This window comes from Acinetobacter sp. CY81 (assembly GCF_059515925.1).
Window position 1 is genome coordinate 1 of sequence record NZ_JCAKNC010000004.1, and the last position, 115,343, is coordinate 115,343.

The 115,343-nt window shown below is 39.5% G+C and carries 109 protein-coding genes and 2 rRNA genes (1 of these 111 running past the window's edge); 48 read left to right on the top strand and 63 right to left on the bottom strand.

What is annotated here, in order from left to right; genetic code table 11:
• The first annotated feature begins 22 nt into the window (after positions 1-22).
• Positions 23-2,919, top strand: a 23S ribosomal RNA gene (locus AC5YDM_RS06205).
• A 176-nt stretch (positions 2,920-3,095) separates the two neighbouring features.
• Positions 3,096-3,210: ribosomal RNA gene (rrf, locus tag AC5YDM_RS06210) — 5S ribosomal RNA — on the top strand.
• A 156-nt stretch (positions 3,211-3,366) separates the two neighbouring features.
• Here the strand turns inward: rrf and AC5YDM_RS06215 are convergent.
• Genes AC5YDM_RS06215 through tssH form a run of 7 tightly spaced genes read right to left on the bottom strand, consistent with a single transcriptional unit; the run spans position 3,367 to position 12,081 of the window.
• A complete protein-coding gene (locus AC5YDM_RS06215; RefSeq protein ID WP_496151254.1) occupies positions 3,367-4,407 on the bottom strand; it encodes a TauD/TfdA family dioxygenase in 1,041 nt (346 codons plus the stop codon).
• 15 nt (positions 4,408-4,422) lie between these two features.
• Positions 4,423-5,385 (bottom strand): M15 family metallopeptidase, encoded by a 963-nt coding sequence (locus AC5YDM_RS06220; protein WP_496151255.1) that lies wholly within the window; start codon positions 5,383-5,385, stop codon positions 4,423-4,425.
• A 5-nt stretch (positions 5,386-5,390) separates the two neighbouring features.
• Positions 5,391-6,053 carry a hypothetical protein gene (locus tag AC5YDM_RS06225; protein WP_496151256.1) on the bottom strand — a complete coding sequence of 221 codons (663 nt, stop codon included), beginning with the start codon at positions 6,051-6,053 and terminating at the stop codon, positions 5,391-5,393.
• 12 nt (positions 6,054-6,065) lie between these two features.
• On the bottom strand, positions 6,066-6,869 hold the full coding sequence (gene icmH / locus AC5YDM_RS06230; RefSeq protein ID WP_496151257.1) for a type IVB secretion system protein IcmH/DotU: 804 nt from the start codon (positions 6,867-6,869) through the stop codon (positions 6,066-6,068).
• A gap of 14 nt (positions 6,870-6,883) precedes the next feature.
• On the bottom strand, positions 6,884-8,248 hold the full coding sequence (tssK, locus tag AC5YDM_RS06235) for a type VI secretion system baseplate subunit TssK (RefSeq protein WP_496151258.1): 1,365 nt from the start codon (positions 8,246-8,248) through the stop codon (positions 6,884-6,886).
• A gap of 6 nt (positions 8,249-8,254) precedes the next feature.
• The gene (gene tssA / locus AC5YDM_RS06240) at positions 8,255-9,367 is read right to left on the bottom strand and encodes a type VI secretion system protein TssA (RefSeq protein ID WP_496151259.1); all 1,113 of its coding nucleotides are present in this window, start codon (positions 9,365-9,367) and stop codon (positions 8,255-8,257) included.
• A 26-nt stretch (positions 9,368-9,393) separates the two neighbouring features.
• Positions 9,394-12,081, bottom strand: coding sequence for a type VI secretion system ATPase TssH (tssH, locus tag AC5YDM_RS06245; protein ID WP_496151260.1), 2,688 nt, complete (start codon positions 12,079-12,081; stop codon positions 9,394-9,396).
• Between the two features lie 430 nt (positions 12,082-12,511).
• Here tssH and AC5YDM_RS06250 point away from each other — a divergent pair, with 430 nt between their 5' ends.
• From AC5YDM_RS06250 to AC5YDM_RS06310, 13 genes are all read left to right on the top strand, one after another.
• Positions 12,512-13,147, top strand: a complete 636-nt coding sequence (locus tag AC5YDM_RS06250; protein ID WP_496151261.1) for a hypothetical protein — start codon at positions 12,512-12,514, stop codon at positions 13,145-13,147.
• Positions 13,148-13,172: 25 nt separating this feature from the next.
• The gene (gene tssB / locus AC5YDM_RS06255) at positions 13,173-13,685 is read left to right on the top strand and encodes a type VI secretion system contractile sheath small subunit (RefSeq protein ID WP_496151262.1); all 513 of its coding nucleotides are present in this window, start codon (positions 13,173-13,175) and stop codon (positions 13,683-13,685) included.
• Entirely contained in the window at positions 13,678-15,159 is a 1,482-nt protein-coding gene (gene tssC / locus AC5YDM_RS06260; RefSeq protein WP_496151263.1) for a type VI secretion system contractile sheath large subunit, read from the top strand. Before tssB ends, tssC begins: the two co-directional genes overlap by 8 nt.
• 45 nt (positions 15,160-15,204) lie before the next feature.
• Positions 15,205-15,714, top strand: coding sequence for an Hcp family type VI secretion system effector (locus AC5YDM_RS06265; protein ID WP_496151264.1), 510 nt, complete (start codon positions 15,205-15,207; stop codon positions 15,712-15,714).
• A gap of 73 nt (positions 15,715-15,787) precedes the next feature.
• Entirely contained in the window at positions 15,788-16,261 is a 474-nt protein-coding gene (tssE, locus tag AC5YDM_RS06270) for a type VI secretion system baseplate subunit TssE (protein ID WP_496151265.1), read from the top strand.
• A gap of 13 nt (positions 16,262-16,274) precedes the next feature.
• On the top strand, positions 16,275-18,083 hold the full coding sequence (gene tssF, locus AC5YDM_RS06275; protein WP_496151266.1) for a type VI secretion system baseplate subunit TssF: 1,809 nt from the start codon (positions 16,275-16,277) through the stop codon (positions 18,081-18,083).
• Positions 18,047-19,039: a type VI secretion system baseplate subunit TssG gene (tssG, locus tag AC5YDM_RS06280; protein ID WP_496151267.1), complete on the top strand. Its 993-nt coding sequence runs from the start codon at positions 18,047-18,049 to the stop codon at positions 19,037-19,039. The genes tssF and tssG overlap by 37 nt, the downstream gene beginning before the upstream one ends.
• A complete protein-coding gene (locus tag AC5YDM_RS06285; protein ID WP_496151268.1) occupies positions 19,040-20,461 on the top strand; it encodes a hypothetical protein in 1,422 nt (473 codons plus the stop codon).
• Positions 20,462-20,524: 63 nt separating this feature from the next.
• Positions 20,525-24,397, top strand: a complete 3,873-nt coding sequence (tssM, locus tag AC5YDM_RS06290; RefSeq protein WP_496151269.1) for a type VI secretion system membrane subunit TssM — start codon at positions 20,525-20,527, stop codon at positions 24,395-24,397.
• Positions 24,398-24,431: 34 nt separating this feature from the next.
• A complete protein-coding gene (gene tagF, locus AC5YDM_RS06295) occupies positions 24,432-25,391 on the top strand; it encodes a type VI secretion system-associated protein TagF (protein ID WP_496151270.1) in 960 nt (319 codons plus the stop codon).
• A gap of 2 nt (positions 25,392-25,393) precedes the next feature.
• Positions 25,394-26,164 (top strand): OmpA family protein, encoded by a 771-nt coding sequence (locus AC5YDM_RS06300; protein WP_496151271.1) that lies wholly within the window; start codon positions 25,394-25,396, stop codon positions 26,162-26,164.
• Between the two features lie 38 nt (positions 26,165-26,202).
• On the top strand, positions 26,203-26,469 hold the full coding sequence (locus tag AC5YDM_RS06305; RefSeq protein WP_496151272.1) for a PAAR domain-containing protein: 267 nt from the start codon (positions 26,203-26,205) through the stop codon (positions 26,467-26,469).
• A 151-nt stretch (positions 26,470-26,620) separates the two neighbouring features.
• Positions 26,621-27,913, top strand: a complete 1,293-nt coding sequence (locus tag AC5YDM_RS06310; protein ID WP_496151273.1) for a glutamate carboxypeptidase — start codon at positions 26,621-26,623, stop codon at positions 27,911-27,913.
• Positions 27,914-28,304: 391 nt separating this feature from the next.
• Here AC5YDM_RS06310 and AC5YDM_RS06315 read toward each other — a convergent pair whose 3' ends face one another.
• The 5 genes from AC5YDM_RS06315 to ribF form a co-directional block, all read right to left on the bottom strand.
• Entirely contained in the window at positions 28,305-28,847 is a 543-nt protein-coding gene (locus tag AC5YDM_RS06315; RefSeq protein ID WP_496151274.1) for an NADPH-dependent FMN reductase, read from the bottom strand.
• A gap of 155 nt (positions 28,848-29,002) precedes the next feature.
• Positions 29,003-29,485, bottom strand: coding sequence for an FKBP-type peptidyl-prolyl cis-trans isomerase (locus AC5YDM_RS06320; RefSeq protein WP_496151275.1), 483 nt, complete (start codon positions 29,483-29,485; stop codon positions 29,003-29,005).
• Positions 29,478-30,020, bottom strand: a complete 543-nt coding sequence (gene lspA / locus AC5YDM_RS06325) for a signal peptidase II (protein WP_496151276.1) — start codon at positions 30,018-30,020, stop codon at positions 29,478-29,480. The genes AC5YDM_RS06320 and lspA overlap by 8 nt, the downstream gene beginning before the upstream one ends.
• The gene (gene ileS / locus AC5YDM_RS06330) at positions 30,013-32,859 is read right to left on the bottom strand and encodes an isoleucine--tRNA ligase (RefSeq protein ID WP_496151277.1); all 2,847 of its coding nucleotides are present in this window, start codon (positions 32,857-32,859) and stop codon (positions 30,013-30,015) included. Before ileS ends, lspA begins: the two co-directional genes overlap by 8 nt.
• A 63-nt stretch (positions 32,860-32,922) precedes the next feature.
• The gene (gene ribF / locus AC5YDM_RS06335; RefSeq protein ID WP_496151278.1) at positions 32,923-33,924 is read right to left on the bottom strand and encodes a riboflavin biosynthesis protein RibF; all 1,002 of its coding nucleotides are present in this window, start codon (positions 33,922-33,924) and stop codon (positions 32,923-32,925) included.
• Between the two features lie 218 nt (positions 33,925-34,142).
• Here ribF and AC5YDM_RS06340 point away from each other — a divergent pair, with 218 nt between their 5' ends.
• Positions 34,143-34,703 (top strand): 5'-methylthioadenosine/S-adenosylhomocysteine nucleosidase family protein, encoded by a 561-nt coding sequence (locus tag AC5YDM_RS06340; protein WP_496151279.1) that lies wholly within the window; start codon positions 34,143-34,145, stop codon positions 34,701-34,703.
• Between the two features lie 147 nt (positions 34,704-34,850).
• On the opposite strand, the gene AC5YDM_RS06345 is transcribed toward AC5YDM_RS06340, so the two are convergent.
• The 10 genes from AC5YDM_RS06345 to AC5YDM_RS06390 form a co-directional block, all read right to left on the bottom strand.
• Positions 34,851-35,471 carry a TetR/AcrR family transcriptional regulator gene (locus AC5YDM_RS06345; protein WP_496125407.1) on the bottom strand — a complete coding sequence of 207 codons (621 nt, stop codon included), beginning with the start codon at positions 35,469-35,471 and terminating at the stop codon, positions 34,851-34,853.
• A gap of 336 nt (positions 35,472-35,807) precedes the next feature.
• A complete protein-coding gene (locus tag AC5YDM_RS06350) occupies positions 35,808-36,632 on the bottom strand; it encodes an ABC transporter ATP-binding protein (protein ID WP_496151280.1) in 825 nt (274 codons plus the stop codon).
• A 9-nt stretch (positions 36,633-36,641) separates the two neighbouring features.
• Positions 36,642-37,496, bottom strand: a complete 855-nt coding sequence (gene ssuC / locus AC5YDM_RS06355) for an aliphatic sulfonate ABC transporter permease SsuC (protein WP_496151281.1) — start codon at positions 37,494-37,496, stop codon at positions 36,642-36,644.
• Positions 37,493-38,668 (bottom strand): FMNH2-dependent alkanesulfonate monooxygenase, encoded by a 1,176-nt coding sequence (ssuD, locus tag AC5YDM_RS06360; protein ID WP_496151282.1) that lies wholly within the window; start codon positions 38,666-38,668, stop codon positions 37,493-37,495. Before ssuD ends, ssuC begins: the two co-directional genes overlap by 4 nt.
• A gap of 40 nt (positions 38,669-38,708) precedes the next feature.
• On the bottom strand, positions 38,709-39,704 hold the full coding sequence (locus tag AC5YDM_RS06365) for an aliphatic sulfonate ABC transporter substrate-binding protein (protein ID WP_496151283.1): 996 nt from the start codon (positions 39,702-39,704) through the stop codon (positions 38,709-38,711).
• 12 nt (positions 39,705-39,716) lie between these two features.
• The gene (locus AC5YDM_RS06370; RefSeq protein ID WP_496151284.1) at positions 39,717-40,691 is read right to left on the bottom strand and encodes a sulfonate ABC transporter substrate-binding protein; all 975 of its coding nucleotides are present in this window, start codon (positions 40,689-40,691) and stop codon (positions 39,717-39,719) included.
• A gap of 374 nt (positions 40,692-41,065) precedes the next feature.
• Complete coding sequence (gene argA, locus AC5YDM_RS06375) at positions 41,066-42,418, bottom strand: amino-acid N-acetyltransferase (RefSeq protein ID WP_496151285.1); 1,353 nt, start codon at positions 42,416-42,418, stop codon at positions 41,066-41,068.
• Between the two features lie 128 nt (positions 42,419-42,546).
• A complete protein-coding gene (locus AC5YDM_RS06380; protein WP_496151286.1) occupies positions 42,547-42,939 on the bottom strand; it encodes an RcnB family protein in 393 nt (130 codons plus the stop codon).
• 258 nt (positions 42,940-43,197) lie between these two features.
• Positions 43,198-43,593 (bottom strand): RcnB family protein, encoded by a 396-nt coding sequence (locus tag AC5YDM_RS06385; RefSeq protein WP_496151287.1) that lies wholly within the window; start codon positions 43,591-43,593, stop codon positions 43,198-43,200.
• Between the two features lie 385 nt (positions 43,594-43,978).
• Entirely contained in the window at positions 43,979-44,134 is a 156-nt protein-coding gene (locus AC5YDM_RS06390; RefSeq protein WP_496151288.1) for a hypothetical protein, read from the bottom strand.
• Positions 44,135-44,370: 236 nt separating this feature from the next.
• Here AC5YDM_RS06390 and dapB point away from each other — a divergent pair, with 236 nt between their 5' ends.
• Together dapB and AC5YDM_RS06400 are read left to right on the top strand one after the other, a co-directional pair.
• Positions 44,371-45,192: a 4-hydroxy-tetrahydrodipicolinate reductase gene (dapB, locus tag AC5YDM_RS06395; protein ID WP_496151289.1), complete on the top strand. Its 822-nt coding sequence runs from the start codon at positions 44,371-44,373 to the stop codon at positions 45,190-45,192.
• Between the two features lie 104 nt (positions 45,193-45,296).
• Positions 45,297-45,977 (top strand): START domain-containing protein, encoded by a 681-nt coding sequence (locus AC5YDM_RS06400; RefSeq protein WP_496151290.1) that lies wholly within the window; start codon positions 45,297-45,299, stop codon positions 45,975-45,977.
• Positions 45,978-46,041: 64 nt separating this feature from the next.
• Here the strand turns inward: AC5YDM_RS06400 and AC5YDM_RS06405 are convergent, their stop codons facing one another.
• Positions 46,042-46,473 carry a hypothetical protein gene (locus AC5YDM_RS06405; protein ID WP_496151291.1) on the bottom strand — a complete coding sequence of 144 codons (432 nt, stop codon included), beginning with the start codon at positions 46,471-46,473 and terminating at the stop codon, positions 46,042-46,044.
• A 96-nt stretch (positions 46,474-46,569) separates the two neighbouring features.
• On the opposite strand from AC5YDM_RS06405, the gene AC5YDM_RS06410 reads away from it, so the two are divergent.
• On the top strand, positions 46,570-48,018 hold the full coding sequence (locus tag AC5YDM_RS06410; RefSeq protein ID WP_496151292.1) for an aminotransferase-like domain-containing protein: 1,449 nt from the start codon (positions 46,570-46,572) through the stop codon (positions 48,016-48,018).
• A 36-nt stretch (positions 48,019-48,054) separates the two neighbouring features.
• Here the strand turns inward: AC5YDM_RS06410 and AC5YDM_RS06415 are convergent, their stop codons facing one another.
• The 7 genes from AC5YDM_RS06415 to AC5YDM_RS06445 form a co-directional block, all read right to left on the bottom strand.
• Positions 48,055-48,618 carry a DNA-3-methyladenine glycosylase I gene (locus AC5YDM_RS06415; RefSeq protein ID WP_496151293.1) on the bottom strand — a complete coding sequence of 188 codons (564 nt, stop codon included), beginning with the start codon at positions 48,616-48,618 and terminating at the stop codon, positions 48,055-48,057.
• 62 nt (positions 48,619-48,680) lie between these two features.
• Positions 48,681-48,926: a hypothetical protein gene (locus AC5YDM_RS06420; RefSeq protein ID WP_496151294.1), complete on the bottom strand. Its 246-nt coding sequence runs from the start codon at positions 48,924-48,926 to the stop codon at positions 48,681-48,683.
• 37 nt (positions 48,927-48,963) lie between these two features.
• Positions 48,964-49,494: a M23 family metallopeptidase gene (locus tag AC5YDM_RS06425; protein ID WP_496151295.1), complete on the bottom strand. Its 531-nt coding sequence runs from the start codon at positions 49,492-49,494 to the stop codon at positions 48,964-48,966.
• A 57-nt stretch (positions 49,495-49,551) separates the two neighbouring features.
• Positions 49,552-50,589, bottom strand: a complete 1,038-nt coding sequence (gene mutY / locus AC5YDM_RS06430; protein WP_496151296.1) for an A/G-specific adenine glycosylase — start codon at positions 50,587-50,589, stop codon at positions 49,552-49,554.
• A 118-nt stretch (positions 50,590-50,707) separates the two neighbouring features.
• Positions 50,708-51,073 carry an HIT family protein gene (locus tag AC5YDM_RS06435; RefSeq protein WP_496151297.1) on the bottom strand — a complete coding sequence of 122 codons (366 nt, stop codon included), beginning with the start codon at positions 51,071-51,073 and terminating at the stop codon, positions 50,708-50,710.
• Between the two features lie 54 nt (positions 51,074-51,127).
• Positions 51,128-51,865: a dienelactone hydrolase family protein gene (locus AC5YDM_RS06440; RefSeq protein ID WP_496151298.1), complete on the bottom strand. Its 738-nt coding sequence runs from the start codon at positions 51,863-51,865 to the stop codon at positions 51,128-51,130.
• Positions 51,866-52,050: 185 nt separating this feature from the next.
• Positions 52,051-52,209, bottom strand: a complete 159-nt coding sequence (locus AC5YDM_RS06445) for a DUF1328 domain-containing protein (protein ID WP_496125361.1) — start codon at positions 52,207-52,209, stop codon at positions 52,051-52,053.
• A gap of 192 nt (positions 52,210-52,401) precedes the next feature.
• Here AC5YDM_RS06445 and AC5YDM_RS06450 point away from each other — a divergent pair, with 192 nt between their 5' ends.
• From AC5YDM_RS06450 to AC5YDM_RS06460, 3 genes are all read left to right on the top strand, one after another.
• Complete coding sequence (locus AC5YDM_RS06450; RefSeq protein ID WP_496151299.1) at positions 52,402-52,854, top strand: YcgN family cysteine cluster protein; 453 nt, start codon at positions 52,402-52,404, stop codon at positions 52,852-52,854.
• Between the two features lie 170 nt (positions 52,855-53,024).
• On the top strand, positions 53,025-54,227 hold the full coding sequence (locus AC5YDM_RS06455) for a PQQ-dependent sugar dehydrogenase (RefSeq protein ID WP_496151514.1): 1,203 nt from the start codon (positions 53,025-53,027) through the stop codon (positions 54,225-54,227).
• 140 nt (positions 54,228-54,367) lie between these two features.
• Entirely contained in the window at positions 54,368-55,642 is a 1,275-nt protein-coding gene (locus tag AC5YDM_RS06460; RefSeq protein WP_496151300.1) for a replication-associated recombination protein A, read from the top strand.
• Positions 55,643-56,195: 553 nt separating this feature from the next.
• On the opposite strand, the gene purC is transcribed toward AC5YDM_RS06460, so the two are convergent.
• From purC to dapA, 3 genes are read right to left on the bottom strand one after another with little or no spacing between them, the layout of a single operon-like run.
• Positions 56,196-56,915, bottom strand: a complete 720-nt coding sequence (gene purC / locus AC5YDM_RS06465) for a phosphoribosylaminoimidazolesuccinocarboxamide synthase (protein ID WP_496151301.1) — start codon at positions 56,913-56,915, stop codon at positions 56,196-56,198.
• 37 nt (positions 56,916-56,952) lie between these two features.
• Positions 56,953-57,555 (bottom strand): lipoprotein-34 precursor (NlpB), encoded by a 603-nt coding sequence (locus AC5YDM_RS06470; RefSeq protein ID WP_496151302.1) that lies wholly within the window; start codon positions 57,553-57,555, stop codon positions 56,953-56,955.
• Positions 57,556-57,571: 16 nt separating this feature from the next.
• Positions 57,572-58,471 carry a 4-hydroxy-tetrahydrodipicolinate synthase gene (dapA, locus tag AC5YDM_RS06475; RefSeq protein ID WP_496151303.1) on the bottom strand — a complete coding sequence of 300 codons (900 nt, stop codon included), beginning with the start codon at positions 58,469-58,471 and terminating at the stop codon, positions 57,572-57,574.
• A gap of 642 nt (positions 58,472-59,113) precedes the next feature.
• Between dapA and mhpT the strand changes: the two genes are divergently transcribed.
• The 3 genes from mhpT to AC5YDM_RS06490 all read left to right on the top strand — a co-directional run bounded on the left by mhpT (position 59,114) and on the right by AC5YDM_RS06490 (position 62,336).
• Positions 59,114-60,361: a 3-(3-hydroxy-phenyl)propionate transporter MhpT gene (gene mhpT / locus AC5YDM_RS06480; protein ID WP_496151515.1), complete on the top strand. Its 1,248-nt coding sequence runs from the start codon at positions 59,114-59,116 to the stop codon at positions 60,359-60,361.
• A gap of 268 nt (positions 60,362-60,629) precedes the next feature.
• Positions 60,630-61,271 (top strand): bifunctional nicotinamidase/pyrazinamidase, encoded by a 642-nt coding sequence (pncA, locus tag AC5YDM_RS06485; RefSeq protein WP_496151516.1) that lies wholly within the window; start codon positions 60,630-60,632, stop codon positions 61,269-61,271.
• A 96-nt stretch (positions 61,272-61,367) separates the two neighbouring features.
• Positions 61,368-62,336: a bile acid:sodium symporter family protein gene (locus AC5YDM_RS06490; RefSeq protein WP_496151304.1), complete on the top strand. Its 969-nt coding sequence runs from the start codon at positions 61,368-61,370 to the stop codon at positions 62,334-62,336.
• A gap of 24 nt (positions 62,337-62,360) precedes the next feature.
• Here AC5YDM_RS06490 and glmS read toward each other — a convergent pair whose 3' ends face one another.
• From glmS to AC5YDM_RS06530, 8 genes are all read right to left on the bottom strand, one after another.
• A complete protein-coding gene (gene glmS, locus AC5YDM_RS06495) occupies positions 62,361-64,199 on the bottom strand; it encodes a glutamine--fructose-6-phosphate transaminase (isomerizing) (RefSeq protein WP_496151305.1) in 1,839 nt (612 codons plus the stop codon).
• Positions 64,200-64,211: 12 nt separating this feature from the next.
• The gene (gene glmU, locus AC5YDM_RS06500; protein ID WP_496151306.1) at positions 64,212-65,576 is read right to left on the bottom strand and encodes a bifunctional UDP-N-acetylglucosamine diphosphorylase/glucosamine-1-phosphate N-acetyltransferase GlmU; all 1,365 of its coding nucleotides are present in this window, start codon (positions 65,574-65,576) and stop codon (positions 64,212-64,214) included.
• Positions 65,577-65,597: 21 nt separating this feature from the next.
• Positions 65,598-66,119 carry a phosphatidylglycerophosphatase A family protein gene (locus AC5YDM_RS06505; protein WP_496151307.1) on the bottom strand — a complete coding sequence of 174 codons (522 nt, stop codon included), beginning with the start codon at positions 66,117-66,119 and terminating at the stop codon, positions 65,598-65,600.
• On the bottom strand, positions 66,097-67,014 hold the full coding sequence (gene thiL / locus AC5YDM_RS06510) for a thiamine-phosphate kinase (RefSeq protein ID WP_496151308.1): 918 nt from the start codon (positions 67,012-67,014) through the stop codon (positions 66,097-66,099). Before thiL ends, AC5YDM_RS06505 begins: the two co-directional genes overlap by 23 nt.
• A gap of 12 nt (positions 67,015-67,026) precedes the next feature.
• Positions 67,027-67,476, bottom strand: a complete 450-nt coding sequence (gene nusB / locus AC5YDM_RS06515) for a transcription antitermination factor NusB (protein ID WP_496125331.1) — start codon at positions 67,474-67,476, stop codon at positions 67,027-67,029.
• Between the two features lie 3 nt (positions 67,477-67,479).
• Positions 67,480-67,950: a 6,7-dimethyl-8-ribityllumazine synthase gene (ribH, locus tag AC5YDM_RS06520; protein ID WP_004718750.1), complete on the bottom strand. Its 471-nt coding sequence runs from the start codon at positions 67,948-67,950 to the stop codon at positions 67,480-67,482.
• Between the two features lie 27 nt (positions 67,951-67,977).
• Positions 67,978-69,096 (bottom strand): bifunctional 3,4-dihydroxy-2-butanone-4-phosphate synthase/GTP cyclohydrolase II, encoded by a 1,119-nt coding sequence (ribBA, locus tag AC5YDM_RS06525; protein WP_496151309.1) that lies wholly within the window; start codon positions 69,094-69,096, stop codon positions 67,978-67,980.
• Positions 69,097-69,390: 294 nt separating this feature from the next.
• Positions 69,391-70,671 carry a hypothetical protein gene (locus tag AC5YDM_RS06530; protein ID WP_496151517.1) on the bottom strand — a complete coding sequence of 427 codons (1,281 nt, stop codon included), beginning with the start codon at positions 70,669-70,671 and terminating at the stop codon, positions 69,391-69,393.
• Between the two features lie 77 nt (positions 70,672-70,748).
• Here AC5YDM_RS06530 and serB point away from each other — a divergent pair, with 77 nt between their 5' ends.
• From serB to AC5YDM_RS06545, 3 genes are all read left to right on the top strand, one after another.
• Positions 70,749-71,969 (top strand): phosphoserine phosphatase SerB, encoded by a 1,221-nt coding sequence (gene serB, locus AC5YDM_RS06535; protein WP_496151310.1) that lies wholly within the window; start codon positions 70,749-70,751, stop codon positions 71,967-71,969.
• Between the two features lie 414 nt (positions 71,970-72,383).
• Positions 72,384-72,698, top strand: coding sequence for a ciprofloxacin tolerance protein AciT (gene aciT, locus AC5YDM_RS06540; RefSeq protein ID WP_496151311.1), 315 nt, complete (start codon positions 72,384-72,386; stop codon positions 72,696-72,698).
• Between the two features lie 188 nt (positions 72,699-72,886).
• The gene (locus AC5YDM_RS06545; protein WP_496151312.1) at positions 72,887-73,366 is read left to right on the top strand and encodes an SCP-2 sterol transfer family protein; all 480 of its coding nucleotides are present in this window, start codon (positions 72,887-72,889) and stop codon (positions 73,364-73,366) included.
• Positions 73,367-73,461: 95 nt separating this feature from the next.
• On the opposite strand, the gene dtd is transcribed toward AC5YDM_RS06545, so the two are convergent.
• The gene (gene dtd / locus AC5YDM_RS06550; RefSeq protein WP_496151313.1) at positions 73,462-73,902 is read right to left on the bottom strand and encodes a D-aminoacyl-tRNA deacylase; all 441 of its coding nucleotides are present in this window, start codon (positions 73,900-73,902) and stop codon (positions 73,462-73,464) included.
• Positions 73,903-74,136: 234 nt separating this feature from the next.
• On the opposite strand from dtd, the gene AC5YDM_RS06555 reads away from it, so the two are divergent.
• From AC5YDM_RS06555 to asd, 5 genes are all read left to right on the top strand, one after another.
• Positions 74,137-75,654 carry a catalase gene (locus AC5YDM_RS06555; protein WP_496151314.1) on the top strand — a complete coding sequence of 506 codons (1,518 nt, stop codon included), beginning with the start codon at positions 74,137-74,139 and terminating at the stop codon, positions 75,652-75,654.
• 180 nt (positions 75,655-75,834) lie between these two features.
• Positions 75,835-76,359, top strand: a complete 525-nt coding sequence (locus tag AC5YDM_RS06560; protein ID WP_496151315.1) for an ankyrin repeat domain-containing protein — start codon at positions 75,835-75,837, stop codon at positions 76,357-76,359.
• Between the two features lie 115 nt (positions 76,360-76,474).
• Positions 76,475-77,683: a nicotinate phosphoribosyltransferase gene (gene pncB, locus AC5YDM_RS06565; protein ID WP_496151316.1), complete on the top strand. Its 1,209-nt coding sequence runs from the start codon at positions 76,475-76,477 to the stop codon at positions 77,681-77,683.
• A 121-nt stretch (positions 77,684-77,804) separates the two neighbouring features.
• On the top strand, positions 77,805-78,662 hold the full coding sequence (locus AC5YDM_RS06570; RefSeq protein ID WP_496151317.1) for a sulfurtransferase: 858 nt from the start codon (positions 77,805-77,807) through the stop codon (positions 78,660-78,662).
• Positions 78,662-79,510 (top strand): archaetidylserine decarboxylase, encoded by an 849-nt coding sequence (gene asd / locus AC5YDM_RS06575; RefSeq protein ID WP_496151318.1) that lies wholly within the window; start codon positions 78,662-78,664, stop codon positions 79,508-79,510. Before AC5YDM_RS06570 ends, asd begins: the two co-directional genes overlap by 1 nt.
• 139 nt (positions 79,511-79,649) lie before the next feature.
• Here the strand turns inward: asd and phoR are convergent, their stop codons facing one another.
• The 3 genes from phoR to AC5YDM_RS06590 form a co-directional block, all read right to left on the bottom strand.
• Positions 79,650-81,008 carry a phosphate regulon sensor histidine kinase PhoR gene (phoR, locus tag AC5YDM_RS06580; protein WP_496151319.1) on the bottom strand — a complete coding sequence of 453 codons (1,359 nt, stop codon included), beginning with the start codon at positions 81,006-81,008 and terminating at the stop codon, positions 79,650-79,652.
• 24 nt (positions 81,009-81,032) lie between these two features.
• Positions 81,033-81,743 (bottom strand): phosphate regulon transcriptional regulator PhoB, encoded by a 711-nt coding sequence (gene phoB, locus AC5YDM_RS06585; protein ID WP_496125317.1) that lies wholly within the window; start codon positions 81,741-81,743, stop codon positions 81,033-81,035.
• Between the two features lie 235 nt (positions 81,744-81,978).
• Positions 81,979-82,671, bottom strand: a complete 693-nt coding sequence (locus AC5YDM_RS06590) for a TetR/AcrR family transcriptional regulator (protein WP_496151320.1) — start codon at positions 82,669-82,671, stop codon at positions 81,979-81,981.
• A gap of 200 nt (positions 82,672-82,871) precedes the next feature.
• Here AC5YDM_RS06590 and AC5YDM_RS06595 point away from each other — a divergent pair, with 200 nt between their 5' ends.
• Positions 82,872-83,717: an SDR family NAD(P)-dependent oxidoreductase gene (locus tag AC5YDM_RS06595; RefSeq protein WP_496151321.1), complete on the top strand. Its 846-nt coding sequence runs from the start codon at positions 82,872-82,874 to the stop codon at positions 83,715-83,717.
• A 95-nt stretch (positions 83,718-83,812) separates the two neighbouring features.
• Here AC5YDM_RS06595 and AC5YDM_RS06600 read toward each other — a convergent pair whose 3' ends face one another.
• From AC5YDM_RS06600 to AC5YDM_RS06635, 8 genes are all read right to left on the bottom strand, one after another.
• Positions 83,813-85,186 carry an LLM class flavin-dependent oxidoreductase gene (locus AC5YDM_RS06600; RefSeq protein ID WP_496151322.1) on the bottom strand — a complete coding sequence of 458 codons (1,374 nt, stop codon included), beginning with the start codon at positions 85,184-85,186 and terminating at the stop codon, positions 83,813-83,815.
• 212 nt (positions 85,187-85,398) lie between these two features.
• Positions 85,399-86,766 carry an MATE family efflux transporter gene (locus tag AC5YDM_RS06605; RefSeq protein ID WP_496151323.1) on the bottom strand — a complete coding sequence of 456 codons (1,368 nt, stop codon included), beginning with the start codon at positions 86,764-86,766 and terminating at the stop codon, positions 85,399-85,401.
• A 116-nt stretch (positions 86,767-86,882) separates the two neighbouring features.
• A complete protein-coding gene (locus AC5YDM_RS06610; RefSeq protein WP_496151324.1) occupies positions 86,883-88,037 on the bottom strand; it encodes a pyridoxal phosphate-dependent aminotransferase in 1,155 nt (384 codons plus the stop codon).
• A 216-nt stretch (positions 88,038-88,253) separates the two neighbouring features.
• A complete protein-coding gene (locus AC5YDM_RS06615; RefSeq protein ID WP_496151325.1) occupies positions 88,254-88,730 on the bottom strand; it encodes a DUF1643 domain-containing protein in 477 nt (158 codons plus the stop codon).
• Positions 88,731-88,742: 12 nt separating this feature from the next.
• The gene (locus AC5YDM_RS06620; protein ID WP_496151326.1) at positions 88,743-89,174 is read right to left on the bottom strand and encodes a hypothetical protein; all 432 of its coding nucleotides are present in this window, start codon (positions 89,172-89,174) and stop codon (positions 88,743-88,745) included.
• Between the two features lie 210 nt (positions 89,175-89,384).
• Positions 89,385-90,692, bottom strand: coding sequence for a DUF445 domain-containing protein (locus AC5YDM_RS06625; protein ID WP_496151327.1), 1,308 nt, complete (start codon positions 90,690-90,692; stop codon positions 89,385-89,387).
• A 56-nt stretch (positions 90,693-90,748) separates the two neighbouring features.
• Positions 90,749-91,324, bottom strand: a complete 576-nt coding sequence (locus AC5YDM_RS06630; RefSeq protein ID WP_496151518.1) for a CC0125/CC1285 family lipoprotein — start codon at positions 91,322-91,324, stop codon at positions 90,749-90,751.
• A gap of 158 nt (positions 91,325-91,482) precedes the next feature.
• Positions 91,483-92,022: a DUF924 family protein gene (locus tag AC5YDM_RS06635; RefSeq protein WP_496151328.1), complete on the bottom strand. Its 540-nt coding sequence runs from the start codon at positions 92,020-92,022 to the stop codon at positions 91,483-91,485.
• A gap of 211 nt (positions 92,023-92,233) precedes the next feature.
• Between AC5YDM_RS06635 and gshA the strand changes: the two genes are divergently transcribed.
• The 3 genes from gshA to AC5YDM_RS06650 all read left to right on the top strand — a co-directional run bounded on the left by gshA (position 92,234) and on the right by AC5YDM_RS06650 (position 95,123).
• A complete protein-coding gene (gshA, locus tag AC5YDM_RS06640) occupies positions 92,234-93,811 on the top strand; it encodes a glutamate--cysteine ligase (protein WP_496151329.1) in 1,578 nt (525 codons plus the stop codon).
• Between the two features lie 19 nt (positions 93,812-93,830).
• The gene (locus AC5YDM_RS06645; RefSeq protein WP_496151330.1) at positions 93,831-94,328 is read left to right on the top strand and encodes a disulfide bond formation protein B; all 498 of its coding nucleotides are present in this window, start codon (positions 93,831-93,833) and stop codon (positions 94,326-94,328) included.
• Positions 94,329-94,391: 63 nt separating this feature from the next.
• Positions 94,392-95,123, top strand: a complete 732-nt coding sequence (locus AC5YDM_RS06650; protein WP_496151331.1) for an SH3 domain-containing protein — start codon at positions 94,392-94,394, stop codon at positions 95,121-95,123.
• A 52-nt stretch (positions 95,124-95,175) separates the two neighbouring features.
• On the opposite strand, the gene AC5YDM_RS06655 is transcribed toward AC5YDM_RS06650, so the two are convergent.
• Positions 95,176-96,507 carry a PGAP1-like alpha/beta domain-containing protein gene (locus AC5YDM_RS06655; RefSeq protein ID WP_496151332.1) on the bottom strand — a complete coding sequence of 444 codons (1,332 nt, stop codon included), beginning with the start codon at positions 96,505-96,507 and terminating at the stop codon, positions 95,176-95,178.
• A 245-nt stretch (positions 96,508-96,752) separates the two neighbouring features.
• Between AC5YDM_RS06655 and AC5YDM_RS06660 the strand changes: the two genes are divergently transcribed.
• From AC5YDM_RS06660 to urtE, 7 genes are all read left to right on the top strand, one after another.
• Entirely contained in the window at positions 96,753-97,337 is a 585-nt protein-coding gene (locus AC5YDM_RS06660; protein WP_496151333.1) for a YqiA/YcfP family alpha/beta fold hydrolase, read from the top strand.
• 14 nt (positions 97,338-97,351) lie between these two features.
• The gene (gene parE, locus AC5YDM_RS06665) at positions 97,352-99,232 is read left to right on the top strand and encodes a DNA topoisomerase IV subunit B (RefSeq protein WP_496151334.1); all 1,881 of its coding nucleotides are present in this window, start codon (positions 97,352-97,354) and stop codon (positions 99,230-99,232) included.
• Between the two features lie 361 nt (positions 99,233-99,593).
• Positions 99,594-100,877, top strand: coding sequence for an urea ABC transporter substrate-binding protein (urtA, locus tag AC5YDM_RS06670; RefSeq protein WP_496151335.1), 1,284 nt, complete (start codon positions 99,594-99,596; stop codon positions 100,875-100,877).
• A 120-nt stretch (positions 100,878-100,997) separates the two neighbouring features.
• Positions 100,998-102,623, top strand: coding sequence for an urea ABC transporter permease subunit UrtB (gene urtB, locus AC5YDM_RS06675; RefSeq protein WP_496151519.1), 1,626 nt, complete (start codon positions 100,998-101,000; stop codon positions 102,621-102,623).
• 4 nt (positions 102,624-102,627) lie between these two features.
• Positions 102,628-103,698, top strand: a complete 1,071-nt coding sequence (gene urtC, locus AC5YDM_RS06680; protein WP_496151336.1) for an urea ABC transporter permease subunit UrtC — start codon at positions 102,628-102,630, stop codon at positions 103,696-103,698.
• Positions 103,699-104,526 (top strand): urea ABC transporter ATP-binding protein UrtD, encoded by an 828-nt coding sequence (gene urtD, locus AC5YDM_RS06685; protein WP_496151337.1) that lies wholly within the window; start codon positions 103,699-103,701, stop codon positions 104,524-104,526. It abuts the gene before it with no gap.
• A gap of 9 nt (positions 104,527-104,535) precedes the next feature.
• Positions 104,536-105,234 carry an urea ABC transporter ATP-binding subunit UrtE gene (gene urtE, locus AC5YDM_RS06690; protein ID WP_496151338.1) on the top strand — a complete coding sequence of 233 codons (699 nt, stop codon included), beginning with the start codon at positions 104,536-104,538 and terminating at the stop codon, positions 105,232-105,234.
• Positions 105,235-105,313: 79 nt separating this feature from the next.
• Here urtE and AC5YDM_RS06695 read toward each other — a convergent pair whose 3' ends face one another.
• The 3 genes from AC5YDM_RS06695 to alc all read right to left on the bottom strand — a co-directional run bounded on the left by AC5YDM_RS06695 (position 105,314) and on the right by alc (position 107,717).
• The gene (locus AC5YDM_RS06695; RefSeq protein WP_496151339.1) at positions 105,314-106,018 is read right to left on the bottom strand and encodes a phospholipase D family protein; all 705 of its coding nucleotides are present in this window, start codon (positions 106,016-106,018) and stop codon (positions 105,314-105,316) included.
• A 97-nt stretch (positions 106,019-106,115) separates the two neighbouring features.
• Entirely contained in the window at positions 106,116-106,616 is a 501-nt protein-coding gene (locus tag AC5YDM_RS06700; RefSeq protein ID WP_496151340.1) for an ureidoglycolate lyase, read from the bottom strand.
• A 96-nt stretch (positions 106,617-106,712) separates the two neighbouring features.
• On the bottom strand, positions 106,713-107,717 hold the full coding sequence (alc, locus tag AC5YDM_RS06705; RefSeq protein ID WP_496151341.1) for an allantoicase: 1,005 nt from the start codon (positions 107,715-107,717) through the stop codon (positions 106,713-106,715).
• 210 nt (positions 107,718-107,927) lie between these two features.
• On the opposite strand from alc, the gene hpxO reads away from it, so the two are divergent.
• Positions 107,928-109,085 carry an FAD-dependent urate hydroxylase HpxO gene (hpxO, locus tag AC5YDM_RS06710; protein ID WP_496151342.1) on the top strand — a complete coding sequence of 386 codons (1,158 nt, stop codon included), beginning with the start codon at positions 107,928-107,930 and terminating at the stop codon, positions 109,083-109,085.
• Between the two features lie 106 nt (positions 109,086-109,191).
• Here the strand turns inward: hpxO and AC5YDM_RS06715 are convergent, their stop codons facing one another.
• The 6 genes from AC5YDM_RS06715 to puuE form a co-directional block, all read right to left on the bottom strand.
• Positions 109,192-109,701 (bottom strand): GNAT family N-acetyltransferase, encoded by a 510-nt coding sequence (locus tag AC5YDM_RS06715; protein WP_496151343.1) that lies wholly within the window; start codon positions 109,699-109,701, stop codon positions 109,192-109,194.
• Positions 109,702-109,799: 98 nt separating this feature from the next.
• Complete coding sequence (locus AC5YDM_RS06720) at positions 109,800-110,534, bottom strand: outer membrane protein OmpK (protein WP_496151344.1); 735 nt, start codon at positions 110,532-110,534, stop codon at positions 109,800-109,802.
• A 119-nt stretch (positions 110,535-110,653) separates the two neighbouring features.
• On the bottom strand, positions 110,654-112,024 hold the full coding sequence (locus tag AC5YDM_RS06725) for a nucleobase:cation symporter-2 family protein (RefSeq protein ID WP_496151345.1): 1,371 nt from the start codon (positions 112,022-112,024) through the stop codon (positions 110,654-110,656).
• A 45-nt stretch (positions 112,025-112,069) separates the two neighbouring features.
• Positions 112,070-112,390, bottom strand: coding sequence for a hydroxyisourate hydrolase (gene uraH, locus AC5YDM_RS06730; protein WP_496151346.1), 321 nt, complete (start codon positions 112,388-112,390; stop codon positions 112,070-112,072).
• On the bottom strand, positions 112,387-112,890 hold the full coding sequence (uraD, locus tag AC5YDM_RS06735) for a 2-oxo-4-hydroxy-4-carboxy-5-ureidoimidazoline decarboxylase (RefSeq protein WP_496151347.1): 504 nt from the start codon (positions 112,888-112,890) through the stop codon (positions 112,387-112,389). The genes uraH and uraD overlap by 4 nt, the downstream gene beginning before the upstream one ends.
• 135 nt (positions 112,891-113,025) lie before the next feature.
• On the bottom strand, positions 113,026-113,988 hold the full coding sequence (gene puuE, locus AC5YDM_RS06740; RefSeq protein WP_496151348.1) for an allantoinase PuuE: 963 nt from the start codon (positions 113,986-113,988) through the stop codon (positions 113,026-113,028).
• A 241-nt stretch (positions 113,989-114,229) separates the two neighbouring features.
• On the opposite strand from puuE, the gene AC5YDM_RS06745 reads away from it, so the two are divergent.
• The 3 genes from AC5YDM_RS06745 to AC5YDM_RS06755 all read left to right on the top strand — a co-directional run.
• Positions 114,230-114,595, top strand: coding sequence for an HPF/RaiA family ribosome-associated protein (locus tag AC5YDM_RS06745; protein WP_496151349.1), 366 nt, complete (start codon positions 114,230-114,232; stop codon positions 114,593-114,595).
• 165 nt (positions 114,596-114,760) lie between these two features.
• Positions 114,761-115,303, top strand: coding sequence for an ankyrin repeat domain-containing protein (locus AC5YDM_RS06750; protein WP_496151350.1), 543 nt, complete (start codon positions 114,761-114,763; stop codon positions 115,301-115,303).
• A 12-nt stretch (positions 115,304-115,315) separates the two neighbouring features.
• A protein-coding gene (locus AC5YDM_RS06755) for a transporter (protein ID WP_496151351.1) crosses the window boundary here: on the top strand, positions 115,316-115,343 show its 5' end (the start). 740 nt of this gene lie beyond the right edge of the window; 28 of the gene's 768 nt are visible here — the first part of the coding sequence; the start codon lies at positions 115,316-115,318; its stop codon lies off the right edge, out of view.

The following is a 115,343-nucleotide window of genomic DNA, read 5'->3' on the forward strand; positions in this document are numbered from 1 at the left end:
AAACGACTGTTTGGGGTTGTATAGTCAAGTAATTAAGTGCATGTGGTGGATGCCTTGGCAGTCAGAGGCGATGAAAGACGTAATAGCCTGCGATAAGCTCCGGGGAGGCGGCAAATATCCTGTGATCCGGAGATTTCTGAATGGGGAAACCCACCTGTCATAAGGCAGGTATCGTATGATGAATACATAGTCATACGAGGCGAACGAGGGGAAGTGAAACATCTCAGTACCCTTAGGAAAAGAAATCAATTGAGATTCCCTTAGTAGCGGCGAGCGAACGGGGAAAAGCCCATTAAGTCATATAAGTTCTAGTGGAATGCTCTGGGAAGTGCAACCGTAGTGGGTGATAGTCCTGTACACGAAAGGGCTTATATGATGATGTCGAGTAGGGCGGGGCACGTGAAACCTTGTCTGAATATGGGGGGACCATCCTCCAAGGCTAAATACTCCTGACTGACCGATAGTGAACCAGTACCGTGAGGGAAAGGCGAAAAGAACCCCTGTGAGGGGAGTGAAATAGATCCTGAAACCGCATGCATACAAGCAGTGGGAGCCGGCATTGAGTCCGGTGACTGCGTACCTTTTGTATAATGGGTCAGCGACTTACATTCAGTAGCAAGGTTAACCGAATAGGGGAGCCGTAGAGAAATCGAGTCTTAATAGGGCGTTTAGTTGCTGGGTGTAGACCCGAAACCAGGCGATCTATCCATGAGCAGGTTGAAGGTTGGGTAACACTAACTGGAGGACCGAACCCACTGTCGTTGAAAAGCCAGGGGATGACTTGTGGATAGGGGTGAAAGGCTAATCAAGCCTGGTGATAGCTGGTTCTCCCCGAAAGCTATTTAGGTAGCGCCTCGGACGAATACCATTGGGGGTAGAGCACTGTTTCGGCTAGGGGGTCATCCCGACTTACCAAACCGATGCAAACTCCGAATACCAATGAGTACTATCCGGGAGACAGACTGCGGGTGCTAACGTCCGTAGTCAAGAGGAAAACAATCCAGACCGCCAGCTAAGGCCCCAAAATCATAGTTAAGTGGGAAACGATGTGGGAAGGCATAGACAGCTAGGAGGTTGGCTTAGAAGCAGCCACCCTTTAAAGAAAGCGTAATAGCTCACTAGTCGAGTCGGCCTGCGCGGAAGATGTAACGGGGCTAAAACTATGTGCCGAAGCTGCGGATTTGCAATTTATTGCAAGTGGTAGGGGAGCGTTCTGTAAGCCGATGAAGGTGTATTGAGAAGTATGCTGGAGGTATCAGAAGTGCGAATGCTGACGTGAGTAACGACAAAGCGAGTGAAAAACTCGCTCGCTGAAAGACCAAGGGTTCCAGTCCAACGTTAATCGGGGCTGGGTGAGTCGACCCCTAAGGCGAGGCCGAAAGGCGTAGTCGATGGGAAATTGGTTAATATTCCAATACTTCTGTGTAATGCGATGAGAGGACGGAGAAGGTTAAGTCAGCCTGGCGTTGGTTGTCCAGGTGGAAGGTTGTAGGCATGTATCTTAGGCAAATCCGGGGTACTCTATGCTGAGAACTGATAGCAAGCTGCACTTGTGCAGTGAAGTGGCTGATACCATACTTCCAGGAAAAGTCTCTAAGCTCCAGTTACACAGGAATCGTACCCGAAACCGACACAGGTGGTCAGGTCGAGTAGACCAAAGCGCTTGAGAGAACTCTGCTGAAGGAACTAGGCAAAATGGTACCGTAACTTCGGGAGAAGGTACGCTGTCGACGGTGATGGAATTTACTTCCTGAGCGGTTGACAGCCACAGAAACCAGGCCCCTGCAACTGTTTATTAAAAACATAGCACTCTGCAAACACGAAAGTGGACGTATAGGGTGTGATGCCTGCCCGGTGCTGGAAGGTTAATTGATGGGGTTAGCGTAAGCGAAGCTCTTGATCGAAGCCCCAGTAAACGGCGGCCGTAACTATAACGGTCCTAAGGTAGCGAAATTCCTTGTCGGGTAAGTTCCGACCTGCACGAATGGCATAATGATGGGGGCGCTGTCTCCAGCAGAGACTCAGTGAAATCGAATTCGCCGTGAAGATGCGGTGTACCCGCGGCTAGACGGAAAGACCCCGTGAACCTTTACTGCAGCTTGACATTGAACTTTGATCTTACTTGTGTAGGATAGGTGGGAGGCTTTGAAACTCGGACGCTAGTTCGAGTGGAGCCAATCTTGAAATACCACCCTGGTAATATTGAGGTTCTAACTCTGCTCCATTATCTGGAGCGAGGACCATGTCTGGTGGGTAGTTTGACTGGGGCGGTCTCCTCCTAAAGAGTAACGGAGGAGTACGAAGGTGCGCTCAGCGTGGTCGGAAATCACGCGTAGAGTATAAAGGCAAAAGCGCGCTTAACTGCGAGACCCACAAGTCGAGCAGGTACGAAAGTAGGTCTTAGTGATCCGGTGGTTCTGTATGGAAGGGCCATCGCTCAACGGATAAAAGGTACTCTGGGGATAACAGGCTGATACCGCCCAAGAGTTCATATCGACGGCGGTGTTTGGCACCTCGATGTCGGCTCATCTCATCCTGGGGCTGAAGCAGGTCCCAAGGGTATGGCTGTTCGCCATTTAAAGAGGTACGCGAGCTGGGTTTAGAACGTCGTGAGACAGTTCGGTCCCTATCTACCGTGGGCGTTGGAAATTTGAGAGGATCTGCTCCTAGTACGAGAGGACCAGAGTGGACGAACCTCTGGTGTACCGGTTGTGACGCCAGTCGCATCGCCGGGTAGCTATGTTCGGAAGGGATAACCGCTGAAAGCATCTAAGCGGGAAGCCTACCTCAAGATAAGATTTCCCAAGGACTATATGTCCTCTAAAGAGCCGTTGAAGACTACAACGTTGATAGGTTGGATGTGGAAGCATAGTGATATGTGAAGCTGACCAATACTAATTACTCGTGAGGCTTGACTATACAACACCCAAACAGTTGTTGTATAAAGCTCAATTGATTCGATATTCATCAAAACAGCTTGATTCAGAAGCCCGTTAGTATGACAATATTCAACTCAGATATAATCTGTTAATAACTCATTTGGTAGAAAGCTCAGGCACTTTATAAGACCTAAGCAAGTATCCATAAACAGTTGTGCTGGCGACAATAGCAAGAGTGAACCACCTGATCCCTTCCCGAACTCAGAAGTGAAACCTCTTTGCGCTGATGGTAGTGTGGGGTTACCCATGTGAGAGTAAGTCATCGCCAGCTCATTATTCCTAAAACACCCTGTCTTAATGAGGCAGGGTGTTTTTTTATGTGCGGAAATTGAAGATTAAGTAAAGAATAAAGGATATTGGGGAGAGTAGATTAAAAAAGCTCAATTATGAAATAAACTTATAGAATCTAATTGTTTGGCTTAATCATTCATACAGCATAGTAATCATCAGCATTGAATACATTGGCTTGTATCTGAATTAATTTACGGTTCCCTTGCTCACCATTCATGCGCCAGTGCGCAATTTTAATATTATCGACCAGTGCTATATCACCCTTTTGCCATTCTAATAGTAGTGCATTACCATACATTGAATTGAAAAAATGCTGTTTTTCTTCATCTGTCCATTCGATTTTTTCACCAACTTGGCTATAGATTTCCCAAGTTAGCTGCATGTTTTCTGCTGTTGAATCAATATCAATAGAACCTCTGTTTTCAAAGCATTGTTTCGCAGCAGAATATGCAAAAGAATTGGTATTATTAGCGAATGCCCAAGGCTGTACGACGATTTTTTTTGTATTAGGATGAAAAATTACGAATGGCGTTGGCTTTAAAGTAAGCTTGGCTTTTTTGTCTGGACGCATAGAGATGCTAAAAGGGCTTTTTTTTAATAAAAGACGATCAATTACATTGATTTTTCGTGCAGAAACATAAGAAAAGTGATTCCATGCACCTAAATACTTTTTCTTAATACTGTCTGGGAAGTTTTCCCAAATAAGTTCTAAATTATTAAACCCTGTTTCAGCAAGATGAGTAGAAGGCTCTTGACAAAATAATGCAATGTATCTGGATCGTTCAGAACGAACACCTCCTTCAACATGCGGTCCTTGAATTGAGTTTTCGACAGGACCAAGTTGAACAGTATTTCGGTCTATATAACGACGGTAATCTCCAGCACCTAAGATATTTTCACTGTATCTTCTCATGCATGTTGCGATCCAAGCGGGCATATTGGGATTGAAAGCGTTACAAGGCTGAAGCGAAAGACTTTTTTCTATTAATATTTGAAATTGTTCACTGTTGTTATTTTCAAATCCCGTAAATATAACAATTCCATATTGATGAATTTCATCCATAAGTTTTTGCTTGTTATTTTTAAAGTAATCATTTAATTCTCTAAAACTATTATGCAAATTAGATGCAATATATAGCTTTGTATAAGAGTTAATTTCTTTTTGTTCTAGTTGCATTTATTTCTCTTTATTTTAATTAATATTATTCGCCATTAGCCCCTGATTCTGTGCTTCTGCAATTAATCGTTCAGCTGTTTCTCTTGATTTTCTTAAACCAGGCATACGGAATTCTGTATGACCATAGTCATGGATACGTGTCCAACGTCCACCCCATGTCAATCCAACTTCTTCAGCCGTTACACCATATAGTTGATATCCTTTCATTGCCCAAGGATCACGTTCACTAATCACGACTTTACCATCGCGCTTAAAAGCGACATCCGCAGCAAGTCCGAATTGATGGTAGCTTTGATAGGCTCTAGCAAGGGTAGTGGCTTTATTACCTGATAAGCGTGTTTGTCGCTCTGGACTACGATAGCCTTCAAGTAAGACTAATTCATAACCATGGCGTTCTTTCATGAGTTTAAAGACCATGAGTAAGCGTTGTTTGTAACTAGGATGCATTTTATCCCACTTACGATCAATTTTCGTAGTTTCGTAAGCATGGCTTTGACCGTCATTTTCTTCACCGTTATATGTGCCTGGTATCGGGCTACTTTGCGTTATTGGTGATGCTATTTGATCGGCAAGTATGGCTGCTTCAACCAATGCTTCTTCTACGGGAGGCGGTGGAGATAGCATATCTCCATTAAGTAGATTATAAATTTGAGGGTCATTTGATTTTAAGTAATTTGCTTCAACGACTTTAGTTGGATCAACTCGTGAAGTAAAAGCAAACATTAAAATGCTCGATAGCAAGAAAAATCCTGCGATTAAAATCCACCATTGCTGTAAATGCCAATGTGATTGTGTTTGTTCAGAGGCAGCAGCATAATTCATTTCATGAGCAAAATTTTTAGCTGATACCCATTTTTTTTTACTCTGCGGAATTAATCCTTTAAGTGTCTCTATTGTCTTAGTTCTAAGTTCGTATGACATCATCAGCGTGAGGACAACAGTAAGAACGATAAAACTAAAAACAATAAATATAATCACAGCAATTATTCTTTGACTGAACGTGTAACTGAGATTTGCACTGTAGCTTTAGGTAAATCTACGTCATTTTCATTTTCGACAGCTTTTGCTTTTGCTGCTATAGCTTCGGGTTTGGCTTGAATTTTTACTTCTGCCTTTTGAGGTGCAGCTTTCTCAGTCACTGGTTTTACTTTGGCTGTATTTGCTGCCACGATCGGCTTTTTGACGATAATTTTTTCTGAAGCAATGACAGGGGGCTTAGTTACTTCCTTTTGTCCTGCTGCATTGGCAAATGGATTTTGATTGTTTTGAGCTACCATTGCTTGTTTTTCTTGTTTAAAGGCATTGGGTATGTCTTTTAACTTGGTTTGAGGCTCTTCGTAATCATCGGTGCTGTGATCAAGTGATTCTTTTGAATTATCTGTCGCAGCGACTACCGCGTTGGCTTTAGTTGAAGTTTGAGATTCAGCTTGCTCATCAGCAAGTTGCTTATTACTCATACTCGTGTTTTGGTCTTGAGCAATGGTCTGGCTATTTTTAGAATCATCACCCAATACTGAAAAAATTAAAACGGAAGTCACAGCAATACCGAATGTCACACCTGCGATACCATAATATATCGGGGATAAATTCTTCTTTTTCTGTGTCGGTTTTAATACCCGAATTACTTTTTGTCTTTCTTGAGTCATTTTTCTAATTCTTTAAGGTAAATGAATTGTAATATGCGCTTGTTCTGCTGGAGCACTGATCACATTTTGATACTTTGCCATTGCTGTATCTTCATGTTTACCCAACATATAACGCAAACCTGAAAAAGCGAGTAGTGCGAAAAGTAATAAGAAAAGCAAAATCCATGTGAATGGAAGCTCTTTGTGAATGATATTTTTAATCTGATCCGGCAAACCTGCGAAAGGAGAAAAAGCAGCTTTCTTTCCTTTAAGGTAATCAATTTCATCACCAACACGGGCAACCAGATGATTTAAGCTTTCAATTGATTCAATACGATACTTACCTTGGAAACCAAGTAATAAGCAATAATGGAAGACCTCAAGTGCAGGCAAACGATCTTTACCCCGTGCACGAATTTGCTCCAATATATCAAAGAATCGATAACCTGCCAGCTGAGAACCGAACAGACTAAGTTGCAGTGGGCTAATGAGCCATGAGTTTTGAAGATTAAAGAAACTTGGATCTTGTTGCGTTACGATTGTTTCATCAAGCAAAGCGCAATAAGCATATTTTGCATCATGAATATCTTCAGCAGAAAATTGCAGTTTCTTGGCTTGATGTTCAAAACGGTTCAATTGATCCATGATTTTTTCACGGAATTGCTCTGCATTTTCTGGGACATATTGGTTTTTAATCATGAACACAATATAAAAACCGTCATGCATTAAATCCACCAAGTTGGTGGTTTGACTCATCTTGTTCGCATTGAGCGGTGTTGAACCTACACCAATTTGACCATCATCAAAGAGGGAAGGAGCGCCATTTGGATTATTCATTATTATTGTCCTTATTATCCATTCATCACAGCAATCAATTCAATCGTAATATCTTGGAAACCTGCGGGTACATAGATACAAATGGTTTCTGAATCAAGCATACGTTGATAGAGCTCGTGATGTGGTTCAACTTCAAAATAACTTACACCAGAACGTACAGGAATAGCCGTTGGTACTTGCATGAGGTGATGAATTGGAATCGCTGGTAATGCAGAAACAACACGTTGTTCTACATCAACAGTGGTACCCACTTTAAATCGTAAAGGTACAATCTGAACCAATTCATGGGTTTGCATCATGGTACTAGACACAGCGATATATAGACGAGAGTCACGTGTAATTTTGTCTGATTCAAGACTACCGACCCAATAAGATGGGCGAATTTCTTTTAAGCCAATATTGATATAACGACTAGAAATAATGGTGTCGAGTAAGTCACGCAAAATTACATCGAGTTGAGCAAAGCTTTCTTGGAGATTATGATGCTTATACTGAGGTAAATGTTCAACTTCATATGCAGTCGAGAACGTCAGTAATGAACCCGTTAAACGCAATAACTCAAAGAATAAACGTTCAGGATGAATTTGCGGGTTCAACATTAAATGGCTCAATGTCGCATGTGCCGTGTTTAAAGCATTCACCAACCAGAATGAAACAATATCACCTGAACGAAATTCGATAAGTTTTTGTTCATTTTCACGGTTATTGGTTTGAATGGTTTTGATCTTGGCTTTAATGACATTCAATGTTCTTTTTAGATTACTAATTAAAGAATCACACGACTCGATATGTAAAATAGGCGGAATGAATTTGTAATCCAGTTCAAAATTACCGGCACTATGTCGTTTTATCTTACCGATCGGCAAATATAAAAAACCGTCCATGTCATGATTTGGATCGATTTGCGATTCTAATAATTTAATTTCAGCACGTTTACGGACTAATGTGATTTCTGCAGGAACGGCATCAGTATAAAGATCGTGTGTTTCGTTTAGATATGAATGATAACGACTTGGCTGTTTAGAATCATCTAGGGCAACGTTCTTTTTATTCGGTTGTAATATAGAGAGCGCAAGGTAAATCGTCATTTCACCGCGGAAGTTGAGGTCATCCAACTGCACAGGTTCAGGCAATAAGTCTCGAGATGGTGCAGAATAGATTTCACCATCTTGCCACATCATATCGACACTTTCTAAAGCTAGAACGTGTGTTCCAAGCTGAGTTTCATCAAATCGAATGGATTGAACTCCATACGCATACGGAATCGTTGAACGAATGGTTTGATTCAGCCTTTGCTCATGATAGGTATCTTGGACTTGAAAGTGTTGTGGTCTTAAAAATAAACCTTCACCCCAAAGTATTTTTTCCGCTTTAAACATTAATTATTACCATTCATTCGATTCATGATTATTGTTGACGCCCAGCAATTCTTGAACAGATTCGAGAGGACTTTCACTTTTAATAACTTGTGCTAACCATTCGTGTAGAGGCATCTGACTCCACTTGATGGTCTTCTGTAGCATATAGCTCACAGGGCTATGAGGTTCATTGGTTTGGAAATAGTCTGCAATTTCTTGAAGTACCTGCATAGCCTGTTCACGGTTTTGTAAGTGACTTTGAGGCTGAGGCTGAAATGATTGGGTATTTTGATGGCTCTGGATCATTTCTATGGATTGTGTTGTGTGTTCTGTAGGCTGATTTGTCGATGTTTCTGCAATGATGGGCTGTGCTTGGTTGGTGTTACTGAAAGCATCAGCTTTATAAAGTTTTCTAAGCGTTTTATTAATTGATTCAAGTTGAGAGTCGATACTCGCAAAACTTGGAGCATCAAGTTCCATCAATTGATCAAGGACTTGTTTTAGTATATTCCAGTGATTCAATATTTCTGTAAAGTGTTGATAATTTTGAATCTGGAAACTTTTAGATGTATTAAATAGAGCCTGTTCAAAACGATCGAGTTCATCAGAGGCATTGACCTCATTTGAGTCATCTGGTTTTTTTAGACGGTTATTTTGATCATGTAAAATTTTCTCATAATCAAATAAAGAATAAAAAGGCTGCCCAGTAACCAAAGGTGTTTTCTTAATAATGGCTGGTACTTGAGTCGTTAAGCCTTGGAGCAGACCTAAACGTTGGTCTAGATCATCATCTTCAATATCAGGGTGAATATGAAGCCAATATTCTTCTAAGATACGATGCGAAAGCTCTAAACTTTTCGCTAATCCCTCAAAACCATAAAGGTTCCCCCAAGCTTCACTTAACCAAGTCAGTAAACGAATATCCTTGGTTTTATTCGTTAACAGCTCAATGGATTTATTACTCACAAAATTCCAATCAGCCTGTTTTGGTTCAGCAACCCATTCTCCTAATGCAAGTAAAGGATCATCTTGGGTTTTCGCTTTTTTGATTTCATGAAAATCATTTGAAAACGACAGGTCATCGCCACATAAATTCTCTGTAGAGATGGGTTGTAATAATGCTTCGAGATCTAAATTCATTGTGCTGTCTATCTCTTATTTATTGCCTAAGCTTCAGTGGCTTTGGTTTTTTTAGTCGTACGCTTTTTAACTGCTTTTTCAACAGGATCTAAAAGGTACTCAATTTCATTATCTTTACTGTCAATTTTGATCAGTTTAGGTAAGTTTTGATCTGCCAGTGCCATCAATATTTGCGTTGCTAATTCAGGAAGTACAGAGGAATTTAAAATGTTATCGACGTTTCGAGCGCCACTATCCACTTCTGTACAACGACTCAGTAATAATTCAACCAAATCATCTGTATATTCAACACGGGTTTGATATTGTTTTTCAATACGTGCCGTGATTTTGCCAATTTTGTGATGAATGATTCGAACCAATAAATCATCATGTAATGGGAAGTAAGGGACGATACGCATACGGCCTAAGAAAGCAGGCTTAAACTGTTTGTATAAACTCGGTTTAAGCTGATCAAGCAGCTCTTCAGCTGTTGGCCACTCTTCTACAGGATGAGGTAAACATGCTTGCATAATTGCACTTGAGCCAGCATTTGAGGTTAAAAGAATAGTGGTGTTTTTAAAGTCAATGAGACGACCTTCACCATCTTCTAACATGCCTTTATCAAAGACTTGATAAAACAGCTCTTGTACATCTGAATGGGCTTTCTCAATTTCATCTAATAGTACGACACTATACGGATTACGACGCACGGCTTCAGTTAATACACCTCCTTGACCATACCCTACATAACCTGGAGGTGCACCTTTCAATGAAGAAACCGTATGTGCTTCTTGGTATTCAGACATATTGATGGTGATTAAATGAGATTCACCACCATAAAGCTCATTTGCGAGTGCTAATGCTGTTTCTGTTTTTCCGACACCACTTGGCCCCACCAACATGAATACACCTTGAGGTTTATTTGGGTCTTCAAGTTTCGCTTTTGATGTTTTGATCCCTTGAACCAGTTGGTGAAGGGCATAATCTTGTCCCATCACACGCTGTTCGAGTTTTTCTTCTAAACTTAAAATCTGTTTGATTTCATCATTAACCATTTTGCCAACAGGAATACCTGTCCAATCTGAAATGATTTCATTGATGATTTGCGCATTGACACGTTCAAAGACTAAGGGGAATTGACCTTGGAATTGAGTCAATTCATCACGAACCTTTGCAATGGCATCTTTTTCAAGTGCTTCACCATTCTCAGCTTTGACTTCAAGTTCTTTAAGTTGTTGAACCAATTTCAGTTCATGTTGCCATCTTTCTTCAGTTTGCAGAATATCGGCTTCAAGCGCTTTGATCGAATCTTTTAAACTTGCTAAACGTTCTTGGTGAATTGGGAAATGTTGATGTTCATTTTCTAAAATTTGTAATTCTAAATTTAGATTGTGTTGCTGTGCTTTAAGTTGATCTAACTTCACTGGTTGTGCATTTTGAGTCAGTGCAACGCGTGCTGCGGCTGTATCTAAAACACTAATTGCTTTATCTGGAAGTTGGCGACCTGTAATGTAACGATGTGATGAATGAACAGCAGTTACAATAGCTTCATCATCAATTTTTAAATTAAAGTGATTTGCCATAACAGGAATCATGGCACGAAGCATATCAATTGCAACTTCTTCAGTTGGCTCTTCAACTTTTACCACTTGGAATCGACGACTTAAAGCCGCATCTTTTTCGAAATATTGTTTATATTCAGCCCAAGTTGTTGCCGCAATGGTACGTAATTCACCACGTGCTAAAGCAGGTTTAAGTAGGTTTGCAGCATCATTTTGACCTGCTTGACCACCTGCACCGATTAAGGTGTGTGCTTCATCAATAAAGATAATAATTGGATGAGCTGAACTTTGAACTTCTTTAATAACTTGCTTCAGGCGATTTTCAAACTCACCTTTAACACTTGCACCTGCTTGTAATAAGCCCATATCCAATACATGTAAATGGACATTTTTAAGTGCATCAGGTACTTCATTATTAGCAATTTTAAGTGCTAAACCTTCAACGACTGCTGTTTTACCGACACCAGGCTCACCGGTTAAAATGGGATTGTTCTGGCGACGACGCATTAAAATATCGAGCATCAGACGAATTTCAAATTCTCGACCAATCACTGGATCAATTCCACCTTTCAGCGCTTTTTCAGTCAAGTTAATGGTGTATTGATCTAATGCAGGTGTTTTGGGAGCAGCGGTCTCCGAATTACCATCGCTCGATGCTTGTTCACCATTCTGAGACTGAACGTTGTCAGTTTCAGATAGTTGTTCTGCACTTTTCACACAAATATCAAGAAACTTATGCTTCATCGTATCGATTGGGAAAAGGTCGAATAAACTTGAAGCACGAATTGCGATTTGATAAAGATCAGGCGCAGTAAGTAGCGCGACGAGTAAGTGACCGCTACGAATTACAGGGTTCTTTTCAGCAGAAGCAAGTAGCCAAGCTTGTTCTAATAATCTTACGATTGATTTAGCGAAAATTGGGGTACGCGAATTGCCTTTTGGTAATTGGGAAATCGTTTCTTTGATGTCATCCAATAAACCATCTTTAGAAATTTTGTACTTTTCTAAGAGGATAATAAGATCATTTTTCTGATCTTGATTGAGCAATTCGTAGAATAAATGTTCAATTTCGATTTCATAATTTTGTTGCGTGATACAAAAATTCGCAGACTTTTCTAAAGCTGTTCTTGTTGTTGTAGACAGTTTTGTAATTAAAATTTTCAAATTATTCATTTGAGGTCTCTGTAAAATTATAAATTTTTTAGATCAATTTTGCCTGCAAAATAGACAATGACTTTTATACTTAAATCGTTCTAAATATATAAAAAACAACAAATTTTTAAGATATATTTAATGGTTCTACTCGTTATTGTACATAATTTTTTACGATATAAAAACCTTATTTAAGTATCAAACTATATCGCAACTATATTGTTTTGTAACCAAAAATTGATAATTGCATCACTTTTGTGGCACGATTGTTCTTGACGAGCACATGGTTTTTCTAGTTAAATTTCATACGATTTAATAAAAAAGTCAAAACCTTAACAACAATTAAAACTCATTTTTAAATAAACTTTTAATAAACAATGGGGTGGTTAGAACATGAACAAAGTTGTACACGTTAAAACCTAAGAATTTAATACAGTGGTAGAGGTATATTTTGAAAAATGCAATATTATTTACAACACTTTTAATTGGTTCGGTGCTAACAACTTCAGCATTTGCCAATGATCTTAAAAGAAGTTGTTTAAAAGACAATCCTTTAGCGGTTGGTGAAACTGACCCTACTTTGTTACAAATTTATGCTCAGGCATGCGATAAGAAAAATAAAGATAATGTAAACGGATACCTTGCTCAAGCAGCGCAAAGATTCCAGCAAATTGGTAAAAATTATAAAGCACTTCAATTGGTTAATGAGCTCAATTCACAGCAAGTCCAGCATTCTTCTTTAACAGATGTTAAGTTTTTAGCGGGTGTTGCTATTGCAAATGAAGCTTTAACTCAAATCCGCGAAAAAGAAGTGCGCTATCTTTCAGATGAGGGTTATGCACCTGCTGTTGTTTTTTCTGATGCAGTAAGAAAAGCCAAGCCTTTGGCTGTGATTGAAGATAAAAAAGAAACGACTGCATCTGAGTCACGTCCTAGAGCACAGGCTGCGCGCGCGCAGAGTCGTCCTGCAAGAAAAGCACCACCTAAGCGAACAGTTAAGAAAGCAACAACATCTCCAACAAAATCAGCACCGAAACCGACTACACCTGCAAGAGCGCCGGGAAGCAGTCCATTTGCAAATTTATAATATTTAGTTATTTAGGATAAAAATTATGGCTAAGCGTGAAAGTGTACAAAAAAAATTACAACGCATTCGACCACCGCGTGTTCAGTTAACTTATGACGTTGAAGTTGGCGATGGGAAAGAAATTAAAGAATTGCCTTTTGTTGTTGGGGTAATGGGGGATTTCTCTGCAGCATCTGAACTTGAAAAAACTAAATTAAAAGATAAAAAATTCATTAATGTTGATTTGGAAAACATTGATGAAGTTATGGAATCTTTAGCACCACGTGCTGCTTTTCAAGTTGAAAATACTTTGACTGAAGAGGGTGGGCGAATGAGTGTTGATTTGACATTTAACTCAATGGAAGATTTCCGTCCAGAGAATGTGGTTCAACAAGTTGACCCTTTGAAAAAGCTAGTTGAAGCACGTGAGCGTTTAACGGATTTACGTAATAAAATTTCAAATAGTGAACGCTTAGAAGATTTGTTAGATGATGTTCTAAAAAATACAGATCAGATTCGTAAGATGAGTGCTGAAGCGGGAGCAGATGATCATGAGTAATTTACAAGCTGCTCAAGCAACAAGCCAGACCACTGAAGATGTAGGCTTATTAGACTCAATCGTTGAGCAAAGTCGCATTGCACGCAATGATGAAGAGCATGTACGTGCGAAAAGCTTACTTGGTGAATTAGCAAAAGAAGTAATGGCTGGAACAATCACAGTTTCAGAGAATATGACGCTTTCAATTGATAAGCGTATTGCTGAAATTGATGCTTTGATTTCTGCACAATTAAGCAAAATCATGCATAACGAAAACTTCCAAAAAATTGAGTCGACTTGGCGTGGACTTTATTATTTCTGTCAAGAAACACCGTCAAATCCTTTGATTAAAATTCGTATGTTAAATACAACGAAGAAAGAGTTGGTGAAGGATTTTCAAAGCGCAACTGATTTTGACCAAAGTACATTGTTTAAAAAAGTGTATGAAGAAGAATATGGTTCATTTGGTGGTGCGCCTTATGCAACGCTGATTGGCGATTTTGAATTTGATCGTACACCATCGGATATGTACCTCATTGAGCAGATTTCTCATGTTGCGGCAGCAGCACATGCACCATTTATTTCTGCAGCTAGCCCATCCATTCTAGGTTTGGATTCATTTACAGATATTGATCGTCCGCGTGATGTATCTAAAGTGTTTGAAACAGCTGAATATGTACAATGGCGTTCATTCCGTGAAAGCGATGATTCACGTTATGTAGCTTTGACTATGCCTCGTGTTCTTGGTCGTTTACCTTATGATCCGAAAGAGGGTTGGGCGACTGAAGGTTTTAACTTCGTAGAAGATGTAAATGGTGATAACCATGATCAGTATCTATGGATGAATGCTGCATATGGTTTTGGTACGCGTTTGACTAATGCATTTGACCAACATGGTTGGTGTGCTGCAATTCGTGGTGTTGAAGGTGGTGGTTTGGTTGAGGGTTTGCCAGTCCATACTTTTAAAACCAATGACGGTGAAGTTGTATTCAAGTGTCCAACTGAAGTAGCGATTACAGATCGTCGTGAAAAAGAATTAAGCGATCTAGGTTTTATTCCACTGGTACATTGTAAAAATACGGATTATGCAGCGTTCTTTGGCGCGCAATCGACACAGAAACCGAAGAAATATGACAGTGATACAGCCAATGCAAACTCTGCATTGTCGAGCCAAATTCAATACATTATGGCAGTGTCTCGAATTGCTCATTATTTGAAAGCCATGATGCGTGACAAGATTGGTAGTTTTGCATCTGCTGGGAATGTTGAAGCATTCTTAAATGAGTGGTTAGCACAATACATCTTATTAGATGATGGTGCTTCTCAAGAGGCGAAAGCACAATATCCGCTTCGTGAAGCATCAGTAAAAGTTGTAGAAGATCCAGCAAATCCGGGTCACTACAAGTCGGTCGTTTTCTTAAGACCACACTTCCAGTTGGATGAGTTGTCAGTTTCTCTGCGACTTGTCACTGAGTTACCTCAGTCCTCGAATTAAAATAGGGCAACTTTATAATAATGTTAATATAATAGGAAATCTTCGATGAAAGATATATACATTAAATTCACAGGAAAATATAAGATTGATGGTGAATCGCGTGATACTGAGCACAAGAAATGGCTTGAAGTCAATTCTTGGTCTCATAACATTCGTCAACCAAAATCTGCAACATCTTCAAGCGTAGGTGGTCATACTGCTGAACGTGTTGAACATTCTGATATGCTTTTTGTAAAAGATTTGGATGCTACAAGTCCAAAACTTTGGGAAGCATGTTCTGCGGGTTATACATTTGACGAAGTACAAATCGATTTTTACCGTGCAAACGGTGACAAACGTATCAAGTACTTACAAATCAAATTGAAACATGCGTTGATTGCAAGTGTATCTCCAAGCGTTGCTGAAGAAGGTGTTCCACACGAAGCATTTGGTCTTAAATATGCTGCAGTAGAATGGACTTACACTCAACAATCTATTGATGGTACTCAACAAGGTGCTATCACTGGTAAGTGGTCACTTGCGAATAACACTGCTACTTATTCAGCAACTCAATAATCGTTATACCGTGGTAAAGCAAAGACTGATCTTAGATCGGTCTTTGTCTCTCCATTAATTATATAAAGTTAGAATGAAATTAAATCATTTATATCCTTTCGGATTTAGATCAACATTATTTGATCGTTTAATCCCAGAACAAGAAGAACTACTCAGAGGTTTAACGATTAAGGAGTTGCGGGAATCTGTTGCTCACGATTTGGAAGATCTTTTAAATAGTCGAATTGCAAAACTTGAAACCATTGATGATTTTCCTTTAGTTAAAAAATCCATTTTACAATTTGGCATTATTGACTTTGTTGGGCTGTCCACAGCAAATCCAATGGATCGAGATAAAATTTGCCAATCAATCGAAGTTTCAATTGCTGCTCAAGAATCACGGTTAACACAAATAAAAGTAGAAATGTTAATGGATGAGCAGAATATGGGATCGCTTTGTTTGAGCATACAAGCTTATTTGAATATTCATCCTTTATATGAACCTGTAATTTTTGATGCTTTATTAAAACCTACCACGCAACAATATGTAATTTCTGCGCGATCGTAGACCCGGGGCTCCAGTGATAGAAGAACTTTTACCGTATTATGAGAAGCAGCTACAAGAATTTGGTCAGCAATCGCGTGAGTTTTCGCAGAAGTATCCAAAGATCGCACAACGTCTATCATTAAACCAAGAACAGATTGACGATCCGCATATTGAACGTTTGATTCAAGCATTTTCACTGATCGCAGCACGTGTTGATAAAAAGTTAGCTGACAGTTACGATATTTTTACTCGCGCATTATTTGAGGTGATGTTTCCTCAGTATCTCCGCCATTTCCCAAGTTGTACCGTGGTTAGTTTTGAAGATGTAAATAAGATTAAGCAGCTCACCGAAGCACATATTATTCCTAAAAATACGATGCTCAAATCACGTAGTTTTAAAGGGGTGCAGTGTGAGTTTAGTAGTACTCAGCAAGTCAAACTTTTGCCCATTCTTTTAAATAAACTCGAGTTTAAAACCAACCCAAGTGCGCATATTCATCTAAACCAGAATGCAACCATGGTGCTGGGTTTTGATTTATTTAATGATGCGCATAAATGGGTGGCCAATGAAAAGTTACCGATTTATTTGGATGCGATTTCAAATTTTCCACTTCAAGTTCTAGACAGTATTTTTAAAACGACGACGGGTTTTTCAGTAAAAATTGGAAATCAGAATTTTCCTATCAAGAACCCATTTGATGTGAGTGGGTTTGAGGAAGAGGAGAGTGTATTACCGATTGATCAACATACGCATCATGCCTATCGTTTATTGATGGAATATTTTTGCTTTGCTGAAAAATACAACTTTCTCAACCTGAATCTAGGTTTTTTGAAGGGGCGTATTAAAGAACAGACCAGCTTTGAAATTCATATTCACTTTAAATTGAATTTGAATGATCAAGTGATGATTCGCAACTATTCAGAGCTAAATATTGCGAACTTTAAATTGTTCTGTGCACCTGCTGTGAATCTTTTTGAGAAAAGTGCAGAGCCGCAAAAAATCAATCATAAAAATATGGAGTATCCATTACTTACGGATACACATCACCCTGAATTCTATCAGGTCTATTCAATCCTCAGCATGAATATGGTTCGTGAGAAAAATAGCGATGATCAGGTTTTTTATCCGATCTTGCCATTTTTTGCCATGAGTCATTATAACGATGAAAAAGTGCAATTTTTCTATGCATTAAATCCAACTCTGATGCATAGCAAATTCGTAGAAACGGGTTATTCGATCATCTCTAAACAATTGAGTCCATTCGATACCAAATCTGATTTTATTAGCACCAAACTGTTGTGTTCAAACCGAAATTTGCCACATGAAGCGCTAAGTCAGTCGAATAATGTACTTAATTTAAATGACAGTAGCTTGGCGCGCCGTGCGTTGGTATTGAAGCGTCCAACTTTACCGAATCAGTTTAAGCAAAATCAGCAAGAGCAGTGGCGCATCATTTCGCATTTGTCGTTAAACACTTTAGCGTTGATGAAAGGGGATGCCGTTAGTCATGTTAAAGAGTTATTGGAACTGTATAACCTACCAAAGACTAAAGAAAATCATTTATTGATTGATGCCATCAAGCAGGTTGAGTTTGGATTGACCAATAAGTTGGTTGAAGCTAAACCCTTCCCGATGTTTGTTCGCGGTGTAAAAGTTCAAATTTATATCGATGAAAAAGTGTTTCATGGACACAGTTTGTATATTTTCAGTCAATTATTAAGTCATGTATTTAATTTAAAAGTTCAAATGAACAGTTTTGTTGATGTCATTATTTATGATATGAACTCACAACAGGAGTTATACCAATGCGTTCAGAACGTTGGTGGCAAGAAGCTTCTGTAATTGATGAGTTATTTAAAGCGCCGACTTCCTTTGAGTTTATTCAAAGTATTCGACTGTTAAGGCATGTTCCATATCAACAAAATTTAAAATATTGGGCAAATGATTTTCGATTCGAATCATCGATTGAATTGAATTTTCCTAAGACTGAGATTGAATCCTTACAACTCGTGGATGAGAAAGTTGAGCTGACCAATTTAATGGTTGGTTTAACCGGTATGCAGGGTGCATTACCTTATAGCTATACCAATAAAGTTAAACTCGCACCACGGAAGGCGAGAGAGGAAACACGTAAATTTTTAAGCCTATTTAACCATAAGCTTACAGCGCAATATGCTGAGGCAAGTGTTGCTTATAATTTGCCGATCCGTTATGAAATTGAAGAAGAAAACCATTATTTAAAAATTCTACATGCACTGAATGGTTATATCAGTGAGCATCATCAACAAACTGAACTCGATGATTATTTTGCTGAATTTGCAGGTTTAATGCAGGGTCAAAACAATACTGCTCATGCATTAAAAACGATGTTGAGTAGTGTTTTTAAAACTGATTTTCATATTCAAGAATTTGTCGAAGAAAAATTTAAATTAGCGCCTGAACAGCGCACGAGCCTTGGTGGTACAAATCCGAGTCTATTGGGTGTAAACACGTTTTGCGGTGAAATAGTCAAACAGATTGATGGCAAAATTGAAATTCAGATTGGCCCTTTAGATCGTAAAACTTATTTGGATTTTTTACCGAATAAAAAACGCAGTCAAAAATTAAAGAGCATTATCCAGAGTTGGTGCAGTCCGACCTTAATGGTTGATGTGAGATTAATCCTAGATAAAAAAGAAATTCAGCCAATCTGTTTGTCATCAAATTTTGATATGGGTTTAAGTCAAGGGGCTTTTTTAATGCCTCAACAGCCGGAACATAATAATGAAACCTGTTATGCACTACTTGGGGTTGCTTAGATGATTAAAATGATTTTAGGTGTGTTTATCACTATTTTTGTCATTGTAACGGCAGTTGTGGTGTTCTATTGGCGTGATATTAATCATGATCCATCGACACAGGATATGTTGTTATTTTTTGGCTTATTACCTTTGGCTCTTTCGATGCTCTTTGTTATGCCATTTATGATTCGTAAATGGTATCAAGAAAGTCAGGAAAAGAAGCAAAAGGAACAACAAGCAGATCGTGATCAAGATGATGAAGTAGCAGAACTCCCACCCGAAAAAATCATGTGGACTGATTTGAATGTATTTTCGAGTAAGTCTTTAAGTGCATTGGGTGAGGATGAAGCAATTTGGGAAGAATTAAAAAATTTCAAAAGCCCAGAGCTAGATTCAAAACTTTTAAACGGTTATGGCTTACCTATTCTAAGTTATCGTATTCCTGAAATCGACGATATGCTCGAATCAGAGGAAGAGGATGAATTTGATCAAAGCAATAAACGTCAACAGCGTATTGAAGCTTTGTTGAAGTATCAGCTCGAACAGAATACAGAAACACTTTGGGCGATTGCAGAGCATTTAAAACAGTCCGCATTGTTTTATGAAGGGCAACTGGTTCATGAATATCGTATGCATCCAGCATGGATTGACCCAAATGCAGATCGTGAAGATGATGATCAAATTGAACGTACGATTGAACAGGTTTCAAAATTAAGCCGTTTAGATGTCCATCTAATTTTGGCAGAAGATTTGCTTCATATTTGGGATGAAGAGGCGACAAAAGAATTAATCGGTGATTTCTTTACTGAGCTGGGTATTATTCCTCAAAAGTTCCACGTGGAACTTCACTATTGGGGCAAAGAAACAGCATATAAAGAATGGATGAATTTATTACAGCAAGTTCAAAAAGCTGAAGATATTGTGAGTTTTGTTGTCGTTGCTGATTCTGAAATTGATCAAGACACAGTCGATGAAAAAACATGGGTTTCTGAACAGTATCTTCCGTCGGAATTTGTAGGTAGTTGTTGTATCGCAAAAACTTCAGTGCTAATAAACAACATGCAGCCATTAAAAACCATTAAAATTGCATTAAATGAAAGCAAATTACAGAACACTTTAGAACAGCTGAATATTCATCAACTGGAACAATATCAACAAGAACAACCTTTCGTGATTCAGCTGGATGACATTACTGATTTAAAAGTAGTGAAACGTTTAAATCATAATTTTTCTGATACGCCAATTGAACAACATCATTATTTATATATGAAATCGAGTGTGGGACAAACGGAACATGTGGCGAAAATATTTGGTTTTATTCTCGCTACGCAAGCATCTGACGAGTTAATGTCTATGGTGTATTGTTGTGATTTGCCACAAACCCAGAGCTTTATTCAAGCCATCACTGAACAAGATACATCGGTTGAGCGAGATGCTTAGTCCTCATTTGGCTAAGCAAATCTGCATGAACGTATTTGAATTAAAGAATAGAACGAGAAAAAAATGTATATTATTTTAGGCTACTTGTGGCAATACATTACAAATCCAAAGGCAATCATCGCATTGTCTATATTTGTTTCAATTATGGCGTTGAAAAATACCATTCCCAATAAATTCTTTTTCCCTTTGCTTGGTGCCTATTTTGTCGGGTTAATTATTTATGGAATCTATTTTTTATTCCAACGTCGAAAACACGCACAACAAGGCGAAGAACTTGCTGAAGCAATAGAAAAAGACACTGAAGCTGAATACGGTAAGCAGAAAGATAAAGAAGAGCTACAACTGGTTAGCCAGCAGATGAAAGATTCAATTCAATTGATTCGTAAATCAAAGCTTGGCGATAAGAAAGGCAATGCAGCTTTATATGAATTACCTTGGTATATGGTGATTGGTAACCCAGCTGCGGGTAAAAGCTCTGCCATTTATAATTCGGGTTTGAAATTTCCATTTGAAGAGACACATAAAAGTGCGGTTTCATCTGGCTTGAGTGGTACGCGTAACTGTGACTGGTTTTTCTCAACAGAAGGGGTACTGTTGGATACTGCTGGTCGCTATTCTGTCTATTCAGAGGATCATTCAGAATGGGTTGGCTTTTTAGATTTATTGAAAAAGAACCGATCTAAAGCACCAATTAATGGTTTGATTGTCACCGTCAGTATTGCTGAGTTGGTTAGTCAAAGTCCTGAAAAATCTTTGAAGTTAGCTAAAAATTTACGTGCACGTATTCAAGATTTAACTGAGCGTTTAGAGATTTTTGCACCTGTGTATCTGGTCTTCTCAAAAATGGACTTGATCGCAGGTTTTACGGAATTTTTTGATTGCTATGAACAGGAAGAGTTTGATCAAGTTTGGGGCGCAACATTACCGTACGAACCTGACTCTTCAAACAATGCAGTCGACTTGTTCGAGCAACACTACAATATTTTATATGATGGATTGAAGAGCGTAAGTACGACGCATTTAAGTCGCCGTCATTCTCAAAATATTTCACCAAGTGTTATGACTTTCCCACTTGAGTTTAAGACGCTTAAGCCTGCGTTAAAAACATTTATTGGTACGTTATTCGAAGAAAACCCATATCAATTTAAACCTGTTTTCCGTGGCTTCTATTTTACCAGTGCACTACAAGAAGGTGTGATTGAAAGTCCAATGACGGAGCAAATTGCTCAAGACTTCCGACTGACTAAAATTCCGAACAGCGAACATGGTATTCCCAAAACATCGGTTTCTCAAAACCATGGTTATTTCTTAAAAGGTCTTTTTTCAAATGTGATTTTGAAAGATAAAGATTTAGTAAAACAGCATATTAATCCAGCCAAAAAACGTCAGCGTTATTTAACATTTATCGCGGCTTTGTTGGGGATGTCGATTATTCTCGGTTTATGGGTATGGTCATATCGTAATAATCAGCAATTGATTGCAGATGTACAAGCGGACTTAAATAAAGTTGTGCAAATGGAGCAGACCTCTGGTCAAGCGCTTTCAACTCAATTGGATGCACTCTTAGTATTACAACAACGCTTACAACAGCTCGATGATTTTGATGATAATCGTCCATTAAAATTTGGCTTTGGTATGTACCAAGGTAATGAGCTTCGTGAAAAGTTGAAAACCGAATACCTAAAAGGTGTGAAGCAAATTGTGCTTGAGCCATCTCAACAGAATATTTCGCAGTTCTTACAACGTGTTAAAGCCAATGAAATAACCCTGAAAGCCAATCACGTTAATGTTCAGATTGAACAGGCCTCGAGTAAATCACAACAGAATTTAGAACCAAGTGATACCAGTCCGCAAGATGCGTATAACGCATTGAAAGCCTATTTAATGATGAGCAATCCACAATACATGGAAGCGAGTCATTTAAGTGATCAGGTGACTCGTTTTTGGCGTTCATGGCTAGATGCCAATCGTGGGCAAATGCCACGTGGTGAAATGATTCAACGTGCAGAACAAATTCTGACTTATAGCATGACGTTGGCAAATGATCCGAAATTCCCAACCTTGTCTGCTGATGCGCAATTGGTGGATCAAAGCCGTAATGTATTGCTTTCAGTGATGAAAGGTATGCCTGCGCGGGATCGTGTTTATAACGAAATTAAAATGCGTGGCGCAGCGCGTTTCCCTGCGGTGACAACTGCTCAAATTGTAGGTGAAGCAAACCGTTCAGTGGTTTTGGGTTCATATGCATTGCCAGGTGTATTTACTCAAAAGGCATGGAGTGAGTTTATCGAACAAGAGATTGATAAGGCAGCAAATAGCCCGACTGAGTCTAAAGACTGGGTGCTCAATGCTAATCAATCTGATGACTTAACCTTTAGTGGTAGTCCAGATCAAATTCGTAGACAGCTTACTGAACTTTATAAGAAAGAATATATCGCTGAATGGCGTAAGTTTTTAGGTTCTGTTTACTATGCGAAAACACCTGATTTTGAACAGCAACGTAAAGCAATTGATTTATTGGGTGAACCACAGAATTCTCCAATTCGTACATTGGTCGAGCGTACAGCCAAAGAAACCAGTTGGGACAACCCTGTGGTTCAAGCTGAATTAGCTGCACCGCAAAAAGGTTTTGTGGCATGGTTTAAACGTAAAGTATTACGTCAAGATACCTCGAATGCTGTCGAACGTGCTGCGAGTCAAACTCAAGGTATTATCTCGAAAGAGTTCAATGTGTTCTATCAATTGGTACGTAAGCGTGATGATCAGCAGAACAAATCATTGCTAGATGAGTACTTAGAAAGCCTAAGTCAAGTTCGCAGTAAAATGAACGATTTGAAAAATGCGGGTGACATTGGACCGAACTCAATGGCTTTGGTGAAACAAACCATCAATGAACAGACTTCTGTACTAAACGTGACTCAAAAGCTAGTTGATGAAAAACTATCGGTTGGTTTAAATGATTTAGACAATAAGATTGTGCAAAAGCTATTTATTAGCCCATTAACGCAATCATTTGAAAGTCTAATTGTGCCAACGCAGGAAGAGATCAACAAACTTTGGACGATGCAGGCTTATCAACCTTTTAATCAAAATTTAAGTAAAAAAATACCATTTAACTCTTCTGCTTCACTCCAAGCGACTAGTGGTGAAATTGGTCAAATTTTTGGTGAAGCAGGTAGTATTGCGAACTTTGTGAAAGAAACCCTAGATCCATTTGTAGTTCGCCGTGGTTATACATTGACCTCTAAAACATGGAAAGACCAAGGGATTATTTTAAACCCTCAATTTGTGATGAACTTCCAGCGTTATGTAGCGCCGTTAAATGGTGTTGCAACAGGGTTATCTGCGGGTGGTGCAACTGCTGCGCCTGTTGCTGCAAATCAGTCTAACTTCCAGTTCTATCCATTGCCAAATCAACAATTATTGTCTTATACCATCGACATCGATGGTCAACGATTGATCTTTGAAAATGGCATTCAACAGTGGGTGAACTTTGTCTGGCCAAATGCGGGTGCAATCCCAGGTGCGCGTATTACTGCGGTAGATTTAGAAGGTAAAACACATACTGTATTTGATGCACCAGGTGAATACGGGATTAACAAGCTGATCGATTCATCACAACGTGTAGAACAAAATGGCGTTGTTCAAATGACATGGTCTAGTCCACAAAATCCTCAAGTTGCAGTCAAAGTAAACTTCCGCTTGATTAGTGGTAATTCAAGCCAAGGTGGCAATCCAAGCGTTGGTTCGAACCGTGACTTTAACGGTCTACAATTGGTTGATAAAGTCACCACCAATAAGACTGCAGTTCGTGTAATTTCAGCACAAGCAGCGCCTATCGCACCGTCAACAGGTACGGCTAATCCTGCAACAGCTACAGCGCTACAAAATGCGACAAGCTCTACTGCTCCAGCAGCAGGAGGTGCAACACCATGATGATTCAAGGAAAGAACAGACAGGGAGATCAACCATGCAAATCGTAAAATCTACGCCGTTGTATTATGGTAAGAGCCCTGCGCGAGGGGATTTTCTCAAGAGCAAAGGGCAGTATTCCCTGATTCAAGTCATTGATCAGTGGATTACTGAAGCTCTAGACCTTGCGATGAAGAACCCTAATTTTAATGAAACGTATCAAACATTGGCTTCTTTAGATTTCTTCATTGCAAACCCTAAAGAAAATATGTTTATGGTCGCGAATCTGATTACCAGTGAGGATAGCTCTGGTCGTCAGTTTCCCATGGTACTTAGTCACTTATTAGAAGTGGATTCACCTTTCCAAAACTTGTTGTTTGCACCTTATAGTTATAAGCCTGTTTTGATTGATCTGTTCCAACGTAACCGTGTGATTCGCACGGTTCGAGACCCAGACATTTTATTGGATAAATTGGCGAAGCTTTCAGATGAAATTCAAATTTTAGATCCGTCTGAAACCAGTCGTTTTTTTGATAACCATACCATGCATTCATTTGCACAACTGATGAAAGTCAGTGTGTACGAACTTGCACAAAGTATGATTGGACTGGGATTGCTTCTTCAACCTGTATTGAAAAATGGCACGTCTAAGCTGAATAAGATTCTAATTTTGCCGATCAATAATCCAAGTTATTGCTATGAAATTGCAGCATTCTGGGTCAGTTTGATTTCAAGATTCTTATCTAAAAATAATACTGAAGTTTTAATCGGGATTTTGCATTCGGATAATCCAGTCTTATTGTTTGGATTCCAAGGTGCCGATATTGAAGCATTGAGCGATATTTTTACGCAAAATATGCAAACGGAGCATTGGGTGTCACTGATTGAAGCAAGCTGGATAGATGCTTATTTAGAGCAAAATGCAGGGCTTGCAACGCTAGAACAAAACTTGTGTGAAAGACAACTCAGCCTGAATCAAGGTATGAAAATCTTCCGTCAGACATTTATAGATGAATAGTTATGAATATAAAAAATAAGATTGCGAGTGCGGTTCAACTGGGTTGTTTTTGTATTGGTTTAGGGATCAGCGGAATCGGTTTTGCGAAAGATATTATCGTTGAAGGGGTTGTTCCAAATGAACAGTCTAAACAAGCGATTTTAGCGAAAACCCGAAGTATTTATCCTCAAGATCAAGTGATTGATAAAATCCAAGTACGTCCAGTTTCAGCGCCAAATGGTTGGAGTGAATCCGTCACCAATGTGATTACACCAGATTTGAAAAAAGTTTCGCAAGGGAAGTTGTCTGTGCGCGGAACGCAGGTGGATTTATCGGGTAAAATTTTAAATCCAAATGAAATTCAGTCGATGACTGCAACTTTTCAATCGTTAATTCAGGCGCCTTATCGTTTTAGTGCTCAACTAGGGGTGAACCATGCTGAGCAAGCTGTGATTGATAATGCACTGAAAAATCGTATTATTGAATTTGAATCAGGCAGTGCAGTGTTATTACCTGCGGGAACACAAATTCTTGATGAGATGGTCATTGCACTGAATAAAGTTCAGGGTAAAAATGTCAAAATCATAGGGCATACCGACAGTCAAGGTAATCCAGTTAAAAATAAAGAATTAAGTCAACAGCGCGCTGAAGCAGTAAAACAATATTTAATCTCTAAAAGTATTGTTGCAACGCGTTTGACCACTGAAGGTTTAGGTGCGGATAAACCCGTTGCTGATAATGCAACAGCTGAAGGTCGTAAGAAGAACCGCCGTATTGAATTTGAAGTTTTATAACTTCAAATTTAATACATTCAAGAATAAGGATAAATAAGATGGCTTTTCCCTATATTACGATTGGCTCTCCAACCACAGGTGGGGGGCAAGTGATCTCTGCCAATACCGCTTTTTTAATTGAAGGTAAACCTGTTGCCTGTGTAGGTGATAAGGCAACGTGTCCTAAACATAAAACAGTGACAACGATTGTCGCTGGTGACAATAAAATGGTGGTCATGGGCAAACCCGCAGCACAGCATAATTCACCGCTTGCATGTGGTTGTAAATGTATTGGCAATCAAAATTTAACAGTGGGTCAAAATTAATGATTGAATCATTAAGAATATTATTTTGATGATTTTTCCTATTTAATATAAAGATTCAAACTTGATTACATTTAAATGTGATTATTTTATTGATCATTCCTGTTTTTTATATGACATTGAAAAGTCAAAAGGAAAACATGGAATGATTCTAATGATAAAAAGACTTCAAAAAACACGCCTGAACACTTCAAGCACTCTAAAATATTCGATACTTCTATCGAGCTTATCTTTCTCCGCAATACTATATGCAGCTACACCTGAACAAATTAAAACTGCGGTACAGGCAGAAGAAACAGCCTATTTAGATACATTGAAAACGTTGGTCAATATTGAGTCTGGCAGTAAGGATATTGAAGGGCTGAATCAAATCGCCAAAGTTGTAGCTGATCAATTAAAAGCAGTGGGTGCAGAAGTCAACATCATTAACAGTACTGATATTTATCGAATGGATGATACCCCTGAAAAAATGGGTCCTATGGTCAAAGCCGTGCTCAAAGGGCAGGGCAAAAGTAAGATCATGATGATTGCGCATATGGATACAGTTTATCAACGTGGTATGTTGAAAAATCAACCTTTCAAAGTCGATGGTAATCAGGTGTATGGCTTAGGAATTATTGATGATAAACAGGGTGTCGCTTCAATCTTGCATGTACTCAATACGCTTAAAAAAATAAATTATAAAGATTACGGTACGATCACTGTTTTAATGAATTCTGATGAGGAAATCAGTTCACCTGCCTCTCGTAAATTGATTACTGAAACTGCTCAGGATCAGGAAGTTGTCTTCTCATTTGAAGGCGGGGGGAAAGATGGTAATTTACGTTTAGCGACCAGTGGAATTGGCGCTGCGTATTTAGATATTAAAGGAAAATCTTCACATGCAGGAGTGAAACCAGAAGCTGGCGTGAATGCACTCACAGAGCTTTCACACCAAATTGCACAGCTACAAAACTTATCTGATGCCAAGACAGGTTTAAAGCTTAATTGGACGGTTGCTGAAGCGGGTAAGACACGTAATGTAATCCCTGACCATGCTACTGCTCAAGCAGATGTTCGTGCTTTACGAGTACAAGATTTTGAGGCTGTTGAAAAGACACTGAATGAGAAGGTTAACAATAAAAAATTGGCAGATAGCCAAGTCAGTGTCAAATTCGAAGTACGACGCCCACCTTTGGCAGCAAATGATGCTTCTAAAAAGTTAGCCGAGCAAGCTCAAGCGATTTATAAAAATGAGTTGAATATACCACTGACAGTTTCTCTTACACCGACTGGTGGTGGCACAGATGCGGCATTCGCTGGCGTAAAATCTAAAGCTGCGATCATTGAAGGAATGGGGCTGTCAGGGGATGGTGCTCATTCGAGTAATGCTGAGTATATTTTAAAAGATACCATTGTTCCGCGTTTGTATTTAGCGACGCGATTGATTGTAGAGGTCTCTAAATAGGGATGTTGAGATATTTTAATGATGCGGAATTTCAACAACTCAGAGCACAATAGTTAAAGACTCATCTTATTCAGTCACTGTTTCTAATGATCGAATTCTAATCATCGAAAATAGATAACAGTGGCTTTGGCTGAAGAGATTTATTTTGTTATCCAGAGAGTGATGACATGTATTAAAAAAGCCCCAACATCCTGTTGAGGCTTTTTTATATATTGCTGAGATTTAACTCCTGTCAAATCTATTGCTTCCTGCATCTGATATTCTTTTTATTTTATGAGACTTCCTGTCTCTGTATGAGTTAAATATAAAGCGTATATTAAAATCAGCATAGAGGTCAGAGACGGATTCGCATGTAAGCATTTTCTTACACAGGTGCTGATCTAAAATTGATTTAAGCACTCACATATTGAACCAATTTATCGAAAACTGATTTTAATGCTTTATCATCAAACTCATTGCCTTCAAAAGTTTCACCACGATTACGTGCGAAAATATCACGAATTTCCACGACTGCATTTGAATCAACCAAACCAAGTTGTGTTGCCACTTGGCGAATTTGATCGATTGAACGTGAACCATTACTGCCTCCGTAACTGATATAGCCAGCAGGTTTGCCTTGCCATTCTTTACCTAAGTAATCCAAAGCATTTTTAAGCGCAGGGCTGTAACCATGGTTGTATTCAGGGCTAATGAAAATAAAAGCATCACCTTGAGCAATTTTATCTGCCCAATCTTGTTGTTTAGGCTGATCATAAATGCCTGTCAGCGGAGGGTGAGCTCCAGCAAAGAAGGGCAAATCCCATTCTTTTAAATCGACAATTTCTGTCTTCACTGTACTGAATTCGTAAGATTGAATTGTTTTTTGAATCCAATCTGCAACCTTAATCGCAGTACGACCTTCACGAACACTACCTACAACAATGAAAATATTCATTTATTATCCTATTTTGAGTTTATATCTCTGAGATTAAAGCGTTTATTCGTCTGTAAATATTCGATTATTGTATTGAAATGCTGATCTCAGAACAAATGTAATCGCATAAAAAAAGCTCCCGAAGGGGAGCTTTAAACCATATCAGTCAGATAGACTTACATAATTTTAATGCCTTGCTGACCTGCTGGCGTCACTTTGAAGATTTCAACTTCAAAAGTAATGTCTTTACCTGCAAGTGGATGGTTAAAATCAACTTCAGTAATATCATCACCGATTGTTTTAACCACACCAAATAAGCTTTGTTTAGCCTTATCTTCAAACTCGATCATTTCGCCTTCAACAGGACGTTGTTCGAACTTCACTGTATCAAACTTTTGAACGTTTTCAGGGTTCCAAGGGCCGAATGCATCTTCAGGTGGTAGGCTGACAGTACGGCGATCACCAGCACGTAAACCAAACAGTGCTTTTTCAAAACCAGGTAATAAGCTACCGTCACCCATGACTAAGCTGACTGGCTCTTCACGGCTACGTGTATTGTCAATTTCTACGCCATTTTCAATGGCCACTGAAAAGTGTAGATCGACTTTAGCACCCGCTTCGATGCGAGTGTCTTCATTTGGATTGATAAAATCAGTCATTTTTTTGCGCTTCCGCAGCTTGAATACGATGTTTTTCTAAGAAGAAAGTATCGATAAGGAGCAAGATTGTACCTAAAGTAATGGCACTATCAGCGATATTAAATGCAGGGAAGTGGCTGTTGTTGTAATACACATGAATGAAATCGACCACATAGCCCAAAGCGACACGGTCAATTAGATTACCCACAGCACCACCTAAAATCAGGGCGATCGCCAAAGGTAAAATGGTCACGCTCTTTGGCATACGAACCAGCCAAAATACGAAAATAACAGACACAATCCCTGCAAGAGAAGTAAAGAAATAGCGTTGCCAACCACCAGCATCGGACAAGAAACTAAAGGCAGCGCCGTAGTTATGTAACAATGTCCAATTTAAAAAGGGCAATACAGGGACAGGATCTGCATAGTTCAGATGTGTCGTTGCAATCCATTTGGTCCATTGATCGAGAATAATCGCGATAATAGACAAACCTACCCACCACAAATTGTGTGGGTAAAACTGGAATAAGCCCTTTTTATTGTGTGGATTAGGCATATTTTCTCTCTTCACCTTGACCTGTTGGGAGGTTAATAATACAACGAGAACAAAGACTTGGATGTGCATGATGTGTATTCACATCAGGAAGTACATGCCAGCAACGTGCACATTTTTCACCGTCTGCAGCAGACACTTGTACACGTAAACCATCTAGATCAGATGCGTCACCTTGAGCTTCATCAAATACATTTACATTCACTTGTGACGTGATTAAAACGAAACGTAATTCATCGCCTAAGCGATCAAGTACTGCTTTTAATTCATCATTTGCCCAAAGATCAACTTTAGCAGACAAGTTAGAACCTACAGTTTTTGCTGTACGCGCAGATTCAATGAATTTATTCACAGCAGATTTCACAGAAATCAGAGTTTGCCATTCAGCTTCAGATACGACATTGGCATTTGATGCAGCAGGGATGTCATACCATTCAGTAGTGAAGACGTATTTCTCAGTTTGACCAGGGATCAGTGGCCAAGCTTCTTGTGCAGTGAAGGTCAAGATTGGCGCCATCCAACGTACAAATGCTTGAACCAAATGGTACAACGCAGTTTGTGCAGAACGACGTGCTTGAGAATCTGATTTTGTGGTGTACTGACGATCTTTAATGATGTCTAAGTAGAAGCCACCTAAATCGTTAATACAGAAGTTCGTTAAAGCATTGGTCACGATATGGAAGTTCATATCTTCATAAGCTTGTTGAATGGTTTTCTGTACTTCAGCAGCACGTTGTAGGATGTATTGATCAAGTGCGATCAAATCATCAATTGCTAGACAATCTGTAGCAGGTTGGAAACCATTTAAGTTTGCTAACAAGAAACGTAAAGTGTTACGAATACGACGGTAGCCGTCAGACGCACGACTAAAGATTTCTTTACCTGCGGTCATTTCATAACGGTAATCCGCTGATGCGATCCAGAAGCGTAAACCATCTGCACCCATGTCTTTAATGATGTCTTGCGGGGTAATGATGTTACCCAAAGACTTCGACATCTTACGACCTTTCTCATCGACCACGAAGCCATGCGTTAACAAGCCTTTGTATGGCGCACGTTCATTGATCGCAATCGAGGTAAGAAGTGAAGATTGGAACCAACCACGGTGTTGATCTGAACCTTCAAGGTAAAGATCAGCAGGATCTGATAATTCTTCACGTTCACGGAGTACCGCGAAGTGAGTTGTTCCTGAGTCGAACCAAACGTCTAATGTGTCACGAACGGCGTTATAGCAATCTGCATCATCACCGATAAACTCACGAGCATCACGGTTGTACCAACCATCTATACCTTCTTTCTCGATCAGTTGAGCCACTTCTTCGATGAGTTCTGCTGTGCGCGGATGTAATTCATTGGTGTCTTTGTGCACGAAGAATGGAATTGGCACGCCCCACGTACGTTGACGTGAGATACACCAGTCAGGACGCCCTTCAATCATCGATTGAATACGGTTTTTACCCCAATCTGGTACGAAACTGATGTCGTTTTCAATGGCATTCAAGGCTTTTTGACGTAAGCCTTGCGCATCCATGCTAATGAACCATTGCGGCGTTGCACGGAAAATAATGGGTGTTTTATGACGCCAGCAATGTGGGTAGCTATGTTTAATCGCAACATGCGCCCAAAGTTTGCCACCTTCTGTTAATGCAGCAATGATTTTTGGATTGGCTTTATAAATGTGCTCACCCGGGAAAATCGGTGATGTCGGTAAATAAACACCATTACCGCCTACAGGGTTTTCAACTTTAAGGTTGTAAATCAAACCGACTTTATAATCGTCCACACCATGACCTGGTGCAGTATGTACAGCGCCTGTACCACTACCAGCAGTCACGTGTTCGCCCAAGATTACAGGTACTTGGCGGTCGGTAATCAGTGGATGTTGTAAGATGAGTTTTTCAAGTTTGTTCCCTGTAAAATCAGCAAGGACTTCAAATGCTTCAAAGCCATAACGCTCAGAGGCAGATTGAACTAGGTCTTTTGCTAAAATTAGGTTTTGCGCAACTTTGTTTTCAGCAGTTGCTTTCACCAATTGGTATTCAATATCAGCATGCAATGCAACTGCTTGGTTTGCAGGCATCGTCCAAGGTGTCGTTGTCCAAATCACAATGTCTGTTGAATCGGTAACAGTGACACCTAGGCGAGCAGAAAGATCAGCTAAATCAACAACAGTGAAGCCGACATCAATGGCATCTGATTTTTTATCTTCATACTCAACTTCAGCTTCAGCCAAAGATGAACCACAGTCTAAACACCAGTTGACTGGCTTAAGACCTGGTTCGATATGACCAGCTTTTGCGATTTCACCCACAGAGCGAACAATATTCGCTTCTTGTTTGAAATTCATCGTTAAGTAAGGATTATCCCAATCACCGAACACGCCCATGCGTACGAAATCTTTCTTTTGAAGTTCGATTTGCGTATATGCATATTCACGGCAGGCTTTACGGAAGGTTGGTGCATCGACTTTCACGCCGACTTTCCCGACTTTTTCTTCTACTTTAAGTTCAATAGGCAGACCGTGACAGTCCCAACCTGGTACATACGGTGCATCGAAGCCATCCATAATGCGGCTTTTGATGATGATGTCTTTCAGTACTTTGTTGACTGCATGACCTAAATGGATTTGACCATTTGCATAAGGAGGGCCGTCATGCAGCACATATTTTTTCTTGCCAATACGCGATGTACGAATCTGCTGATAAATGTCGTCGGCATACCACTCTTCTAACCATTTTGCTTCACGTACTGCGAGATTTGCTTTCATTGCAAATTCAGTACCTGGGAGGTTTAGTGTGGCTTTGTAGTCCACAGCATTTTCAGGAGTTTGCTTATCGCTCATGCAAGTTGTCTTCCAAATTTATCAGTGATTAGACTGACGCGTTTTACAATAAAAAATAGGGATTTAAAAAGGAAAATGGGGGTGACTTTGACGAAACTCAAGGAGCTTCTCTACATCATCATCAATTCCAGATTTTAAGGCTTCAAGCGAAGGATAATTCTTTTCGCCATGTAAATAGTTCAAGAATGTCACCCGCATAAGCAGGCCATACAGATTAGCAGAAACATTAGGGAAATGTACTTCTAATCGCCATTCAGGATGATCTTGTTTGATCGCAGGTCGAGTACCGACATGCCCAGCACCAAATAGAGCAGATTCACTATAACCCGCGATACCTGCTCGGGTCGGCTCGTCTGCGAGTACTTTCTCTTTTAAAGAGCGTGTTTCACAGATGACATCGACACCATAAATGCCATTTAAACAAGGACGGTGTCGGTTTAAACGGACATTGATGGTTGGGAAATCAATGGTACGACCAATTTGATCACCATATTGCACTCGTCCAGTAATGCTATATGGACGCCCAAGCAGTTGCGCAGCTCTAGCTAAATTACCATCCATCAATGTTTGGCGAACCAGAGTCGAACTGACGCGTTCGCCATCCACTTCAATGTTTTGTAGATCGGTGACATGAAAACCATAGTCACGTAAGAATTGACTATTACCTTGGCGGTTTTTACCGAAATGATGGTCTTCACCTAAGACTAAGCTTTGGGTGTTGAGTTTGTCTTTTAATATCTCTGCAAACTGTTCTGCACTGAGGTTACGAAAGGCATCATCAAACTTTGCTACCGCAATATAATCCACGCCCAATTCCGTTAAATATTCTACTTTTTCACGGAGTGAGGTAATACGAGGCGGGGCTTCGTAAGCTTTAAAGTATTCAAGGGGTTGTGGCTCAAAAATCATGACCACTGTTTTTAGATTTTGTTGTTTGGCAATATCTTTGAGTTGGCTCACCATCGCCTGATGACCCAAATGCACACCGTCAAAATTACCGATGGTTACGGCAGTTTCTGGCAATTTAAAATTTGGCGCTAAAGCATTCAGACGGAGCAGCTTCATGGGCGATTAAGTGACTAATATGAATTTGGGCTATATATTGCCATATTCTGACAGTTTCGTCTTGTTGTTGTGTTTTTACACAGCTTTTTTTCTGTGAAAATGATTTTTAAGGTTTATTGAGCACGTGATTGCATCTCAATTTTGTACAGATTAAATTGCGACAAGTTGGTTTTTCATTTCTAATATGGGTTTTTAAATCACGTGAAATGAGTGAATAAATGTCCGATTTAGCTTTAATCATGGCTTTGCCGAACGAATCGAAAGGCTTATTTGAACAAGCAGGGATTGAGGTGCATTACAGCGGAATCGGCAAAGTAAATGCTGCATTTAAAGCCTTTGAAGTGATTCAAAACACAGGCTGTAAAACGCTCATTAATTTAGGAAGCGCAGGTAGTTCTTATTTTGACGCACATGCTTTAATTGAAGTGACTCAATTCGTCCAACGCGATATGGACGTTTCACCGCTTGGTTTTCCTGTGGGATTAACGCCTATGGATGATGATCATCCTGCTGAGATTGATCTTGAAAGCTTTTTTGACCACTTACCGAAAGGGACATGTGGAACAGGAGATAGCTTTGAAACAGGTCAACCGAAAGTGTCATGCAACTTAGTCGATATGGAAGGCTATGCGATCGCCAAAGTATGCAAGAAACTCGGTGTTCGATTCATCTCTGTCAAATATATTACCGATGGTGCCAATGATACGGCTCATCTTGATTGGGAAGAAAACTTATTGTTGGGCGCTCAAAAATTATTATCGTTATATAAAAGCATTTAATATTTGTTGATCAGTCTGTCAAAGTTTCAATTCAGAGCGTATCTCTGATTTCGGCGACCATAGAGAGCTATGGTCGTATGCCAAATCAATATGTGCTGGCAAATATTGATACGAATGATGTCTATAAAATCAGAATATTGAAGACAGTTAACGAGGCATGATGCCGTATAACATCATGTGAACAGTGTGCTCAATGGTACGTTGATACATGCTGCGGTTACTGAGTGTTTTACCTGTGACCATTTCAATTTGGGTACTAAAATCTGCATAGTTCTGGGTAATTCCCCATAAATTTAAAATCAACACTTCAGCATCAATTTTATCCGAGATTTTGCCTTGTTCTTGCCAGTTTAAAATCACTTTAGATTTGCGCTTAAACAATTTTCTTAAAGGACCCTTTAAAATTGGCAAAATATGTGGTGCACCTTGAATGATTTCGAGTGCAAATAATTTAGATGCTTTTGGTTGAGTACGAGACACTTCGATCTTCTGCATCAAATACTGAGTAATCGCTTCAGCAGGTTCAAGATCTGGTTCTAAAACTTGCAAAGGTGCAAGCCATTTTTGCATCACAGTCGTCAGGACTTCGACATACAAAGCTTCCTTATTTTCATAATAGTAGAAAATATTGGATTTATGCATATCTGCGCGTTGGGCGATTTCATCTAAGCTCGCACCACTGAACCCATAAAGAGAAAAGACATCGAGTGCTGCGGATAAAAGCTGTTGGCGTTTTTGCGTACTTTTTTTCTGTTCCATCTCATCTATAGCTAAAAAAAGGGATTCGTAAATTGTACGGCAAAATGTCTGATTTGTGCACAAGCGAAATGGCATTTCAAATTGATTATTAGAATTAATTGTGAAGATTAGTTATTAAGTTGATATTTAGTGATCAATCTAAACTTTTGAATAAACAATAACTAATAAACTGCTTAAAATATTATTAGCGATTAAATATTTAAATTTATTTAAAAAGCGATGGTCTATATAGATTAATCCCATCAATAAATCCGACAAAAATAAAAATGAGTTTAAAAATTAGCTATGTTTCCTCAGCCTCAACACCATGCTCAGTTAAATTTAAACGAGCATGGACAAATGGATTTAAGTGGACAAGACAGCACTTAAAACTTGTTGTTCTAACTCTACAAAACGTGCATTTTTTTGACGTGGACGAGAGAGGTCGACTTTAAATTGATGTGCAATATGTCCTTTGTCTAAAAGAATAATTCGATCTGCCAATTGAACAGCTTCACTGACATCATGTGTCACTAAAATGGTGGTAAAACCTTGTTCCAACCACAGTCGTTCAATCAAACTTTGCATGTCTAAGCGCGTGAGAGCATCTAAAGCACCCAAAGGTTCATCGAGTAATAAAATACGCGGTGTATGTGATAAAGCACGCGCTAAAGCTGCACGTTGACGTTGCCCGCCTGAAAGCTGAGCAGGCCATAGATCTGCTTTTTCATCTAGCCCTACTTTTTTCAGTAGTTCGTGTGCTTTGCCATGTTGTGATTTATCTACACCCAATTGCACATTTTTCAGAATGTTTTTCCACGGTAGAAGGCGTGGGTCTTGGAACATCACACGAATATCGTCTGAGGTAATGCCTTCACGAAAATTCAAAGCAGATTTGAATTTGATTTCACCATAACTGGGTTGTTCTAAGTCAGCGATAAGTCGAAGCAAAGTACTTTTACCACAACCACTTCTCCCGACAATCGCAATAAACTCACCGGGCGTAATGTGTAAATCTAAGTCTTCTAAAACTTTGACCTTGCCGTAGAATTTATGCAGTTGTTCAATGTTGATTTCTGCACCAATAATTTTTTGATCTTCAGTTTGAATATTGTTAGGTGTTTGACCCGCTGCATCTGTATCCGAAGTGTTTAAGTCAGATGCATATTGTTGAATGCTCAAGTCAGTCATGATGCTCTCCTATTTTTGATAGCCGGGGTGCCAGCGCAATAGATATTTTTCTAAGCCAACAGCGAGTACATCGGCCAGTTTACCGAGTAAGGCATACAGTAAGATGCCAACCAAGACGACATCCGTTTGTAAAAACTCACGTGCATTCATGGTCATATAGCCGATACCTGCTTGTGCAGAGATGGTTTCCGCGACAATCAGCAAGACCCAAACCAAACCTAGGGCGAAACGTAAACCAACTAAAATTGAAGGCAAAGCACCAGGTAAAATAATTTCTTTATATAACTGCCAACGGGTTAAACCGTAGCTTTTACCCATTTCAATCAGTTGAGGATCGACTGAACGAATACCGTGATAAGTATTGATATAGATTGGAAAGAACACACCAATAGCCACTAAAAATAATTTAGCGCTTTCATCAATCCCAAACCAAAGAATCACTAAAGGAATTAAGGCAAGGGCAGGAATATTACGGATCATCTGTAAAGTAGTGTCGAGAAGAGTCGACGCTACTTTGGAAGAACCATTGAGTAATCCTAAAAAGAGTCCTAATCCGCCACCAATTAGTAAGCCAATGATCGCTCGTCCTGCACTAACTTGAACATGCTTCCAAAGCTCACCACTGACTAAAAGTCCCCAGAATGCAGAAACCACTGCTGTTGGAGCGGGTAACACACGACTTTCAAGTAAGCCGGTCATCGAAGCGACTTGCCAAATCCCAATCAAGAAAATGGGAACCAACCAAGGTAATAAGCGTCGCCCGATTTGTTTTGAACCACGAGTGATTAAACCATCAGGTTTGATCACATTACTTTTACTCAACACAATCGTGTTGCTTGGGTTTTTATCTGTGAGCGTGGTCATGCTGGCTCCTGAGTTTTCACCTCTTTTTTAGCGTCATCTGCAACATAATTATTTGCAACGATTTCACCAAATGGGCCTGTTAGATTCGGTTGTGTTAATTTCTTGCGCGTTTCAATGGGAAGCAGAGGGAAGACTAATTCCGCAAAACGAATAGATTCTTCTAAATGTGGGTAGCCTGAGAAGATAAAGGTATCGATACCCAGATCAGCATATTCCTGAATACGGTCAGCGACAGTTTGTGGATCACCGACCAATGCTGTACCCGCACCACCACGGACTAAACCTACACCTGCCCAAAGGTTTGGCGAAACTTCAAGCTTAGTACGATCACCATTGTGCAATTCAGCCATGCGACGTTGGCCAATTGAATCCATGGTTTTAAATTTGGCTTGAGCAGCTGCAATCGTTGCATCATCCACATATTGAATGAGTTCTTCAGCAGCAGCCCATGCTTGTTCATTGGTTTCACGTACAATCACGTGTAAACGAATACCATAATTTAGCGTACGACCCTTGGCAGCAGCTTTAACACGGACATTTTCCAATTTTTCTTTCACTGCTGCAGGTGGTTCACCCCAAGTCAAATAAGTATCAACTTGCTCAGTTGCAAGCTCTACAGCATCGTCTGAAGAACCACCAAACCAAAGCGGTGGGTAAGGTTGTTGAACCGGTGGATAAAGCAGTTTGGCATCTTCAACTTGAAGGCGTTCACCCTTGAAGGTAAAGCTTTCACCTGTATGTGAGCGCGTTAAAATTTCACGCCAAATTTTGGTGTATTCAGCTGCAGTTTTATAACGAGTAGCATGGTCTTCATAAACACCATCGCCTTTAAGTTCTTGTTCATCGCCACCTGTCACTAGGTTTAATAGCACACGACCATTGGATAGACGGTCAAACGTTGCAGCCATACGTGCAGCCAAAGCTGGTGTTGTTACACCTGGGCGCAATGCCACAAGAAATTTTAAATTTTTGGTTGCATCTATTAAGCTTGCTGCTGTAATCCAAGGGTCTTCACATGAACGACCTGTTGGAATCAAAACCCCTTCATAACCCAAGTTATCCACTGCCACAGCAATTTGTTTCATATATGCATGATCAACTTGGCGCGCACCTTTGCTTGTACCTAGGTAACGACTGTCTCCGTGTGTCGGAATAAACCAAAAAATTTTCATGTGAATGTCCTTACTAATACGTTTAAATAATTTGTCTAAGTTAGTTACTTGAGGTTATGGGTTGAATCGCATCTCGAATATTGATTTGCTTCGGAATCAATTTTTCTGCGAAGAATAGATCTGCAATTTTTTGCTGAGATTGAATGTTTTCATCCGTCAATGGACGAATTGGAGAGGGTTTTAAACGACGATTGATCGCTGATTTCGCAACGTCAGGAGCTAAACCTGTACTGCTTGAATAGAGGTCGACTGCTACTGTTTGGTTATTCAAAATCCAAGTATCTGCTTCATTTAAGCTTTTGATCACTTTGTCTACAGCATGAGGATGTGCAGTGGTGAATTTTGGATTGGCGATGTAATAAGAATAGGTTTTAGGGAAATCTTTACCGTCAATGAGGACGTCTACTTTTCCTGTCAGCTCTACTGCAGAAAGATAGGGATCCCAAATTGACCATGCATCAATAGAGCCTTTATCGAGTGCTGCACGCGCATCCGCTGGGGGTAACCATATCGGTTGAATGTCTTGCCAAGTCAGTCCTGCTTTGTCTAAAACTTTGGCTAATAGTTCGTGTGCACTTGAGCCTTTTTGAACCGCGATGCGTTTACCTTTCAGGTCTTCAATTTTTTTGATCGTAGAGTTTTTAGGTAAAACAACAGCTAAGGCATTGGGTGGATAAACTTCATAGCCGACATAACTAAGATCTTTATCGGCAGCTTGAGCAAAAATAGGAGGAGTATTCCCGACATAACCGACATCCACAGCACCGATTGCAAGTGCTTCAAGCATTTGTGGACCCGCAGGGAATTCACGCCATTCTATTTGCGCACCTGGGAACTGTTTTTCTAACAGTTTCTGTTCACGTGTTACCAATAGATTCAAAGCAGATTTTTGAAATCCAATCGAAATATTGTCAACTTGCTCAGTCTTTTCCGCTGAAGCTTTTTCTAGATCTTTTTGCTCAGTTTTTTGGCATGCGCTTAGCCCTAAGCTCAGTGCAGTGAAACCTGTGATTGCAATAATTTTATAAGTCTTCATGTTGTATGCTCATTATTTTTCAGAAGCTGAACTTAAAATGGCAGCTTGAATATTGATTTGATTTGGAATCAATTTTTGTTGATAGAAGGCATCGGCAACATACTGTTGCTCTTTAGCGACCTGTGCTGAAATTGGACTAACACCAAAGCCCATACGTGAAATCGATGATTTAAGAACATCAAAAGACAAGCCTGTTGGTTTTTCTAAAAGTTTGCTGGCTTCATCTTGGTTTTTTGCAACCCATGCAGTGGTGCTATTTAACTCATTCACCACAGTTGTAAGCACTTTAGGATTTTGTTCTGCAAACTTACGATCAGCCAAATAGAATTGATGGTTGCTCACCAAGTTTTCACCTGTTGCAATCACGCGCGCGCCAATTTGTTGTTCTGCTGCTGCAAAGAACGGATCCCAAATGACCCATGCATCGACAGCACCACGCTCAAAAGCTGCACGTGCATCTGAAGGGGGTAAATACACCACTTCAATATCTTCAAGCTTAAGTTTGTTTGCCTCTAAAACTTTGAGTAATAGGTAATGAACATTTGAGCCTTTATTCAGGGCAACACGTTTACCTTTTAAGTCTTGTACTGTTTTGATGCCTGAATCTTTTTGGACGATCAGTGCTTCAGCCTTCGGTGCAGCTGGCTGATTGGCGATATAAACTAAATTGGAATTGGCTGCTTGAGCAAAAATCGGAGGCGCTTCACCTGCTTCACCAAAAGATACGCTACCGACGTTCAAACCTTCAAGCAGTTGAGGTCCAGCAGGAAACTCAACCCAACGAACATTGATACCTTGAGCTTTAAGCGCTGTTTCAAGTGAACCACGTTCTTTAACAATAGGTAGAATGCCGTATTTTTGATAACCAATATTGAGCGTTACGTTTTCCGCTTCTTTTTTACCGCAGCCTGAAAGCATCATGACACCCGCAACCACCGAAGAAAGAATCAGTGTTTTTTTGAAGCGTTTTGAATTGGCTGTAGTCATGAGCAGTAGCATCCCTAAATAAAAGTTTTAAAAACTAAAAATTTGAATCGCTAGAAAAGTTTGAACAACTTTAATAACTAAGATGCATAAGCTAATGAATTTTCTATTGCGAAAAAAATAACAAATCAGGAATTCCTAATGAATAAAAAAGATAAAACTAAAAGTGCAAAACTTATCCGAATTTATGCAAAAGTAGAAATGAATAAAGAATATTTTTATTGATTTAAGTTTATGAAAAATAATATTTTTATTCTTAAATATGTGAATAAGATAAGCTTTTATTGTTTAGTGCTAAGTTGTTGGAGATTCAAAATGAAGTGCTGTGAGATAAAGTTATTCAAAATAGAGATAAAGCGACAAAAAAAAGCCACTGATTACAGTGACTTTTTACACACAATTGAATTGCGTTGAAAGTTATAAAGGGCTTGTCGAGCTTGAGGCAGATCATCTACTGATGCATTTTCAAAGCCTTGTTCCAAAAACCAATGTGCTGTTCGTGTGGTTAAGATGAACAATTGCTGAATCCCTAAATCTTTGGCTTTTTCTTCGAGGTGATGCAGGATTTGACTACCACGATTCGATTTACGATAGCTTGGGTGAACTGCTACACAGGCAATTTCAGCTGATTTCAATTCATCTTCAGCGGTTGGAATAGGATAAAGCGCAGCACAGGCCAAAATCATTCCATCTCGTTCAATCACTGCAAATTGTTCAATTTCATTTTCTAAACGTTCACGCGAACGATAAACCAAAATCCCTTCTTCTTCTAAAGGACGTAATAATCCAATCAATCCACCGACATCTTTGATATTGGCGGTACGGACTTCTTCATAGTGAGCATCGGTGATCATGGTGCCATGACCATCACGTGTAAATAGTTCTTCAAGCAATGCGCCATCATGGGCATAAGAAAGGAGATGAACACGCTGTACACCTTTTAACGATGCCTCTTTGGCTTTTTCTAAATGTAATGCAATTTCAAAATTAGAATCTACGTATTTGGCAATATGTTGATCCAACTGTTGCGGTGTCACTTCACGCATCAATTTGCCAAATTCATCCAAAACGCCTTGTTGACTCCCTAAGAATATCAGTTTGTCAGCTTGTAAATGGATTGCAGTTTTAGTCGCTACCTCTTCAGCCAAAAGATTATAGACTTCACCTGTGGTTGAATAACCCGAAGGACCTAGCAGGACAATATTATGATTATCCAACTGTTTTAAGATTGCTTCACTGTCAATTGAACGGACTTCACCTGACAGTTGATAGTCGACACCATCGCGAATGCCATAAGGTTTAGCCGTGACAAAATTGCCTGAAACCACATCAATTCTTGCGCCGTACATCGGTGAATTGGCAAGTCCCATGGAAAGTAAGGCTTCAATTTCTAAACGAATTGAACCGACTGCACTCATGACTGCGCTTAAAGATTCGCGTGTAGTGATCCGACGGTTTTTATGAAATGGACTTTTTAGATTCTTTTCTTTTAAATTTTCACTGATTTGTGGACGTGCACCATGTACCAAAATCAGTCGAATCCCTAGAGAATGTAATAGGGCAATGTCATGGATAATATGTTGAAAATTATCTGACAGTAAGGCTTCTCCTCCAAACATCAGCACAAAGGTTTTGTTGCGATGAGCATTGATATACGGCGCAGAGTTTCGAAACCAATGCACATATTGTTGCGCTGTGCCTTGTGTTGTTTCTGATGAATCTGGATGCATAGTGATACCAATATGAAGAAGGTTATTTTTAGATTCTAAACAAAAAAAACCAATTCCACACCTTAGATCGAATTCAGCGCATAAAAAAGCCCAAATTAGATTTGGGCTTTTTGCAGGAAAGGCAGAGATTAGCCAATAATTCTTAAAATACGGTCGTTACGTTCATTTACCAGCACATAGTCACCGTTGATTTTTAACCATTGTTGGTTACGCCCAACTTTAGGTAAACGACGCAACTCATTATGATTTACTTCGTAGCGTGATGAACTAAATTGACGTGGCAACTCTTGCCCTGTACGCCATTGACGGCTTGGGTTCACCGATGATTGATAACGAGATTTGTTGTCATAGCGATCATTTTTACGGTGATCGTTATAGCGTGAATCACGATGGTCTTTATTCCAATGTGCACTTGGTTTTGGCTGATAACGATCATCGCGATGATCATTTGGTCCAGCCATTGCTGTGGTTGCCATGAATGCACTCATAGAAATTGCGATAGCAGTAAATACTTTTTTCATTTCAGAGACCTCAACATTGTTCTATCTATATTCGATGGTTCTAAGTTAAAACATCATTTGAGATAAACCGTGGAGAAATTTAGTTGAATTGTGAAATATGTGAAGACATCATGAAGACTGCTATATAAGGCTTTCAGTGTTTTTATGTGGAATTTTTTAAGCAGAACTTTAAGTAGAAATAGCGGGCTTCAAAGCTGAATAAAAAAAGCCCAACAAAAGTTGAGCTTTAGATTTGAATCTTTTGGAGCAAATATGAATTTAGTCTTCTTGGATTCTCAAAATATTATTGTTGTCTGAGTCTACCAAGATGAAATCATTGTTGATTTTGTACCACTGTTGGTTACGAGACGGTTTTGGCAGATTATTATTTTTATAATCTGTTTTATAACTATTGCCTCGATAATGCTGTGGCATCACATAACCCGTTTGCCACTTATGCTGTTTTAAGCGTTTAACGCCACGTTCTTCACGTACTTTACGACGATCTTGAAAGTCTTGTTCGTCCTCACCATCTCGATAGCCGCGCTTTTCAAATCCTTTACCACGTTCAGGTCCATTGTCACGAAACTCTTGAGAATGAGGGGATGCAGGTGCAACTGTTGAAACGAACAGCGTACTGAAAGATATTGTCAAAACTGTCAAAATCTTTTTCATATTGCGACCTCATTTACCCTTAATGGCTTGTTATTCGACTACTGTACTGAAAAATTGCAGAGAAACTGTGAAGATTAAATGTATATTCAATTAAAAAAGCAGAGATAATAAGAACATAATTTCATAAAAATAGAAACCAAGACCTTGATATGACGCTTTGATGGGCGATTTGAAGCTTGTTGAGTCTTTGATTTTGATTTAAATCGAATATGTAAGATTTTATAAAAAATTCAATACAATGGTTTGGGAAGAGGACTTTTTCGGCTGTTTTGGAAAGAATGAGTTTGTTTTAAAAATAAAAAGAAGTAAAAGGCAATAAAAAATAAAAGGTGATGATCTAGATAGGTAAGTGAATATTTTAGAAAGCACTGAGCTCGATTTGAACTCAGTACCATTCGTTGCTAAATGCCATTAAAGCTTCTACAGCTTCAACCACTTGTTCTGCATCATGTGCATTGTCTAAAGCTGAAATAAGCGTATGTGGCAATTGAAGGTTTTCAATGCTGTGGATCGTTGCAGTTTTACGCACTTGGTCCGTCATGTTCAGTCCTTTTCGATCATGGGTTTCAATACAGTCATATTAGAATGAATTTATTAATTTGAAAAACCGAATAAAATTATAAATTTAATCAAATATAACGATTGTTTAATTAGTAGGCGTCTTGGGCGGTGCAAATCTGCATGATTATTTTTAGGGTATTTTTTGTTGGGAACTTAGCGTCTTTGTTGAGTTTTGCTATAGTAAGAGCAATTTTGAATCAACATTAGGAATATGTTATGTCAGCAGCTCCACGCATTGGTGTATTAGGTGCAGGCGGTCGTATGGGACGCATCCTTATTCAAGCTGTTAAAGAAGCAGGTTTTCAGTTGGCAGCCGCAGTTGAACGTCCTGAAAGCAGCTTGATTGGCTCTGATGCAGGTGAACTTGCGGGTATTGGTGCTGTTGGTGTCAAAGTCGTTGGTAGCTTAGAACAAGTTTTAAAAGACTGTGATGTGGTGATTGATTTCACTGCGCCTGTTGCGACTCAACAGCATTTGAAACTGTGTCGTGAAGCTGGTGTTGCAATTGTGATTGGTACGACAGGAATGAATGACGAACAGAAAGCATTCCTTGAAGAATCAGCGACTCAAGCACCTGTAGTCTATGCAGCAAACTATTCAGTGGGCGTGAATGTATCGATCAAATTGTTAGAACTTGCGTCTAAAGTCTTTGGTGATACGGTTGATATCGAAGTGATTGAAGCACATCATCGTCATAAAGTAGATGCGCCATCGGGCACAGCATTGATGATGGGTGAAGCGATCGCAGGTGCTTTAGGTCGTGATTTAAAAGAAGATGCTGTGTATCACCGTGAAGGTCATACAGGTCCACGTGAGCGTAAGAGTATTGGTTTCCAAACGATTCGCGGTGGCGATATTGTGGGTGAACATACTGCGATGTTTATCGGTGAAGGCGAACGCGTTGAAATTACGCATAAAGCGACCAATCGTATGAACTTTGCTGCGGGTGCTGTGCGTGCTGCGGCTTGGGTTGTCGGCAAAGAGCCGAAAAAATATGATATGCATGATGTATTGGGTTTTAACGAGATTAAAGTTTAATTCTGAGCTACGAGCCGTTTGAGCTTAAGCCAAATGAACTATCGAGTTAAAGCACGATTTAAATTGAGTGCGATTAAAAATAATTAAAATAGAAGCATTGAGAAATGAAAAATATAACAATCAAATTAGGACGCCGTCCTAAACTTTTCATGATGATGTGTGTTGTCAGTGCAAGTTGCCTGACAACACCTGTTTTTTCAGCTGAAACAGCGAAACTCAGCATTAATAAAAACAATATCAAAGTGTGGACGATTCAAAGTCCAAATAATCCGATCATTTCTTATAAAGCCGAAACGACTTTAAATACGAGTTTAGAGCGCGCAGTCGGACTTGTTTTAGATGTTGAAAATGCGAAAGCGTGGATTCCGAATGTGTCATCGACACAAGTACTTTCTCAAGATTTAAATAAGGGTGAATTCAAGCTGTATATGGTGTTGGATTTTCCATTTCCATTGAAGGATAGAGACCTGATTATTCAAGGGAAAATGTATAAAGATGCCAATGGTACGATTCAAATTAAAAACAAAGTCACTCAACAAGGCAAAGCACTTAATCCAAATTATATTCGATTGAAAAAATACGAAGGGGATTGGACTTTCAATCAGCTCAGTGATGGCAAAATAAAAGTGGTGACCACAGGCTATGCTGATCCTGAAGGGGTGATTCCACAAAGTGTGACCAATATGTTTGTGCAACAACAACCTTATCAAATGCTACAAAAAATGAAAACAGAATTAGCAAAACCTAATCGTAAGTTTCCACATTTACCGAATATTTTAAAGTAAGCCTTTCTCCAAATTTGATTCTTAAACGCGTTATAAAAAAGCCTGCAACTGCAGGCTTTTCTTTTTATGGATTATTCAGTGCATAAGCGGTGAGTTGCTGAATTTCATTTTTGGGAGGAAGCTCTAAGCTGATCACTTGATATTGGGTATGTTGTGTCAGATTGCGTAATTCAACTTGAAACTTTTGAGCAGAACTTTGATTACACAAAAATTGTAAATTATTTTGTCGAGGATAATTCAATTTGATCTGGCTAGCGCTAGTGACCTTGTAGGTGTAATCACGTTGCGGTGAACTGTGTTCAAGTGTGGGTTGTACTTGATCAAACTGGTATTGCCCTAAACTTTGAGACTTTAAGTATCCATCGATCAATGATTTGCAAATAAAGTGCTGTTCCTGCGCTGCTAAATTCAGTTGTTTTGTTTCACATCCTTGGAGGATAGAGATGAAAGTAATCAGGCATAAACCGCAAAGTATCTGTTTTTGAGCGAATTTCATTATTGTCTCCGATGTTATTTTAAAGCAGTGAAGACACCATAATTCTGCTAAGCTGATAGATACAGATACAACAAATATTAAAAAACGAGTACAGATATGGCTTTTCAATATCAGATGCTTGCTCAGCAATTGGCACAAAAAATTCAGCAGGGTGAGTTGGTTTTGGGGCAGCGCTTAAATTCATTACGCCATTTTGCACAGCTCAATGACATTAGCCTGAATACGGCAAAAAGCTGTTATGAATTGTTAGAAGCGCAAGGGTTGATTTATGTGAAGCCGAAAGCAGGCTATTTTGTCCAAGAACAACAATCGGAAATGGTCAAAGCCCCTGTTCCTCAGCATCCAGATTTTGTGTCGATGCCACGTGAAGTGACCAATTTAGAGTTACAGATGGAGATTCAAGAGGCGTCGATTAATAGCCAATTGATTCATCTAGGCGCGATTCAGTTATCTCCGAATTTAGTGCCAGTGGATGCAATGCGTCGTTCACTACAACGGGCGCTCAAACACAGTAAACCTGAAGACTTTTTGTATAGTGATCGCCAAGGGCATCGTATATTGCGAGAGGCTTTATCGGTACATTGGGCAGAGGATGGTTTTCATATTGCCCAAGAAGATATCTATATTACCAATGGCTGTATGCCTGCATTGTCAGTGGTGTTGCAAAGTATCAGCCATGTGGGGGACAGCATTATTGTACCGACGCCAAACTTCAATGGTCAGTTACAACTATTGGCGGTGCTAAAACGAAAAATTATTGAAATTCCAGCCAGTACTGAAGGTATTGATTTGGAGCGATTAGAACTTGCGATGCAAAATCCTGAAGCAAAAGCATGTCTACTGACTTCGAATTATCAAAATCCTTTGGGCTTTTGTTTGAGTAATGCTGAAAAAGAAAAGATCGCACAATTGGCAGCCAAATATCAATGTTTCATCATTGAAGATGATATCTATGCCGAATGTAGTTTTGATCTCAATCGACCTTTGCCGATGAAGTATTGGGATAAAGAAGGTTATGTGATTTATTGTAGTTCGATTTCAAAATCACTTTCGAGCTCCTACCGAGTCGGCTGGTTCTGTGTACCTGAGCGTTTAAAACATCTACGCTATAAATTTATCAATAAAAATGTCGTGGTGAATACGCCCTTACAATTGGGCTTAGCTGATTTGATTTATAGTCGTGCTTATCGTCAGCATTTAAAGAAACTTAGACCCATTCTAAAGCAGCAAGTGGAGCAATATCGTCAATTTATTATTCAAGCATTTCATGGCGTGGAGCTGAGTATCAATCAGCCTGAGGGTAGTTATTCTTTATGGTTACAGTTCCCTGCGCAGATTGACAGTTTGGCGATGTATTACTTTGCTCAAGAGCAGGGGATTAATATCGTACCAGGCAAAGTTTTTGGTGAAGATCAGCGTTACAACAATTGTATTCGCTTAAATGCAGGACATGAATTGTCATCACCGATTCAAGAAGCAATCCATCTCTTAGCCGATTGGACACGTAGCGAATTAGCTAAGGGCATGCAGGATTCTGTGGCTTAAGACAGATAACAAAAGCTGTATCCATACTGATTTGAATCATGGATGAGATTTGGCGAAACAGTCATTTTCATGATCATCAACCATGCCAACTGCCTGCATAAAGGCATAGATTGTTGTTGGCCCGACAAATTTAAAACCATTTTTCTTTAAGATTTTAGACAGCTGTAGGCTTAAGGCTGTTTGTGCAGGTGCTGTCTTATAGTTTTCAACATCATTGATCATGGCTTTTTGCTCGACAAAGTCCCACAGCCATTTCACCATATCTGTTCCATGGCTTTTCATTTGTTCCCATGCGATGGCATTGTCACGAATGGCTTTGAGTTTGCCAATATGGCGAATCAATCCCGCATCGAGGCACTTCTCTTGAAGTTGCTCATCACTGAGTTGGGCAATTTGAGCAATCGGATATTGAAAAAAATGTTGGCGATAGCTTTCTCGTTTTTTCAGTACCGTAATCCAAGACAAGCCTGCTTGTTGACCTTCTAAGCATAGCATTTCAAATAAATGTTGTTCATCGAACTGAGGTTTTCCCCATTCGTGATCATGGTAAGCGATATAGAGAGGATCATTGGAGCACCAACCACAGCGTTGTTGATTCATATTGGGGTGCTCCTGAATGTGATTATTTTTATTATTTGATATTGAGGTACTAAATTACAAAATTAGATTTTAAATTCAACCCAGAGATCATTTTTATTGTCCCAAAAATAAAGCTCGGCTTGAGTTAAATCTTCAAATTTAAGCCATGCATCGTGACCTGATTTTTCTGCAAATCCTGTGCTAATCATGAGGGCTTCATCACTGATTTCCATGATCCAGCCTTGATGGCTTACACCATTGAGTACAATCCTTTGCTGATTGCCTGATTCTGCAAATTCAACGAGACGATTGATCAAAGCTTCTGACATGAAAATTTCCTAAAACTAAAATAAATGAACGAATACATTAACGTAAATATGGATATGGATTTACAGCACCACGTCCGCGACCAGACAGATACAATCCATAGTGTAGATGGGGAGCAGTATGACGTGCATTTCCGGTATTGCCAACATAGCCGATATGCTGACCCTTACGGACCACATCACCTTCATTGAGACCACGTTTATGGTCATCAAGATGGGCATAATAATGCCAAGTATTACTTGGACCTAAAATCCAAATGACTTTGCCACCCAAATTATTGTTTCTCATACTACCAACCACGCCATCGGTTGTACTATAAACCTTTGTGCCTTTGGGTGCCAAAATATCAATCCCTTCATGGGTACGTCCACTACTACGTGATGCACCCCAAGTGTCTTTTAAATGTCTATTTTTTACATTTTCAACAGGGATTGGAAGTTTTGAAGGCAGTGGCATGCTTTTCAAGCGTTGTGTGATATTGGGATCTAAGTGCTGAGGCTTTTTGGGTGCTGTGGTACATGCTGAGATCAAAAGTACAAAAAAACTGATGAAGCAAAAGCGTAATAACATAGTCAGCACTCAATCCTTGTCTCAAACGATGGCAGAAAAATCTCTCAATTGAATATGTCACAGTTCAACGGCTGAGATCAATTTTTTCATCGCTGTAGGAATGCCCATTTCTGTTGCTTTTTGTGGTGTTAACCATTCACCACTCATTTCAGCTTGTAAAAACTCAAGTTGATCATCTTCAACCTGGAAAATGTGTGCATCTAAAACCCAAGTAAAATGGGTGAAACTATGTGAAATTTGCACGGCTTCGCGCTTAGAGATGAGCTGGTATTGTTGTGTCAGTTGCTTAAAGGCATGTGCATCTTCAATGATCTGCAGTGACCATAAACCACCCCACAATCCAGAATGTGGGCGTTGCATCCATAACCATTCATTTGAAGGGGACTGTAGTAAAAGCACTTGAGCATTTTTAACTGGGACGGCTTTCTTTGGTTTTTTAAAGGGTAATTCAGTTTCTAAGCCTTGTTGATGGGCTTTGCAATGTTGTTGCATCGGGCAATATAAACACAGTGGTTTTTTAGGCGTACAAATGGTTGCACCCAAATCCATAATTGCTTGGGTATAGTCATGATTACGCTCAACAGGGCAAAGTTGTTCAGCTAGCTTCCACATAGCACGTTCATGGACAGGTTTAGTTAAGTCATCTTCAATGGCAAAAAAACGTGCCAAGACGCGTTTTACATTACCATCCATAATCACGCCGTATTGACGTAAACCGAGTGACATTAATGCACCGCCGGTGGATGGACCAATGCCGGGTAACTCAATCCATTCAGCCAGTGTGCTTGGAAAATATCCTTGCTGATACACAATGGCTGCTGCCTTATGCAAATTACGTGCACGTGCGTAATAACCTAAACCAGCCCAATAGGGTGCTACTTCATCCCACGTAGCTTTGCCTAGATCATCTACTGTTGGAAAACGTTGAATAAAACGCTCAAAATAATTCAGTACGGTTTTGACCTGTGTCTGCTGCAGCATGATTTCAGAGACCCAAACTTTGTAGGGATCATCTGCAACTTGCCAAGGGAGATCATGGCGTCCGTGGAGATCGAACCAAGACAGGAGAGCATCTGAAAATGAAAATTGCGACATAGAGAACGTAATGAAAACGCATAAAAGAATAGGTGCTAGTATACCCAAATGTCCTGTTAGACATGAAAAAAGGTGCCGAAGCACCTTTTGATTTTGAATACTTCAGCTTTGATCGTTTTTATTCAGCGATTACGCCCCAACGACTGTCTAGCTTTAAAGGCTGATTTTTATAGCGTGGAATAATATGAATATGTAAGTGATCAGACTCTTTGTCGCCAAATACATGACCATCATTAAACGCGATATGAAAGCCTTCAGGTTGATGACGTATTTTCAATTCATTACGTGCAAGTTCGAGTAGTGATTGTAAGCTTTTACGTTCACGGTCAGTCGTATCGAAAAATGAGCTGATATGACGTAATGGAATGATGACAGAATGACCTTGAGTTAACGCATTTGTCTCTGGCAAAATCACGCCGAACTCATTTTTAGCGATCACATCATATTCATCGTGATTACAATAGGTACATAATTTTTCAGTCATTTTCATTCTCTCTTAATCTTAAATATTGAATTTCAAATCTTTAATAATGGCGAATTAGCCCAAATGTCGATGTAGTAACTCATACATCGCTGCTAAACTTTTTTGTTCTGCCTCAGCGTTATACCCTAAATCAACACCATTTGCTTTGGCACGTTCATCGGCAAGCGGGTTACTAAAACCATGTTTAGCATCTTCATAAACAATGACTTCGTGATTAACTTTAGCTGCAAACATTTCTTCTTTGAATTTGGCAACATCATCTAAAGTGACCATGCTGTCTTCTTCACCATGAAAAACCATGATTTCAGCTTTGACTTGACCTTCTTGAGCGGGCGCTTTCGGCGCTAAAGTTGCATGGAAAGTTGCAACGGCTTTAAGATCTGCGCCCGAACGAGCCAAATCTAAAACGACTTTGCCACCATAGCAAAAACCAATGGCTGCCAGTTTATCTGCATTTACTTCAGTTTGCTGTGCCAAAGTCGCTAAAGCAGCAGACGCACGAGTCACGATAGTCTCTGTATCTTCAAAGGTTTGCATCATCCATTCATAGGCTTGCTTGGCATCTGTTGTGACTTTTTTGTCGCCATACATATCGATTGCTAGTGCCGCATAGCCATGACCTGCTAACTCGCGAGCACGTTGCTCCGTATATTCGTTTCTTCCCCACCATTCTGGCGCAACAATAACCCCTGCAATTGCTTGTGAATTTTCAGGTGCAGCATAATAGCCAATCAATGTTGATCCATCTGCCGCAGTGTATTGAATTTCACGTGTTTGAATTGCATTTGTCATGTTGGAAGTCCTTTTGATCAATGGGGGCGATCCAAGATTAAAGCACAAAATAATTGAATGGTAATGAAAATTTATAGATTAACTAAATTGAAATGTGAGAAATTATGAATAGAAAAATAATGATTTTGAGTGAATAAAAAAGAAGGACGAATCCTTCTTTTAAATAGCGTTATGAATACGAAACTCTAGACTTTTCCGCGCGAGATAAATCCAATAATCGCCAAAATAACGGCAATGACCAATAGGATGATTGCGAAGTCTTTAGATAGCCCAGCAACACCACCGAATCCTAATAAACTTGCGATCAGCGCGATTACTGCAAAGATAATAGCCCAACGAAACATTATGATTCTCCATGTGTTTTTATAAGTGTTTCATTAGTATAGAAAATAAAATTGATTAAATTGTATTCAAAACGTGTATGTGAGTTGGTATTTATGCAGATTAGGTTAATGCTCTGTAACGTGTTCAATCTCATCCAATAGTTGGAATAATGCTATGATTGCAGCTTAGACACTGACTACATATAGACGACTATGAGCCTGCAATTGCGCCCTGAATTTTGGAAACACTATTCTCTTGCTGAGATGACTCAAAATGAGTGGGAAGCAGTCTGTGATGGTTGTGGTTTATGTTGTCTCGTGAAATTAGAAGATGAAGACACACATGAAGTCTGCTACACCAAAGTGTCCTGCAAACTATTAGATTGTAAAACCGCGCAATGCTCTGATTACCCTAATCGTAAAACGCATGTCCCTGATTGTATTCAATTGACCCATGAAAGCTTACAAGATATTAGTTGGTTGCCTTCAACGTGTGGTTATCGACGTCTAAATGAAGGTAAAAAATTGCCGTCTTGGCATTATTTGAATACAGGAACACGTGAAAGTGTGATTCGTGCAAAAAAATCTGCAGCAGGTCGATGTATCTCTGAGTCTGATATTGATGAAGATGATATTGATGATTATATCGTGCGTTGGGTTCGTTAAAGGCTGACATTCTGAAGCGAGCTGTTCAGTTCATTCAGTATCACATTCATATTTTGTAATAGAAAACTGAGTTCATTTACATCTCAGTGCATAAAATCGCCTATGATAAAAATAAATAGCATCTAAAGGACACTACAGTGAAAGGGAATACCACACTCAATATCTGCAAGATGAGCTTGCTTGCGATGAGTTTAGGATTAATAGGCTGTCATGCTAATCAAGGAGCTACTCAAGAAAAAAATGATAAGCAAGAAAATTTATCTTCGGATCAGAACTTAACAAGTTCTCCGAATGCAGATCCTAGCGCTGAAAATTCAATGCAAACTCAAAAGCTCGATCAATCTTTTCAAGTCAATACTGTTGCATCGTTCAATGAACCTTGGGCAATGGCAATTTTGCCTGATGGAAGGTTGTTGGTCACAGAGAAAGCGGGTGCTTTAAAACTTCTTGATCCTGTCTCCAAAAAAAACCTGTCGGTTGAAGGTATACCCAAAGTAGGGTATGGCGGTCAAGGTGGTCTAGGGGATGTCACGTTACATCCTAATTTTAATAATAATGCGTGGTTATATCTTAGCTATGCAGAGGCGGGGAAATCCAATCGATTTGGAGCTATCGTCATTCGCGCTAAATTAGACCTGACCCAACCGAATCAGCCTAAATTAATTGAACAAAAACGAATTTGGGAGCAAGTTCCAAAAGTTGAAGGACAGGGACATTATGCACATCGTTTAATTTTTGATGAGCAGGCAAAATTATGGATTGCCTCAGGTGAGCGCCAAAAATTTGATCCTGCTCAGGATATGAAATCTAATTTGGGCAAAATATTACGTCTAAATGATGATGGAACACCTGCTCAGAATAATCCATTCATTCAACAGGGTGGCGTGGCAGCACAGATTTGGTCATTGGGGCATCGTAATCCACTGGGCATAGCATTTGACCCTAAAAATCAGCTTTGGGTCGCTGAAATGGGACCTCAAGGAGGTGATGAACTCAACTTAATCACCAAAGCACAAAACTATGGTTATCCGATTGTTTCCAATGGTGATCATTATGGTGGAGCAGATATTCCTGATCATGCCACCCGACCTGAATTTAAAGCACCTGAAATAGATTGGACACCTGTGATTTCGCCATCGAGTTTGATTTTTTATCGTGGAAATTCATTTCCACAATGGAAAAATAAAGCTTTGATCGGTGGTCTATCTTCCAAGGCTATCATTGTTGTGGACACGACACTGAAACCTGTTCAGGAAGTGCAACGACTCGATATGGGTGAAAGGATTAGGGATATTGTTGAAGCCAAAGATGGTTCATTGTGGGTGCTACAAGATGGTCAAAATGCAAAGCTTCTAAAGCTAACACCACCATAAACTGAAGCCTATCTACGCCTTAAAATAGAATGAAATAACTGAGTTTCGGATTTAATTTTATGAACTGTTGATGGTTGTCCGTTGGAATTGTTGGATTCCATAGTAGACTAGCAATCAGCACTTTAAGATTTCATAACAATATGTCCGAAACTCAAATTCCACTTCCTGAACGCATTCGTCCACGTGATTTGTCTGAGATTATCGGACAGGATCACCTTTTAGGTGAACAAGCACCCCTTCGCCAAATGATTGATCAGGGACATCTTCCATCAGTCATTTTTTGGGGACCTCCAGGTGTCGGTAAAACTACGATTGCTTTTTTGTTAGCTCAAGCTGTGGATCGACCTTTTATTAGCTTATCAGCGTTAAATACAGGGGTTAAAGAGCTTCGAGAGATTATTGCTGAAAGTGGTGATTTGATCGTACCTGTGGTGTTTATTGATGAGATTCATCGCTTTAATAAGTCGCAACAAGATGCATTACTCAGTGCCGTAGAAAAGGGAAAAATTACCCTCATCGGTGCAACTACAGAAAATCCGTCATTTGAAGTCAATAATGCGCTGTTGTCGCGTTGTCAGGTCTACACCTTACGAGCGTTAACAGAAGAAGACATTAGTAATTTGATCCGCCGTGCTTTGCAGCAGGATAAATTTCTTCAAGACCATTATATTCAAATTGAAGAATATGACGCATTGATTCAGTTTGCAGCAGGCGATGCACGAAAGGCACTGAACCTTTTAGATTTGATCGCCTCAACTTTAGAACCTGAAGTTGAAAATATCATTACCAATGCGATGGTAGTGAAAGTTGCTCAACAAAATATTGCACGTTATGACAAGTCGGGTGAACAACATTACGATTTAGTCTCTGCATTTATCAAATCCATTCGTGGTAGTGATCCTGATGCAGCGCTGTATTGGATGGCTCGAATGCTCAAAGGCGGAGAGGATCCAGTTTTTATCGCACGTCGTATGTTGATTGCCGCTTCGGAAGATATTGGAAACTCGAATCCAAATGCTTTATTGCTTGCAGGCGAGTGTTTCCGCTCGGTACAGGCTGTGGGTATGCCAGAGTGCAGAATTATATTAGGACAATGTGCTGTATATCTGGCAACCAGCGCTAAGAGTAACAGTACCTACTTAGCCATTAATAAAGCTTTAGAGCTGGCTGATCGGACTGCCAATTTAGCCGTGCCTCTTCATTTACGTAATGCACCAACTAAGATGATGAAAGAGCAAGGTTATGGCGTAGATTATCTCTACCCACACAATTACCCTGAGCATTTTGTGACACAGGAGTATTTACCACCTGAGCTAAAAGGCACTAAGTTGTATGAATCAGCACGGAATAAACGTGAAGTAGAAGGTGAGCGTTTACAACAAAGACGGTGGCAACAGGAACAACAGCAACAGTAAAGATGTGAATAAAATGTTGCAAAAAAAAGCCCCATTCAAAAGGATTGAATGGGGTGAAAACACATCTAAATAAATTTGGTCGGCAACTACAGTCTCTCTCAATGAGCCACCAACTCCTGTAGTCGCCTGGTATGTGATGATCATATTCAGTTTTTTTATACATGTAAAAGCGATCATTTAAATAAGTATAATTTATATTTCCGATTTATATTTTCATTAAATTTAATTGGTTGATGCTTATTGATAATTTAATATTTTTTAAAATCTAATTTTATAGAGCTAATAAATAAAAAATCGTAAAAGTTTAAATTGACTTCAAAATTGTCATCTAATTTTCACATTGGTTGCTTATCTTAACTGTATTGCCAAGGTTGGAGAGAGCATTGGCAATACTCAACTTTATGATAAGAACAGTAAAAACTAAAATGAACAAAAAAAGATAAAAAGAAATTACAGCGTGAAATAAGAATGAGAAGTTAAAACTAAAATAATAGTTTGAAATTGAGACATAAAAAAACCGAGTCAAATGACTCGGTTTTTTCTTGAGCTTTGCTTAGATATCAGAAAGATCAACGCCAATACGTGATGCAACTTCTTCATAAGCTTCAACTACACCGCCTAAACCTTGACGGAAACGGTCTTTATCTAATTTTTTCTTGGTTTCTTTGTCCCATAGACGGCAACCGTCTGGAGAGAATTCATCACCTAGTACGATACGGTCGTGGAATACACCAAACTCAAGTTTAAAGTCGACTAAAAGCATACCGCCTTGCGCGAATAATTCTTTAAGTACAACATTCACTTGGTAAGTAAGTTCTTTCATACGTTCAAGTTGATCAGCAGTAGCCCAACCTAAAGCAATCGCTTGAGATTCGTTCACCATTGGATCGCCAAGACCGTCATCTTTGAAGAATAATTCAAAAGTAGGTGGAGTCAGTTCTAGACCTTCTTCAACACCTAAACGACGGCATAAAGAGCCTGCAGCATAGTTACGAATGACACATTCAACTGGAATCATGCTGAGTTTTTTCACTAAAACTTCATTTGGTGTAAGAAGTTTTTCAAAGTGAGTCTCAATACCTGCAGCAGAGAGTTTTTCCATGATGAAGGCGTTAAAACGGTTGTTAACCTTACCTTTGCGATCTAGCTGTTCAATTTTCTCGCCATTAAATGCCGAGGCATCATCACGAAAGACTAAAATCAGGTGGTCTGCACTATCGGTTTCATAAACGGATTTAGCTTTACCAGTATAGAGCAAGGTTTGTTTTAACATGGTGGAACCTTTTTCAGAGAGAATATGCCTAGAACGACTAGGCTGGCCAGTTTTGAGAAATCTGGGTTAATATTTCTGCAGCTTTTTCTTTGTCTGCAAAAGTATTATTGGGATTGAACACAGCAAGCGTATTGGTTGAACCAACAGCATTCAACTTCAACACATAGCTTTCACCATCCACTTTCAACGTGACTTGTTGTGCGTTTTTAGCTGTCGAAGTAACGTTGAGGTTCAAGCTACTCAATGTTGCTAATGTGTATTGCCAAATTGTATCAGAATTTCCTTCAATTTTAATCAGTGGATTACCATTACCATCTGTTAAAAGTTGAGGACGTGTTACAACATTGTTGGCAGTCGTTTCTGGATTTACAGTTTCTTGAGCTACCGTCGCACGAGGAAGCTCAAAGCGGTTGCCACGCTTATTTTCCAGCGTTGGTGCATTTTCAATAGCAAGTGGATCAACAACTGGGAAGGGATACAACGGCGTTGCTGGTCTAACCATTGATCCTTCAGGGTATTTAAGTGGTTCTGGAGCAGGTATGTTCTTATAATCTAAAGAACCATTATCGAGACCGATCGTACTACAACCCGCAAAACTTAAAGCTGAAAGGGTAATGATTAAACCAAAACGTAGTTGCATATTTTAAAACTCTTTTTTAAATGATGCTCGCTGCTTTTAAATCTTCACGCAGAGGAGCTCTATATTGTTCTGCAAGAGGCGTTAATGGTAGGCGGATACCTGTTCCAATTAAGCCCATTTCATGTAAAGCCCATTTCACAGGAATTGGGTTTGATTCACAAAATAAAATATTGTGTAAATTTGCTACCTGATTGTTAATCGTTTCAGCGTGAGCTTGGTCACCAGCAAGTGCTGCAGCGCAGACTTCACTCATTTGTTTTGGTGCAACATTCGCCGTTACAGAGATATTACCTTTTGCACCATGTGCAATCAGTTGATATGCAGTTGCATCATCACCTGAATACACCACCATATCTTTACCTTTTAAACCTTCAAGTAATGCTGCACCACGAGGCACATCACCTGTTGCATCTTTGATGCCGACAATTTGTGGAATATCTGCTAAACGAATCACCGTTTCATTATCCATGTCGACACCTGTACGACCAGGTACGTTATACAAAATTTGTGGTAAGTCTACAGCTTCAGCAATAGCTTTATAGTGCTGATATAAACCTTCTTGTGTCGGTTTGTTGTAATAAGGCGTTACCAGTAAAGCTGCATCAGCACCTAATTCTTTGGCTTCTTTGGTGAGTTCAATTGCTTCACGCGTTGAATTTGCACCTGTACCTGCAATAATTGGAATGCGCTTATTGGCTACACGAATGATTTCTTTGATCACTTGCGTGTGCTCTTCCATGCTTAGCGTTGAAGCTTCGCCTGTAGTACCTACAGCAACGATACTATTCGTACCTTGTTCAATATGCCATTCGACAAGCTTCTCGAGACCCTTCCAATCTACAGTTCCATCTTCAAACATGGGAGTGACGATTGCGACAATTGAGCCTTGAATAATCTGAGCTTGCTGAGTAGTCATTTTGAAACAATATCCTATTTTTCCATCCAGAGAGGGTTGAGAAGCGATATGTTGGATGGGTTTGTATTTTGATTTATAACACGATCCAATAGGCTGTGCATACTGGATAATGCCTATGTAAATTATGAACTAACACACGAATAAGAACAATACGATTTCAATGAACCAGATAAAAAGTTTAGTTAAAACAAGTAACTTTTTTTTCAAAGCATTTGTTCAACAGAAATGTTTAGTTATTCATATAAATACATGGATGATTTTTCAAGGATTGAATCAATTTTAGCATTCGATATTTGGTCGCATGTTAAATCCTAATAAAATACTCGGAATTAATAGTTTATAAGGATTGTATGATATTTTTAGGATCTTTAAGTGGGTGTTTAAAATCTAATAATCTTGGAATATAGTTTGATTTTTAATTATTTAAATGTCTTAATTATTTTACCAATCAGTCAAATAAAATGTGAAGTTATAAGCTATTCAACAGATAATAGAAGTGAGTTGCTCCCAAAAAATATTTTACTAATCGTTTTAAAGACTTTTTTTAAAAAATAAAATAATAATAGTTCTCATACACCCTCTAGCATCGTCATTGTTCTACCACCATTTGATAGCTCTAACTTCTAGATTGAACAGGACATAATCGGCTTCGTATTTTATTGCTGGTTATATGAGGAAAATTCAATGCAAGGATCGGAGAATAAGCATGCAATTGTGACAGTAGGAATCTGTTTTCTCATTGCAGTAATTGAAGGTTTAGATATTCAGGCTGCGGGGATTGCAGCTGCGGGTATCCGTGAACATTTTGGATTAGATAGTTCACAATTAGGCGTGTTTTTTAGTGCTGGTATTTTAGGTTTATTACCGGGCGCATTGCTAGGTGGTCGTATTGCCGATCGCATTGGTCGTAAAAAAGTTTTAATCTGGTCAACTGCGGTTTTTGCTGTCTTTACGCTATGTACCGTTTGGGTGAACAGTTTTAACAGTCTATTGGTGGTTCGCTTCCTTGCAGGTGCGGGTTTGGGTGCGGCAATGCCGATCTTGATCACATTAGCTTCAGAAGCTGTTTCTGTACAGAATCGTGGTCGTGCAGTTGGTTTGATGTACTGTGGTATGCCTGTAGGTGCAGCGATCTTATCTTTAGTGGCAAGTACTGATTTCGGTTCGAACTGGAAAAATATTTTCTACTTAGGTGGTTTGCTTCCGATTATTGTGATTCCAATTATGATGAAGTTCTTACCTGAATCTAAGGAATTCTTAAAATCACAAAATAAAACTGAAGCTGAAATTGCGGCAGCGCCTCAAGGTTCGTTCAAAGATTTATTTAACTCAGATAATTTATTCCGTACGCTTTTCATTTGGGTAAGTTACTTCTTCACATTGATGGTGGTTTACATCATGTTAAGTTGGTTACCATCATTATTCACCGAATTAGGTTTCAGCCGTAAAGAGGGTGCAACTGCACAGTTCTACTTCATGGTAAGTGCAACAATCGGTACGATTATCTTGGGTATGTTGACTGACCGTTGGAAAAAAGCATACGTTATCGTGTTGATGTACGGCGGTATTCTTGCAGGTTTGTTGGCTTTAAATGCAGCAGGTTCATTAACTCAAATGTATATGGCATCTGCTTTAGTTGGTGCATTCGTTATCGGTTGCCAAGGTGTATTGTACGCGTTCGGTGGTATTGTTTACCCAACTGAAGTTCGTGGTACAGGTATCGGTGTTGCGTCAGCTGTAGGTCGTATTGGTGCAATGCTTGGGCCTGCGATTGCTGGTTCATTATTGACAGCCGGCTTTGGTGCAACAGGTGTTATTTCAGCAGCCATTCCATGTATTATTATTTCAGCTGTATTCATGTTGTTATTGGTTCGACGCATCCAAAACTAATGAAGTTTTGAAATAGATTAAATTAAAGCCCGCCATTGAGCGGGCTTTTTTATTGGAATAAATGTGTTTTTTTGCGCACTGTTGAGCGTATTTTTTGAGTGCTGAATTTAATATGGTTTGGATCTATTCCTTGTGTTCTGGGACCGATCTAATGGCTGAGTTTTTCATAGTCGCAGTGTCAATATTGTAGTTCGGGCATTCCTATGTAATATTCGCTGAGGTTTTATTTAGAAATTTTTACCTAGAAGAATGATTTGGAGAAAGGATGATGTTCCAATTAGATCGTAGCGCATTAATTGTGGTGGATGTTCAAAATGGCTTTACACCAGGTGGTCATTTGGCGGTAGCAGAGGCTGATCAAATTATTCCAACCATTAATGATTTAGCGCAATATTTTAATAATATTGTGATTACGCAAGATTGGCATCCTGATCATCATATTTCATTTGCAGAGAATCATCCTAATCATCAACCTTTTGATACTATTGAACTGCCTTATGGTTCTCAAGTATTGTGGCCGAAGCATTGCGTGCAGGGGACTCATGATGCGGAGCTACATCCAAAACTCAACTTACCCACCGCACAATTAATTATTAGAAAGGGTTTTCATGCAGACATTGATAGTTATTCTGCATTTATGGAAGCAGACCAGAAGACATCAACAGGGCTGGCGGGTTATTTAAAAGAGTGTGGGATTGAAACGGTATTTGTTGTGGGTATAGCAACAGACTTTTGTGTAGCTTGGACGGCGATTGATGCGGCTAAGTTAGGCTTCAATAGTTTGGTGATTTCTGATGCGACTAAAGGCATTGATTTAAATGGTTCATTACAACATGCATGGCAACAAATGCTGGCAAATGGTGTAAAACGAATTTATGCCAAAGAGCTCAGTTTACTTCAAACCCAATGATCTAAATGTATTGAGCAAGTGATCGGCTTCAATGGGATTGAATATTTCTATAATTTTAAGCGTAATGTGCAACAAAACACGCATTGGGTTGTCGATATGTCGAAATTTTTAAGTGTGACTCAGTTTATCCAAAAAACGTTTGCGCTATGGGTCATCTTATTCTCAGTCCTCGCCATGATGATTCCAGAAGCATTTATATGGCTCAAAACCTATATCACATGGATGTTAGGCATCATCATGTTTGGTATGGGTATGACCATGACTTTAGGTGATTTTAAGGGTGTATTGCAAAGCCCTAAAGCGGTTTTTATTGGTGTAGTGGCACAGTATGTGGTTATGCCATTTACGGCTTTTGCTTTATGTAAAATATTCCAATTACCGACTGAAATCGCCATAGGTGTAATTTTGGTTGGATGTTGTCCAGGTGGTACAGCTTCCAACGTGATTACTTATATGGCAAAGGGTAATGTTGCTTTATCTGTTGCTTGTACTTCAGTTTCAACCCTATTAGCCCCTTTATTGACGCCTACTATATTCTATCTTTTGGCCAGTCAATGGATTGAAATTGATGCGATGTCGATGTTTAGTTCGATTTTACAGGTCGTATTATTTCCAATTGTTTTGGGTTTAATTGTCCGTTCACTACTTAAACAAAGTGTGGATCATTATCTTTCAGTGATGCCTTTAATCTCTGTGGTTGCCATTGTGCTGATCGTGGCGGCTATTATTGCGGGAAGTAAAAGTCAGATTTTAGAGTCAGGTCTAATCATTTTAGGTGTGGTTGTTTTACATAATGGATTTGGTCTACTTCTAGGCTATTGGGCTGCAAAACTGTGTGATTTACCTAAAGTAGATGCAAAAGCTATTTCTATTGAAGTAGGGATGCAAAACTCTGGGCTAGGGGTGGCATTATCTGCAGTGCATTTTGCTGCATCACCAATTACCGCTGTACCGAGTGCGATCTTTAGTCTGTGGCACAATATTTCAGGTGCAACGTTAGCGACTTATTGGGCGAGGCAAGCTGAGAAAAATGGTCAAGGATTAGAAAGTAAAAAAGAGAGCTAAAGCTCTCTTTTTTATAAGAAAAAATTATTCGACCGTAACTGATTTTGCAAGATTTCGAGGTTGATCGACATCTGTACCACGAAGAACTGCAACATGGTAAGAAAGCAATTGCACAGGAATACTGTAAACAATTGGCGAAAGTAGAGGGCTAATGGAAGGAATAAGGACCACATGCTGACGGTCTTTTTCTTTAATCCCACTATTTTCATCTGCAAATACAAATAGTTCACCACCACGGGCTTGAACTTCTTCCATATTTGATTTGAGTTTATCAAGCATGTCATCTTTAGGCGCAAGAATCACGACAGGCATGTCATTGTCTACCAATGCTAGAGGCCCATGCTTTAATTCACCTGCAGCATAACCTTCAGCATGAATATAAGAAATTTCTTTGAGCTTCAAAGCGCCTTCTAAAGCGATTGGGAACTCTGTACCACGACCTAAGAATAGACAGTGATTTTTCTCTACAAACAGCTCAGATAGACGCAAAATTTCTTTATCTTTTTGCAATGTATCTAAAATAACTTTAGGTAAATGCCATAAACCTGCAATGATCTCAGAAATTTGATCTGCAATGATCGTTTGCTTCACTTGACCCACTTTAAGTACAAGTAACATCAATGCTGCAAGCTGAGTGGTAAATGCTTTAGTTGAAGCAACACCAATTTCAGGGCCTGCTAAAGTCAGTAGGCTATGATTGGTTTCACGTACCATTGATGATGTAGCGACGTTACAAATGGTCATGGTTGCAATGTGAATATTCTTTTCAGTCGCACGACGTTGTGTATCACGTAGTGCAGCCAAAGTATCTGCCGTTTCACCTGATTGGGAAATACATACGTAAAGCGTATTGTTCACAATCACAGGGCTACGATAGCGAAACTCACTTGCAATTTCAACTTGGCAAGGTAGGTCAATGAGTTGCTCAAACCAATATTTTGCAATCATCCCTGCATGGTAACTTGTACCACATGCTAGAATTTGAACTTGAGTAATTGATGCAAAATCTACATTGGCTTTTTCTAAGAAATCATCGCGTAAAGCATTTCCATTCAGTGCTTGAGAAATCGTTTGCTGAATCGCTTCAGGTTGTTCATAGATCTCTTTAAGCATGTAATGCTTATATTCACCCTTAGATGCATTGCTCACTGTTGCATCAAGTTCTTTAATTGGGCGATCAACTGACTGACCATTTACAAACACTTCAATCGAATCACGCGTTAAACGCGCAATATCACCTTCTTCAAGATAGATAAAACGATTGGTAATTGGAAGTAAAGCCAATTGATCTGAGCTGATAAAGTTTTCGCCGATCCCTACGCCAATCACTAAAGGCGAGCCTTCACGAACAGTGATTAACTCATCTGGATAATCAGTGTGTACGATGCCTAATGCGAATGCACCTTTAAGTTGAGGAACGACTTGTTCAACCGCTTTGAGTAGGTTCGGAGACGATTTCAATGCATCATGAACTAAATGTGCAACGACTTCAGTATCTGTTTGAGAGCTAAATACATAACCTAAAGCTTCAAGATCATCTTTAAGTTCTTGATAGTTTTCAATGATACCGTTATGTACAACAGCAACCTGACCTGAAATATGCGGATGTGCATTATCTTCAGTTGGCTTGCCATGAGTCGCCCAGCGTGTATGTGCAATACCTAATGAGCCGATGATTTCAGCTTCATTCACGGCATTTTCAAGGTTAACCACTTTGCCGACACGGCGTTGGCGTAACACATGACCTTGGTTGACCAATGCTAAACCAGCAGAGTCATAACCACGGTATTCAAGGCGCTTTAAGCCTTCGATCAAAATATTGGTAATACTACGTTCAGCAACGCCACCGACGATTCCGCACATATTTAATTCCTCTTATTTCTTAGTCTTTTGTGGACGTTGATAATTTTCTTTTGCAATTTGTTTAGCACGTTCAAATGCCAGGCTGTTGTCAGCGACATCATGTGTAATGACTGAACCTGCACCTGTCGTTGCGCCATGACCAATTTTGATCGGGGCAACTAAAGAGTTATTTGTACCAATAAAGGCATTATCACCAATAATGGTTTTATGCTTATTCGCACCATCATAATTACAGGTAATCGTACCTGCGCCGATATTTGAACCTGCACCGATTTCAGCATCACCTAAATAGGTAAAGTGATTGGCTTTAGAGCCTAGACCTACTGTCGAGTTTTTCACTTCTACGAAGTTACCAATATGAACTTCATTCGCCAGTTTTGCACCAGGGCGGAGGCGTGCAAATGGACCGATTTGAACAGACTCACCAATGATTGCATCGTCAAATACGCTATAGGGTTGGACTTTTGTTCCAGCAGCGATAGAGGTGTTTTTAATGACGCAACCTGCACCAATTTCTACATTGTCACCGAATTGACAATCACCTTCAATAATCACGTTAATATCAATGCGTACGTCTTGTCCAACTTGAAGTCGACCACGTAAATCAAAACGCGCAGGGTCAATCAGATGAACCCCTTGTTGCATCAATTGCTCCGCTTGATAAGCTTGGAATTCACGTTCTAAAGCAGCCAATTGAATACGATCATTAACCCCTTCAACTTCGAAAGCAAGTTCAGGTTGAATGGATGCGATTTCCATTCCATCAGCCAAAGCCATGGCAACAATATCGGTCAGGTAATATTCACCTTGAGCATTATCATTGCTGAGCTTTGGTAACCATTCATGCAGTTTCGCATTGCTTACACAGTAGATTCCTGTGTTGATTTCTTTGATCTGACGCTGTTCATCAGAAGCATCTTTATGTTCAACAATGGCTTGGATTTTATGATCAGAACGAACAATACGACCGTAGCCTGTTGAATCAACTAATGTGAGTGTAACGATCCCGATGCCTGTTTCAGTCGAGACATCAACCAAACGTTGCAAGGTGCTTTCTTGAACACATGGAACATCACCAGACAGAATCAGAGAAATCCCATCTTTCGGCAAGACGGGAAGAGTCACTTTAACCGCATGACCTGTACCGAGTTGTTCAGTTTGTTCAACCCATTGAATATTTTCTTGAGCAAATGCACTTTGAACGCGATCACCGCCATGACCAAAAATGGTAATAATATTTTTAGCTTTTATTTTTTTTGCTGTTTCAATCACATGTCCTAATAATGGACGACCTGCTAAAGGTTGAAGTACTTTTGGCAGTTGTGAACGCATGCGCGTACCTTTACCTGCAGCAAGAATAACAACAGTGGTAGACATAAAACACCCTAAAATTCTGGCTTAAGCCAGATCAATATATAAGTAAATTATAATACAGATAGCTGCCCACAGCCCTGCGATAATATCATCTAACATGATGCCAAAGCCGCCATCTATGCGACGGTCAATGACACGAATTGGCCAAGGTTTCCAAACATCAAATAAACGGAATAACCCAAAGCCAACCAGAACCCATAACCAATTCATTTGTCCTAAATAAATTAGGGGTAGAAAAGTAATAGATTGACCTGCAAATTCATCCCATACAATTCGACCATCATCGTGTACACCCATAATGTCGGCAGTACGACCACAAATATAAATGCCGATGAGCGACATGATGATCATGGCAATGACGCTCTGATTAAAACCTATCATCATCCAAATAGGGATAAAAAGGAGCGCAAAAGCAGAACCGAAAGTACCCGGTGCTTTTGGAAGTAAACCTGAACCGAAACCAACGCCAGAAAAGACGATAAAACGTTCAGTCCAATTCATTTGTTTAAATTGAATAGGAGGTTTATGCAAAGTGTTGATATCCATTAAATTGAACGGGATGATCTTTGCCATCTTTATCAAAAATCAAAGCGTGATTGTCTATAATTTTCCCGATGATTGTCGTTGGCGTTTTAGGTTTATTTTGCAAGAAAGCTTCGTAATTTTGAGGACTTATTGTAAAACATAATTCATAGTCATCGCCACCTGCAAGTGCATATTGCCATAGTTGTTCATCTGACAAATGGTGAAGTGCTTCATGAATTGGAAGCTGATCGAGATATATTTTAGCACCGACTTGAGAGGCTTTTAAAATATGTCCGAGATCTTGTGCTAAACCATCAGATACATCAATCATACTATGCGCTAAATTTTTAAGTTGTGTACCTAGCTCACAGCGAGGTGTGGGGTAATCCAATCGTTGCTGTAATGGATGCCCAATGTGCTGTAAGGCAAAAGCAGCATCACCTACTGTACCACTTACACAAATCAAATCACCGACTTGAGCGCCAGAACGCTTCACGGCTAGACCATTTGGAATCCAACCGAGTGCTGTGACAGAAAGGGTTAAATGTGGGCTTTGTGTGGTGTCACCACCAATTAAGCGCACGCCAAATTGATCGCAACAATCATATAAACCACGGCTAAATTCTTTTAACCATGCATGATCAATTTGGGGTAGGCTCAATGCGAGTAAAATACTATGCGGTTGTGCCCCCATTGCTGCAATATCAGATAAATTGACAGCGACACATTTCCAACCAATGGCATGAGCAGAAGTGTCTAAAGGGAAATGTCGGCCTGCGACTAAAGTGTCTGCACAAATGACCAACTGATGGTCTTGAGGGGGGGTGAGCAGGGCTGAGTCATCACCAACGCCTAAATCGACAGAATCTAAATTCTTACGATTAAAATAGGTGTCAATAATAGAAAACTCAGCCATTTCAACAACAACTTATTTAGCTTGTTGCTTTTCTGCTTCACGCAGGCTTTGCGATAAACGGTCTAATACACCATTGATGTATTTATGACTGTCTGCTCCGCCAAAGTGTTTCGCTAATTCAATAGCTTCGTCCAATACAACACGATATGGAATTTCAAGATGCTCTTTCAATTCGTATGCGCCTAAACGCAATGTTGCAAGTTCAACACCGTCCAGTGCATTGATCTCACGATCAAGAACTGGAACCAATAACGCATCCAATGCTTCATGATTTGTAATCACTTGCGTGAGCAATTCATGATAATAGCTTAGATCCACTTTATGCATCGCATTTTCAGCACGTGTACGTGCCTCGATTTCGTGCATCGGGTTGTGGCTCATTTGCCATTCATAAATCCCTTGTACAGCAAAACGACGTGCTTTGCGTTTCGCTGCATAAGTAGCTTGGAGTGTCTGCGACATGCTTTAGATCGCCTTTAGCAAGTTAACCATTTCAATTGCAGTAAGGGCAGCTTCGCCACCTTTATTGCCTGCTTTTGTACCAGAGCGTTCAATCGCTTGTTCAATACTGTCCGTAGTTAATACACCGTTGATCACAGGTAAGCCAGTGTCTAAACCAACTACACCTAAACCTTTGGCACATTCGCCTGCAACGAAGTCAAAGTGTGGTGTGCTACCACGAATAACTGCGCCGAGAGCAATGACAGCATCGAATTTACCCGAAGCAGCTAATTTTTTAGCCACAACAGGAAGTTCCCATGCGCCTGGTGCGTGAACAACAGTGATATTATCGTCGCTAACACCATGACGATGCAACGTATCAATTGCACCTTCTAATAAATGTTCAACAACAAAGCTGTTAAAACGTCCAACTAAAATCGCGTAACGGTCTTCGCTCGCGAGATGTAATAAACCTTCAATACGGCGAATCGCCATAGCAACCTCGATATGTAATAAGAATAATTAAACAGAACTTTGTTCAGCGGTTACATATTCAACCACTTCTAAGTTAAACCCTGATAATGCGTTGAAACGTAATGGTGAGCTGAGAAGTTTCATTTTCTCTACCCCTAAATCACGTAAAATTTGCGCACCGACACCAATCGTTTGGTATTGCTGTGATAGTGCTGCATTTGATTTAGCTGGTTTTGGTGTGGTCAAAGCATCAAGTGCCGGACCTAAATCTGACAAATGGCGCTGACCGATCCAAACCAATACACCGCGTTCGCTATCGGCAATGGTTTTAAGCGCTTTATCTAAATTCCAAGCAGCTTCGCCATCTTGTTTATTCAGTTTAAGCAAATCACGTGTTGGATTAAAACCGTGTACACGCACTGTGGTTACACCTGCTTTAGGTTCACCTTTAACTAGTGCCAAATGAATATCTGGATTACCTAATTCACGGTAACGGAACAATTCAAATGTGCCATATTCAGTATCAAGTGTTTGCTGATCAATGCGTTCAACCGTTTGTTCATTGGTCATACGGTAATGAATTAGATCTGCAATGGTACCAATTTTTAGACCGTGCTTTTCAGCAAATACTTCAAGGTCTGGACGACGAGCCATCGTGCCATCTTCATTGATGATTTCACAAATCACAGACGCTGGCTCTAAACCTGCTAAGCGTGATAAATCACAGCCTGCTTCGGTATGACCTGCACGGTGTAGAACACCACCTGGTTGTGCCATCAATGGGAAAATATGGCCGGGCTGAACAATGTCAGCAGGTTTTGCATGAGCAGCCACAGCGGTCTGAATCGTGTGAGCACGTTCAGCAGGTGAAATGCCTGTCGTAATACCGTTGGTTGCTTCAATTGAAAGCGTAAAGTTCGTGCCGTGTTGAGCACCATTGGCATCGACCATAAGTGGCAGATTCAGCTGTTGGCAACGTTCTTTACTTAATGTTAGGCATACTAAACCACGCGCATGCGTGATCATGAAGTTGATGTCTTCTGGACGAACATGCGTGGCAGCAATGACTAAATCACCTTCATTTTCACGATCTTCGTCATCCATCAGGATAACCATTTTTCCTGCACGGATATCTGCTACGAGTTCTTCCACAGTGTTGAGTGACATCAACCTTCACCTTTTTGTTATGTCATTCTGACATTTGAATAAAATCATTGGGACATAGTCTAACGCTTTTTGCTGGGTTTTGCCTATGCTAATCACATTCCCTTTGCTTAGACTGTTATACACATCTTAATAGGGCATTGAAAAGGCATAATATTTTGAAATATGCTTAAAACCGCTTAATCTATAAGCAAATGCTGTACTAAAACTGTTAATTTTTGAGCGAAAATGAAAAAACCAGATTTAACTTATCATTAAATCTGGTTTTTAAATCACAACAAATGATAACTGTTGAGTTTAAGAAGCTTGGTCTTTCAGGTCTGGCTCTGTAGATGGTTGAGATTTACCTTTCAGGATCTCTGTACGGATCTGTTGAGCAAGTTCTGCACAACTTTCATTCATTCCATTAATCATAAATGCATGACGAGTCAGTACGCTAGTCGGGTTAGGCATAGGCACTAACTGGTAGCAATCGCCCACATGCTTTAATTGCTCATTATTTAAATACACCGCCATTTCTTTGGCAATCAAATGATGCGTTAAACGTTCTGAGGCTTGTAGAGCATCAAGTTGCATGGCTTCAACCGCAGATGCCACAGAACAACGTGTCTGTAGAACGAAACGTTTGTCTTCACGATAGCGTTTATACAAGACATCAGATAAGAGTTGGAAGACTGAACCAATCATCAATAAACATTGCGACGCATTGTTTTGAGTCGTTGAAACACTGATCACAGCACCTTGACGGTCAAATTCACGACCAATCACAAAATCTTGCTTATTTAACTGATAGTGCTGGCTACATAAATCGATACTTTTATTCAAGAAAATTTGGCACAAATTAAAGTAAGGCAAAGCCACGGATTGATTAACAGTATTGATCAGTTGTTTTGGATCATAGAATTGAATATTCAATGACAAGGTATTTTCATCAACGACAAAAGGTTTTGGTGTTTTATTGGCTGTTGGAGTTACCACAACTTGCGCAGCTTGTGCAGTTGCAGTCACAGCATTATTTTTTTCGAGCTCTAAAGCTTCAGTGAGTAATTGAATTTCATGTTTTAGACGTGCTTCATTATTTAAGCGAGCAAGATATTCACTGCGAGTAGGGCGTGCAATTGCACGATAAGCTAACCACAATAATCCATGTACAAACAATGAAAATAGGATCGCAAGCCATTGCGTACGAAGGATTTCACCAATGCTCGGTTTAACCAAGGTGATTTCAATGCTACCGACTTTTTTCTCATTTTGTAGCGCATCACGCACAAAGACTTCACCTTGACGTGTTTTAGAAAGTCCTGCCGTTGCTAAAACCTGATTGCTAGAACTGAGAATTCGAATATAAGCCACACTTGGGTTGGTTGCGTAACGATTTGCCAATAATGCTAGAGAAACTGTATTGGCAGGTTCAAGCTCAGACAGGCTGTCTGCAACCAACTGACTTGTCATCAATTGACCTTGGCTGGCACGGTTTTCGTTTAATTGATGAGTTGTTGCAATGACCAATAAAAAGGTGTGCAAAGCAAAGCTAATAATCAGTAGGCTAGCAAATAGCCCTTGTCTAGGTGCATTCAACGTAAACTTCCAAGGCATTTATATTCGATTTCGATTATGATTCTTACATTAGTTGTAGCTCAGAACCGAGTCAATTCATGCGAGAAATCATTCTTATTTCATTTTTAGGTCCTGACCAACCGAATCAGTTTACTCGATTGATGCAGGTGTTGTCCGTACATTCTTTGCAAATTTTAGATGTAGGACAAGCAGTTATCCATAACCAACTGACGCTCGGTATTGTTGTTGCGTCAGATGACCAGACAGCAACAGCTTTGGCCATGAAAGACATCCTTATTTTAGCACATGAAATTGGGTTGACTGTGCGTTTCAAACCGATTGCTGCATCAGATTATGATCAATGGGTGAAAGAAGGTGGTCGTACCCGTTATATCGTGACGGCATTGGCACCTGAACTGACCGCTTCACACTTGCAAGCCGTGACCAATATTGTTTCAAGCCAAGGTTTTAATATTGAAACCGTGACACGTTTATCCGGTCGTCCAGCTTTGGAATATGACGATACAGCACCCAAACGTGCTTGTGTAGAATTTGGCTTAAAGGGTCAAATGCTTGATGCTGCTGCAATGCGTGCAGCGTGTTTGAAACTTTCAAGTGAACTGAATGTCGATGTCGCTGTTCAAGAAGACAATGCGTATCGTCGTAATCGCCGTTTGGTTTGTTTCGATATGGATTCAACGTTGATTGAGCAAGAAGTGATTGATGAACTTGCCAGTGAAGCTGGGGTCGGTGAGCAAGTTGCTGAAATTACTGAACGTGCAATGCAAGGTGAGCTAGATTTCCAAGCGAGTTTCCGTGCACGTGTTGGCTTACTTAAAGGTATGGATGCATCAGTGCTGCCTAAAATCGCTGAACGTTTAACAGTGACAGAAGGTGCTGAACGCCTAATTTCGACTTTAAAGTCATTAGGTTATCGTACGGCTATTTTATCTGGTGGATTCCAATATTTTGCTGAGTATCTTCAGGCTAAATTAGGCATTGATGAAGTACATGCCAATGTTCTGGATGTGCAAGATGGTTTGGTTACAGGCGAAGTCAAAGGGCATATCGTTGATGGTGCTCGTAAAGCTTTGTTATTACGTCAAATTGCTGATGAGATGGGGATTTCACTAGAACAAGCAATTGCTGTTGGTGATGGTGCAAATGACTTACCAATGCTCTCAATTGCAGGCTTAGGCGTCGCTTTCCGTGCAAAACCATTGGTACGTGAAAATGCAAATCAAGCCATTTCAAGTGTAGGTTTAGATGGTGTCTTGTATTTATTAGGTGTGCATGACAAAGATTTAAATCGCGCATGATTCTTACAATTTGATGACGATTTAAGCGACTTTCGAGTCGCTTTTTTATTGCTAAATCCATCATATATATGTGCTTTTGTGAATTAGGTTTGGCAGTCAAAAAATAGATGATCAAGATCGAAAAAAAGATGATTTTGACAAAAAATTACGAGGTATTTTTTTGTAATGACACGCCAAGGGCGATGTTATTTAGCTTCACATAAAAATATCAAATTTGAAAAGTGTAATTACAAAAGACTGTTGCGACAAGGTGTGTCGTTTACAAAAAGAACAGGTCTTCTTTTCTGAAAAAAACTCACCATAATGCAATGCAGAGGCTCGAATAAGATCACTGAGAATAATTGAAGAGCTTTTAACTTTGTTGCGAAACACCATTGAGCGGTTTTAACACACATCAATCTGACGGAGGTTTTTATGGTCACAGCAACGTTTGCAACGATAATTGGATTTAGTCTAATTGCTGTAGCATTAGCGACTGTTTTCTTTTCCCCTTACCGTCACTGGTTAGGTTTCATGCTAGCAGGTATGGCATTTTGGGGTATATTGGAAGCGATTCGTTTCGGTGTACAAAATGTCTTCGATATGACCGTAGCATACGGGTACTTAACAGCGATCAGTTTAGCGATGGTTGGTCTGACTGCATTTTTATTGCGTGAAGACAATCGTGCTCAGAAAGCATTGCAAAATCGTCAATATATTGAACATACACCTGTCTATGAAGATGAGTAATGATCTAGATCATTTTCATTTTGACTCATTAGAATCATCCGTCTAAGCGTTAATATTTAAAGGTATATCTGTGCGATATGCCTTTTTTTTGTCGATATTTTTGTTAAACAAAGCCTAATCGTATTTTGAATAAGATATGTTAGGATGAACTCAACCCATTTTAAATTAAAACAACAGGCTTAAATGTCATGAAACTTTCTTCAATTCCAGTCGTGAAACTTCCGATTGTTGATGCTAGTACTGATCCACTCGATTTACTCGTTTTAGGTCTGGCGCTACGTATGAAGCAACTTGCTCGTACCAGTCCTAAATTTATTGAACTGATTCATGACCGCCAATTCCGTATTCAAATTGGAACGGATTTAGATGTTGCGCGTCAAATTATCGTAAATCACGGTCAAATTGATACAGTGTCAGGAAGTGCAGAAAAAGCCGATTTTATTTTGCAATTTGCTGATAGTGAGCAAGGCGTGAAAACCTTAATGAAGGGTGATCCAACAGCTTTCATGACAGGAATGCAAAATGGCACGATCAAAATGGAAGGTGATTTCAGTTTATTAGTATGGTTCAACCAAGCTGCAAAATTGATTCCACCAAAGATTCCAAAACCAGTAAAAGAAAAATTCAAAATTGCGCGTCAATTTTTGAAGGAAAAAACAGGTCGTTAATGGGCTGAGTTTTGCATGATTCAATAAAAAGCCCTCTCGTGAGGGCTTTTTTATAATCTAGGAATTTTAATATAGCGATGATGTATTTTGAAAAGTTATTCAACTTCTAAATTAAACGTGACAGGCCCATCATTAACCAAGTGTACTTTCATATCGGCAGCGAAAATTCCCGTTTGTACATTTTCAAACTGAGACTGGGCATAGTCGACCAGTTTTTCATACAGTACTTTTGCATCGCTGGGTGGCATAGCGGGACCAAAGTCCGGGCGCAAGCCTTTTTGAGTTTGAGCCATCAAAGTAAATTGTGAGACCAATAAAATTCCACCACCAGCTTGGCTGACATTCCAACCCATCTTGCCTTGTTCATCATCAAAGAAACGATATTTTAAAATTTTATCGATCAGTTTTTTGCCTTTTTCGAGATTATCTTCTTTACCTAAACCTAGAAAAATGACAATGCCTGTTTCAATTTGACCTGTGATTTCACCATCAACTACTACTTTTGCTTCTAAAACTCGTTGTAACAACGCACGCATAACTTAACCAAACTTGCTGTTTTTTAATTCAAATGAATTGTAGCAAATACAAGAAAAAAGAGTGATTGAATAACTATGTATATTTCTTAAGGTACTGATAAATATTGTTTTTAGTAAATAGAAAAATCTTTATCCAATAAAGCGATTGAAACAATAAATATTATCCTTTTTACCAATTTAAATTAAACAGGTAACTTACGCGGGCAGGAAAGGTAAATTTAAGAGAGAAGATCGATGTTTAAGCGTTCTTTATTGGTTGCAATGCTTGCAACTGCTACAGTAGCGACGGCTGCGCCATTAACTAAAGATAACGGTGCACCAGTAGGTGACAACCAGAACTCTATCACTGCAGGTGAATATGGTTCGGTTTTATTACAAGACGTTCAACTTGTACAAAAATTACAACGTTTTGGTCGTGAGCGTATTCCTGAGCGTGTTGTTCACGCACGTGGTACAGGTGCTTACGGTGAGTTTGTAACAACTAAAGATTTATCTGATCTTACTGTTGCATCAATGTTTAAAGCAGGAACGAAAACTCCAGTTTTCTTACGTTTTTCTACGGTAATTCACCCTAAAGGTTCACCAGAGACTTTACGTGACCCGCATGGCTTTGCTGTTAAATTCTATACACAAGAAGGTAACTGGGACTTAGTCGGTAATAACTTACCTGTATTCTTTATCCGTGATGCGATCAAGTTCCCTGATTTCATCCACGCGATGAAACCATCTCCAGTTGATAACGTTCAAGATCCTAACCGTGCGTTTGACTTTTTACAAAGCCAACCATGGGCTGTAAACATGTTGACTTATGTTTACTCAAATAACGGTATTCCAACAAGCTACCGTGAACAAGACGGTTTTGGCGTACATGCATTCAAACTTTATAACGATAAAGGCGAATACAAGTATGTGAAATTTAACTTCCGTTCTAAGCAAGGCGTAAAAGGTTTGAACCTTGATCAAGCTGCTGAAATGCAAGCAAAAGATTTCAATCACTTGACCAACGATCTTTATAAAAACATCAATGCGGGTAAACATCCAAAATGGGATCTTTACATCCAAGTTCTTGATCCTCAAGATTTAGATAACTTCGATTTTAACCCACTTGATGCAACAAAAATCTGGCCTACAGATTTAGTTCCAGAAGTTAAAGTTGGTACTTTAACGCTTAACCGTATGCCGAAGAACTTCTTCAACGAAACTGAGCAATCAGCTTTGGCACCAGGTAACTTAGTGCCAGGTATCGAACCATCTGAAGACCGTTTATTACAAGGTCGTGTGTTCTCTTACTCTGATACGCAAATGTATCGTTTAGGTGCGAACCATCAGCAACTTCCTGTAAACCGTCCGGTTGTTAAAGTAAATACTAACAACCAAGAAGGTTTCATGAACATGTCTGAAACTGATTCTAACGTGAACTATGAACCAAGCCGTCAAGAGCCTAAAGCTGCTACAGCAAAAGCTAAAGCAGTAGCAACTCCGCTGGATGGTAAAGTGCTTCAACAAGCCATTAAGAAAGAACAACCGTTTAAACAAGCGGGTGAGTTATATCGTTCTTATTCAGCTCAAGAAAAAACTGACTTGATTCGTAACTTAGGTGGCGATTTAGGTGCAGTGAAAGATGCTGAAACGAAAAACATCATGCTTTCTTACTTCTACAAAGCGGATGCTGATTACGGTACACGTTTGACTCAAGCTGCTAAAGGTAACTTAGCAACAGTTAAAGCGAAAGCAGCACAATTGAAAGACTAATTCCGATTAGTTAATCAGATTGGCGACTAGGGTCTTGGAGGTCGCCTCAAAAAAGTCCTGTAAAACTCAATTCCTTTCCTGCAACCCTAGGGGAGTTTTACAGGCATTCTTGTGCTTTATCTTTCATCCAGTTGATACATGAAGCACAGTCCAAATTATCGATTTTTTTTGGAGTTCATCATGAAAGCTATGCATAAAATGATTTTAGTCAGTATTTTGAGTTTTGGTTCTGCATTCGCAATGGCTAACCCGACTCAAAATATCTCCTCTGCTAAAGTGAATGTAAATGATCAGATGACCTCACAACAAGAATTGATTGATCTCTTTATTGCAGCAGCTAAGACGGGTAATCAAGAGGTGATCACAGAGTTTCTGAAGCATGGTTTCCCAGTCGATGTGCGAAATCGTGCAGGCTATACCGCATTAATGATGGCAGCCTACTATGGTCATCAAGAGGTTGTAACGACACTTTTGGCGAAAGGTGCTGATCGTTGTGCACGAGACCATAAAGGTAATACAGCCCTAATGGGTGCGATCTTTAAACTAGAATGGTCGATTGCGAAACAATTGCGCCAAGTTGATTGTGATGCCAACGCCGCAAAAACAGGTCAAAAGACCACAGCTGAATTTGCCAAAATTATTGGGCAAGAAGAAAAGTTAAAGCAGATGACCGAAGCTTATTCACAAAAAATTGAAACTCAGTAATGATTATAAAGTTTCAGTAATTAGTCGAATAGTTGCCCGCAATTACGGAAACATAGGTTTGCAACAGTGAAAAATGTGCTTTAATGCAATAAGTTGCTAAAAACCGAAAAACAATATGTCTGCCATTATTCATTCTTTACTTGATACTGATCTGTACAAATTTACGATGTTGCAGGTGGTATTACACAAGTTTCCACAAACGGACAGTGTGTACCAATTTCGTTGCCGTAATTTGGATGATACTGCTTATCCTCTCGTTGATATTTTAGACGACCTTAATGAACAACTCGATTATCTTTGTCAGTTGAATTTTAAAGCTGATGAGTTGGAGTATCTCCGAAGCCTACGTTTTATCAAAAGTGACTTTGTTGATTATCTTGAATTATTTCAATTGAAACGTCGCTTTATTAAAGCCAGCATTGATGAGCAGGGCCGTTTAGATATTCGAATTGAAGGACCGATGGTTCAAGCCATGATGTTTGAAATCTTTGTCCTTGCAATTGTGAATGAGCTGTATTTCCGCCGTATCGGTAGTGATGAAGTGATGGCAGAAGGCGAACGTCGTCTACTGGCAAAAGTTGAGTTATTGAAACAGTATCAAGCTGAACAGAAACCGAATGATCCGCCATTTCTAGTGTCCGACTTTGGCACACGTCGTCGTTATAGCTTTGAATGGCAAAAGCATGTAGTTGAAGAGTTTCACAAAGCAGCACCGCATATTTTCCGTGGTACGAGTAATGTATTGTTAGCCAAAGACCTCGGTATTACCCCAATTGGTACAATGGCGCATGAATTTCTGCAAGCCTTCCAAGCATTAGACGTCCGTTTACGTGATTTCCAAAAGTCTGCGCTTGAGACTTGGGTGCAAGAATACCGTGGAGATCTAGGCATTGCTTTGACAGATGTCGTTGGAATGGATGCTTTCTTACGTGACTTCGATTTGTACTTCGCCAAACTATTTGATGGTTTACGTCATGACAGTGGTGACCCGTATGAATGGGGTGATAAAGCCTATGCACATTATAAAAAATTAAAAATTGACTCTAAAACTAAAATGTTAACGTTTAGTGATGGTTTGAATTTAGAAAAAGCATGGTCACTCCATAATTACTTCAAAGATCGCTTCCAAGTCAGCTTTGGTATTGGTACGAATTTGACCAATGATATGGGGCAAACAGCGCTCAATATTGTACTGAAATTGGTAGAATGTAATGGTCAGTCGGTGGCGAAACTATCAGACAGTCCAGGAAAAACCATGACGGACAATGACACCTTCTTGGCATATTTACGTCAGGTGTTTGAAATTCAAGAACCTGCTACATAACATCCATACGATCTCTATGCTATATCTGATTTTTTGCTAAAAGCATGCAAAAAATCAGAATAATAGTGAAAAAATCTTGTGCTAAGATCGATTCTAATCAGTGCAAAATAATTCAATAATTATGTCTAATTCCCAGTCAAAATCTCCGTTTAACTTAGGTTTGCTCATTGAAGCAGAAGAATTGGTTCCACATTTAGGGCATGAAAAGTTACGTATCGTCGATTTAACGCGTGCTTCAGTCTATGAACAATTACATATTCCACATGCGCTTCATGTTTTACCTAAGCAATTGGTTCGACAGGAAGAATTAGCGTCAGGTTTATTGCCTGATGAAGCGGGATTGAAAGCTTTGGTTGAATATTTGAATATTTCTCCTGATCACCATGTTGTAGCTTATGATGATGAAGGCGGAGCATGGGCAGGTCGGTTAATTTGGAATCTACATTGTCTTGGTTTTTACAACGCTAGTTTATTGAATGGCGGAATTCATGCATGGTTAGGTGTAAATCTACCCACTTCAGTAGATGAAGAAAAATTTGAAAAAGTATCGTCATTATTTCCTGTCGAAATCCAAAATATTGAACAACCTCGAATAGAATATGATGAACTGTTGAGTAAAGTTAGTCAGGATAATGTGCAAGTCTGGGACTGTAGAACGGCTGAAGAGTATACAGGACAACGCTTGGCGGCACGCAGAGGAGGGCATATTCCTTCTGCACGACATTTTGAATGGAGTACTGCCCTAAACCGTCAAAATCATTTAAAATTGCATCCCCTAGAACGCACTCAACAACGTTTAGAACAATTGGGCTTTAAATTCGACCAACCTGTGGTGGTGTATTGTCAATCGCATCATCGTTCAGGCTTAGCATATATTATTGGTCGACTACTCGGTTGGGATATCCAAGCTTATGATGGTGCGTGGAGCGAATGGGGCAACCGCCTCGACAGTCCAATCATTACTGGAGAATCACCTTAGTGAGTCTGACAAATTTAAAGAAAAAAATATTCATTAAAGCGCAAAGTATTGTTCCGCAACAAAAACTGAGCCGTGTGGTGGGTAAGGTTGCAGCCAGTGAAAATCCGATTTTAAAAAATATTGTGATTCAAGCATTTAAAAAGCAATATGGCATTGATATGTCGATTGCTGAGCAAAGTAATGCGCTGAAATTCAAATCATTTAATGAGTTCTTTACTCGATCTTTAAAAGAAGGCGTACGTGCCGTAGACAGCAATACAAATAGTATTGTGTCCCCTGCCGATGGTGCAATTTCACAGTTAGGTAAAATTAACGAAGGTGATATTTTCCAAGCCAAGGGTCAGTCATTTTCAGTGGATAAATTGATTGGTGATCCTCAGTTGGCTGCACCATTTAAAGATGGTGAGTTTGCTACAGTATATTTATCACCGAAAGACTATCACCGTGTGCATATGCCATTTGCAGGCACATTGACGGAAACCTTGTATATTCCAGGTGAATTGTTCTCTGTGAATCAAACTACCGCGGAAAATATTCCAGGTTTATTCGCACGTAATGAGCGTATGGTGTGTTTATTTGATACAGAACTTGGTCGTATGGCTGTGGTTCTCGTGGGTGCGATGATCGTTGCTGGTATTGAAACTGTTGCGACAGGTAAAGTAAAACCTACGGGTCGTTTAGAACTGAATCATCATGAAATGAAGCTTGAAAAGGGTGATGAGTTAGGTCGTTTCTATTTAGGCTCGACTGCTGTGATTTTATTTGAACAAGATAAAATAAAGTGGGACGAAGCATTTAAAGCGAATTCGGTAGTTGTGATGGGTGAGGCTTTAGGTCAAACCATTTAACATTCGATTTTTAGTCTAGTTTTTCCATGATGGGAAAAACCAAGTCAAGAATCATAAATAAAAAGCGCCTAGAGGCGCTTTTTATTTATGATGATATTGAAGGTAAATCATTTTAGAGTTGTGACAGACTTTAGATGACTCAGTGCATACGATATAAACGTTCTTTGGGGAACACAGCTATGAACGTTGAACCTTGATTCTCTTTAGAGTCAACTTCAATATGTGCGCCGTGTTGCATCAAAACATGCTTCACAATCGCCAGCCCTAAACCTGTACCACCAGTTTGACGACTTCGTGCACTATCGACTCGATAAAAACGCTCAGTTAAACGAGGTAAATGTTTAGGATCAATCCCGATACCTGTATCTTGAACTGAGAAATAGCCATTTTCACCATCATCATGCCAACCAATCGTGATCGTTCCACCCTTAGGCGTGTACTTAATCGCATTGGTAATCAAGTTGCTAAAGGCACTTGCAAGTTCCATCTCTGAACCGATCAAGTCACAATGACTATCAATATCCAAATTCAATGTATGCCCATAATCAATGTTATAGGCTTGCGCATCATCAAAGAGATGATTCATTAAACTTGGCATTTCAATGATCTGGTTTTTCGCAATCTGTTTTTCATTTTCTAAACGAGATAGCAATAACAAATCATTGACCAAGGCATTCATACGTTTTGTTTGAGATTGCATCTGATCAAAGGCACGTTTCCATCTTGGATTGATGTCTTCTTGATCGGTAAATGTTTCGATATAACCACTCAACACAGTCAGCGGTGTACGTAACTCATGCGAAATGTTATCGACGAAATCCGATCGCATTTGCTCAAGATTACGCATCCGAGTAATGTCATGTGCGACCAATAAACGACTTTGTTGCCCAAAACGAGTTAATTTAATTTGAGCGTATTTATTGTCATCATGCGCTAATTTAACTTTGATGCCGTCAGGTGCATGATCGATATTATTAAAATACTCAACAAAATCGGGTTGGCGAATAATCGAGAGTAAATTACGCCCTCGGTCTGTAGGTTGAATCCCAAAAAGATATTCTGCTGCGGGATTCCACCATTCGATTTGTTGAGAGTCATCGGTCAAAATAATCGCTTCAGACAAAGCAACCAATGAAGATTGTGTACGGTCAATCAAACCGACCATTTCAGATTGTACGATTCGCTCTTGGCGTTGAGCGCGATATACATTGAATAGTAATGCACCCCAAATCCCATTTAAATTGGGTGGCACATCATAAGGACGATTGGCGATCCAATCATTCACTAAAATCAGGGAACGAAGCTGTAAACCAAAAAAGGCAGCAAAAGCCAGTCCTATACAGATCCAGAAGTATCCTATTCCTAAACCAATAAATCCACCAATAACGATGAAAAATGCCAACAAGCGAAGATCTTGTTTAGCGAATGTCCATAAACTACTGTAGCGAAATTTCTGATGATCTTTCGCTAAAGTGGGGACGGGGTAGGGTTCGTACATAAAATTTGATTAACCTAGTGAACACTAGCCTATTGCGACGTCTGCTCGAGTAGAAAAACGATAACCTGTACCACGAACAGTTTGAACATAACGATCTGCGCCATAAGGTTCTAAAACCTTACGTAAGCGACGAATGTGAACATCAATGGTACGGTCTTCAATATATACGTTGCCACCCCATACTTGGTCAAGTAATTGTGCACGTGTATAGGCACGTTCAGGATGCGTCATGAAGAATGCCAATAGGCGGTACTCCGTTGGACCCATTTCTAAAATATTTTGATTAAAGCTCACACGCTGGCTGACAGGATCTAAAATTAAGCCATTTGCATCAATGGTTTTTTCACCGCTCAATGCATTAGCACGACGTAAAACCGCTTTAATACGCGAAACCAATTCACGGGTTGAAAAAGGCTTAGTCATGTAGTCATCTGCACCAGCATCAAGACCTTGGACTTTATGATCTTCTTCACCACGAGCAGTTAGCATGATGACTGGAATTTCAGAGAGCGACTCATCGCGCTTTAAGCGACGGCATAAGTCCACACCGCTCACACCACCAGGAAGCATCCAATCTAGTAATACCAAGGAAGGACGTTGATCCACAATCATCTGATGCGCTTGTTTGGCATCTTCGGCTTCTAAACATTGGAAGCCTGCCATATCTAAAGAAGTATGGATCATTTCACGAATGGGAAGTTCGTCATCGACGATTAAAATGTAGTCATCTTTCACAACGCAATATCCTTAGGTGAACGGTATGACCGTTTATATTTATGACAGGCTTATTACAAAGATTAATTATGACAGTATCATTGCAAAACGGGTGAGCAAGGGCGATTTAGCAATGTTTTGTGACAAAAATATAAAAGTACGATCTAAATTGATCATAAATTTGTCATAAATATTTCCGTTTAAATACTGTGTCTTAAAAATATCTATATGAATTTATTATATTTAATCTCTATTTTTACTCTTTTTGATTGGATATTTCATGAATTAAAGCATTGAAGACGACACGGCATGCTTTCACAACATCTTCTCGTGGTGACTTAAATCCACTCATGACCCAACGCACTGCAATTTGAGTCACATAGCCATTTAACCCTGTTGCGATAAGTGAAATCTCTTTTTCGTTTAAGCTGATATGCGGCATCATCAATGTGACAAATGCGTGAATCATACGATCAAAGCGCGCCATAGTTTCTTGAATCGTGGCGTGATTATGCAGTTCTTGAACCAACATAGCGTCGATATAAATGATACGCGCGGTACGAGGATCATCTTGAAGCATCGCAAAAAAACCATTTAACCCTGCATCAATCATTCGTATCGGATCAGGTGAACCTTGCATGACAGATTGCATTAGAGTCTGCTGCATTTTTTCAATCAGTTGTAAGAAAATAGTTTGAAAGAGGTTCTCACTTTTCTTAAAAGATTCGTAAAAATAACGTTCAGTCAGTTTGGCTTCATTACAAATATCTTTAACAGTAACCGAAAAGAATCCATGTGTACCATAAGCTTCAATACCAGCCTCGATTAATTTTTCACGACGAGCTTGTTTACGCTCAGTGAGGGACATGCCTTTAAATTGACGTTCTTTCACCACTTTTTTTTCTGGTACTGATTCTAATGCAGTTTGCTTTTCTAAATATTCGGTCATAAAAATGATGATCTAGTTCGTGTCGTAGTTTTGGATATCTTAGCAACTAATACCGACTAAGCCTATGTGTTAAATATTCGCATTTTTACCAATATAAATGACCTTGAGTGATATTGACAATATTTATTGTCAAATTTATAGTGATTTGTGAGCGGCACACAAATAAAGATGTTGTGCATAAAAATGGATAAGGAAACACAATGAAAAATTTTAAAAATAAAGTGGCTGCGATTACAGGTGCGGGTTCTGGTATGGGACAACAGCTTGCAGTGTTATTGGCAAAGGCTGGATGTCATTTATCAATTAGTGATGTGAATGAAAAAGGTTTGGCAGAAACCGTTGAGTTGGTAAAACCTTATAATGTCAGAGTCACTTCGAAAAAAGTGAACGTGGCGAAGCTTGAAGAAGTTAGAGCTTGGGCAGCAGATACGGTGCAAAATCATGGTTCGGTAAACATGATTTTTAATAACGCAGGTGTGGCTTTAGGCTCAACAGTAGAAGGTGCAAATTATGAAGATCTTGAGTGGATCATGGGCATCAACTACTGGGGCGTAGTGTATGGAACGAAAGAGTTTCTTCCATACATTAAAAAATCAGGTGAAGGACATATCATTAACACTTCAAGTCTGTTTGGTTTAACAGCACAGCCAACGCAATCTGCTTATAACTCATCTAAATTTGCAGTTCGTGGTTTTACGGAGTCTTTACGTCAGGAATTGGATATCGAAAACTGTGGCGTAAGCGCTTTATGTGTACACCCAGGTGGTATTCGTACCAATATCGCAAATGATGCACGTATGAATGACAGCTTGAAATCTCTAGGCATGAATCCAGAGAAATCTGCAAAGGCATTTAATAAATTACTGCGTATGCCTGCTGAAGATGCATCTCAACAAATTTTAGATGCAGTATTGAAAAATAAACGTCGTTTATTGATTGGTAACGATGCGAAGGCAATTGATTTGATGCAGCGTATTTTGCCGACGGGATACCAAAAAGTGACGGCATTGGCGACTAAATTGAGTAAACGTTTAGAGCCAAAGTAATCCATTGTTATGATTCATAGAAACCCGCATTAAGCGGGTTTTTTTGTGCAGATATGCCATTTGATTTTACTTCTAATTTAAATGAGAAAATGACATCAAGATACTTGAGCCGTATTCTGTTTATTCAAAACATATTGATTCTCAGGGTGCTTTAAACCTAAGTTTTCACGTAAGGTCGTGCCTTCATATTCGGTACGAAACAGTCCGCGACGTTGTAGTTCAGGGACGATGAGTTCGACAAAATCATCTAAGCCCGCAGGGGTGGATGGAGGTAAGACATTAAATCCATCGGCTGCTTCATTTTCAAACCATGTCTGTAACTGATCTACCACGTGTTCTGCTGTACCAATCAAAGTCCAATGTCCCCGTGCTGATGCAATATATTCATAGAGTTGGCGAATAGAAAATTGATGTTTACGTGCAATATCAATCATCATTTGTTGACGACTTGAAAAATTAATCTCTTTTTCATTGAGTTCAGGAAATGGTGCATCGAGATCATACTGTGACAAATCCACCGCACCTGCCAAGCCTGACAATAAACCTAGACCGACATCAGGGTGAATCAAGCTATTGAGTAATTCATATTTTTCTTGTGCTTCTTGCTCAGTTTGAGCAACAAAAATGGACACACCCGGCATAATTTTGATGTCATCCGCATGACGACCATATTTTGTTAAACGACTTTTTACATCACGATAAAAGGCTTGAGCATCTGCTAAATCTTGTTGTGCTGTGAAAATGACTTCAGCATATTTTGCTGCTAATTCACGACCATCTTCAGATTGCCCAGCTTGTACAATGACAGGATAACCTTGGGGTGGACGAGGTACATTCAAAGCCCCTTGAACTTTAAAATATTGACCTTGATGCAAAGGCTCATGATTTTTATCGGCATCATAAAAAACACCTGAAGTTTTATTGTATTGGAATGCATCATCTTCCCAAGAATCCCAAAGCTTCTGAACCACTTCAATAAATTCATCTGCACGTTCATAACGAACTTTAGGATCTGGATGAGCTTCAAATCCAAAATTACGTGCCGTGTCTGCTGAGACAGTGGTTACCACATTCCATGCTGCACGACCTTTAGAAATATGATCTAAAGAAGCATATTTACGTGCCAGAATATAAGGGTCTTCATAGGTGGTTGACGCTGTTGCAATAAAGCCAATATTTTTAGTGACGACTGAAATAGCTGAAAACAGTGTAATCGGTTCAAAGCCGACAATTTTGTCACTATATCCGATGCCTTTTTTATTTTTTGAAGCACCGTGACTCCAATTTACAGATAAACCATCTGCAAGAAAATAAGCATCAAATAAACCTCTTTCCGCTGTCTTTGCCAGTTCAATGGCGTAGTCAATACTGAGATGATCTTGAGGTCTTGATTCAGGATGGCGCCAACCCGCAGCATGTTGGGAGGTGGTTGGGATAAAAGCACCCAGCTTGATTTGACGCTTTGACATTGTTATATCCTATTGAACTTATTCATTTTGAATAGGGTTATAACAAGAATGTTTTGGTCTGAAAAATACGATTTAAATAAAACCTTATGAAAATTATGGGATAAGTTATAAAGCTTAAATTTTTTCTTAATACCAATGCGAGGTGAGAGGGGGCAACCTATTATAAAATTGCCCCCTTACACTCACTCTCTGATTGAAACTTTCTAGACAGTCTAAATTAAGACTTTAACGGCTTTCTTTTTCCAGACGAATTGGTAATACAGTCCTTGCATAATGCATAAGCAAACGAAAGCAAGAGCATAACCATACCAAATCCCTTGCAAGCCCCACCATGAACTAAACAAATAAGCAGCAGGGAGCTCGATTGCCAAAATAGCGATAATATTGATGATCATCGGCATGGTGACAGTTCCACTGGCACGCATGATTGAAGCAAAAATGGCACTCGCGCCAAAGAATAAAATTGACCAAAGCACAATAAATAACAGTTGTTGACCCAATACGACTACCGCAGGATCTGTAATGAACAATGCCATCAGATACTTTGAGAACAGATAACCTAAAGTCACTAAGCTACCAGTAATCACGATATTCATACCCAGTGAAATACGCGTAACTTTTGCCAATGAGTCTGCTTTACCTGCACCAATGGCCTGAGCTGCAAAAATTGAAGCAGCAATGGCAATGGAGAGTGCAGGGAATTGAATGTAATTCAAGACCTGATTCACAGCACCATAGGCAGCGGTGGCATCTGAACCATAACGATTGACTAGACCGACGATGACCAAACCCGCCACTGAAGTCGTGACCATCTGAATGCCTGTAGGGACACCTAATTTTAAAATTTTGGCGCTAATTTCTGGATCATATTTAATATATTTACACATCGCCCCATCAATTTTTAAGGGATGGTCTTTTTTCTTTAAATAAAAATAGAGAAAAATCAGTACCGCTAAATAACCAATTGTGGTCGCAATCGCAGGTCCGATAATACCCAAACGTGGAAACCCAAAATGACCTGCAATTAAGACTGGGGTAATAAACAGCCCAAGTATACTGGTCATACCAAGGGCAATTAACGGCGTAATACTGTCACCAACGCCACGAAGGATTGAAGTGTAAATAATATAAATAAACAGTAATGGACTTCCTGCCAGCATCCACTGGACATAAGGCAGAGACAAATGCATTACGTCAGGATCTGTGCCTAGTGCAAGCAAGACAGAACGTGCTGAGAGTACACCTAAGAATGCAATGACTGTTCCACCAATCACCGTCATAAACAGGGTAGAGCCGACCACTTGGCGAACTTTCTCAATATTTTGAGCTCCCCAAGCTTGACCAACCAATACAGTTGAACCTGCCGATAAACCAATCACGAAAGCCATGAGACAAAACAGAATCGGGAAAAATACAGAGACTGCAGCAATAGCATCAACACCGAGCATTTGACCGACAAATACGGTGTTAATGGTGCCAGATAAATTCTGTAAAATATTGGTCGCAATCAAAGGAAGCAAAAAGACCAAAAAAACGCGCCAAAAATTCGGGTCGTCAATTGGGCTTAGACGTGCACTCATCTTATTTTTTTATCCATCATTATTATTCAATATCACTCATCGCACAATAACATAGCTGCGATGCGATCCGCCCGATATTTAAAAACAATCGGGCGAATTGTTACAGGAATACTGTATTAGACTGCTGAAAGAATTTGACCTGCTTGAATCAGAGTTTCATCTTTTTTGGCAAAGCAGAATCGAATCATACGTAAATCTTGAGGTGCTTTTTGGTAAAACACAGACACGGGAATAGCGACAATTTTGTGTTGTTCAGCCAAATACTGGCACATCTCTACATCACTTAAATCGGGGCGGATTACGCTGTAATCCAGATTTTGAAAATACGTGCCTTGCGATGGCTGAAACTTAAATCGAGATGTGCTGATCTGTGAATTAAACAGATCACGTTTGGTTTGATAGAAAGCAGAGAGTTCTTGAATATGTTCAGGATGATCCTGCATGAAATTTGCCAAAGCCCACTGAACTGGCGTGACGCCGCAGAAATTGGCAAACTGATAAATCTGTCTAAACACCGTCATCAAAGCGGGTGCTGCTATGCAGTAACCTGTTTTCCAACCTGTGACATGGAAGGTCTTACCAAAAGAACCCACGACAAAGCTACGCTCTCTGAGTTCAGGAAAAGACAGTGCTGAATAATGCTGTTGACCATCAAAAATCAGATGTTCATAGACTTCATCTGACAGCACGATAATATTTTTATCACGAATGAGTTCAATGAGATTCTGCCAATCCACCTTTGACCAGATCGCCCCTGTTGGATTGTGTGGCGTGTTCACAATCACCATACGAGTCCGATCGTTAATCGCATCTTTCACCTGATTCCAATCGACACTAAAGTCAGGTGCTTGTAAGGTAATATGAATTGGTTTAGCACCGACTAATTTTACACTCGGTGCATAACTATCATAGCTCGGATCAAAAATAATGACTTCATCACCAGCCTGTACCACGGCTTGAATCGCTGAAAAGATGCCGATGGTTGCCCCTGGGGTAATGGTGATCTCGTTTACAGGGTCTAGATGAAGCTGATCGCGTTGTAAAAACTGTTGAGCCAGTTGTTCGCGTAAGGGGAGTAAGCCGTCTCCGGGTGCGTATTGATTCAATCCATCTAAGGTTGCTTTGCTGAGCGCTTCAAGTAATGCAGGGGGAGCAGGGAAGTCAGGAAAGCCTTGTGATAAGTTCAATGCATTTAACTTTTGTGCTAAAGCTGACATGGTGCTGAAAATGGTCACACCTTGGCTCGGGAGTTTGGATTGAATGCTGATCATGGGCTTTCTGATGTTATGGTGCGTTGATGAAAATTGTAGCAGGTGATTGAAACATGAGGAACAGAAGAGTATTCGTTGATGATTTGTCGTTAAATATTTGAAATTATTTTTTACATTTAGTTAATTTAAGCTATCTTGCATGCATGCACTTATAAATTTCCATATATATTATGAGTTGTATAAGGTTTGGGCAGACTTCGCATAATGCCCATTATGTTAAATCAGGTCTGAAAAGAACTTAATTTGAGTTTTAGAATGAATATATAGAGGATGTTTTGGCTCCCCTGTTTTATTTAAGTCTAGATAATAAAGTTTATCTTTTAATAGCTCTTTAACAGCAGCAGATCTTTGCTTGTACGCCCCATGATTCCCCCAACAAGCAATAATTTTTTGAGACTGGTTTGCTAGTTCGTCTAAGTAAAAATCATTATCCGAGCCAATAGGATCATATTGGGACATCATCGCTTGTGGATCAGTTGACCGATATGCAAAGAGATTAGCCATATAAATACCACCACCACCCCAACTTTTGGCAAAGTTGATACAACGAGTGATCGTTGGGTCGTCTTGAGCATGATCTGCAGTTGAAGGGTTTAAGCCAACAAATGTAAAGATTGGCTTTTCCTTATCCCAAATACGCCAAAGGGAATAACGATACTTAGTGCAATCTGAAATTTTTGCGCCTTTTTCCATTGCTAATATTCCTTAGATTTCACGATCAATATCATAAGCTTGGGATGGATTCCAAACTAGATCTTCTATTTTTTCTAAAATTTTTTCTGGTTGTGTATCAGTATCAGATGCGCCACATTCCTGGCATTCCCCAAAGTAATGACCATCACTGATTTGGTATATGTTCATTGTTTGCAAATTGCATATTGGACAGACATCAACCAGAAAAAATGGATGAGATTTCAATTCTTGTATATACCTTGCTTTTTCTTCTGCTTGTCTTTCAAGCTCTGCATTTTCAGCTTCTATTTTCTTAGCAATTTCGGCTAGTTCAGCTTTTGTTAATTGGCTTTCATGCCAATCTGGAAAGTACTTCGAATGTGGACCGAGATCTGGCCCACGATTAGGGTAATTTGCTGGATTCTCTTCTGGAAAATCTTCGAAATACTCTGACCATTCCCCCATTTTTTTACTCCTCCCTAGTGTTTAAATTCTCTAAAATTAACATAATACACCTTATGCGAAATTATCTCAGTAAATTGAATAAAATCAATATATTGTAATCCACTAAAAAGCCCATTCATCGTTGAATGGGCTTTTTACATGAATATTCACGTTCCACGCTAAATTGTTACGCTATATTTCCCTATATTCTTTAATTTGATTAAAAAATATCTAAAGCACAAATTCTACGACCGCCCGAATCACACCTAATATTAAACCAATAAAGGCACCGACTACGACACCATTCACGCGAATCATATGCAGGTCACCACCGACTTCATTTTCAATCTTGTCGATCATTTCACGCGAATCCCATTCATGAATACGTTCACTAATAAATAGAATCACTTTCTCACTGTATTGATCACTCAAATTAATCGCGATACCACTAATTTTCTCATTTAAAAGCTCACGAATGGCTGAGTTAGACATGATATTTTCACCCAAACGCTGAATTGCCACTCGTAAATTTTCAGCAATACCCGAATCAGGTTTCAATAAATCATCACGTACCGCATTGCAGAGAATCACCACAGCACCACTGATAAAGTTTAAGACTTGAGGGCTATCTAAAAGGGCATCTTTGGTTTCATTTAAACGCGTACTAGCAGTACTTTCAGGATTTGCCAGTTCATGCATTAAATGCTGTCCAATCTCCTCGATTTTTTGGCGCCAAGGATGCTCAGGGTCAGCGAGCATCGACTCAACCCGTTCAATAAGTGAATTAATCGTACGTTGTTGCACATCAATCCCGATCCAACTCGCACCTTTCGCCAATTTCCAAACGCCTAATTCTTTAAACAGAGTACGGGTTAGCTCATGGGTTTGTTCAGGGTGCGTGGTCATCCATTCATGTGCCACATCTAACCCCCGTTGCAAGACATCTTGGTGGAAATCATTTTCGAGAACTGCGCGAATCATCTCACTTGCAAGCTGATTAATCTGTGTGCTTTTGACCCACTGCACACTGTTATTTTGAATGAAGCGACCAACTTGCTCTTGACCGACAAATTCGAAAATTTTAGGAACAGTTTGCTGAGTGACTTGAGTAACTTGTACATTATTTTTCGGATTGGCAAGCCATTGACCCACCGCGAGACTGATGTCAGTACTGTTTAAACTTTTTTCAACGACCTGAGGCGATAGAAAGTTTTCTTGAACAAAACGTCCCATAGATTCGGCGATACGTGCTTTGTTACGCGGAATAATTTCAGTGTGGTCTTTTAAGAATTTAGGAATCGGAATACGACCAAAAGGATTGCGAAACAAAACCGTAATGGCATACCAATCGGCCAAACCACCCACCACACCTGCCTCGGCAGATAGCATTAAAATATGAATCAACCAGACATACTCAGGCATCAGCTTTGCAGCAACCATTAAGGCAATCCACGCGCAGACTGCAATGATCAATGCAATCATCGCATAGCGTTTACTGCGATTTAAACTGGGTGAGGTATGTTCTTCGGTTTGATTCATTGAAACTCCAATAAAATTTAAAAAATGAAAACCACATTTATTTCAAATGAAGTTCATTATTTTGTCGGTGCAATCACTGGCTGAGGTTGTAATACCTGACCTGTCGTACTTACACCATATTTTTGCCCTAAGCTTTGTAAAATCAGACGTGCATCAAATGCATCGCTAGGCGCAGATTTTTTATCTTTAAAACATTGAATCGTATAAGAGACTTGAACAGGTTCGACATTCACCACTTGAGGCATGTCGTAATAAGGATCATAAAAGCCTGGATGACGTCTGTAGCCATATCCATAACCCCAAGGTGACATCATCGGAGTAGGGTAGACCACAGCTTGACGAGGGGGCTGTTGGCTACGATTACTCGGATCATTCATGACTTTGAAATATTGAAAACCTTTCAGTACCGTAGTTTGAGCTGATTTTAAGAGAGCAATTTCTTCCGCGCTCCCAAAGCTCATATTGGAACTCCCTAGAAAACTGACTCTAAACGTCTGCTCATTCAAAGGTGTGGTACTGAATTGACCCAATTGGTCAAAAGTACGTGGTTGTGAAGGTGTCGTTGCGCAACCTGAAAGCACCAGTACCACTGCAATCGAAACACCAAGGAGCGATATTTTTATCTTGTTCATCATTGGATTATGCATAGAATGACTCCCGAAATGAGCAATAGGGCGAAAATGAAAATGCTGGTTTTAAATCATAGCAATTAAATCACTATGACAACAAACAAGGACGACTGCTGTTTCAGATCTGCTGATCAGAAAATCTTTTAAGCAACTAAAAATGTTTAAAAGCTACTGTTGGGTTGGGTTAAAAACTCGACCTCTTCAGGTGTCGATTCACGTTCCAAAATTTGATTACGATGCGGATAACGACCAAAACGATCAATAATCGTTTTATGTTTAAGTTCAAAATCTAAATTTATGGGATTGCCTAGCGCCTCAAATAATTGCAAAGCCTGAGCATGGATAATTTTAGATTCACTGTGCATAAACGGCATGTACATAAAGCATCTTTGATCAGGTGCTAATTGTTGATCTAAGTCTAAGCGGACAGCTTCTTGAGCAAGTGAAAGTGCTAAAGGATCTTGCGCAAAAGAAGCAGGGTGATCACGAAATAGATTACGAGAAAATTGGTCGAGAACGATAATTTCTGCCAAACGCCCTTCAGCAGTTTCACGCCATGTCCAAAGTTCACATTGCATGGCTTGTTGTAAGGTGTGACCAAATTTTTCTTCAAGTTCTAAATCGAATTCATCACTTTTACTAAACCAAAATTCTTTATTTTCAGGATCGAACCAAAAATCGAGGACTTGTTTATAATTCATTTTATTTACAGTTCTTTAATGTTATTACATGCATAAAATCACAAATTTCTAACGTCATATAGTTAAACTTTGTGATAAACAATAAGCAAATTATAAAGCGAGTTGGATTGAATTGTAGATTGCAATGTCATACTGATCGATAATTCACGCTATACTTGATATAAATCAAACATTTTGTTTAAAGCCGTCTTGAAGATAAGCGAGTCAGTAAATGAGTCAACCCGAATCAATTTTTCAATCTGCATTACCAAATTGGGTGGATTCAACATTATTTAAGGGGATGCTACGCGGCATAGAGCGTGAAAGCTTGCGCATGCAGAGTAATGGTTTTTTGTCGCAAAAAGATCATCCTCAGGCGCTTGGCTCAGCCTTGACTCATCCTCATATCACGACGGATTATTCAGAAGCATTGATGGAGTTTATTACACCTCCACAAGACACAATTCCACAGGCTTTAAATTATCTAAAAGATATTCATGCAGTAGCACATCGTCATTTAGAAGATGGCGAAAAGTTATGGCCGTTGTCTATGCCATGCATGTTAGATGATGACGAAGAAAGTATCCGTCTAGCAGAATATGGCACGTCAAATGTAGGGCGTTTTAAGACCTTATATCGTAAAGGTTTAGGGGTGCGTTATGGACGTCGTATGCAGACCATTTCAGGTGTGCATTATAATGTTTCATTTCCAGATCAGTTGTTTGAAGAATTACAAAAACATGAATGGGATCCTGAGCTTAAAGCACTAAATTTGCAGGATTATCGTAGTCATCGTTACTTTGGTTTGATTCGTAATTTTATTCGTTTAACGCCTTTAGTGATGTATCTGATTGGGGCTAGTCCTGCGGTTTGTCGTTGTTTTATGACAGGTCGTGAACATCATTTATTACCATTGGTAAAAGGTACATTACACTTACCTTATGCAACTGCTTTACGCATGGGCAACTTTGGCTATCAAAACTCGGCACAAAAAGAGCTGGGGATTCATTACAACAATCTGCCTGATTATTTGGTAGGTTTACAACAGGCAGTAAATACGCCGTATAGCCCATTTTCACATTTGGGTCTGCAAGATAAGATGGGTGAACCAACTCAGATCAATGACCATGTGCTTCAAATCGAAAATGAATACTACAGTTTAGTTCGTCCTAAACAAGTACCTCTTGCAGGGGAGACACCATCACAAGCCTTAGCAAATCGCGGTGTTGGTTACGTTGAACTTCGTGCTGTCGACGTGAATCCGTATAGCGATATTGGAATTGATGAAGATACTGCAGGCTTCCTTGAAGTGTTGGCACTGTACTGTTTGATGCAAGACAGTCCTGAATTGTATGATCAAGAATTAGAAGATATTGAGAAAAACCAAGCTGAAGTAGTCAATCGTGGTCGTGCTCCAAATGCAGTGATTATTGAACATAAAAAGCAAGTTCCCATTTTAAAATGGATGGGTCAACATCTTGATCATATGCAATCTTTAGCACGCGTACTCAATCAAACCTATGCAAGCCGAATTTATACGCAAGCTTTGGAAACCATGAAGCAACGTATTCATAAAGTGGATGAAACATTGTCCGCTAAAGTCATTCAAGATACTTTGAGCCATAAAGGTACATGGAGCTTTGGTAGTGAAATGGCCAATCAACATGCACAAAGTTATGAAGCGCATGTGTTAAAGCCTGACACGATTGAATATTTTGAAGGGCTTGCGCAAAGCTCATTACAAAAACAACAGCAACTTGAACAAGAATGTACTCAATCTTTTGATGAGTATTTAACTGCATTCAGATAATTGAAAAAGAGGATATTCCATGCAATGGAATAATTACCGTGTTATCAGTGGATTGTTATTTTTAGCAAGTGTTATAGGTATGGCATTTGCGTTATATCTTGAGCATTTTCGGGGTTTTAGCCCGTGCCCACTTTGTGTATTTCAACGTGTTGGATTAATTGGTTTGGGTGTGATTTCTTTGATCGCATTGATTCATAATCCGAAACACAACGGATTGAAACGTGGTTATGCATTGCTTGGGACAATTTCTATTTTATGGTCAGCAGGGGTTGCAGCACGTCATGTCTGGCTGCAGAACTTACCGCCTGATCAAGTTCCGAGTTGTGGTCCAGGTTTAGATTATTGGTTAGAAACTTTGCCGTTGAAGTCTGTTTTTGATCAAGTGCTTAAAGGCTCTGGTGAATGTGCAGTCGTGGATTGGAGCCTATTTGGCCTATCGCTACCTGTATGGTCATTGGCTTTTTTTAGTGTGCTTGCGATTGTCAGTATTTGGCAGATCTTTAGAAAGTATCCTTGATTCGAAAGAAAACCAGCTTAATGCTGGTTTTTTATTACAACATTCATAAAATAAGATATAAGAATGAGCAGAATGAAAATTATATTTGGATTGGTAATGATGATATTGGGTAATCAAGTTTTTGCTCAATATGGATTTATCGATGATTTAGATGGCGCTGTAAATGTTAGAGCGACCAATTCACTTTATTCAAAAGTCATTGCGAAATTAAATAACGGTGAAGTCGTATCGATCATAGATGATTATTCAGACCATCATTTTGACTATGTCTTGAATAGTGAATTACCAAATCATTCAGGATTTATTCATAAAAGCAGAATCAATCGATTTAAAAATTTTCAAAAATGGAAAATAGAATCTAATTCTAAATTTCATGCTCAATATCGTTCAGGACAAGCTACGGTTAAAATTGAAACTCAACCAGCTCAAATTAATCTAAAGGATTTTAAATTTGGATCTATAACTCAGCCTTTTCAACGTTATAAAAACAAAGATTTTTTTGGTACAGATGGTCAACTGCCTAAAGGAAGTTTACAGTTCAAATCAATTGATGTGCAGTGGAATGGCAACAAAATAAGTTTATCTTCTAAAGATTTAGAACAATATTTTTTCCCTTCTACACCGCGCGTAAAAGGTGGGAAGCAAGATTTTGCAGAAGCAGAGATTTATAGTAAAGATAAGGATCTTTATATCATTAATACTTTAGCTACGGGTGGTGCCGCACAGTATGTATTGGTTATTCATATTCAAAATGGAAAAATTTTAGATATTCGAGCATGGAATGAATCCATTTAATTAAAAAAAAGCCAATATATGATTGGCTTTAAATGAATTGGCGAAATTCAGTTTAAGTCTGAACAATCCCTTCCATGCTTTCGAGTTTGATCAAATATTTACGAATCTGTTCTTCAGCCAATTCGTCATGATGCGGGTAGAACCAGCGAGCAATTTGTTCAGCAACACTCGAGTGATATTGGATTTCCATATGGTTGAGACCATAGAAAACAGCTTTATGCGACTCAGGTAATTTCAGTTGAAAACGTGGATTGGGATGTTCACCTAAGGCACTTTTAACACTGACCAAATAGTCGCCAATCACTTTTCGGGTACGATTTTTTCGTGTTTCATTTTCAATCGTTCCTGCGACAAGGAAGGTATTGATATGTGAAGGCAGTGGTGCAGGTTTACGATTATCATCAATCATGCCGATACGAGCATCATTATGTTCCCAATCATCATCACGAACACTGCCATGGCGCAAATCTAAAATACCATTGCTGCGAATATTCACGATATGACCTGCCAAATTCACAATCGGAAATTGTCCTACTTTCTCTTGAACAGCAAAACCAATACGTTCTAGCACAGCACCGTGATGAGGTGATCCTAAACACACTAGGTTTTCAGCCATATGGAACCATTGATGTAGATTTTGTTTACCATAGAACAAAGCACTACGTGACACCAAGCCACCCATACTGTGCCCGATCAAATCAATACTGGTAATTCTCGGATTACGTTTAACCAAATCTTCTAGCAGATTTGCTAAAGCCCGCCCATTGGTGGAGATGCGTCGCCCCGTGTTGTAGTGCAAATACAACATCGTGTTGTTATCACGTTGGGCTAATAATTTTTCTCCAATACCACCATAGTTGCGATTGGTCCAGTCCAAATGGTTCATACATAAACCATGACTAAAAATCACAATCCGTCCAGACAAATCACCTTGTTGTAATTCACCGTAGTGGTCATACAAGTTAGATGATAAAGCCAAAGGATTTTGATTTTTAAGTAGATAATCTCCAATAATCCCATTAAGCGCACTGACCAAAAAGGTCATTTTGGGCGTTAAAGGCTTATCATGTAATTTAGGAAATTGATCGATAATTTTACGCAGTGTCGGTGCTAGAAAATAGCTACCGTAATTCAGTAACGTGCTATATGAAAAATCATAAAACTTTTTAACATAAGATTTTTTTTGAAATTCTTGTGATTTTTTTTTACTGAGACCAAAAATACTGAGCAGCATTTCGCGTTGTAATGACTGAATCAGGTTTTGTACTACCTGATGTAACGGTGTACTAACCAGTTGTGCCAAACCCTCCAAAACATCAGCTTGGCTAGGAGGAGATCTGTCCCATTTACAATAGGTTTCGTGGAGCGGAGTTAAACTCGGCATGTGTTTGGTCCTTTTCCAAGATGATCATGCTTAATACTTTCTTTTAAGCCATAATCATTGTATAAAATCTTTTCTAGTTATCTTATGTTGTTCTTCCCGAACATTTTTTTAAAATAACGATGATTTAAAAATTGCATGGGTTTTTTGTCTGACAAAAGTCGGAAATGTACAAAAACCTAACAAATATGTGATTTTAGTCACACTAATAATTTAGTGAATTCATCTTGAAAATCAATTGAATGGCAATGAATATTATCTATCTCCATGGCTTTAAAAGTAGTGCTTTATCGATTAAAGGACAACAGTTAAAGCAATATTTTTTGGAAAATTCTGATGTGAAGATCCATTTGCCTGATTTGAATCAGCAACCTGAGCAAGTTATGCAAGGTTTAGCAGATTTGATTGAGTCACTGGAAGATGTTGCTTTGGTCGGAAGTAGCTTAGGTGGTTTTTATGCGACACAACTGGTCGCTAAATATGGTATTCCGGCTGTTTTAATCAATCCTGCTATGCGACCATGGCAATTGTTTAGAGATTTATTTGGTGAAGGTTTACTGCCATTTGCAGTCACACCTGAATGGACTTTAGATGATGCACAACTTGATCAGTTGGAACAGATGGCCGTGCCGTTTGTGCAAGATGCAGACAAAATTTTAGTTTTACTGCAACAAGGCGATGAAATTTTAGATTATCGTGAAGCTCAGCGTTATTATAGTGGCCGTCAACCTAGCTCGATGCTGATCACAGAGAGCAATGGCAACCATGCGATGGAAAATTTCGCAGACAAAATACCGATGGCCTACCAGTTTTTATCGGACTGCATACAATAAGGAAACAGTACAACGTGTCTCAATATACGGCTCAATCACTTGAAGTTTTATCTGGTTTAGATCCGGTACGTCGCCGTCCCGGCATGTATACCGATACCACGCGTCCAAACCATTTGGCGCAAGAAGTTATTGATAACTCAGTTGATGAGGCACTTGCAGGACACGCCAATAAAATTACAGTCACTGTATATAAAGATGGATCATTATCCGTAGAAGATAATGGTCGTGGTATGCCTGTCGATATTCACCCTGAATATGGTCAAAGTGGCATTGAAATTATTCTCACCAAGTTGCATGCAGGCGGAAAATTCAGTACTGATAACTACCAATTTTCAGGTGGTTTACATGGTGTCGGCATTTCAGTGGTGAACGCACTTTCAACCCGTGTCGAAGTAGAAGTCCAGCGTCAGGGTAATCTATATAAGATGGCATTTGAACAGGGTGTACCTGTTTCTGAGCTTGAAATTTTTGAAGGTAAAGCACCGAAACGTGCATCTGGCACTTCAGTACATTTTTGGCCTGAAGCGAAATATTTTGATTCACCAAAATTTGCCTTAAAAGCACTGAAACATAATTTAAAAGCCAAAGCCGTATTGGCTGCAGGCTTACAGATCAATTATATCGATCAAATTAACGACGAAAAAATTGTTTGGCAGTTTGAAAATGGCTTAGTCGATTACTTGATGGATGAATTGGAAGATAGAGAGATTCTTCCAAGTCCTGCTTTTGTCGCAACAGGTGAAGCTGAACGAGCAAGTGCTGAATTTGCCATTTGTTGGAATGCTGAAGGTGGCGAACAGATCCAAGAAAGCTACGTGAACTTGATTCCAACAGCGCAAGGTGGTACGCATGTGAATGGTTTGCGCTCAGGCGTGACAGATGCAATGCGTGAGTTCTGTGAGCTACGTAATTTGTTACCGCGTAATCTCAAATTGGCTGCTGAAGATGTTTGGGATGGCGTGAATTATATTCTTTCACTGAAATTCCAAGAGCCACAATTTTCAGGGCAAACCAAAGAACGTCTTTCAAGCCGTGAAGCATCAGGTGTAGTGCAAAACATTGCCAAAGATGCTTTTGCTTTGTGGTTAAACCAAAATTCGGATGTTGCAATGCAACTAGCAGAATTGGTGATTGCTAAAGCAGGGCGTCGTTTAAAAGCGGCTAAAAAAGTTGAACGTAAGAAGATTGTTGCAGGTCCTACGCTTCCGGGTAAATTATCCGATTGTGTTGGACATACACTTGAAGAATCTGAGCTGTTTATTGTGGAAGGGGATTCTGCCGGCGGTTCGGCTAAACAAGCACGTGATAAGAATTTCCAAGCGATCATGCCGATTCGCGGTAAGATTTTAAATACTTGGGAAGTGTCTTCTGATGAAGTATTGGCTTCTCAAGAAGTACATAATATTGCCATCGCAATAGGAGTCGATCCAGGTTCTGATGATTTATCAGAACTACGTTATGGCAAAATTTGTATTCTTGCCGATGCAGACTCGGATGGTTTACACATTGCGACCTTATTGTGCGCATTGTTCGTCAAACATTTCCCAACTTTGGTAGAAGAAGGTCATTTGTTTGTCGCAATGCCACCTCTATACCGTATAGATGATGGTAAAGATGTGCACTATGCCTTGGACGATTCAGAACTAGAAAGTTTCTTGAAAAAGGCCAAGACCAAGAATCCACAAATTACTCGATTCAAAGGGTTAGGTGAGATGAATGCAAGCCAATTACGTGAAACGACACTAGATCCAGATACACGTCGTTTGGTGCAATTAGACTTAGATGACAGTCATTTTACAGCGGGCTTATTGGATAAATTACTTGCGAAAAAGCGTTCGAGTGACCGTAAAGAATGGTTAGAGCAAAAAGGTAATTTGGCAGATATTGTGGTTTAATTTTTTGAGTTCAAATAGATCCTTTGATGAAGCCCGCAATTGCGGGCTTTTTTGCATCGTCATTGTGCATTTTTGTTTAAAAAATATGCGTCAATTTTGCTCCTAAGTGTGAATCTGCCCTGAAATGAATCTTTAAGCTCTATGTGAAAATGGAATCAATCACTGTATGAAATTTAGTTTTTATCATCATGATTCTGTTATTTCTTCATTTATTAACTGCATGAAATTTATAATTAAAGAAAAAAATAAACGCAATCAAAACCGATTATAAAATCTGTTTGGCATAGAAATTGAATAACCCTCTCCGATCGATAAATAATCTTATGCATGTTTATGCACCACGAGCTTTGGAGTGAATCGGATGTTTCAACAAAAACTATTTTCAAAAACATTACTCGCAGCTGCAATGATGGGGAGCATCGCTTTGACCGGTTGTTCAAAGCCTGCTGAAAAAAAAGAGGAAGTCCAAACAGGTACGACTACTCCAGCTTCTTCTGGCGACACTATTAAAGTCGGGATTCTACATTCACTGTCTGGAACGATGGCGATTTCAGAAACCTCACTGAAAGATACGGCATTGATGACCATTAATGAAATCAATGCGAGTGGTGGGGTACTGGGTAAGAAGCTTGAGCCTGTCGTGGTCGATCCAGCATCAGACTGGCCTTTATTTGCAGAGCGCGCGCGTCAGTTGATTACTCAGGATAAAGTTGCTGTTATTTTTGGTACATGGACATCGGTATCACGTAAATCCGTGCTTCCTGTAGTGGAAGAGCTGAATGGTTTAATGTTCTATCCAGTGCAATATGAAGGACAAGAACAGTCAAAAAATATTTTCTATACGGGTGCAGCACCGAATCAACAGGCGATACCTGCGGTTGAATACTTGATGAGTGAAGAGGGTGGTAAGGCAGAACGTTTTGTTCTTCTTGGTACAGATTATGTCTATCCTAGAACGACAAATAAGATTTTACGTGCATTCTTAAAGTCTAAAGGCATTGCTGAAGCGGACATCATGGAAGAGTACACGCCATTCAGTCATAGTAATTATCAAACCATTGTCGGGAATATTAAAAAATTCTCTGCGGGTAAGAAGACTGCGGTGATCTCTACGATCAATGGTGATTCAAACGTCCCTTTCTATCGTGAATTAGGCAATCAGGGCATTAAAGCATCTGATATCCCTGTGATGGCATTTTCTGTAGGTGAAGAAGAGTTACGTGGCATTGATACCAAACCACTAGTTGGACATTTGGCAGCATGGAACTATTTCATGTCTGTTAAAAATCCAAATAATCAAAAATTTATTGAAAAATATAAACAGTTTGCGGTCGAATACAAACTACCTAATGCAGAAAAAGTTGTGACCAATGATCCAATGGAAGCAACCTATGTCGGCATCCATATGTGGAAACAGGCTGTAGAGAAAGCAGGTTCAACTGAAGTGGATAAAGTTCGCGAAGCGATGGCGGGTCAAACTTTTGCAGCACCTTCAGGCTACACTCTTAAAATGGATGAAACTAACCATCATTTACACAAGCCCGTGATGATTGGTGAGATTCGTGCAGATGGTCAGTTTGATGTTGTTTATAAAACGCCAAACGTGATCAAAGCGGAGCCATGGAGCCCATATATTCCTAAATAATTTTATGAGCCTATTGCAACAGCAATAGGCTTTTTTGTCTTTTGGTTCCGTTTTCGGAGCACACTCTCAATCGGGAGGTTTAGCATGAAAATTCAAATAAAGTTCGCTACTTTTCTCTTTATTTTTACTCAAATATTTCTTCTGCAATCTGTCTTTGCACAAAACACGCTCAATACGACGGAACAATCTGCTTTAGCTCAAGATGTGGAAAACAGCTTTGTTGCAACCACGGGCGATGCGATCCAACAATTTGTTAAAGCAGATTTTTCACAGCGACGTGGAATGCTGAACCAATGGCCTGCCAGTATTGAAGAACTGGATCAGTTGGTCAGTTATATTGATCAAAATGAGTTATATAGCGATGGCTCAGGTCAAACCTATATTTTAAAAAATGATGAAAATTTATTGAGCTACCCAAAGCTTGAAAAAATTGAGACTTGGCCAAGTGATTTATCTCAAGTGACATTGGTGAATACTTTGCGTAAGGCACTGAGCTTTGGTCAAGCAAAGCTAAAACTCGAATCTGAAGAAGCTTCTCAGCGCTTAGACGCGATAGATATTTTAGAAAACAATCTAACTGAAATCGATTCAAATATGGTGAAAGGACTATATTTGAAAGAAAACAATAATAAGGTTAAAGCCCGCTTAGAACAGCTCATGGCAAGGTTGGATTACAACAGTCCCGATGTTTTAGACAAAATTCGTGCTGTCGAAATACTTAAAGAATCCAATCGTCCTGATGTTCTTGCCCTGATTGAACAGGAGCTGAGTCACCCCAATCTGAACCCAGAATTAAAAACGGCACTGATGGATGCGAAAAGCAGTATTAAAACTAAACTTCAAGCTAGTGAATGGACTGGGCATGTATTTTCAGGTTTGAGTACAGCCAGTATTTTGTTATTGGCAGCACTGGGTTTAGCCATCACTTACGGTTTGCTCGGTGTGATTAATATGGCTCATGGCGAGCTGATTATGATTGGTGCTTATACCACGTATGTCATTCAAAGCCTGTTTAAAACACATTTAGCTGGTTATGTGGATTGGTATTTGATTGCGGCAATTCCTGCTGCATTTATGGCTAGTGCATTGATTGGTATGTTGATTGAACGAACCATTATTCGTCCATTATATGGTCGTCAGCTAGAAACATTACTGGCTACTTTTGGTGTTAGCCTGATTCTCATGCAATTGGTTCGTATGATTTTTGGTGCTCAGAATGTTGAAGTCTCAAATATCTCTTGGTTATCAGGTGGTATCTCGATTAGCCCAAGCCTAATGCTTCCATATAACCGAATTGCCATTATTGGTTTCACTATCGCTGTACTTTTATTACTGGTTTATTTGCTCAACAAAACACGTTTTGGTCTATTCGTTCGTGCTGTGACGCAGAACCGTCAAATGGCGCAAGCCGTCGGTATTCGCTCTAGTCGTATCGATATGATGGCTTTTGGTCTGGGTTCTGGTCTTGCTGGTCTTGCAGGTTGTGCATTGGCACAAGTCGGTAATGTAGGACCTGATTTGGGTCAAAACTATATTATTGATGCATTCTTGGTTGTTGTGGTTGGAGGTGTCGGTCAAGTTTGGGGTGCGGTCCTTGCTGCATTGGGTCTAGGCATCAGTGGAACTGTTCTAGAAATTGGAATGGGTGCTGTTCTAGCGAAAATTATTCTCTTGGTCTTGGTGATTTTGTTTATTCAAAAACGTCCACAAGGGTTATTTGCAATCAAAGGCCGTTTTGTGGAGTAAGACAATGAAAATAACATCATTACTATCCGATAAAGCCTATAGCGCCGTAGCGATTGGACTGTGCTTTGCTATCATGTTGATTCTGCCATGGTTTCACTTATTACCACCTGAGTCGAGTTTTCATCTGTCTGCCTATTGGGTCACATTAATTGGCAAAATCATGTGTCTTGCATTGGTGGCTCTAGCGCTTGATTTGGTTTGGGGCTATGCCGGTATTTTAAGTTTAGGGCATGGTTTGTATTTCGCATTGGGCGGTTATGCCTTCGGGATGTACCTGATGCGTGAATCAGCAGGTGACGGTTTGCCTGATTTCATGCGCTTTTTGAGTTGGACTGAGTTGCCATGGTATTGGGTTGGAACGGAATACATTTTATGGTCTCTAGCCTTGGTGATTTTAGTGCCAGGCGTGATTGCTTTTATCTTTGGCTACTTCGCATTTCGTTCAAAAATAAAAGGTGTATATTTTTCAATTATTACCCAAGCAATGACCTTTGCCGCTGCACTTTTATTCTTTCGCAATGAAACAGGTTTTGGGGGCAATAATGGTTTTACAGGTTTTAAAACCATTTTAGGCATGGATATTACCTCTGCTTCAATGCGAGCAACCTTATGCTTTATCACAGCTTTGGCATTACTTGCTTGTTTCATTGGGTTACGTCATTTAATGAATAAACCTTATGGACGTGTGCTTGGTGCGATTCGTGACAGTGAAAACCGTCTGCAATATTTAGGTTACCGCACACTCTGGTACAAACTTTCAGCTTGGGTGTTATCTGCAGTCATTGCAGGGATTGCAGGGGCATTGTATGTACCGCAGGCAGGGATTATTAATCCAAGTGAAATGAATCCTGTTAACTCGATTGAAATGGCGGTATGGGTTGCAGCAGGTGGTCGAGGCACACTGATTGGTCCAATTTTAGGTGCAGGGCTGATCAATGGCGTGAAAACTTACTTTACTGTGGCATACCCAGAAGTGTGGTTATTGATTCTCGGTGCATTGTTTATTGTGGTGACCATTTTCCTACCCAAAGGTGTGATTGGTCTGTTTGATCGCTTTAAGAAGGAGAAAAACTAAATGTCAGATTTAGTCCGAAACTCACAACAACATGGCGGTCAAATCGGTGAAGGTTACGGTCGTCCTAAGGAAGCAGGGCCTGATTTCACGCATGGTATTGCACTGTATTTGGAAAAAGTGAGTGTTTGGTTTGACTCATTTCGTGCTTTAAATGATTTGTCGTTGTACATCGAAGAAGGTGAGTTACGTTGCATCATTGGCCCTAATGGTGCAGGTAAAACCACATTGATGGATGTGATCACAGGTAAAACACGACCAACTGAAGGCTCTGCTTTTTTTGGACAGAACTATGATTTGTCTAAGATGAGTACTGAACAAATTGCCGAAGCAGGAATTGGCCGTAAATTTCAAAAACCAACGGTATTTGAAAATTTTACGGTGATGGAAAATTTACTACTGGCTGCACCGAAGAATAAACAAGTCAAAAAGAGTTTTTTTAGCAAACTAGATCCTGATGCTCAATTGGCTTTAGAGGAGTCTTTAGCGCAAATACGCTTAGCTGAATTTGTGAATAAACCTGCGGGATTACTTTCACATGGGCAAAAGCAATGGCTTGAGATTGGCATGTTACTGATGCAACGCCCTAAACTCATTTTACTCGATGAGCCTGTGGCAGGCATGACTGATGCAGAAACAGAACGTACTGCGGAATTGTGTTTAGAACTCAAGAAAAATCACACCTTGATTGTAGTTGAGCATGATATGAGCTTTATCGACACCATCAGTGAAAAAGTTACGGTATTGGCACAAGGGTCGATTTTGGCAGAAGGCACATTGGCAGAAGTACAGGCCAATGAAGATGTGATTGAAAAGTATTTAGGGCGTTAAGGAGAGACCATGTTAGAAGTCAAAAACGTCAATCAGTTCTATGGTGGCAGTCATATTTTAAGAGACGTGAGTTTTACTGCACCTGTTGGTGAGTGCTCGGTAGTATTGGGTCGTAATGGTGTCGGTAAAACGACACTGCTCAAATGTCTAATGGGCATCTTACCGATCAAATCAGGGCAGATATTACTGAATGGGAAGGACATTTCAAAGTTGAGCCCTGAACAGCGTGTGAGGGAAGGTTTGGCTTATGTACCACAAGGACGAGATATTTTTTCGACACTCACCGTCGAGGAAAATATCTTGATTGGGATGGCGAAATTTTCAGGGGCAAGAACCCGAAAAGTCCCTGAGCATTTGTATGATATTTTTCCTGTATTGTTTGAAATGAAGCATCGCCGTGGTGGAGATTTGTCTGGTGGACAACAGCAACAACTTGCGATTGCACGTGCATTGGCTTCTGAACCCAGTGTGTTGATCTTGGATGAACCGACTGAGGGGATTCAACCTTCCATTATTAAAGATATTGGTAAAGTGATTCGTAAGCTCGCTGATGGTGGTGAAATGTCGATAATCTTGGTTGAGCAGTTTTATGATTTTGCTGAAGAACTGGCGGATGGTTATACCGTGATGGCGCGTGGTCAAGTGATTGCGAATGGTATGGGAAGTGAAATGCCTGAGAAAGGGATAAGAGAGTTGGTGGCGATATAATTTCCCTAACCCTCTCCCAAGGGAGAGGGAAAAATATTCTAATTCAGTAGATAGAGCGATTCTTTATAAGAAGGAAATACTATAGTTCTGTATTTTCATTCCAAAGAAAATAACCGCCATATTGACTTGATCTAAATTCACCACCGACTGATTTCCCTAAATCCGTAAGATAATTTTTACCATTATCATTGATGGTTAAAAATCCTTTATTTACCAGTTTTTCAAGTAAGTCATTGGTTTTTAGTTTATGTTTTGCCGCTAATTTAGAAGTGGTTAATTTACTGAAATTAGAGGATTCTTCGTCAGCATCATTTTCTTGAGGAGAAGATTCTGTTTTCACTTCATCTAAAGTAATTCTGACTTCATCACTGATGCGGATTATTCTTTGGGCTTCTTCATAAGCATCTTTAAAGACTTCATCATCTTCATATTTACGTACCAATATGCCCATTTCATTATTATTGACTTGGCTAAATTCGTAGAGATTTAAGCTTGAAATAATGCACTCACCTTCATTTAAGTAGCATTTTGCATGTAGGTTCTTACAAAAACTGAGTCTTACATAGTCTAGTTTTTGCATCCATTTAATTTCATCAGGATGTAAATCACTTTTTCCATACACGATACGAATATCAATTTTTAGACGATCTTTATCTTCAAGTAATTCTTTAATTCTGTCATTGAGTCTTAAATAAGGACTAATCAGAATGAGGCGTTCTTTAGCATTTTTAATCAGTTCTTCAAGAAAAAAATTTGTGCCACTGGTATTTAAAAACTTTGCCATGATTTCCCCTTTTCAATAAAATTTTTAATTATTTTTTAAAGGTATATAAAATATATACCCAATGACAAGTTAAACATTCATACCATAGCTTAAAGTCTTAGAGCTTGATTTTTATAGTATTTGGAAAAGCAAAAACATCACAATTATGACCAGCCCCAATTCGGTCAATCACAGCAAAATCACTCGGATTTTCTAAAGTGAGTAAAGGGTGGTGCCATGTCCGTGCTCGATAATTCACTCCTTGCAAACCATCCGTGATGAACGCTTTCAGTTGAGTTAAATCAGGTTCATCTGCATTTAAACTCGGAGCAACCACCACTAAAAACTTTTGCCCCTGCATGGGAATAAAAGCTTGTGAGCCATTTGGATGACGTTCAAGCATCGAAATTTGAAAGGGTATTGTGGTACTTTTAATATTTCTAAAAATACTAATACCTGTCCGTGCTTCTCCAATAATTTCAGTCTGAACCAAAGCATGATAACGCTCAGTGTGCGCGTCATTAATATGAAAAAAATCATTTCCTGCACAGCTAATCACTTCACCAAAAGCAGCAAAATTTTCATGTGTTAAAGGTTCAATTTGAATGTTGTTATGCATAATTTTAATCTTTTAAATAGAGAATTCAGCAGGCTTTAGATTCTAAACAAACCTAAAACCTGAAAGGGTGTGAATGAGGTAGTGAACAATTAAAGCTTAAGCAATTTTGCCCCATAGACGAATACGACTAATACCACCATCTGGAATCATATTGATGCGAATATGTGACACTTTTTCATGAGCCAAAACTTCATTGATATAGCTATGAATATGATCCATTTGCATCGGTTGTGCATCTAACAGAAAAGGCCAAAACATACTTTGTGGAATCAGTTGAGGATCAGTAGCATCTTCAATATAGATGGCTTGAATAGACACTTCAGCTGGGTAGTTACCTTTAAAATGTGCTGTGTCGATGTCAATTTTTTCAATTGTTCCTGATTGACCTAATGCCAAAATACACCAGTCAAAACCAGGAGCACGACGTCGCTTGGTTTCCCAACCATCGCCCATATTGATACCACGCCCTGGGTTAATCAGATTACGTGGATGACCAAAATGCGCATCGCTATAGGCAATCACACGACCGCCATTCTCTAACGCGAGTAAATCTAAAACTTGAGTTTTGTCTTTTATTTCAGTTTGAACTTCACCATACACACGGAAGCGTGCAATACCGCCATCAGGGTAAATATTTAATCGAACATGGGTATACACTTCTGACGTTTCTAAGTCAAAAACATGGTGCTGACTCGAACCTAATATACTGTTTGGTAAAATTGAGTGCCATTTCGCATCGGTGAAGTTCCCATTTGGTGCATAACACGCTTCAACAGCGGCAGAGGCGGGATAATTTCCTGTGAAAAAAGTCGTATCAATATCTAAGGCTTTGATTTTCCCCATTACACCCAATTCAATGATAGCCCAATCATAGCCTGCATGGCGCTTACGACGAGTTTCCCATCCATCCATCCATTTACCATGATCATCAAATTTATCTTCTACAAAAATGGGTGCATCAAACTGCAACATACGTTTTGCTTCAGCGAAAAACTCATCTGAACATTCAACGACCTTTGCACCAATACGGGCATCTGCCAAATTGGTAAGTTGCTGTAATTTTGCAGGGATTTCAAAACTTGGTGCAAATAATGTTGCCATGGGGTTCTTCCATTTTAATATTGTTGAATCATTCGAATTTGTTGCTTTTAGCGACTGTTTTAGGTGCGAACAATATCTAAAACAATGCATTACGCATAAATAAAATGCACAGCGTGTGCCAACTCAACCAAAAAATAAAAGCAAATCAGTGGAAATGGCACGTTTTTCGCAATTTAACTCTCAGAATATATTTAAAAAGAGGAAAAACAGATGGAGATTGCGATTATTGGTGCAGGTATGGGAGGGTTGACCACAGGCATCGCACTGAAAAAGTTTGGACACACTGTCACCATCTATGAACAAACAGAGCAAATTTTAGCTGTTGGTGCAGCGATTTCACTGTGGTCAAATGGCGTGAAGTGCTTGAACTATTTGGGTTTAACCGAACAAGTCGCACAGCTCGGTGGGCAAATGGATAACCTTGCTTATGTCGATGGTTTGACTGGTGATGTGATGACTCAGTTCAGCTTATATCCTTTGATTGAGGAGGTCGGACAGCGTCCATATCCAGTATCTCGTGCAGAACTGCAAAATATGTTGATGGATGAATTTGGTCGTGAAAATATCAAGCTTGGTAAAAAAATGGTGGGGCTCAAAGATCAAGTTGATTACGTCCAAGTTACATTTGCCGATGGTTCTGAAATTAAAACTGAGCTTTTAGTCGGGGCAGATGGTACGCACTCTATGACTCGTGCGCATGTATTGGGTGAGCAGGTTGAACGTCGATACGCAGGTTATGTGAATTGGAATGGCTTAGTCGAAATTTCAGAAGAACTTGCACCTGCTGATCAGTGGACGACTTTTGTTGCTGAAGGTAAACGTGCTTCATTGATGCCTGTTGCCAACAACCGTTTTTACTTCTTCTTTGATGTACCGCTAGAAGTTGGTTTAGACAATGATCGTAGCCAATATCAAAATTTATTAAAAGGTTATTTCGATGGCTGGTGTCCACAAGTTCAGCATCTTATCGAACAGATTGACCCGCAAAAAACCAACCGCGTAGAGATTCACGATATTGAACCTTTTGCTGATTTTTATAAAGGTCGTGTGGTGATTGTAGGTGATGCAGCGCACAGCACGACACCTGATATCGGACAGGGGGGATGTCAAGCGATGGAAGATGCCATTTATCTAGCTCGTGCCTTGCAAATCAATACACTAGGTTTACATGATGCATTGAAGCGCTATCAAAATAAACGTAATGAACGAACTGCAGAAATGGTCATTCGCGCACGTAAACGTTGTGATGTGACACATATGAAAGATGAGTCTGTGACGCAAGAGTGGTATGCCGATTTACGTAAAGAGCAAGGCCCACATATTATGAAAGGAATTATTAGTAATATCGTAGGAAATCCTTTGGATTAATTTATTCAATTTTAAAAATATAAAAATAATAACCATGAACTAAAATTTTATCAGCAAAGGGCGAAAGCCCTTCTTTTTTATCTTTTAAAATAGGTGGGTGCTAAGTTTAATGGTCATTAAAGTTGAGTTGCATCAACACTAAATCACGCCATTCGCCAAACTTTTGACCAACTTGCGGCATATAGCCAGTTTGTTTAAAACCGAGTTTCAAGTGCAGATGAATAGAAGCAAGATTTGCATGATCAATGGCTGCAACCATAACTTTGATGTCATGTTCTTTCGCATGATCAATTAAATGTTGTAATAAGCGCCGTCCTAAGCCCTTTTTAAAGAATTCAGGTGCAATATAAACGGAGTGCTCAACCGTATGCTTATAACCAGAAAAGTTTCGAAAGGCACTATATTCAGCAAATCCCACGACTTTAGCACTCAAATCCTCTTGAATAACAAATAAAGGATAGTTATGTGCTTGAAGGTGCTGAAACCAATTTTGGTAATAATTTAAATCATGAGCAGTGGCATTCCATGTTGCAACACCATTTATAATTTCATGATTATAAATATCTTGGATCTGCTGAAGATCATTTGTTGTTGCAAAGCGAATTGAAAATGTCATTGGATAGCGTGCATTAGATTATCTTTATGGCATGCTGAACTTCAGCACATAAAAAAGCAAGACCGAAGTCTTGCTTATATATTAGATCATTCTAAAAATTAGAAATGATATTTTACAAGTGCACTGACATCATTTTGGTCTGCGCCTTTAACACCAAATTTGTTGTTCCAAACTGAATGCTCTACACCCACATACAATTTAGTTTCTGGAGAAATGTGTTTACCTACATTCCATTTGTATTGAGAAGTCCAGTTTAACTCGCTTGCATGATCTTTTTCAGCTGTAGACCAGTCTAGGAATGCATCAACTAAGAAGTCTTCAGAACCTAATTTAAACGGTACTGCATAAGTGATTGTCATTTGATAATCATCATCAGTATTGTTGTTGTCAGCTCTGTAGAAATTGACATTGGCATATTGAGTGTAAGGAATATCTAATGCAAAACCCACACCGTACAAGAAGTTGTTGAATTCAACATTTTCGCCATGTCCAGCATTATGTTCCCAAGTTGTTGCAACAAGAACGTCTTTTACAGGACCAAATGATAAATCTTGACCAGAAACTTCACCTAAGCTTAAGCGCGGTGCAAATTCAAAGTAAGTATTGTCTTTATCATTGCCATCCCATTGTTGGTCAACAAAGAAAAATACATCAGAGTATTTAAGTTTAGCTGCGTATTCTGCAGTTAAAGTTGTACGATCTTCAGTACCCAATTCATAGTTTTCGCCATAAAGACCTGTAAGGCTGAAATCTTGCCATACGATTGGACTAGCTTGAGTGAATGCTGCAGTAGAAGCGATTGCACATGATGCAACAATTTGTGTAAGTTTCATTGAAAATCCCCAGAGAAAGCCCGTACAGAATACTCATAATTAAGCAAAAATAAAGCCATATTTGATAAATGGTTTAAAAAAATTCACCTAAGTGAGTTTTCATTTTTAAGAACATGAACTTAATGGTGTGAGTCAATCAGTTGTTTGGTTGTGATGACGCTTTTAGGTTTGAACCATCGTAGATGATTGAACAAAATATTGAGAACAATTGCGACTAAACAGGTTGAACTAATGCCTGAATGGAATAAGGTTTGTACCCATTTTGGAAAATCTGCATAAAATGAATGATCAATAATCGGGATCATGCCCGCTGCAATCGCGGTTGCAACAATAATTAAATTCTTTTGGTCGTTATAATCAATTTTTGCCAAAGTACGAATACCACTTGCTGCAACGGTACCAAATAGCACTAAACCAGCCCCGCCCAATACAGGCACAGGAATCGCAGCAATAAAGCGACCCATGATAGGCAGTAATCCTAAGAAAACTAGGATTAAGCCACCAGCAGCCACGACATAACGGCTTTTAACCCCTGTAATGGCAACTAATCCCACATTTTGTGCAAAGGCACTCTGCATAAAAGAACCGAATAGAGGAGCAACGGCACTGGATAGCATATCTGCACGCAAGCCATTTGAAATCCGTTCAGCATCAACTTTTGTTCCTACGATTTCGCCTACAGCGATAATGTCTGCCGTGGTTTCTGTCATGATGACCAATGTGACGATCAACATTGATAAAATGGCAGTCACTTCAAAAGTAGGTAGTCCAAAAGCAAAGAAATTTGGAACTTGTAACCATGAACCCTGACCGACTTGACTGAAATCACCAAAGCCAAATAGGAAAGCCAGTAACGTACCGAGTACGATGGCGAGCAGAATAGAAAGACGACGAATCGCTGGATGAGAAGAAAGGTTGAGAAGGATCACAATCGCCAGTGTAGCGAGCGCTAAACTAATATTTTCAAAACTCCCCCAATTTTCAGCATTTTTATTGCCCCCCATCATCCAGCGAACTGCGACTGGTAATAATGACAGACCAATAATGGTAATGACACAACCAGTAACTAATGGTGGGAAAAACCGAATGATTTTAGAAAAATAAGGTGCTAAAAAGAAGCCAATCAATGATGCAACAATCACCGCACCGTAGACTGCTTGCAGTCCTCCACCTGTTGTGATGATTGCAATCATGGTGGCTACACCAGCGAATGAAACCCCTTGAACCAGTGGTAATTTTGCGCCAACGTGTTTTACACCAATGGTTTGTAACATGGTTGCCAGCCCGCCAACAAAGAGCGCAGCTGCAATGAGCAAACCAATTTCGATTCCACTTAAACCCGCAGCAGTACCGACGATTAAAGGGGGAGCGATAATTCCACCATACATAGTCAGTACGTGTTGCAAGCCATAGGCTGCACTTTTACTTGCTCCGAGATATTCATCTTCGGGTGAAATTACATTTTCATTATTGGGTAAGTTATTTGACATTTTGTATCCCTCATTCTTTAAATTTTATTTCCATTGATTTGTGGATTAGCTACCTCGGTAAGTGGAGTAAGCAAATGGACTAATCAGGAGGGGAATGTGGTAATGCTGAACTGAATTTTTAATCGAAAAATGGATGACAGCTTTAGGGAAAAAAGTCTCGATATTTAAGTTTTCAAAGTATTCAGCAGTAAAAAACTCAAGACTGTAATGTCCTTCAGCAAATGTTGTTTCGCCAAAATTAGCAATTCTGCCATCTTGGTTTGTAGTGGCTTTGCCAATCAGTAAACCTTGCTCATTAAATAAATTGACCAATACATTTGAGGCAGGTTTTCCTAAGCCAGTATCAAGAATATGTGTGCTGATCATGCTTCAACCTCCTGTTTTAAACGCAATAATGCAATTTCTAAAAGTTGTTGATGTACGATACGCTTTTCGATGTCTGGGTCATTTTTAAGACGGTAATTCAGAGCAGTGAGTATTTGTTGGCTATTGAGACCTGATGCTTTAATTAAAAAAATGAAACCATATTTTTTTTCATAGGCAAGGTTGCCTTGATAGATGGCATCTAAAGTTTCCTGATCTGCATTGAGCGTTGCTTGTTCACGGTCAGAAAACAATTGTTCTTGTTCACTCAGTACAGTTTTAGCTTTTTTTTCACCAATACGAGGATGAGTATTTAAAGCAGCTAGAATTTCATCCCAATTCCATGATTGAGCATATTTTTCAGCAACTTGAAAGAGTTGGGCAGTCGTTGAAAATGGGCGATGTTGCAGGAGATCTAACGACCAACGTGGAATGTGGACACAATGATTGAGCAGTGTTGAAATTTCACTTGAACTGCCTTGATTAAAATCTGAAATCAACACAATAAAGCCTAAATATAAAAGAAACTTAGAACTTAATTTGCAATATCAATGCCAATTGATTTTTTATGGAACAATCTTCTAAAAACTCAGCAGGATAATGCATTAAAATAAAGTCTTATTCTCATGAATGTTATTTCATGGTGCAAAATGGTGGTTCCAATGTTGTGCAATATCACCACGACGGCAAATCCAGACTTTTTCATGTGATTGCACATAGTCTAAAAATTTCTGTAATGCTTTAAAGCGGCCTGGACGACCTAAAAGACGGCAATGCATACCGACAGACATCATTTTTGGGGCAACATCACCTTCAGCGTATAGCGTGTCAAAACTGTCTTTTAGATATTGGTAAAACTGCTCTGCGTGGTTAAAGCCACCGGCTGAACTGAATTTCATATCATTAGTATCTAAAGTGTAAGGAATAATCAGATGTGGACGAGTTTGACCTAAAGCATTTTTAAGTTCTGTCCAAAAAGGCAGATCATCACCGTAGTAGTCACAGTCATATTGAATTTGAGGAAATTCAGCCAATAATTGGCGGGTATTGGGACTGTCACGACCTGTGTACCAACCGATCGGTGTTTTTCCAAAAAGTGCTTCTAAGACACTAATGGCTTGATCCATATGTTGGCGTTCGGTATCAATATCGATATGTTGATAATGCAGCCAGCGTTGTCCATGTGATACCACGTCATAATGGGCTTGTTGAATGGCCTCAACCACATAGGGGTTACGGGCGAGAGCCATACCTACACCAAAAATTGTCATTGGCAAACCACGTTTTTGGAACTCCTGATGAATGCGCCAAAATCCTGCTCGTGATCCATATTCATACATTGAATCCATCGACATGTGTTTTGCATTAAAACTGGCAGCACCGACGATTTCTGATAAAAACTGTTCTGAACTTAAATCACCATGCTCCACATGATTTTCACCACCTTCTTCGTAATTGAGTACAAACTGCACGGCAATCTTGGCTTGATTGGGCCATTGAGCATGGGGAATTTGTCCGTGATAGCCGATTAAATCACGCGAATAGGATGAACTTTGAATAGCATCAACCAATTCTTGACCACGTAAGTAAGCGCTTGTCACAATGAGTTATCCTTTTGCTAAAATTTTTGAAATACTGCTTGCATAATTCTGTGTTAGGCCCGATATTCGAAGTATAAGGACACAGTTCTGCAGACTCTTAAAAGTGTTCATCGTAGGTTCAGGAGGGTTTATTCCAAACGAAAGTGATGATGTTTTTATGCTTTAAATTAAATGCTACAAACGTGCCAAGATAGAAAGTTTTGCACAATAAAGTTTCAGATAAAGAAGAGGATGATATTTTATGAACATAGAAATCCGTACAGATAAAAATATTCAAAACAGTGAACGATTAATTGAGTATGTTCGTGCAGAACTAAACGCAGAATTCCAACGCCACTCAGAAAAAATAACCCATTTTTCAGTACACTTTAGTGATGAAAATGGCTTGAAAGGTGGCGATGATGATATCAAATGTATGATTGAAGCTCGACCAGCTGGTCTTAAACCAGTGGTGGTTCATCATAAAGGTCACAATATTGATACCGCCATTCACGGTGCAATTGACCGACTTAAACGAAGTCTTGAACATGTGTTCGAGAAGAAAGAAAACCCACGCGGAGGTGCGTTGGAGTTAGCAGATGCGGATACTGATGTAGATCCAGCATAATTGCGAAAAGGCCCCTAAATGGGGCTTTTTTAATATTTGAATAAAAGTATGAATTCTGAATAAAAATATAAAACAATTTCAACGGTCATTTAAATCAAAAAAGTTCACAATAATTCGGCATAATGTTCAGTCAAAATATTTATTTAAATTTATACGAGAGAAGACATGCTCACAGCTCAACAACAAGTGTTTTTACAGGCCTTAGAAGAACTGGATTTGGCACAGATTCAACGCCTGTTGGCTGATGGTCTTGATCCAAATTTTATTGATGCTGAAAAAGGTCCTGCCGTTTCAGTATGGTCAGATGGCTTATTTAAATGGTGGGAAAATGTGAGCGAAGCGTATGAAGCTGGCGAAGCATTGTCTACTGAACAGAAGCAACAAGACTTACAAGTTCACTTGGATATTCTTGATGCTTTAATTCAAGCGAAAGCAAATTTCCATTTGTGGGATGCAGAAGAGTGTTATGGTCCACTTTGGGATGCAGCAAGTGCAGCGTGTGTTCCTGCTGTGGCTAAATTGCTTGATCAAAATGTTGATCCAAATACCAAAGATGATGAAGGAAAAACAATTCTTACATCGATTAGTGATTTATTTTTCGACTGTGATTTTGATACCATTGATTGGACTCAGGCTTTACCTGAAGAAAAAGAAACTTTAGAGCTACTACGTGCCCGTGGTGCTAAAATGACCAAAGAATTAAATTAATTGAGTGTTCCCATGACAAGATTCAAACAACTAAGTGCAA

What these genes read in the sequence shown, in the direction of transcription:
- AC5YDM_RS06215 (WP_496151254.1), bottom strand. Translation starts at nt 4,407, where the DNA reads ATGCAACTAGAACAAAAAGAAATTAACTCTTATACAAAGCTATATATT.
- AC5YDM_RS06225 (WP_496151256.1), bottom strand. Translation starts at nt 6,053, where the DNA reads ATGACTCAAGAAAGACAAAAAGTAATTCGGGTATTAAAACCGACACAG.
- icmH (WP_496151257.1), bottom strand. Translation starts at nt 6,869, where the DNA reads ATGAATAATCCAAATGGCGCTCCTTCCCTCTTTGATGATGGTCAAATT.
- tssK (WP_496151258.1), bottom strand. Translation starts at nt 8,248, where the DNA reads ATGTTTAAAGCGGAAAAAATACTTTGGGGTGAAGGTTTATTTTTAAGA.
- tssA (WP_496151259.1), bottom strand. Translation starts at nt 9,367, where the DNA reads ATGAATTTAGATCTCGAAGCATTATTACAACCCATCTCTACAGAGAAT.
- tssH (WP_496151260.1), bottom strand. Translation starts at nt 12,081, where the DNA reads ATGAATAATTTGAAAATTTTAATTACAAAACTGTCTACAACAACAAGA.
- tssB (WP_496151262.1), top strand. Translation starts at nt 13,173, where the DNA reads ATGGCTAAGCGTGAAAGTGTACAAAAAAAATTACAACGCATTCGACCA.
- tssC (WP_496151263.1), top strand. Translation starts at nt 13,678, where the DNA reads ATGAGTAATTTACAAGCTGCTCAAGCAACAAGCCAGACCACTGAAGAT.
- AC5YDM_RS06265 (WP_496151264.1), top strand. Translation starts at nt 15,205, where the DNA reads ATGAAAGATATATACATTAAATTCACAGGAAAATATAAGATTGATGGT.
- tssE (WP_496151265.1), top strand. Translation starts at nt 15,788, where the DNA reads ATGAAATTAAATCATTTATATCCTTTCGGATTTAGATCAACATTATTT.
- tssG (WP_496151267.1), top strand. Translation starts at nt 18,047, where the DNA reads ATGCGTTCAGAACGTTGGTGGCAAGAAGCTTCTGTAATTGATGAGTTA.
- AC5YDM_RS06285 (WP_496151268.1), top strand. Translation starts at nt 19,040, where the DNA reads ATGATTAAAATGATTTTAGGTGTGTTTATCACTATTTTTGTCATTGTA.
- tssM (WP_496151269.1), top strand. Translation starts at nt 20,525, where the DNA reads ATGTATATTATTTTAGGCTACTTGTGGCAATACATTACAAATCCAAAG.
- tagF (WP_496151270.1), top strand. Translation starts at nt 24,432, where the DNA reads ATGCAAATCGTAAAATCTACGCCGTTGTATTATGGTAAGAGCCCTGCG.
- AC5YDM_RS06300 (WP_496151271.1), top strand. Translation starts at nt 25,394, where the DNA reads ATGAATATAAAAAATAAGATTGCGAGTGCGGTTCAACTGGGTTGTTTT.
- AC5YDM_RS06305 (WP_496151272.1), top strand. Translation starts at nt 26,203, where the DNA reads ATGGCTTTTCCCTATATTACGATTGGCTCTCCAACCACAGGTGGGGGG.
- AC5YDM_RS06310 (WP_496151273.1), top strand. Translation starts at nt 26,621, where the DNA reads ATGATAAAAAGACTTCAAAAAACACGCCTGAACACTTCAAGCACTCTA.
- AC5YDM_RS06315 (WP_496151274.1), bottom strand. Translation starts at nt 28,847, where the DNA reads ATGAATATTTTCATTGTTGTAGGTAGTGTTCGTGAAGGTCGTACTGCG.
- AC5YDM_RS06320 (WP_496151275.1), bottom strand. Translation starts at nt 29,485, where the DNA reads ATGACTGATTTTATCAATCCAAATGAAGACACTCGCATCGAAGCGGGT.
- lspA (WP_496151276.1), bottom strand. Translation starts at nt 30,020, where the DNA reads ATGCCTAATCCACACAATAAAAAGGGCTTATTCCAGTTTTACCCACAC.
- ileS (WP_496151277.1), bottom strand. Translation starts at nt 32,859, where the DNA reads ATGAGCGATAAGCAAACTCCTGAAAATGCTGTGGACTACAAAGCCACA.
- ribF (WP_496151278.1), bottom strand. Translation starts at nt 33,924, where the DNA reads ATGAAGCTGCTCCGTCTGAATGCTTTAGCGCCAAATTTTAAATTGCCA.
- AC5YDM_RS06340 (WP_496151279.1), top strand. Translation starts at nt 34,143, where the DNA reads ATGTCCGATTTAGCTTTAATCATGGCTTTGCCGAACGAATCGAAAGGC.
- AC5YDM_RS06350 (WP_496151280.1), bottom strand. Translation starts at nt 36,632, where the DNA reads ATGACTGACTTGAGCATTCAACAATATGCATCTGACTTAAACACTTCG.
- ssuC (WP_496151281.1), bottom strand. Translation starts at nt 37,496, where the DNA reads ATGACCACGCTCACAGATAAAAACCCAAGCAACACGATTGTGTTGAGT.
- ssuD (WP_496151282.1), bottom strand. Translation starts at nt 38,668, where the DNA reads ATGAAAATTTTTTGGTTTATTCCGACACACGGAGACAGTCGTTACCTA.
- AC5YDM_RS06365 (WP_496151283.1), bottom strand. Translation starts at nt 39,704, where the DNA reads ATGAAGACTTATAAAATTATTGCAATCACAGGTTTCACTGCACTGAGC.
- AC5YDM_RS06370 (WP_496151284.1), bottom strand. Translation starts at nt 40,691, where the DNA reads ATGACTACAGCCAATTCAAAACGCTTCAAAAAAACACTGATTCTTTCT.
- argA (WP_496151285.1), bottom strand. Translation starts at nt 42,418, where the DNA reads ATGCATCCAGATTCATCAGAAACAACACAAGGCACAGCGCAACAATAT.
- AC5YDM_RS06380 (WP_496151286.1), bottom strand. Translation starts at nt 42,939, where the DNA reads ATGAAAAAAGTATTTACTGCTATCGCAATTTCTATGAGTGCATTCATG.
- AC5YDM_RS06385 (WP_496151287.1), bottom strand. Translation starts at nt 43,593, where the DNA reads ATGAAAAAGATTTTGACAGTTTTGACAATATCTTTCAGTACGCTGTTC.
- AC5YDM_RS06390 (WP_496151288.1), bottom strand. Translation starts at nt 44,134, where the DNA reads ATGACGGACCAAGTGCGTAAAACTGCAACGATCCACAGCATTGAAAAC.
- dapB (WP_496151289.1), top strand. Translation starts at nt 44,371, where the DNA reads ATGTCAGCAGCTCCACGCATTGGTGTATTAGGTGCAGGCGGTCGTATG.
- AC5YDM_RS06400 (WP_496151290.1), top strand. Translation starts at nt 45,297, where the DNA reads ATGAAAAATATAACAATCAAATTAGGACGCCGTCCTAAACTTTTCATG.
- AC5YDM_RS06405 (WP_496151291.1), bottom strand. Translation starts at nt 46,473, where the DNA reads ATGAAATTCGCTCAAAAACAGATACTTTGCGGTTTATGCCTGATTACT.
- AC5YDM_RS06410 (WP_496151292.1), top strand. Translation starts at nt 46,570, where the DNA reads ATGGCTTTTCAATATCAGATGCTTGCTCAGCAATTGGCACAAAAAATT.
- AC5YDM_RS06415 (WP_496151293.1), bottom strand. Translation starts at nt 48,618, where the DNA reads ATGAATCAACAACGCTGTGGTTGGTGCTCCAATGATCCTCTCTATATC.
- AC5YDM_RS06420 (WP_496151294.1), bottom strand. Translation starts at nt 48,926, where the DNA reads ATGTCAGAAGCTTTGATCAATCGTCTCGTTGAATTTGCAGAATCAGGC.
- AC5YDM_RS06425 (WP_496151295.1), bottom strand. Translation starts at nt 49,494, where the DNA reads ATGTTATTACGCTTTTGCTTCATCAGTTTTTTTGTACTTTTGATCTCA.
- mutY (WP_496151296.1), bottom strand. Translation starts at nt 50,589, where the DNA reads ATGTCGCAATTTTCATTTTCAGATGCTCTCCTGTCTTGGTTCGATCTC.
- AC5YDM_RS06435 (WP_496151297.1), bottom strand. Translation starts at nt 51,073, where the DNA reads ATGACTGAAAAATTATGTACCTATTGTAATCACGATGAATATGATGTG.
- AC5YDM_RS06440 (WP_496151298.1), bottom strand. Translation starts at nt 51,865, where the DNA reads ATGACAAATGCAATTCAAACACGTGAAATTCAATACACTGCGGCAGAT.
- AC5YDM_RS06445 (WP_496125361.1), bottom strand. Translation starts at nt 52,209, where the DNA reads ATGTTTCGTTGGGCTATTATCTTTGCAGTAATCGCGCTGATCGCAAGT.
- AC5YDM_RS06450 (WP_496151299.1), top strand. Translation starts at nt 52,402, where the DNA reads ATGAGCCTGCAATTGCGCCCTGAATTTTGGAAACACTATTCTCTTGCT.
- AC5YDM_RS06455 (WP_496151514.1), top strand. Translation starts at nt 53,025, where the DNA reads ATGAGCTTGCTTGCGATGAGTTTAGGATTAATAGGCTGTCATGCTAAT.
- AC5YDM_RS06460 (WP_496151300.1), top strand. Translation starts at nt 54,368, where the DNA reads ATGTCCGAAACTCAAATTCCACTTCCTGAACGCATTCGTCCACGTGAT.
- purC (WP_496151301.1), bottom strand. Translation starts at nt 56,915, where the DNA reads ATGTTAAAACAAACCTTGCTCTATACTGGTAAAGCTAAATCCGTTTAT.
- AC5YDM_RS06470 (WP_496151302.1), bottom strand. Translation starts at nt 57,555, where the DNA reads ATGCAACTACGTTTTGGTTTAATCATTACCCTTTCAGCTTTAAGTTTT.
- dapA (WP_496151303.1), bottom strand. Translation starts at nt 58,471, where the DNA reads ATGACTACTCAGCAAGCTCAGATTATTCAAGGCTCAATTGTCGCAATC.
- pncA (WP_496151516.1), top strand. Translation starts at nt 60,630, where the DNA reads ATGTTCCAATTAGATCGTAGCGCATTAATTGTGGTGGATGTTCAAAAT.
- AC5YDM_RS06490 (WP_496151304.1), top strand. Translation starts at nt 61,368, where the DNA reads ATGTCGAAATTTTTAAGTGTGACTCAGTTTATCCAAAAAACGTTTGCG.
- glmS (WP_496151305.1), bottom strand. Translation starts at nt 64,199, where the DNA reads ATGTGCGGAATCGTCGGTGGCGTTGCTGAACGTAGTATTACCAATATT.
- glmU (WP_496151306.1), bottom strand. Translation starts at nt 65,576, where the DNA reads ATGTCTACCACTGTTGTTATTCTTGCTGCAGGTAAAGGTACGCGCATG.
- AC5YDM_RS06505 (WP_496151307.1), bottom strand. Translation starts at nt 66,119, where the DNA reads ATGGATATCAACACTTTGCATAAACCTCCTATTCAATTTAAACAAATG.
- thiL (WP_496151308.1), bottom strand. Translation starts at nt 67,014, where the DNA reads ATGGCTGAGTTTTCTATTATTGACACCTATTTTAATCGTAAGAATTTA.
- nusB (WP_496125331.1), bottom strand. Translation starts at nt 67,476, where the DNA reads ATGTCGCAGACACTCCAAGCTACTTATGCAGCGAAACGCAAAGCACGT.
- ribH (WP_004718750.1), bottom strand. Translation starts at nt 67,950, where the DNA reads ATGGCGATTCGCCGTATTGAAGGTTTATTACATCTCGCGAGCGAAGAC.
- ribBA (WP_496151309.1), bottom strand. Translation starts at nt 69,096, where the DNA reads ATGTCACTCAACACTGTGGAAGAACTCGTAGCAGATATCCGTGCAGGA.
- serB (WP_496151310.1), top strand. Translation starts at nt 70,749, where the DNA reads ATGCGAGAAATCATTCTTATTTCATTTTTAGGTCCTGACCAACCGAAT.
- aciT (WP_496151311.1), top strand. Translation starts at nt 72,384, where the DNA reads ATGGTCACAGCAACGTTTGCAACGATAATTGGATTTAGTCTAATTGCT.
- AC5YDM_RS06545 (WP_496151312.1), top strand. Translation starts at nt 72,887, where the DNA reads ATGAAACTTTCTTCAATTCCAGTCGTGAAACTTCCGATTGTTGATGCT.
- dtd (WP_496151313.1), bottom strand. Translation starts at nt 73,902, where the DNA reads ATGCGTGCGTTGTTACAACGAGTTTTAGAAGCAAAAGTAGTAGTTGAT.
- AC5YDM_RS06555 (WP_496151314.1), top strand. Translation starts at nt 74,137, where the DNA reads ATGTTTAAGCGTTCTTTATTGGTTGCAATGCTTGCAACTGCTACAGTA.
- AC5YDM_RS06560 (WP_496151315.1), top strand. Translation starts at nt 75,835, where the DNA reads ATGAAAGCTATGCATAAAATGATTTTAGTCAGTATTTTGAGTTTTGGT.
- pncB (WP_496151316.1), top strand. Translation starts at nt 76,475, where the DNA reads ATGTCTGCCATTATTCATTCTTTACTTGATACTGATCTGTACAAATTT.
- AC5YDM_RS06570 (WP_496151317.1), top strand. Translation starts at nt 77,805, where the DNA reads ATGTCTAATTCCCAGTCAAAATCTCCGTTTAACTTAGGTTTGCTCATT.
- phoR (WP_496151319.1), bottom strand. Translation starts at nt 81,008, where the DNA reads ATGTACGAACCCTACCCCGTCCCCACTTTAGCGAAAGATCATCAGAAA.
- AC5YDM_RS06590 (WP_496151320.1), bottom strand. Translation starts at nt 82,671, where the DNA reads ATGACCGAATATTTAGAAAAGCAAACTGCATTAGAATCAGTACCAGAA.
- AC5YDM_RS06595 (WP_496151321.1), top strand. Translation starts at nt 82,872, where the DNA reads ATGAAAAATTTTAAAAATAAAGTGGCTGCGATTACAGGTGCGGGTTCT.
- AC5YDM_RS06600 (WP_496151322.1), bottom strand. Translation starts at nt 85,186, where the DNA reads ATGTCAAAGCGTCAAATCAAGCTGGGTGCTTTTATCCCAACCACCTCC.
- AC5YDM_RS06605 (WP_496151323.1), bottom strand. Translation starts at nt 86,766, where the DNA reads ATGAGTGCACGTCTAAGCCCAATTGACGACCCGAATTTTTGGCGCGTT.
- AC5YDM_RS06610 (WP_496151324.1), bottom strand. Translation starts at nt 88,037, where the DNA reads ATGATCAGCATTCAATCCAAACTCCCGAGCCAAGGTGTGACCATTTTC.
- AC5YDM_RS06615 (WP_496151325.1), bottom strand. Translation starts at nt 88,730, where the DNA reads ATGGAAAAAGGCGCAAAAATTTCAGATTGCACTAAGTATCGTTATTCC.
- AC5YDM_RS06620 (WP_496151326.1), bottom strand. Translation starts at nt 89,174, where the DNA reads ATGGGGGAATGGTCAGAGTATTTCGAAGATTTTCCAGAAGAGAATCCA.
- AC5YDM_RS06625 (WP_496151327.1), bottom strand. Translation starts at nt 90,692, where the DNA reads ATGAATCAAACCGAAGAACATACCTCACCCAGTTTAAATCGCAGTAAA.
- AC5YDM_RS06630 (WP_496151518.1), bottom strand. Translation starts at nt 91,324, where the DNA reads ATGAACAAGATAAAAATATCGCTCCTTGGTGTTTCGATTGCAGTGGTA.
- AC5YDM_RS06635 (WP_496151328.1), bottom strand. Translation starts at nt 92,022, where the DNA reads ATGAATTATAAACAAGTCCTCGATTTTTGGTTCGATCCTGAAAATAAA.
- gshA (WP_496151329.1), top strand. Translation starts at nt 92,234, where the DNA reads ATGAGTCAACCCGAATCAATTTTTCAATCTGCATTACCAAATTGGGTG.
- AC5YDM_RS06645 (WP_496151330.1), top strand. Translation starts at nt 93,831, where the DNA reads ATGCAATGGAATAATTACCGTGTTATCAGTGGATTGTTATTTTTAGCA.
- AC5YDM_RS06650 (WP_496151331.1), top strand. Translation starts at nt 94,392, where the DNA reads ATGAGCAGAATGAAAATTATATTTGGATTGGTAATGATGATATTGGGT.
- AC5YDM_RS06655 (WP_496151332.1), bottom strand. Translation starts at nt 96,507, where the DNA reads ATGCCGAGTTTAACTCCGCTCCACGAAACCTATTGTAAATGGGACAGA.
- AC5YDM_RS06660 (WP_496151333.1), top strand. Translation starts at nt 96,753, where the DNA reads ATGAATATTATCTATCTCCATGGCTTTAAAAGTAGTGCTTTATCGATT.
- urtA (WP_496151335.1), top strand. Translation starts at nt 99,594, where the DNA reads ATGTTTCAACAAAAACTATTTTCAAAAACATTACTCGCAGCTGCAATG.
- urtC (WP_496151336.1), top strand. Translation starts at nt 102,628, where the DNA reads ATGAAAATAACATCATTACTATCCGATAAAGCCTATAGCGCCGTAGCG.
- urtD (WP_496151337.1), top strand. Translation starts at nt 103,699, where the DNA reads ATGTCAGATTTAGTCCGAAACTCACAACAACATGGCGGTCAAATCGGT.
- urtE (WP_496151338.1), top strand. Translation starts at nt 104,536, where the DNA reads ATGTTAGAAGTCAAAAACGTCAATCAGTTCTATGGTGGCAGTCATATT.
- AC5YDM_RS06695 (WP_496151339.1), bottom strand. Translation starts at nt 106,018, where the DNA reads ATGGCAAAGTTTTTAAATACCAGTGGCACAAATTTTTTTCTTGAAGAA.
- AC5YDM_RS06700 (WP_496151340.1), bottom strand. Translation starts at nt 106,616, where the DNA reads ATGCATAACAACATTCAAATTGAACCTTTAACACATGAAAATTTTGCT.
- alc (WP_496151341.1), bottom strand. Translation starts at nt 107,717, where the DNA reads ATGGCAACATTATTTGCACCAAGTTTTGAAATCCCTGCAAAATTACAG.
- hpxO (WP_496151342.1), top strand. Translation starts at nt 107,928, where the DNA reads ATGGAGATTGCGATTATTGGTGCAGGTATGGGAGGGTTGACCACAGGC.
- AC5YDM_RS06715 (WP_496151343.1), bottom strand. Translation starts at nt 109,701, where the DNA reads ATGACATTTTCAATTCGCTTTGCAACAACAAATGATCTTCAGCAGATC.
- AC5YDM_RS06720 (WP_496151344.1), bottom strand. Translation starts at nt 110,534, where the DNA reads ATGAAACTTACACAAATTGTTGCATCATGTGCAATCGCTTCTACTGCA.
- AC5YDM_RS06725 (WP_496151345.1), bottom strand. Translation starts at nt 112,024, where the DNA reads ATGTCAAATAACTTACCCAATAATGAAAATGTAATTTCACCCGAAGAT.
- uraH (WP_496151346.1), bottom strand. Translation starts at nt 112,390, where the DNA reads ATGATCAGCACACATATTCTTGATACTGGCTTAGGAAAACCTGCCTCA.
- AC5YDM_RS06745 (WP_496151349.1), top strand. Translation starts at nt 114,230, where the DNA reads ATGAACATAGAAATCCGTACAGATAAAAATATTCAAAACAGTGAACGA.
- AC5YDM_RS06750 (WP_496151350.1), top strand. Translation starts at nt 114,761, where the DNA reads ATGCTCACAGCTCAACAACAAGTGTTTTTACAGGCCTTAGAAGAACTG.